This window comes from Streptacidiphilus sp. ASG 303, from assembly GCF_020991365.1.
Taxonomy (GTDB): Bacteria; Actinomycetota; Actinomycetes; order Streptomycetales; family Streptomycetaceae; genus Peterkaempfera.
On record NZ_JAJLRA010000023.1, the window covers coordinates 1 to 103,283 of the forward strand.

A 103,283-nucleotide genomic window follows, 5' to 3' on the forward strand; every position below is an offset into this window, starting at 1 on the left:
GGGGGGGGGGGGGGGGGGGGGGGGGGGGGGGGGGGGGGGGGGGGGGGGGGGGGGGGGGGGGGGGGGGGGGGGGGGGGGGGGGGGGGGGGGGGGGGGGGGGGGGGGGGCGCGGGGGGGGGGGGGGGGGGGGGGGGGGGGGGGGCAGGTGGACGCCCTGCAGCCGGTCGTAGCCGAGGTCCGCCCGCCCGAGCCACTCCCCGCGCAGGCGCAGCGTCGGAGTCGCGGGCGGGCGCGGACAAAGGACCGCACGGCCCCGCGCATGGCCGGCAGCGGCACGCCGATGTGGTCCAGCCCGCTCCGCAGGTAGCGCTTCTCGGTCTCGGCGCGCCCCCTCCACGGCGTTGTCCCGGAGGGCGGCCACCAGCTGCCCGGCGAGGAGGGGGCGGGGATGTCGTTCACGTCGTTCTCTGCTCCTGAGCGGTGCGGGGTGCGCCGCCCGGTTCGCCGGGCGGGTGGGAGCGGAGCGCTGCGGGGCAGGAGGCACTGCAGGGCGGGGCTGCCGAGGACCGGTCGGCCGTGGCCGCCCGCGGGGAGGCGGCGGACCGGCCGGTCGGCCCGGAGCAGGTCGCTCCCGCGGGCCGTGGCGGTCGACGCGCAGCTCCTCCGCTCACAGCCACGCGCCGGCCGGGCGCCCGCCGCGGCCCTCGGCGGAGCGGAAGGCGTCCTGCCCGATCGCGCTCACGGCGTCGTTGCGGTATGCCGCGCCGGGCCCCTGCTGGTCGTACCGACGGGCGACCTCCAGGACGAACGGCGCGCTCCGGTCCTCCCCGTACCACCCCCTCCGTCGGTCGCCGGCCACCAGCCCCTCCCGGCGGAGTCCGCGGTGGTGAGGCCCGGGTGGCCGCGTCGGGTCCGCCCGCGCGACGATCCCGCCGGAGAACGGACCGTGCTCGTCCTCCGCATGCCGGACGGTGGCGGACCCGTCGGTCGCCGGCCCCTGCTCGGGCAGCGTGGGCCGGTGGCCGGCCAGGAGGTCGCGGGCCTGCGTCGCGCAGCCGCGTTCGACCGTGCAGGTCGCCGTCATGCGGTTCGGGACGATGCCCGGGTCCTGGGTCGTGTCGGCCCGCCTCGGCAGGTGTTCCCGGCGGCGGCGTTCTCGTGACGGCCCAGCCGTCTCCGCAGTCCCGTGGCTCCCGGCGCCTGCGGCGCGGAGTTCCCGGCGCAGCTGTCCGCCTGGTTCCCCGCCCGTGGAGTGCGCGGGCGCAGCCGCCGGCGTCACCAGCCGGGACGCCGCACAGGAAGGACGGGCCGCAGGGCTGACCACCCCGGCACAGCGGGCGGGCGGCCTGGCGGCGACCCCCTGACCGGGGAGGCGGTGTCCTCGCCGCCGCGCCCTCGTTGACCACCGCGCGGGGCCGTCCCGCCCCAGGGCCCGGGACCCGAGACCCGGCCCCGGGGCGCCGGCCCCGCACCGCGACCCCGTGGTCCGGCCCCGTACCGCACCGCGGCGCCCGCTCCTGCTGCCGCCGGGGGCCCCGCGCGGGGGCGGCGACGCCCGGCGGCACCGGGGCCCCCACGTCACCAGGGGTGGGGGGCGTAGTCCTTGAGGAAGCAGCCGTACAGGTCCTCGCCCTGCTCGCCGCGGACGACCGGGTCGTAGACGCGCGCCGCGCCGTCCACCAGGTCCAGCGGGGCGTGGAAACCGGCGTCCGCGAGGCGCATCTTGTCCGGGTGCGGGCGCTCGTCGGTGATCCAGCCGGTGTCCACGCTCGTCATCAGGATGCCGTCGGTGAACATCTCCTCGGCGCTGGTGCGGGTCAGCATGTTGAGCGCGGCCTTGGCCATGTTGGTGTGCGGGTGCCCCGGGCCCTTGTAGCCGCGGCTGAACTGGCCCTCCATCGCCGACACGTTCACCACGTACGTCCGGCGGGCCGGCGACGCGGCGAGTGCGGCGCGCAGGCGGCTGACCAGCACGAACGGCGCGGTCACGTTGCAGAGCTGCACCTCCAGCAGCTCCAGCGGGTCCACCTCGTGCACCCGCTGGCTCCAGCTGTTGGCCGCGTCCAGGTCCGGCACCAGGCCGCCCGCGTCCACCGCGGTGCCCGCCTCGATGCGGGCGAGGGAGGCCGAACCGCTGGTCAGCGCGAGCGCGGTGATCGCCTCCGGGGTCAGGCCGCCCTGCTCCGGGCGCCGCGGACCGGGCAGCGCGGGGTGGCTGCCGGGGCCGAACCGGCCCAGCACCACCGACTCGGGCAGCTCGCCGGCCGGCAGCGGCGCGGACTCGGCGGCGATCAGCTCCTCGTACGCCCGCGGCGAGCGGCGCACCGTCTGCGCGGCGTTGTTGATCAGGATGTCCAGCGGACCCTGGGCACTCACCGAGTCGGCCAGGGCGACCACCTGTGCCGGGTCGCGGAGGTCGATGCCGACGATCCGCAGGCGGTGCAGCCACTCCGCGCTGTCCGGCATCGCCGTGAAGCGGCGGATCGCGTCGTTGGGGAAGCGCGTGGTGATGGTGGTGTGGGCGCCGTCGCGGAGCAGCCGCAGCGCGATGTACATGCCGATCTTGGCGCGGCCGCCGGTCAGCAGCGCCCGGCGTCCGGTGAGGTCCGTCCGCGCGTCGCGGCGGGCGCGGTTCTCCGCCGCGCACGTCCGGCACAGCTGGTGGTAGAACGCGTCCACCTCCGTGTACCGCTGCTTGCATATGTAGCAGGAGCGGGGGCGCCGGAGCACGCCGGCGATCTCGCCGGCGGTGCTGCTGGTGAGCGGCAGGCCCTGCGTCTCGTCGTCGATGCGGCCGGCCGCGCCGGTCGCGGTCGCCTCGGTGACCGCGCGGTCGTGGTCGGTCTTGGCCGCCCGCCGCTCCTGGCGGCGGCGCTGCTTCACCAGCCGGTACAGGCCCGAGGTGGCCCGGCGGACCGCGACCGCGTCCGGGTGGTCGAGCGGCAGCCGGTCCAGCTCCTCCAGGACGCCGAGGCAGACGGCCATGCGCGCCGGGTCGATGCCCGGGACGTCCGTGTCCGGCGTGCCCGTGTCCGGGACGTCCGTGTCCGGGGCGCCCGCGGTTCCGGTGGCCGCCCCTGCGGGCACCGTGTCCGCTGCGCCGCCCCTGGCCGCGCCGTCCCCGGGCAGGGTGCCCTCCGCCGGGGCGCCCCCGGTCGCGGACCTCGCCGGCGGCACCGTCGTGCCCAGGCCCTCCATGCTCGCCGTCATCCCCGGTGCCGCTTTCCTCGCTCGCCCGATCCTGCCGTTCTCCGCCGGAACTCTACGTACCGCCGCACCCCCCGCCAAACCGCGGCCGGGCGTCGCCGCCCGCCACCCCGGTGCCGTGAGGTCGGTCACAGGGCTCCGGATCCTCCACGAGGCGCCGTAGTGGACGGCCAGGGGCGGCATAAAACCCCGTAACGGAGCGAAACGGACATGGGTCGGCGGGTGCCGGACCGTGCCCGCGGCCGTTCCCCGCCCTTCTCCCGCCGCCCGCTCCGTGCGGCACGCCTGACGCGGCGTCGGATCCGGCGCGGGGGCGGGCCCGGCGGGCCCCGCACGCCGCCCGGGGCCGCCGCAAGGCCCGGCCCGGCCTACGGACCCGCGTAGTACCGGACGGCTTTGCCGCCGCCCGGACGGCCTTCCCACAATGACCGGGCCCCGAGGGGCGCCGCACGCCGTACGCCGCACCACCGAACGAGGTCACCCATGACGAAGCACCGCAGGAGCAACCGCCGCCGCAACACGGCCATCGCCGTCCTCGCGGCGGTCGCGGTGGGCGCCCCCACGGTCGCGCTCGCCTGCGACACCGGAGGCGCGGACGGCCAGGGGGCCCCGCGGTACGACCGCGCCGCCCCCGTCGCCCGCACCGCACCGCAGCAGGCCGGTGCCGGTCAGCAGCGGGCCGGGCAGCAGGGACGGCCATGGGCCGGGCACTACCGGACCGGACACGAGGACGCCTGGCGCAGGCACGCCCGGCCCGGTCGGAGCGCCGCGCCGAGCACGTCCGCCCCCGCCGCACCGAGCACGTCCGCCCCCGCCGCGTCCTCCGCCCCGGCCACCCCGGCCCCGGCGAAGCCCTCCGCGACCGCCACCCCAGCGCCCGCGAAGCCCTCCGCCCCGGCCACGGCCCCCGCGAAGCCCTCCGCCCCGGCCACCTCCGCCCCCGCCACGCCGACCGCCACCGCGCCCTCCGGCCCCACCGCCCGCGTGGTCACCCTCGTCAACGCCGAGCGGAAGAAGGCCGGCTGCGCCCCGCTCGCGGTGAACGCCCGCCTCACCGCCGCCGCCCAGGCCCACAGCGAGGACATGGCGGCCCACCGCACCATGTCCCACACCGGTTCCGACGGCTCCTCCCCGGACCAGCGGATCACCCGCGCCGGGTACACCTGGTCCTCGTACGGCGAGAACGTCGCCTACGGCTACGGCACCCCCGAGAGCGTCATGGCCGGCTGGATGTCCAGCCCCGGCCACAAGCGCAACATCCTGGACTGCTCCTTCAAGGAGATAGGCGTCGGCCTGGCCCAGCCCGGCGACTACTGGACCCAGGACTTCGGCTCCGCCCGCTGAGGCGGGCCTCCGCCGGTCCGAACCTCCGCCGGTCCGAACCTCCGCCGGTCCGAACCTCCGCCGGTCCGAACCTCCGCCGGTCCGAACCTCCGCCGGTCCGAACCTCCGGTCCGCCGGGGACCAGGACCGGCGGAGGTTCGGCACTCCTCCCGTGCTGCCGGGCCTGCCCTTGTCCGGCGTCCCACGGCACGGCCATGCTGGGCGTCATGATCAAGGGCGTCATGTTCGACTTCTCCGGCACGCTGTTCCGCATCGAGTCCACCGCCCGGTGGCTGAACGGCGTCCTCGAACGGACGGGGACCGTCCTCCCCGGCGCCGACGCCGAGGAGTGCGCCGCCCGGCTGGAGGGGCTCGGGGCGCTGCCCGGCGGACCGCCGCCCCGCGAGGTGCCGCCCGCCCTCGCTCGGCTCTGGCGGGAGCGCGACCTGGACGCCGGGCGGCACCGCGCGGCGTACACCGCCCTCACCCGGCTCGCCCCGCCGCCCGCACCCGCCCTGGCCGACGTGCTCTACGACCGCCACCGGGAGCCGGACGCGTGGCGGCCCTACCCGGACACCCTGCCCGTGCTGCGCGGGCTCGGGGAGCGCGGCGTGCCGGTCGCGGTGGTCAGCAACATCGGCTGGGACCTGCGGCCGGTCTTCCGCCACCACGGCGCGGACCCCTTCGTCGACGCCTACGTCCTCTCGTTCGAGCACGGCACGCAGAAGCCCTCACCGTCCATCTTCCGGCACGCCTGCGACATGCTCGGCCTGGATCCCGCGGACGTCCTCATGGTCGGTGACGACCCCGTCGCGGACGCGGGGGCCGCCGAACTCGGCTGCCCCGTGCACCTGGTGGACCACCTCCCCGCCGACCGCCGCCCGGACGCCCTCCTCCCGGTGCTCGGCCTGGTCGGCTGACGCGTCAGTTCCCTTGTCCCGACCGGCGGTTCCTCCCTCCCTCCGGAGCGCCGCTCCCACCGGTCCGGCGGGCCGGGGCAGTTGTCGGTGGCGCGTGGGAGGCTGCGCCTGTCGCGATCTTGTGACAGGAATGGACGTGCGAACCGGACGCTCCTGGGCAATAGTCCTAGGACGGGCTCCGTTCGGGGTCCGTCCGCCGTCGTTGCCTACAGGGGAGTACGCCGCACCATGAACCTGCTGCTCGCCGGCCAGGCCCGCCACCGGGCCCGCCCCGGCTCCGCCCTGCCCGCCGGCGCACAGGACGTGCTGGCGGTCGTCGCCGACCCGCTGCGGCCGGTCCACCTCGTCGTCACCTCCGGCCGTGCCGGACGGCGCAGCTTCGTGTCCTGGCAGCCCTGGGACGCGCGGACGGGCACCGGCAACCACTACACGGCGCTCCCCGCCGCCGTCTGCGACGCCCTGCTGGACGCGGGGCTGATCACGGTCGGTCCGGCGGTGCAGGACCCGCGGCGCGAGGTGCGGGTCGTCGGGATCACCGAGGCCGGACGCCGCACCCGCCGGCCCGCCGCGTACGCGGCCTGACCTGCCGTCCAGGCAGCCCGGTCCGCCGTCCGCCCGTCCCGCCGTCCGCACGGCCCGGGCCGCCCCTCCACGGGCGCCGGCCGCAGGGGCTGCGTCACCCGTGCACCGTCAGGGAGTGCACCAGCCAGTCCATCCGGCCCACCCCTGGGGCCGGCCCGTCGTGGTACTGCGGCCGCGGAGCGGGCGGCGAGGGCGCGTACACCGACAGGTTGACGATCAGCCAGGCCCGCCAGTCGGGCCCGACGCCCACCCCGTCCGAGAAGACCTGCCGCCCGCCGACCCGCCACACCACGCTCTCCTCGCCGAACGACGTCTCGACGTCGATCCAGCGTCCGGGCCGCACCACCGCCGCGTCCTCGTGGTAGTGGGACGACCCCTCGCCGCGGTGGTTGGACAGCTCCAGGACCGAGGGCCGGTCCGGGTGGTACTCGAAGACGTCCACCTCGCCCTGCGGGCCGTCGTCGACGCCCCACGTCCACACCGCGGGCCAGGCCCCCCGCTGCTCCGGCAGCTGGAAGCGGACCCGCAGCACGTGGCCGGGCCGCAGCCGGAAGGGGCGCGAGGCACCCGCCGTGGTGAGCAGGTCGGTGTCCCAGCCCGTGCCGTCGGCACGGCGGACCGCCTCGAAGAGGCCGCCCCGCCGCGGCCAGGACGTCCGCAGCCGGTCCAGCTTGTGGTCGCCGAGGTTGCCGCCCGCACCCTGGTCCGGGTAGGCCCAGGTCCGGCCCGCGACCCACTGCCCCCGATCGTTGAAGTCGGCGGTGAAGAGGGTGCGCGCCGCGGCCGCGCCCCCGCCGTTCCCGCCCCCGCCGTCCCTGCCCCCTGTGCTCCCTGCGTGCACGGCACCTCCCCGTTGCGGTCACCGCTGGTCACGCCTCCCGACGCTACGGCCCGCGACGGCGCTGTGGACGCCGTGCACGGCCCAAACCGCCCGCCGGGGTGATCAAGGGGTCCGGGGGTCTCTCCGCGCCGTGCCGCACGGCCTGCGCGTCCGCCGGCCGGCCCGTTCCGCCCTGTTCCGCTCCGTTCCGGTCCGTCCGACCCCGGCCGCCTTGCCTCCGCCGCGCCGCGGGGTCATGATCGAAAGGGGCCGTCCGGTCCGGCGCCGGGTGCGGAAGCGAGGTGCGGCAGTGAGCGAGAACACGATGGGTGACGAGGTCTACCAGCCCCAGGGTGACGACGTGGTCGAGGACGCCGGCCCGCTGGACTTCGAGGACACCCTGGACGACCGGGGGATCGCCCAGGTCCTGGACGAGGGGTACTCGCCGCCCGAGCGCCCCCTCGCCGTCGACGAGTGGGGCACCACCGCCGACGAGCAGCACCGGGGCGAGGGCCTCGACCGGCGGCTCGCCCGGGAGCTTCCCGACCTCGCCGTCCAGGACGGCGACGGCATCGGCGACACCGTCGGCACCGACGGCGAGCTGCTCGACGACGAGGTCGGCGACCGGCGCGCGGGCCGTCTCCTGGCACCGGACGAGGGCGCGCATGCCGACACCGAGTCCGAGCTGTTCGCCAGCGACGTGGGCATCGACGGGGCCGCCGCGTCGGCGGAGGAGGCGGCCGTCCACATCGTCCCCGAGGAGCAGTGACCGGCCGAGTCCCGTGACCGGGGCCCCTGACCGGACCGGCCGGAGGTCCGACCGCGGCCTGCGGCGGTCAGTCCGCCGGGCTGCGCTCCGCCACCCGCGCCAGGTGCCCCTCGAACACCTCCCGGGCCGCCGGGGTGAGGCTGCGCAGCGCCACCAGCGCCGCGACGACGACGTCGCACAGCTCGCGCTGCACGTCGTCCCAGGTGTGGCTCGCCCCCTTGCGGGGATTCTGCCCGGTCGCGCCGATGACGGCCTCGGCGACCTCGCCCACCTCCTCCGTCAGCTTCATCAGCCGCAGCAGCCGCTCGCTCTCGGACGGGGTCCGGCCCGCCCCGTCCAGCCAGGCGACGAGACGGTCGACGGTCTGCCAGGTGTCGTGCTCCACGGGTGGGCCGCTCCTCGGGGTTCGTGGTCCGGGCCGGCGGCTCCGGACCCGCGGTGCGGCTCCGTCCGGCCGGAGGGCGGCCGCCGGTGACGACGTCCGCCCGTCCAGCATGCCGGTGCGCGCCCGGGACCGTCCTGCGGTTCCGCCTCCCCGCCTGCACCTCCGGTGCCGGCGCCCGCCGTGCCGCCGCCCGCCGTGCCCCGCCGCCGGATGCCACGTAGCGTGACGGATGGAGCGCCGCCACCCGAAGGAGAAGCCGGTGCAGACCGCAGTCGCCGTGCTGTTCGCCCTGCTGGCCGCCGCCAGCAACGCCCTGGCCACCGCCCTGCAGCGGTACGCGGCGCGCACCGTCCCGCTCTCCCGGGGCTTCCGCCCGGCGCTCCTGGTCGAACTGCTGCACCGGCCCGTGTGGTTCGGCGGGTTCGCCGCCGTGGTCGCGGCCGCCTGCTTCCAGGCGCTCGCGCTGCTGAACGGAGAGCTCTCCCTGGTGCAGCCCCTCTTCGTGCTGGAGCTGCCGTTCGCCCTGCTGATCGGCGGCCTCGTCCTGGGGCGGCGGCTGCCGCGACCGGGGTGGGCGGCGGTCGCCTGCATCGTCGCCGGGCTCGGGATCGCGCTCTGGGCGGCGTCGCCCACCCCGGGGGTGCAGCGGCCCGAGACGTTCCGCTGGGTGCTGGTCCTGGCCGGCTGCGCCGCCGCCGTCGCCGTGCTCGCCGGCACCGCGGTCCGCCGCCCGGCCGGCGCCCTGCGGGCGGCGTGCTTCGGTGCGGCGGCCGCGATCGGCTACGCGCTCACCGCCGCCCTCATGAAGGACGCGACGCACGCGTGGGCCGCCGGCGGCCCCGGCGCGTTCCTCACGGCCTGGCAGACCTACGGCTTCGCCGCGGCGGGTGTCGGCGCCCTCTTCCTGCTGCAGAACGCCATGCAGTCCGGGCCGCTGGCCGCCTCCCAGCCCGCGCTCACCCTGGGGGACGCCCTGGTGAGCCTCTCCCTGGGCGTGGCCCTCTTCGAGGAGGAGCTGCGGGACGGCTGGTGGCTGCTCCCCCAGGTGCTCGGCGCCCTGCTGGTGTTCTGCGGGGCGGTGGGCCTCTCCCGGGTGCCGCTCACCAGGACGCTGGTCGCCCCCGACGCCGACCGGCCGGCACCCGTCGGGCCCGTCGGGCAGAGCCGCTCCGACGGGCCGGACAGGCCGGACAGGCCGGACTGACGTGCGCCGCCCGTGCCGTCACCGCCCCGGGCCGTCACCGCCCCGGGCCGTCACCGCCCCGGGCCGTCCGCCGCCCGTCGTCCGCCGACACGGTGCCCCGCCCGTCGTCCGCCGACACCGTGCCCCGCCCGTTCACCACCGCAGCAGCCGCCGCAGCAGCGCCCGCAGGCGGCGCTGCCGCACCCGGCCCGCCAGGACCGGCAGCGCCGCCGCCTGCGGCCACACGGCGGGCCCCGCGAGCGCGGAGGCGGGCACGGCGGCCTGCGGCCGCACCGCCGCCGCTCCGCCCGCCGTCCGCGGATCCGCCCCGCCCAGCGGCCCGGACGGGTACGTCCGCTCCTCCGGGGGCCGGGCCGCGAACTCCACCGGCAGCGCCTCCAGGTGGCGGGCCCAGATCGACGACTGCCAGCCCAGCTCCTCGTCGGGCACCGCCAGCCGCAGGTCGGGCAGCCGCAGGAGCAGGACGTCCACCGCCGCGTCGGTGATGGTCCGTCCGATGTCCTGGCCCGGGCACATGTGCGCGCCGCCGCTGAACGCGAGGTGCGAGCGGTTGCCGCGCACCGGCGCCGAGACCTCGGGGCGGACGGTGCTGTCGGTGTTGGCTGCGGCCAGGCCGAGGATCACCATGTCCCCGGCCCGGATGCTCCGCCCCGCCAGCTCGGTGTCGGCGGTGGCCCAGCCGCCGGGGCAGGCCGTCAGCGGCGGCTCGTTCCACAGGACGTGCTCCACCGCGTCGGCGACGGTCATCCGGACCCCGGCCAGCGAGGCGCGGAACCGGGGGTCGGTGAGCACCACCCGCAGGGTGTTCGCGATCAGGCTGGTGGTGGTCGCGTTGGCGGCGACCAGCACCAGCCGCAGGTGGTTCTGCACCTCCTCGTCGGTGAGCCGGGACGGGTGGGCGAGCATCCAGGAGGCGAGGTCCTCGCCGGGCACGGCCTTCCTGCGCTGCACGAGGCGCCGCAGCGTCTCCAGGATGTGCTCGTTGGCCGCCGCGGCCCGTTCGGTGCCGGTCATCAGGTCGCTGCTGGCCCGCACCAGCTCGGGGCCGTCCTCCTCGGGCAGCCCGAGGAGGCGGGTCAGCACCAGCATCGGCACGTGCTGCGCGTACCGGGTCAGCAGCTCGGCCCGGCCGTCGGCGCAGAACCCGTCGACCAGCCGGTGGGCGACACGGTGCACGTGGCGCCGGATGCCGCGCTGGTCGAAGCGGTCGAGGCTGTCGGTCACCGCCCCGCGCAGCCGCCGGTGCTCCGCGCCGTCGGCGGAGAGGCAGTCGGGCCGCCAGCCCACCATGGGGAGCAGCGGGGAGTCCGCGGGCACGTTCCCCTCGCGCAGGTCCCGCCAGATGCGGGAGTCGCGGGAGAACCGCTTGGGGGCCCGCATGACCTCCAGGTTCTCCCGGTAGCCGAGGACCAGCCAGGCCGGCAGGTCGCCGTCCAGCAGGACCGGTGCCACGGCTCCGTGGCGCCGCCGCAGGTCGGCGTAGAGCCCGACGGGGTCCGCGTCGGTGGCGGGTCCGTAGAACCGCACCCGCTCCGCGGCGTCCGGGTCCGGTGCGCCCTGCCGGGGCACCGCGGCCTGTGCGGGCGTGTACGGCTGCCCGGCTCCGTCGGCCTGTGCGGGCGCGTACGCCTGCCCGGGCGCGTGGGCCCGGTCGGCCCCGTGCGCGGGGCAGCCGGGGGGCGGGGTGGCGGTGCCGTGGGCGTGCTCGGGGGAGGGGGCGGTCACTGCGGCTCCGGGGTGGCGAGGGTGTACAGGTAGCGCATCAGCGTCAGCAGGACGTCCCGGCAGGAGGTGCGCAGCCGGGCGTCGCAGTCGACCAGCGGCACCGACGCGTCCAGGTCCAGCGCCGCCCGCAGCTCCGCCACCGGGTGCACCGGGGCCCCGGGGAAGGCGTTGACGGCGACCACGAAGGGCACGCCGCGCTCCTCCAGCCGGCCGATGACGTCGAAGCTGACCTCCAGCCGCCGGGTGTCGACCAGGACGACGGCGCCCAGGGCGCCGTCGAAGAGCCGGTTCCACAGGAACCAGAAGCGCTCCTGGCCCGGTGTGCCGAACAGGTACAGAACCAGCTGCTCGTTCAGGGTGATCCGGCCGAAGTCCATCGCCACCGTGGTCGAGGTCTTCCGCTCGACCCCGGCGGTGTCGTCCACGCCGACCCCGGCCTGGGTCATCGTCTCCTCGGTGGTCAGCGGCCGGATCTCGCTCACCGACCCGACGAGGGTCGTCTTGCCCACCCCGAAGCCGCCGACCACCACCACCTTGACGGCGGAGGCGGCGGACGCGGGCAGGGCGTCCTCGGCCCGGGGGCCGGGGGGAGTCCCGACCTCGTGCCGGGGACCGGGCAGCAGCGTCTCAGAGCCTCTGGAGTCCATGCATCACCGCTTCCAGGAGTTCGGCGTCGGGGAGCGAGGCGGCGGGCACGGGCGCCCGCGCCTCGGCCCGGCCCCCGGCCAGCAGGTCGGCCAGCAGCACCCGGACGGCGCTCACCGGCAGCTCCAGGTAGGCGGAGACCTCGGCCACCGAGAGCGGGTACTGGCACATCCGCACGATGGCGGCGTGCTCGGGCGCCATCCCGGGCTCCGGCACGGACCGGGCCACCACCAGGGTGACCAGGTCGAGGTCGGCCGCTGCCCGGCCGCCGGCCTCGCTGCGGCCGCCCGTGATCACGTACATGCGCTCCGGGCCGTCGTCGGCCTCGCCGCCGCTCACGTCACGGTCCCGTCGAGTCGGAGCGGCCCGCCGCCGGGACCGGGGACGCCCGCGTACGGCGCGGCGCCCGCGTCCGCGCCGACGCGCGGCGGGCTGGTGAGGTGCTCGCCGATCCGCAGCACCATGTCCCGCATCCGCTGGCCCATCAGCCCGGCGTCCACGCCCTCGTCGGCCAGCACGGCCAGGTAGGCCCCGGCGCCGGCCGCCATGAGGTAGAAGAAGCCGCCGTCGATCTCGATGACGACGAGTCTCATCCGGCCGTCGCCGTGCGGGAACTCGGCCGCGATCGCCGCCGAGAGGCTCTGCAGGCCCGCGCAGGCCGCGGCGAGCCGGTCGGCGGTGTCCGCGTCGGCGCCGTGCTGGGCCATCCGCAGGCCGTCCGCGGAGAGGACCACCACCTGGCGGGTGCCCGGCACGCTGGTCGCCAGGTCCCGGAGCATCCAGTCCATGTCGGATCGCTTCTGCTGCACCACTGCTACTGCCCCTCGTCCGATGAGTCGTCACCCTGCCAGCGGGCGGGCACCGCCGCGGGCGGCGCCTCCCCGTTGACGCCGGCCTGGAACGCGGCCAGCCACATGCCCGGCTGCACGGGCTCCCTCGCAGGTGCGGGCGCCGGTGCGGGCCCCCGGCCGCGGGCGTGGGCCGCCGGGGCGGCCCCTCCGGGCCGGGGCCGCGGCGCGCCCGCGGTGCGTCGCCGCCGCTGCGGCAGCCCGTACGCGTTGTGCTCGACGTGCTCCACCCCGGCCGGCTGGTCCTGCGGCCCGGGCTCCTGCGCCCCGGAGGCGTGCACCGCCTGCGCCGCGGCCGGGGCCCGGTCGCCCGGACGCGGCTGCGCCGGGCGGGTCGGCATCGGCCGCGGCGGCGGCATGGTGCCCGGCCGGGGCACCGGGCGCGGCGGCGGGAGGGTCGTCAGCACGTCGCCGGGGATCACCATGACCGCCCGCACGCCCGCGTACGCGGACGGCCGCAGCGCCACCGTGAACCCGTAGGCCCGGGCGAGCCGGCCGACCACGGCCAGGCCCAGCCGGGGCGTCTCGCCCAGGTCGTCCAGGTCGATGCCGGCGGAGGCCCGGCTCAGCGCCCGCTCGGCCCGCTCCCGGGCCTCCTCGCCCATGCCGAGACCGCCGTCCTCGATCTCCACGGCGATCCCCGACTGGACCTCGGTGGCGCTCACGTGCACCCGGGTCTGCGGCGGCGAGTAGCGGGTGGCGTTGTCCAGCAGCTCGGCCAGGGCGTGGATCAGCGGCTCCGCCGCCGGGCCCACCACGGCCACCTCGGCGACCGCGTGCAGGTCCACCCGCTGGTAGTCGAGGATCCGCGACATCGCGCCGCGCAGCACGCTGAACATCGGCACCGGCCGGCTCCACTGCCGTCCGGGCCGGGCGCCGCTCAGCACCGCGATGCTGTCGGCCAGCCGGCCGATGAGCGCCGTGCCGTGGTCGATGTGGAGCAGGTCGCCGAAGACCGCGGGGTCCTCGCCGTGCCGGTGCTCCATCTCCCGCAGGTCCTGGGCCTGCTGGTGGACGATCGCCTGCACGCGGCGGGCGATGTTGACGAAGGCCCGCTGCGCGGAGTCGCGGAGCTCCTCCTCGGCCGCCACGGCGTCCACCACCGTGCGCAGCACGGCCTGGTGCGCTGGGGTGAAGTCCGGATCCTTCGCCGCGGTCTGCGCCGCCGCCCGCAGCACCTCGGCCGCCGTGTCGCCGTTCTGGAGGCGCAGCACTGCCTCCGGCAGCAGCGCCTCGGCGAGGCGGCGGGTCGCCGCCTCCTGCTCGGCAAGCCTGCGCTGGAGCGTGGCGTCGTGCTCGGCCTGCCGGCGGCGGAGCACGGTGACGGTGCGGCCGCGCCGCGCGGTCTCGCCCGCGATCAGCAGGACCGCCGCCGTGGCCGCGGCGCCGCACCAGGCGACCGGCACCCGGGCCGCCGCCTGCACCGCCACCACGGCCCCGACCGAGCAGGCGGCCACGACGGCGGCGGGGAGCATCCAGACGAGCGGGGGCGCGGACCTGGGGCCTGCGGGCGGTGTTCCAGTGCGAACCATCGGCATCCTCGGACGGTCGGAGGGAAGAGTCGGTCGGCGGAACAGGTCGGAGGGGGCGGGGGCCGGAGGGGGGACGCGGGCTCCGCGGGCGGGCCCGGGGCGTGCGGACGGGTCGGCGGACGGGGTCGGCGGGCGGCCGCCCGGGACGGGCGGCGTCCGGAACAACGACCGGAGGGGCCGCGGGATACGGCCGATCGGGTGAACGGGCCGTCCGGGCCGGCGCTCGCGGGGCTCCGCGCACCCCGGCGCGGCACTCGCGTCTGACCAGGAGTGACCGTTCCGGTGCGCTGAGCAATCGGGAGCATAGTCGTCCGGTTGCCGCCGGCGCGGGGCGTCCCGGCAAGCCCCGGCGCCGTCGCGGTCCCGGACGGGTGTGCGTGCATGCGAGGGGCGTGCGGACGGCCCCGCACGCCCCTCCGCCCGCCGCACACCGGTTTGCCGTACGCCGGTCCGCCGTACGTCAGTCCGCCCGGCGCACCCGGTCCGTCGGCGCCGGCGTGATCACCGGGTGCGCCCGCAGGTAGTCCGCGAACACCTCGTGGTCCGTCCCGTTGCGCACCGGGTCCGTGTACCCGGCGAAGGCCGTGAACCCGTCCGCCCCCAGCACGGTGTACGCGAGCGCCGCCACCCGGTAGGTGCGGTCCGGCTCCAGCGGCCGGCCGTCGATCCGCACCCCCGCCGGGTCGACCCGGTCCCCGGGGGCCCGGTCGGGGTCGTACCGGCAGGAGACGTTCCGCGAGACGGCCAGCGGCGAGAACCGCACGCTCCCGTCCGGCCGCTCCTGCCACTGCTGCTCCAGCACCGCCTTCAGCCGGCGGCCGGTCAGCCCCACGGTGAGCACCGGGTTCCCGTACCCGTAGGCGTCCCAGGACTCGCCCAGCAGCACCCGCCCGTCCGCGTCCCCGGCCGTGGCGCCTGCCGCGTACGGGAGGTCGCCGCGCACCGCCGTCGAGCCCGTGGCCGGACGGGCCGCGACCAGCGCCAGGTCGGCCCGGCCGGCCCGGGTCCGGCCCGCCTCCCAGTACTGCACGTCGGCGAAGAGGTCCGCCGCGGTGGACTCGCCGTCCGCGTCCGGGGTCCGGGTGAAGGAGCCGGTCTGGCGGGCGAGCCGCTCCGAGCGGCGGGCCGCGCCGCGGGTGCGCCAGTGGTCGGCGATGCGGCGCACCGCCGGGTCCGGCGGCACGTCGCGGGTCACCGGGTGGTTGACGGCGGTGGTCCGGTCCCGCAGGACCTCCCCGGTGCGCGGGTCCAGCGCCAGGTCGACCTCGGAGATCAGGGCGCCGTGGTGGCCCGCCTCGACCACCGGGCGCGGGTGCCCGGCGGGGTCGGGCACGGTGCAGTCGAACGCCGTGTGCCAGTGACCGGTGGTGATCGCGTCGATGTCCGGCGACACCGCCCGCGCCACGTCGATCGCGGGCCCCCGGGCCGCCCCGCAGGCGTCGTACCCCGCCTCCGGGTCCCGGGGCGCGGCTCCGTCGTGCAGGTTGAGCACGATCGCCCGCACGCCCCTGCCCCTCAGCTCCGCCGCGTACCGGTCGGCGGTCCGCACCTCGTCCAGGGCCCGCAGGCCCGGCTGGAAGGAGGTGGAGCCGGCCGGCGTCTCCGGGAGGGTGATCCCGATGAAGCCGACCGGGATCCGCCTCCCGCCCGGAGCGGCGAACCACTCGACCCGGTACGGCGGCAGCACCGGCCGCCCGTCCGCGGCGCCGACGATGTTCGCCGACTGGAAGTCGAAGTCGGCGCCGTGGAACCGCCGCCCGGTGGAGTCGGTGAAGCAGCTGTCGCGGTCCGGGACGCCGAAGCAGCGCCCGTGCTCCATGTGGTCCACCAGGAAGCCCGGCGAGACGTCGAACTCGTGGTTGCCGGCCACCGAGAAGCGCACGCCCAGGCGGTTCAGCACCTCCACGGTCGGCTCGTCGCGGAAGGCGTCCACCTCGAACGGCCAGCCGGAGAAGCTGTCGCCCGAGGCGAAGGTGACGGTGTTGCGGTGCCCGGCCCGCAGCCGCCGCAGGTGGGTGGCGAGGTAGGCGGCGCCGCCCACGGTGACGGGCCTGCCGCCGGGACCGGTGACGGTGCCGCCCTCGGCGGGGCCGGGGGGCTGCAGGTGTCCGTGGAAGTCGGCGATGTCGAGCAGCTGCACGGTGACGGGGGCCGGGTCGGCGGCGGCCGCCGGAAGGGCGGCGGCGGCGCCGCAGAGCAGGGCTCCGGCGGCGGGCAGGACGGTCCGGCGCAGCAGGTTCCGCACGGGGCACCCTCTCGGTCGGCGGGACGCGGCGAGGCCGCTCCCCCTGCGCCGCCGCCCGGTGGAGCGGCGGTGGACACGCCGAGCACGGGTGCGGCCCGTGCCGTGACGGCTCCGGTCCCGGGCGGCCCGGCCCCGTCGCCGCCGGCGCCCGGCCCCGCCGGCACCGGCGGTCGCGCGGCGGCCCACGCTAACCGGAGGCCCCCGCCGCCCCCGGCCGCCGCGCCCCGCCGCGGCCGCACCTCCCCCGTACGGGTCAGCCGCCCGTACGGGCGTTCCCCCGCCCGTGCACCTCGCGGGCCGGGCCGGGCGCCTCCCCGGGGCCGCGGGTTCCCCCGGATGCAGGTCCCCCGGCCGGACCCCCCGTGCCCCGACCGGGCTTCCCCCGGTCGGCGGCTTGCCCGCACCGGCCGCCGCCTCATCCGGTCGGACGGTCCGGCGTGCCGCCGCGCCCCACTCGGCTTAGCGTTCGGGTGTAGGCATGGTTGGCGGCGCTCCGCCCGGCCGGGCCGACCGGAGCGCGGCCCGCGGCCGTGCCGCGGCACGACGCCCTGGAGGCAGGCAATGCACGAGATGCGAGCGGAACACGGTCCGGTGCGGTCCGGGGACGACCGGCCGGTCGACTACTGGCACGTCGTCGCGAGCGGCGCGGACGTCGCCCTCTGCGGTCTCGAGATCCACCGGGACTCCGCCGTCCAGCCCGTCCGGGACGACGGGGAGCCCGCCGCCGAGCGGTACTGCGAGACCTGCCTCGCCGAGTTCCGGCGGAAGGTCGTCCCTGTCAACCCTGCCGCCCCCGCGGCCTCCTGACGCCCGTACCCGGACGGCCGCCCGCCCCCCGAGGGGCGGGCGGCCCCGCTCCGTCCAGGCCCCGTCGCCGACGGCGCCCGCCGTGCGGCGCACCCCGCCCCGCCGCGGGCGCGCACTCGGTCACGTGCCGCCCTGCCCCCGGACAGGTGAAGCGTCCGCCGGCGGGGCTGTCGGGGGCCGGCGACAACGTCGGCGCGGCGGGTTCACGGGCTTCCGCGGGCCATGGGCCACCGGGGGTCCGGGGGGCTTCCCGGGCCCCGGAGCGCGGATGCGCAGGGTGCGTCCCGGCGAGCAGCGTTCCCCGGCTCCGGACTCCTGCGTCCACGCTTGACGGTCAGTCAGTTATTGGGCTTCCTGCGAGCCGTCCGGTCGTCGAGCTGCCGGAGTGTCACCAGGCTTGCCGGGGAAGCCTCGGGTCGGCAGGCGTGGGGGGCGCTCCCGCCGCGCCGCTCCGTGCGCCCCGCCTGACCGGACGCCCCCGATCCGGGACACCGGACCCGGGAAGGTGTGCCCGCCCGTGGCCTCTCCCCGCGCACGGCGACGGCCCTTCGGCTCGCTCGTGCCCGTGCTCCCCGCCGCGCTTGTCCCGCCGGCCGTCGTCCCCACGGGCGGCCCGGCCGCTGCACGGACGGATGCCGCCGTCGCCGCCGTGCACAGGGCGGCCGGGTCCGGCGGGATTGCGGCGTACGCGCTCACAGGGACCAGAAGAGAAGCGCAAGTCCCGCCGAAACGGCCCCCACGCATGCAAATCCCAGGAAAGTCCTGTCATGCGCCTTCTCCGGATCCTTTTTGCGGGTGTCCCACTCCGAAAAGGAAATGAAGACGGTGATCAGCGCGACCAGGCCGAAAAAGGCGCCGACGAACCAGAACAAGACCCGCATATCTCCTCCGGAACCCGGCCCCGGCGAAGAGGGTTCCTCCCCTCTCGCCTCTGCGGCGCCCCGAGGCTACCGGCGCCGCGCAACCGCAGCAAGAGCGGGATCACGGCATGTGATCGGCGGAGAGGCTGTTCTCCCTCTCCGGCAGCGGAGCCGAGGAGATATCCCGGCGCGCCGGTGGCACTGAGGTCATTGCATCGCGAGCCGGGATCGCGCACTGCATGGCCATGAATCCGAAGCAGTTCGAGCACGCCCTGGAGAACCTGCGCTGCACGTCGTCGAGCGCGACTCGCACGGGTTGCGAGCCGATCAACGATGACTCGACGGCCCACTTGGTCGCCGAAGCGCGGATCTCCGAGAGGTCGTCCCGTCCGGCATCCTACCGCCACACGGAGACGAGCGAATCGTGCCAGCCGTGCAGAGCGGTCAGCAGGTCCCGGAACAAGGGCTTCTTGTCGACCAGCCAGCGCACCCGCTCCTGGTGCATCCGCTCTTCGCGTTGAAGGCGTATCTGGGCACGCTGAGCGAGCCATGCGCCGGCGAAGCCCGTCACCGCGCCGACCTTCGTCCCGATGAGTCCGGCCAGGGTCGCATCCACAGGTGGTTCCTACCAGGCCCGACGGAATTGCGTCCGATGATTTCCACAAGCGCCCGGACGGCGTGACCCCGGCACACGGCACTGTGGTCCGTGAGAGGTGCCGGACTGCTCGGAAGGGCGGGCGGCGCCGTCCGCCGCCGGGGGGAGTCGGCGCGGTTGCTGTCCTTCGCCACCCCGACCACCCTGCCCTCGCCGGAGGTCGGGAAAGCCTCCCGGACCGGCCCGTTCTCCCTACGCCTTGGCGGACGGACCTGCTAACGCGCCACGCGGTAGCGGAGGTGGACCACTCTCGAGCTGAAGGTGCGGGTCTCGACGAGTTCGAGATCCACCCGGCGCTCGCGTCGGGGAAAGAACGGAATCCCGCCGCCCACCAGCACCGGGTAGACCATGGCCCGGTACTCGTCGATCAGACCCGACGCGGCCGCCTCGGCGGCGAGGGTCGCGCCGCCGATCGCGATGTCGCCCTCCCCCGGCTCGGCCCGCAACCGCTCGATCTCCTCCGCCACGCCTCCGGAGGCCAGGCGGGCGCGGCCCTGCACCGCCGACAGCGTGGTGGAGAAGACCACCTTCGGCAGCGGCTTCCAGAGCGCGGCCCACTCGAGCATGGAGTCCTCGAGCGACGGGTCCTGGTCGGCGGTCTCCCAGTACAGCATCGTCTCGTACAGCCGTCGTCCCAGCAGGTGGACGCCGACGTGTCGGATCTCGTCGATCCAGAAGCGGAAGACCTCCTCGTCGGGCGCCGCCCAGACGAAGTCGCCGTCCGGCCCGACGATGTAGCCGTCGAGCGAGACGCTCATCGAACAGGTCACGCTGCGCATGGGAGGTCCTCCTCGGTAACGGGTTCGACAGTACGACCGCCGGACGCCGCAGGACTCGTCGCGGCCCGCGGGATCCCCTGGGCCGAGTCACCCCGCCGGGCCATTTCGTTGAGGGGAACTCAAGGGCTGCGACGTGTGCCCGGCGCCCGCCCGGCAGCGGAAGGCCGCACCGCGCGACGGGAGGAGCAGGAAGGCAGGTGAAGCCGCGACGGGGGTTCGCAGGCACCCTGCACGGCCGCCGGCGGACGACGGCTCCGGGGCGCCCGGCCGGCTGGACCCCGTGCCGTGCGCCGTCCGGCCGGCATTCCGCGCGCCGGGGCCCACGGGGGCGCTCCGCCGTGGTCGCGGTGGAACCACGGGGATCTCTGCGGACCCTGCGCGGGCCCTTGCGCGGTGCGGTGCCCGCCGGGGCCTCAGAGCCGTTGGCGCAGGCCGGACAGCCTGTCGATCGCTTCGCGCAGCTTGTCCGTGCGCTTGCAGAAGGTGAAGCGCACCAGGCTCCGGCCGGCCTCGGTGTTGTCGTAGAAGACGACGTTGGGGATGGCGACGACGCCGCAGCGCCCGGGGAGGGAACGGCAGAACTCCAGGCCGTCCTTCTCGCCGAGCGGGCTGATGTCGGTGGTGATGAAGTAGGTGCCCTCCGGCTCGAAGACCCGGAAGCCCGCCGCCGCGAGCCCCCCGGCGAGCAGGTCGCGCTTGCGGAGCAGGTCGGCGCGGAGGGTGTCGAAGTAGCTGTCCGGGAGGCGGAGGGCCTCGGCGACGGCGTACTGGAACGGGCCGGCGCTGACGTAGGTGAGGTACTGCTTCGCGGTGCGGACGGCCGCGACCAGGGCCGGGCTCGCCGTCACCCAGCCGACCTTCCACCCCGTGAAGGAGAAGGTCTTGCCCGCCGAGGAGATCGAGACGGTCCGCTCGCGCATGCCGGGCAGCGCGGCGATCGGGTGGTGGCCGCCGGTGAACACGAGGTGTTCGTAGACCTCGTCGGTCACGACCAGCAGGTCGTGCTCGACGGCCAGCCCGGCGATGGCGGAGAGCTCCTCGGGGGTGAGGACCGTGCCGGTGGGGTTGTGCGGGCTGTTGAGCAGCAGCATCCGGGTCCGGGGGGTGATCAGGGACCGGAGCTCGTCCACGTCGGGGCGGAACGAGGGCGCCCGCAGGGTGAGCGGCACCCGCACGGCCCCCGCCATGGCGATGCAGGCGGTGTACGAGTCGTAGAACGGTTCGAGGGCGATCACCTCGTCGCCGGGCTCGAGCAGGGCGAGCAGGGCGGCGGCGATGGCCTCGGTCGCGCCGGCGGTGACCAGCACCTCGGTGTCCGGGTCGTACGAGAGGCCGTGGAAGCGCTTCTGGTGCTCGGCGACGGCGGTGCGCAGCTCGGGGATGCCGGGGCCGGGCGGGTACTGGTTGCCGCGGCCCTCCAGCACGGCGTCGGCGGCGGCCCGGGCGATCTCCGCCGGGCCGTCGGTGTCGGGGAAGCCCTGGCCGAGGTTGACGGACCCGGTGGCGGCGGCGAGGGCCGACATCTCCGCGAAGATCGTCGTGCCCAGTCCCTCCAGCCTGCGGTTCAGCAGCGGCCTCGCACCCATCAGCGGCTCCTCACGGCTCGTCGTCAGGGTCATCCTCCAGCGTCTGCCGTCGGGAGCCAAGGCCCGCCACGGGTGACCGGCGTCAGCGCGGGAGCGCCCTGAGGGCGGTGGCGAGGTCGCTGCCGGAGGAGTGCACCGCCATGAACTCCTGCTCGAGGAGGTGGCCCGGGTACCAGAGGCCGTCGGCCTCCACCACGGCGTGGTCACCGAAGGAGATCGCCCGGGTGGCGGGCAGCGGGAGGCCGTCCGCGGACCCGGGCGGTCAGCAGCCGCCAGTCCTGAGCGGTGCCCTCCAGGCGGGTCCGTCCGGGGCTGCCGAGGGGCCGAGGGGCCCGTCGGCCGGGCCTTCCGGCCGCGCGTCAGCCCTCCGCGGGCGGCGCGTCGAAACGGCGGCCGGGCGGCCTGCGGGTCAGGTCGTTCCACTCGGTGTCGGGCATCCCCGGCACGGTGCGGCCGCCGGCGCGCCACTGCTCGGCGAGGGAGGCGAAGAGCGGGGTGTCGCCCCAGGAGGGCGGGGGCGGGGCGGCGGAGCGGGGGCGGGTGGCTTCCGCAGGGGGCGGGAGCTGGCGGGGGATGCGCGTGGTCTCCACGGTCCGTACAACGACGGGTGCGGCCGGGGGTGACGCGGCTGTCCACCGTCGGGGGAGGGGGTGGCGGGCGGTCGTCGCGGGTGGCGGGGGCGGCTGCCGACAGGGACGGAGGAGAGGGGCGGGCGCGGGGCGGCGGCCCGGGTAGGCGGGCACGGGCCCGGGCGGATCGCGCGACGCTATTGGACGGACTGTCGACAGGCGGTAGGTTCCCCGCATGGACACCGCCCCCGCCGACCCGTCGCACCCCCGCCCCCGCCGCCGCACCGTCGTGTCGGGCGGCGTGCCGCTCGCCGTCACCGAGCAGGGCGACCCCGCCCGCCCCACCGTGCTGCTGGTGCACGGCTACCCGGACACCCACCGGGTGTGGGACGACGTGGCGGCCGACCTCGCCGCCGACCACCACGTGGTCCGGTACGACGTGCGCGGCGCGGGCGGGTCCGGCGCGCCCGCGACCCGCGGCGGCTACCGGCTGGAGCAGCTGGCCGCCGACCTCCGCGCGGTCGCCGACGCGGTGAGCCCGGACCGGCCGGTCCACCTGGCGGCCCACGACTGGGGCTCGATCCAGTCCTGGGAGGCCGTCACCGAGCCGGACGCCGGGCGGCGCATCGCCTCCTTCACCAGCCTCTCCGGGCCCTGCCTCGACCATGTGGGCCTCTGGTACCGGGAGCGGCTGGCCCGCCCCACGCCGCGCGGGCTGCGGCAGCTGCTCGTCCAGTCGGCGCACTCCTGGTACATCGCCGCCTTCCGCCTGCCGTGGATCGCCCCCGCCGTCTGGCGGCTCGGCCTGGCCCGCCGCTGGGGCCGGCTGCTGGCCGCCCTGGAGGGCGTGCAGCCCCGGCCCGGGCACCCGGCGCCGACGCTCGCCCGGGACGCGGTCCGCGGCATCGAGCTGTACCGGGCCAACTTCGGCCCCCGGATGCGCAGCCCGCGCCGGCGCACCACCGACGTCCCCGTGCAGGTGGTCACGCTCACCGGCGACCGGTACGTCCGCCCGGCGCTCTCCGAGGGCCTGGAGGGCCGGGTGCCGCGGCTGCGACGCCGCACCCTGCGGGCGGGCCACTGGTCGGCACTGCTGGTGCAGGGACCGGCCGTCGCCGCCCTGGTGCGGGAGTTCGCCGCCGCCCACGAGCCGCGCTGACCCGGGGAGCCCGCCGGGAGCGGCCCCGGAGGCGACCCCCGCACGCGCCGCCTCCGCACGCGCAGTCCCCGCACGCGCCGGAGCCGGGACCCGTGCGACGGGTCCCGGCTCCGGCACGTGCACGCCCTGCGGCGCTCAGCCCTTCGGCCAGGGCAGCTGCCCGGTCGCGTCCGACGGCGGGGCCGCCGACGCGGCCGCGCCCCACCCCTTCGCCGGGGAGCGGCCCAGCGTGAAGTCCAGCGTCCGCCCGCGCAGGTCGCCGAAGCGCAGCCACGGCGCGCCGTGCGCCCGCCCGCCCAGCCGCAGCCCCTGCACGTACGGCGCGTCCGCCGCCGCCCCGTGCCCGCGGACGGTGAACGGCGCGGCGCCCGGCTGCGACACCGTCGCCGACGGGAACGCCGGGCTGTTCAGCACCAGCAGGTCCGTCCCGGGGACGGCCGGGTAGAGGCCGAGCATCGACCACACGTACCAGGAGCTCATCGCGCCCAGGTCGTCGTTGCCGAACTGCCCGGCGGGGGAGTTGTTCCACAGCGCCTGCTGCACCGCGCGCACGGCCCGCTGGGCCTTCCACGGCTCGCCCGTCCAGTCGTACTGCCACGGGATGCCCATGCTGGGCTCGTTGTTGAGGTCGGCCCGGGTGGGGGAGGGCCTGCGGGGGTCCGCCAGCAGGCCGTCGAGGTAGCGGCTCCACGCCCTCGCGCCGCCGCGGCCCTCGATGAGCCGCCGCAGGTTGAACGCCACCATCGGCGTGTACTGCGCGGAGGTGCCCTCCACGAAGCCCCGGGTCGCCCCCGGGGTGAACCCGGACGCGAAGGCGCCTGAGGAGAGCCGGGGCCGCAGGTAGCCCGACGAGCGGTCGAAGAGGTTCGCCCAGTCCTGCGCCCGCCCGGCGAAGCGGGTGTAGGTCGCCCGGTCGCCCAGCGCGCGGGCGAGGGCGGCGACGGCGTAGTCCGCGTTGTCGTACTCCAGCTGCGTGGAGACCGTGCCGTAGAAGTGGCAGCAGCCCCAGTCCTTCCCGTCCACCGGCAGGTAACCGAGCCGGTCGCGGACCGCCTGGCCCGGCCGCGCCGGGTTGGGGCTCACCGCCTGGCGGACCATCACCTGCAGGGCGCGGTGGGCGTCGAAGCCGCGCGCGCCGAACGCATACGCCCCGGCGATGATCCCGTCCGCCGGGTCGCCGATCATCACCCAGCTCTCGCCGTTGTTCAGCGTCCACTTCGGCAGCGAGCCGGACTGCTCGTGGTCGCGGAGCATGGAGGAGACCATGTCGGAGGCGACCTGCGGGTCCACCAGCGCCATCAGCTGCGCCTGCGAGCGGTAGGTGTCCCAGCCGGAGAAGGTGGCGTACTGGGGGTGCCCGGCGGGCACGGTGTGCCGCCTGCCGTCCATGCCCGCGTAGCCGCCGTCGACGTCGCTGAAGACGTTGGGGTGCAGCAGCGCGTGGTAGAGCGCGGTGTAGAACCGCACCTGCTCGGCGCGGGTACCGCCGGCGACCCGGATCCGGCCGAGCACCCGGTTCCAGGCGGCGTGCGAGGCGCTCTCCAGGGCGCGCACGTCCTTGCCCGCGACCTCCTTGTCCAGGTTGCGCCGGGCGCCCTCCTGGCTGGTGTACGAGATGCCGATCCGGGCCGTGACGGTCCGTCCGGCCGCCGGGTCGAAGACCGCGTACGCGCCGTCCCCGCCCGAGACCTCCCGGCCGCCGGGGCCCTCCACGGCGTCGATGCGGTCCCCGCGCCAGGTGCCGCCGCCCGCCACCGGCCGGTCGAAGACGATCGCGAAGTGCAGGGTGTAGGTGTTCTCCGCCCGGCAGAAGTGGCCGCTCTCCACGGAGCCCACCACCTCCCGGTCGGAGACGAACCGCACCCGCGTGCCGTCCACGGGCGTGGCGCTGCCGCGCAGCTTCAGCAGCAGCCGGGCCTCCTTCCCCGCGGGGAAGGTGAACCGGGCGATCCCGGCCCGGGCGGCCGAGGACAGCTCGGTGCGGGTGCCGCTGTCGTCGGTGACGCCGTAGAAGCCCGTCCGGACGGTCTCCCGGGCGTGCGAGAAGCCCACCGTCGCCGAGCCGGGGTCCGCCGGCGGCGCCCCGGACACCGGCAGCAGCGGCAGGTCGCCGCCGGCCGGGCAGCCGGGGCCGCTGACGTGGGTGAGGCTGAAGCCGGAGAGCCGCTTCGCCGGGTAGGAGTAGCCGCCGCCGTAGGGGCGCTTTGGAGCGGTGTCGGGGCCGAGCTGCATCATGCCGAACGGCGTCACCGGTCCGGGGAAGGTGTGGACCACCCCGTCCGTGCCGATCAGCGGGTCCACCAGTGCGGCGGGGTCGGCCGCCGGGCCCGCCGCCAGGGCGTCCGCCCCGGGCACGGGGTACGCGGCCAGCAGCACCAAGGCCGCGGCCCCCGCTGCGACGGCCCGGCCGCCGCCGAGGAGCGAGGGGAGCAGGCGCCGCCCCCGGGGGGCGGACGACGGTGCAGCGGGCATGGGTGTGCCTCCCGTGACGCGACGGCCTTCCCGGCCGCGCACGGCGCGGCCCCGGGAACGGAGGCGCTCCTCGCACTCCTCGCGAGGAGGCTAGGTCGGCCCCGCCGCCGCACCCGCCCGGCGCGGCGGCGGCGGCCTGCGGCTCACCCGGACGGCGCAGGTCCGGGACGTGCGCGGCCTGGGCGGAGGCTCCGGACGGCCCGGTCACCGGTTGCGGGGCCGCCACCCCTGCGGATGACTGGGGAGGGGCGCCGCCGGTCCGTCCGCGCGGCGTCCGCCCCGGACCAAGGAGGTGCCGCGTGCCAGGAAGGCTCTGCGCCTGCTGCTCCGCGCCCCGTGCGCGCCGCCGGCGGAGGCGCGCCCGGCTCCGCACACGGGAGGTCCGCACGGCCCGGGCCCGCATACCGGGGGTCCGCCGTGGCCGCTGAACCCGCGCGGCCGGAGCCGGCCGACCCCTCGGTCCGCCCCGCCCCCTCGGGCCGGCCGGACCCGCCCGGTCCGCCCCGCCCCGCCACCCCGCCCGGCCTCACCCGCCGCCGCCTGGTCCGCGGCGCCGTCGCCGCCGCGGCCTCCGGCGGCCTGGCCGCGGCCCTCGACGCCTGCGCCGGGGAGGCCGCCCCGCCGGAGCCCGCCGCCCCCGTCCTGCGGCCGGACGGCGGCCCCGCGACCCCGGCCCGCGCCCCGGTCCGCCCCGGGACGCCGCCCGCCCCCGCCCCGCTGCCCCCCGGACTGCCGCCCGAGATCGTCCACGGCCCGCGCGACCGGCTCCTGGTGGCCCTCACCTTCCACGGCCAGGGCGACCCGGCCCTCGCCGGAGCCCTGCTCGCCGAGGCCGAGCGGGCCGGCGCCCGGGTCACCGTCCTCGCCGTGGGCACCTGGCTGGACGCGTACCCCCGGATGGCGCACCGCGTCCTGGACGGCGGCCACGAACTCGGCAACCACACCCAGCACCACGCGGACGTCTCCGCCATGGGCGCCGACGCCGTCCACGCCGAGATCGCCGCCTGCGCCGACCGGCTGCGGCGGCTGACCGGCAGCCCCGGCCGGTGGTTCCGCCCCTCCCGGGCCCGGCACGCGACCCCCCTGGTGCTCCGCCAGGCCCGCCGCGCTGGGTACGCGCACTGCCTCTCCTACGACCTCGACCCCCTCGACCACACCGACCCCGGGCCCGAGGCGGTGGCGCACGCCGTGCTGTCCGCCGTCCGCGGCGGCTCGGTGGTGAGCCTCCACCTGGGCCACCCCGGCACCGTCGCCGCCCTGCCCGCCGTCCTCGACGGCCTGCACCGACGCGGCCTGCGGGCCGTCACCACCACGGAGATGCTGACCCCATGAGCCCACGCCACGCCCCTTCCGCACGCCCCTCCCGGGGCCGCCTGCGGGCCGCCGCCGCGCTCCTGCTCTGCGCCGCCGCCGTGCCCGCCTGCTCCGCCGGGGGCGGCGGCCCCGCCGCCGACGCCGGACGCAGCCCGGCCGACCCCGCCGCCTCGGCCGCGGCGCACCCGGCCGCCGACCCCGCCCTGCTCCCCGGCATGCCCGCGCCCCTGGACGCGCACGACCTGTACGCGGCCGACCGCCCCGGCATGCTGTCGCCCGTCGTGAAGGGCTTCCCGTCCCGCGTCTACGTGCCCAACACGCTCTCCGACACGGTGAGCGTCATCGACCCGGCCACCTACCGGGTCACCGCCACCCTCAAGGTCGGGCACCAGCCCCAGCACGTCGTCCCCTCCTGGGACCTGAGGACGCTGTGGGTCAACAACGACCGGGGCAACAGCCTCACCCCGATCGACCCGGCCACCGGCCGCGCCGGCCGCCCGGTCGCGGTCCACGACCCCTACAACCTCTACTTCACGCCCGACGGCCGGCACGCCGTGGTCATGGCCTCCGCCGACCACGCCCTGGTCTTCCGCGACGCGCACACCATGCGGGTCGTCAAGTCCGTGCCCGTGCCGTGCGCCGGGGTCAACCACGCGGACTTCTCGCCCGACGGCCGGTGGTTCATCGTCTCCTGCGAGTTCTCCGGCGACCTGCTCAAGGTCGACACCGCCGGGATGCGGATCCTCGCGCGGCAGCGGCTGCCGATGCGGGGTGCCATGCCGCAGGACGTCAAGATCTCGCCCGACGGCCGCACCTGGTACGTCGCCGACATGACGGCGAACGGCGTCTGGGTGCTCGACGGCGCCGCCTTCACCCGCCCGCGCCTGCTGCACACCGGCCGCGGCGCCCACGGGCTGTACGTCAGCCGCGACTCGCGCCACCTGTACGTCACCAACCGCGGCGAGGGGTCCGTCTCGGTCCTCTCCTTCGCCACCGGGAGGGTCGAGAGGGTGTGGCGGCTTCCCGGCGGCGGCAGCCCCGACATGGGCGGCGTCTCCGCCGACGGGCGGGTGCTGTGGCTCTCGGGCCGGTACAACGCCGAGGTGTACGCCATCGACACCGCCAGCGGCCGCCTGCTCGCCCGGATCAAGGTGGGCGGCGGTCCGCACGGCCTGGCCGTGTACCCGCAGCCCGGGCGCTACTCGCTGGGCCACACCGGCGTCTTCCGCTGACGCTGCGTCAGGGAAACGGTGCGGCGGCGCCCTCCTCAGCGCCGCCGCACCGCGATCTCGCTCCACACCTGCTTGCCGCCGCCCATCGGCAGCGAGCCGAAGCGGTCCGACACGGCCTCGACCAGCAGCACGCCCCGGCCCCCCGTGGCCTCCCAGCCGATCCCGGCGGGCTTCACGGGCGAGCGCGGCGAGGAGTCCGTCACCGCGATCCGCAGCCGGTCCCCGGCGTAGCCGAGGTCCAGCCGCACCGGCCCCCGGGTGTGCACCAGCGCGTTGGTGACCAGCTCGGACACGACGAGCAGCGCCGCGTCCCGCTCCCCGCCCAGCCCCCACGCGGCCAGCGTGCGCGCGGTGAAGCGGCGGGCGTGCGAGACCGCCTCCGGCAGCCGCCACACCGCCCACCCGGCGCGCTGCGGCAGCGTCCCCATGCCGTCGTACCGCAGGACCAGCAGCGCCACGTCGTCGTCGCGCCGCACCGACCCGCCCAGCAGGGCGTCCGCCACCTGCTCCAGGTCCTCCGCGTCGACGTCGGACAGCGCCCGGCGCAGGTGCGCCAGCCCGTCGTCCAGGGTGAGGCTGCGCGACTCCACCAGGCCGTCCGTGGTGAGCACCAGCACCGTCCCCGGGGACAGCTCCAGCGGCGTGACGGGGTAGTGGGCGTCGCCGTCCACCCCCAGCGGCGGCCCGCCCTCGGCCGCGACCACCCGCGTCGTGCCCGACGGCGCGCGCAGCACCGGCGGGATGTGCCCCGCCCGCGCGCACCAGCCGGTGCCGTCCTCCATGTCGACCACCACGTAGCAGCAGGTGGCGAAGAGGTCGGTCCCCATGCCCACCAGCAGCCGGTTGGCGTGCGAGACCACGACGTCCGCCGGGTGGCCCTCCACGGCGTAGGCCCGGACCGCGGTCCGCATCTGGCCCATCAGCGTCGCCGCGCCCGCGTTGTGCCCCTGCACGTCGCCGATCACCAGCGCCACCCGGCCCTCGGTCAGCGGGATCACGTCGTACCAGTCGCCGCCCACCTCCAGGCCCGCCGTCCCCGGCAGGTAGCGGGCGACCGCGGTGCCGCCCTCCACCTGCGGCAGCCGGCGCGGCAGCAGGCTCCGCTGGAGCGTGCCGACCAGCTCGTGCTCCGCGTCCAGCACCCGGGCGCGCGCCAGGGCCTGGCCGGCCAGCGCGGCGGCGGCCGTCAGCAGCGCCCGCTCGTCGGCCCCGAAGTCGTGCGGCGCGTCCCACCCCACCAGGCAGGCGCCCACCACACGGCCCTCCGCCGGCAGCGGCAGCATCGCCAGGCCGCCCGGGCCGATCCCGGCCAGCGACTCCTCCAGCGGCGCCCCCTCGGGCCAGTACGAGGCGCGCCCCTCCCGCAGCGCGGCCTCCAGGGTGGGCAGCGCCCGCGCCGGCGCGTCCGGCCACTCCGTGCGCCACTCGGTGCGCCACACGCCCGGCCACGCCTCCGGCTCCGGCGGGTCGAGGATGGTGACCACCAGGCGGTCCGCCTCCACCTCGGCGAGCGCCACCCGGGACGCCCCCAGCGGGTGCCGCAGCGCGGCGACCACCGCCCGGCCGACCTCCCGCACCGTCACGGCCGTCGCCAGGGTGGCCGCCAGCCGCTGCACCAGCGCGATGTCGTCCACGCCGGGGCGCAGGTGGGACGCCTCGGCGACGGTGCCCAGGAGCTGTGTGGGCCGGCCCTCCCCGCCGGGGGCGAGCCGGCTGCGCATCCGCAGCCAGCTCAGCTCGCCGCTCCGGCGGCGGATGCGGAACTCCAGGTCGCGCCCGACCGCGCCGTCGCCGGGGTCCAGGACGGCCATCAGGCCCGGCAGGTCCTCCGGCACGGTCAGCGCCAGCAGCGTCTCCACCCGGCCGTCGAACTCCTCCGGCGTCAGGCCGAACAGCTCCAGCACCCGGGCGTCCGCGTCCAGCCGGCCCGTGGGCAGCGCCAGCCGGAACGCGCCGACGCCCGGCCCGCCGCGGCCCTCCCGGCCCGGGCGGCCGGCCGGGAGGAGGCCCGGGTCGGCCGCCATCCGCTCCGCGAAGCCCTCCACCACCCGCCGGTACCCGACAGCGAAGCCGTCCTCGCGCTCGTCCGCCACCAGCAGGCAGCCGCCCGCCCGCCCGTCGGCCCCGCCGCCCCCGCCCAGCGGGACCACGGCCAGCGACACCCCGCCCGACGGCGCCGCCTCGAACCCCGGGCCCCCCGTCTCCGCCGGGGTCAGCCACAGCGCCCGCCCCGAGCACAGCGCCACGGCCAGCGGCGACCGGCCGGACAGCGGGTACTCGCCCTCCACCCCGTACAGGGAGCGCGGCACCCCGGCCTCCTCCAGCAGGACCAGGCCGCCGTCGCCCCGCGCCGCGTACACCGCCGCCAGCGTGGCGCCGGTGGACACCAGCAACTGCTCGGCCAGGTCCCGCAGCGGCACCGCGGACCCCTCCCCGGCGTCCAGCAGCCGGGCGGCGAGACCGGCGCGCAGCGCCTCCGCCCCCCGTCTCTGCGCTCCCTCGCCGGCCACGGGGTCATTACACCGCCTCCGGGGCCCCGACGCAGCCGGATGGGCGGCATCCGCGGCGCCCGCACCTGCGGGGCGGCCGCTCCGGCAGGCGCCCAGGCGGCGTCCCGCACCGCCCCGCGCGGCGGGCCGCGGCGTGACGCGGCGGGGCGGGCCGGACGGCGCCCCGCCCCCGGCCCGCCCTGCCGTGCGGGTGAACCGGATGCGCCGGCGGCGCGTACACCTCTGTGAACGGTCCCCGAGCACGCGAGGAGGGTCCATGACCGTCATCCGGGCGACCGCCGGGCGCGTCCCCGCGCCGGGCGGCACCCCGGCGGGGCCGTCCGCCGGGCCCGCCGCGCCGCCGGACCCCTCCGGGGAGGCGTCCGCCGCGGACGCTCCCGCCGCGGGGCCGTCCGCCCTGCCGCGGTCCGCCGACGGGGCCCCCGTCCCCGGGCCGGGCCCCGAGGAGCCCGGCGTGCCCGGGGAGGGCCCCGAACGGGTGCCCGCCGCCGGGGACGGAGCCGCGGGGGCGGCCACGGACCCCGCCGCCCGCACGGCCGGGGAGGCGGCCGCGGCGACGCCCGCCCCCGCCGAGGAGCCCCCCGGGTCCGGGAGGCGCGCGGAGGAGGCCCCGGCCCCGACCCCCGTGCCCCCCGCCCCTGCCCCGGCCCCGACCCCCGTGCCCCCGGCCCCCCGCACCGCGACGGCACCGGCGGGGCCGGCCGCCGCCCCGGCCCCCGCCGAGGAGGACGCCGGCCCGGCGCGGCCGCGGCGCCTCCAGGTCCGGCTGCTGGCCGCCTCCGCCCTGTCGGCCGCCCTCGCCGTGGCGGCCTTCGCCGCCGGCGGCGGGCGGGCGGCCGGTCCCGCGGCGGCACGGGAGGCGCCCGTGCCCGCGGCCTCCGCCGCCCCCGCGGACCTGGTGGAACTGGCCGCCCGCTCCGGCTGCACCCTCCACCCGGCCACCGCCAACGCGGACTTCCGCCAGGGGGTGTGCACGGCGGCGGGCTGGCGGATCGTCCTGGTCACCTTCACCACCGCCGAGGGCCAGCAGGCGTGGAGGACCGAGGCGGAGAGCTACGGCCTGTACCTGGCGGGCCCCCGCTGGATGGTGGGCGGCGACCCGCAGCTGCTGGCCGCGCTGCGGCTGCGCCTCGGCGGCGTCGTCGAGGGCTCCACCGCCCACCTGGGCCACCACCCGGGCTGACGCCCGGCGCCCCGCCCCGCCGCGCGCCGCCCGTCTCCTCGCCGGCGGGCCGGGAGCGGCAGAGGATGGGGGAGGGGCGCACGGGCAGCGGGCGGCCCCGGCCGGAGAGGCACCGTCCCCGCGCTCCCGCGCCGCCCCGCGGGAGGAGCGATGGCCGGACGGAACCGGTACGCCGACCTGCTGCGCATCGGCGCGGTGGGCGCGGTGGTGCTGGGCCACTGGCTGCTGACCGACGTCACCTGGAGCGGCGGGCGGCTGTCCGGACGCAGCGCCCTCCCGTACGTCCCGTGGGGCGCCTGGGCGACGCTGGTGCTCCAGACCGTGCCGGTGCTCTTCGTCGTCGGCGGGTACGCCCACGCCGCCTCCTGGACCGCCCACCGCGGCCGGGGGGAGGGCTGGGCGTCCTGGGTCCGCGGCCGTGCCGTGCGGCTGCTGTGGCCGACGACGCTCTACGTCGCGACGGCCTCGGCCGCCGCCGCCTGCGCCGCGGCCGCCGGTGCGGACCCGGCCGCCCTGGCCCGGGCGGGCTGGTCCACCGCCCTGCACCTGTGGTTCCTCCCCGTCTACCTGCTGCTGGTCGTGCTGACCCCGCTCCTGCACGCCGCGCACCGGCGGTGGGGGGCCGCCGTGCCCGCCGCGGCGGCCGCCGGGGCCGTCGCGGTCGACGCCGCCGTGCTGGGCCCGCGCCTGCCGCTGGTCGGCTTCGCGAACTATCTGCTGGTCTGGGGGTCGATGCACCAGTGGGGGTTCGCCTGGCAGGACGGCACGCTGACCCACCCCCGCCGGCGCTGCGCGCTCCTGGCCGCCGGCGGCGCCGCGGCCCTGGCCGGGCTGCTGGCGTGGGGGCCGTTCCCGGTCGACATGGTCGGCGCGGGCGCGAGAACCGGCAACACCGCCCCGCCGTCGGTCGCGCTGCTGGCGTTCGCCGCGGCGCAGACCGGGCTGCTCCTCACGGCCGAGCCGGCGCTGTCCCGGCTGCTCGCCCGGCCCTCCGTGCGGCGGCGGGTCTCCCGCCTCGACCGGGCGGTGATGACGGTCTACCTGTGGCACATGGTGCCGGTGGTCGTCGTCGCCGTCGCGCTCTACCCCACCGGTGCCGTGCCCCAGCCGGGCGTCGGCTCGGCCCGGTGGTGGGCGCTGCGGGCGGCGTGGGTGGCGCTCCTGGCCGCCCTGCTGGTGCCGCTCACCGCCGCCGTCCTGCGGGTGCAGCGGCCGCTCGGCCGCCTGCCGGCGGGGGACGGGGCGGCCGGCGGGCGGGCGTCCGTGCTGCTGCTGTGCGGCCTCGGGGCCGTCGTGCCGGCCCTCGCGCGGTTCGCCGTCGCGGGGTTCGCCCCGGGCGGGCGGCCGCCCGTGCCGGTGCTGGCCGCGTACGCCTGCGGCTTCGCCGCGGTGCTCCTCTCCGGCAGGGCGCCGCCGCGGCGCCGGTCCGGACGCCGCGTGCCGGGGGCCGTACCGGCGGGCGGCCGCCCGCCGGGCCCGCCCCGGGCCCCCGACGCGCAACCGCCCGCCCCGGGCGGGCCGGAGGGGGAGCCGCCCGGTGTCAGGCCGGTCCGTCGGCGGGCGGCGGGAAGCCGCCGGTGGCGACCGGGCCCCACCGCTCGGGCGTGACCCGGATCAGGCACTTGCCCTGCCGCTGCATGGCCTCCCGGTACTCGTCCCAGTCCGGGTGCTCGCCCGCGATGGACCGGTAGTAGTCGACCAGGGGGTCCAGCGCCTCGGGCAGGTCCAGCACCTCGGCCGTCCCGTCCACCTGGACGTAGGGGCCGTCCCAGTCGTCGGAGATGACGCAGACCGAGACCCGGGGGTCGCGGCGCGCGTTGCGGGCCTTGGCCCGCTGCGGGTAGGTGGAGACCACGATCCGCCCCTCGCCGTCGACGCCGCAGGAGACCGGGGAGGTCTGCGGGCGGCCGTCGGCGCGCGTGGTGATCAGCAGCGCCCGGTGCCGGGGGCGGAGGAAGTCGAGGAGTCCGTCGAGGTCGGTGCGTCGCGCGGTGGCGAATCTCGGTGCCATACCGGCACGCTACCCCCGGACGCGCTGCGCCCGCCGGGGCGGAGGGCCCCGGCGGGCACGGCTGCCGTCGTCCCGGGCGTCGCCCGGGCACGACCCCTGATGACGGCCCGTCGGCCCGGCGCGGCCCGCCGGTCCCGTCCGTCGGTCCGGCCCGCCGGTCCCGTTCGTCAGTCCTGTGCGGCCGGACGCTCCGGCAGGCCGGTGCCGCCGAGCCGGGTCAGGTAGCCGGCGAGCGCCGGCACGTCGCCCTCCGTCCACTCGCCGCCGGTGAGGACGGAGGCGGCCAGCTGGCCGGCGGCCTTCTCCGCGTGCTGCAGGCGCTCGCGTCCGGCGTCGGTCAGCGCCGCGTACGCCACGCGGGCGTCGCGCGGGTCCGGCTCGCGCTCGACGAGGCCGATCCGCTCCAGTGGGCCCAGCGAGCGGGTGACGCCGGAGGCGGTCAGGCCGAGCGCCGCGGCGAGGTCCACCCGACGCATCCGGCCGCCGGGGGCGCCGCCCAGCTGCTGCAGCAGTTGGAAGTCGGCGAAGCTCAGGCCGTGCAGCCGGCCGAGCTGGTGGTCGAACCGCTTGACCAGCAGCGCCTGCGCCCGGGCGAGCCGCAGGCAGGCGTCCAGGTACTCGTTCATCACTACCTCCTTGAGTGCTCAAGCATGTCACAACAATTGAGCACTCAAGGATATTTTCGGCAGCCCCCATACTGGACGCCATGGATCCGCTCCCCGCCCCGGCCGCCGCGCCCGGTCCGGACGCCCCGTCCGGCCCGCCCCCGCCGGCGGCCCCGCACGCCCTCGCCACCGAGCGGCTGGTACTGCACGAGGTGCTCCCCGCCGAGGCCGCCGAACTGGTCGCCGGGCGCACCTGCGGCCGCGAGTGGCTGGGCGGCACCCCGGGCGCGGGCACCCGTGAGGCCGCCGGCCTGCTCACCCTCGCCGCCGAGGCGGGCTGCCACGCCCCCCGCTGGGCCCTCTACCGGATCACCCGCCGCCACGACGGCGTCTCGGTCGGCGGCATCGGCTTCCACGGCCCGCCCGCCGACGGCGGCGCCGAGATCGGCTTCGACCTCGCCCCGGGGGCCCGCGGCCGGGGCTACGCCACCGAGGCGCTGCGCGCCCTGGGCGCATGGGCGCTGGACCAGCCCGGCGTCCACCGCGTCACGGCCACCGCGGCCCGGGCCAACCGGCCCTCGCAGCGGGTCATGGACCGGGCGGGCTTCACCCGGACCGCCGACGTCGACGGCATGCACGCCTACGAGCTCACCGGCGTACCGGACCGGCCCTGATCCGGACCGGCCCTGATCCGGGCCGGTCCTGGTCCGGACCGGCGCCGAGCCGGGCCCCGCGCGGGGCGGGTGCGGGGGTGGAGCACCCTGCGGTCCGCCGTGGGTGGGAGCGCTCCCGTACCCGCCGCGGAAGCGGGCGTGCCCCTCGGGGCGGAAACACCCCCGATGCCTTGACGCGGCCGCGACACCGATGGCTTCATGTCTTCCACACGACCACCCCATCCACGTGCGCGAAACGGGTGCGGGGCCCGCCCCCGGGCCTGCGCCTCCCGAGCCGTCGGCGGTGCCGACGGCCCGCATCCTGGGAGCGCTCCCACCTCTCGCATGCCCTCCGCCGGACGAAAGGCCCCCGCCCGTGCCTCCCGTCACCCCTGCCCGGCCTCCCGTGCGCCGCCGCGCGGCCGCCCCGCTCCCCGGAGCCCTGCCGCTCGCCGCTGCCGCCGCCGGGACCCCCGCCGCAGCCGCCCCCGCCGCGACCACCGACGCCCGGAACGCCGTCGTGAGCCAGTCCGGCACGGACGTCACCGCGAAGGGCGCGGGCTGGAACGGCCGGATCGCCCCCGGCGCCACGGCGGGCCCCGGCTTCCGGGCGTCCTTCTCGGGCGGCGGCACCGCACCCGGCTCCTTCACCCTGAACGGCGTGCCCTGCGCCTGACCGGCGGGCGGGGCGCCGGCCGCACCCGGCGCCCCGCCGCACCATCCCCGCCGCACTCCCGCACCCTGTGCCCTCGCGCCCCCGTACTCCCGTACCCGCCCCCGGCACCACCCGTCCGGCGCCCGCCGCCCCACCCCACCGGGCCCCGCCCAGGGCCCCGGAGGACAGCCCCATGAGCCCGCGCCCCACCGCCCCCCGCCTCGCCCCGCACCCCCCGGACGGCGCCCGCAACACCGCCCGCCGCACCGTCCGCCACGCCGTCCTGGCGGCGGCCGCCGCCGGCCTCCTCGCCGCCGCGGCCCTGCTGCCGTCCCCGGCCCGTGCCGCCGCCTCCGGCTGCACGGTCGCCTACACCGTCGACCGGTGGTCCGGCGGCTACACCGCGCAGGTCAGGGTCGCCAACCTCGGCCCCGCCCTCGACGGCTGGAGGCTGACCTGGACCCACGGCGCCGGGGAGCGCGTCACCAACGCCTGGAACGCCTCCGTCGTCCAGTCGGGCAGGACCGTCACCGCCACAGCCCCCGCCCGCAACGCCTCCCTGCCCGCCGGCGGCAGCGCCGGCTTCGGCCTCCAGGGCACCTGGTCCACCGCGGGCCCCCCGCCCGCCGGCTTCGCCCTCGACGGCGTGCGCTGCAGCGGCGCCGCCGACCCGGCCCCCGCGCCCAGCGGCACCGGCGGCGCCACCGCCGTGCGCCCGCCCACCCCCGCCGGCGACCCGGCCACCCCGGTCCCCGAGCCCGGGTGCGGAACCGCCGTCGTGTGCTCCGGCTTCGAGGACCAGTCCGGCCCCGTCCCCGGCGGCGACTGGCAGGTCGTCACCCCCGACTGCCAGGGCTCCGGCACCGTCTCGATCGACGCCTCGACCGCCCACGGGGGCACCCGCTCCCTGCGCGTCGACGGCCGCGCGGGGTACTGCAACCACGTCTTCGCGGGCACCACCCGCGACGTCTCGGCGGTGGGCCCGGTCCTCCACGCGCGGCTGTGGGTCCGGCACACCACCGCGCTGCCCGTCTCCCGGGTCACCGCGATCACCCTGTCCGACGCGTCCGCCGGCGGCCGGGACCTGCGGATCGGCGGCCGGAACGGCGCCCTGCAGTGGAGCCGCGAGTCCGACGACGCCACCCTGCCCGAGCAGGGCCGGGCCGGTACCGCCCCGTCCCGCCCGCTGCCCACCGGCCGCTGGGTCTGCCTGCGCTTCGCGATCGACACCCTCCGGCAGACCGCCCGCACCTGGGTGGACGACGCCGAGGTCCCCGGACTGCGCGTGGACGGCACGTCCGCCCCGGGCGCCGGCGGCGGGTGGCTGCGCCGTGGCGTGCCGCCCCGGCCCGTGACCTTCCGCCTCGGCTGGGAGAGCTACGGCGGCGGCGACGACACCCTCTGGTTCGACGACGTGGCGGTCGGCCCCCAGCCCCTGGGCTGCTGACCTCCCGGCGGTCTCCCGGCGGTCTCCCGGCGGTCTCCCGGCGGCCTCCCGTGATCCCTGACCGGCCTCGACCGGCCCCGACCGGCCCCGACCGGCCCCGGGTCGGCCGCCCCGGTCCCGGGGGCGCGGGGCGCGGCGGCGGGGCGGTCGGTGACATCGGCGCGCCGGGCGCGCAGGATGGCCCCCGGAAACGGACGACCACCGACTGAGGGAAGCACCTGTGGCCGACACAACCTCCGTAGCAGTCCTCGGCACCGGCATCATGGGCGCGGCGATGGCCCGCAACCTGGCGCGCGCCGGGCTCGACGTGCGGGTGTGGAACCGCACCCGCGCCAAGGCGCAGCCGCTCGCCGCCGACGGCGCCCGGGTCGCCGACACCCCCGCCGAGGCGGTGCACGGGGCCGACGTGGTGCTCACCATGCTCCACGACGGCCCGGCCGTCCTGCAGGCCATGGGCCAGGCGGCGCCCGCCCTGCGCCCGGGCGCCGTCTGGGCGCAGTGCTCCACGGCGGGGCTGGAGGCCCAGCCGGTCCTGGCGGCCTTCGCCGCCGACCACGGCCTGCTGTACGTCGACGCGCCCGTCCTCGGCACCCGGCAGCCCGCCGAGAGCGGGCAGCTGCTCGTGCTCGCCGCCGGGCCCGCCGAGGCCCGGCCGGTCCTCGCGCCCGTCCTCGAGGCGGTCGGCAGCCGCACCGCCTGGGTCGGCGAGGACGGCGCGTCCGGTGCCGCCACCCGCCTGAAGCTGGTCTGCAACAGCTGGGTGCTGGCGGTCACCCACGGCACCGCGGAGGCGCTCGCCCTCGCCCACGCGCTCGGCGTGGACCCGCAGGCCTTCCTCGACGCCGTCGCGGGCGGCCCGCTCGACATGGGGTACCTGCGGGCCAAGGCCGCCGCCGTGCTGTCCGGCGACTACAGCCCGAACTTCACGGTCGCCACCGCGGAGAAGGACGCCCGGCTCATCGTCGAGGCGGGCCGGCAGGCGGGGGTGGCGATGGACGTCGCCGCGGCGGGCGCGGAGCGCTTCCGGCGCGCCGCCGCCCAGGGTCACGCCGACGAGGACATGGCCGCCTCCTACTTCGCCTCCTTCGCGGGCTGACGGCGCCGCCTCCTCCCCGGCGGCGGGCGCCGTCGGCCCGCCCGCTGCCGGACCCCGGGGGCACCCGCCGCATCGCCGCTGACGAGACGTCATGTCAGCAGCGTGCACGTGCTGCTGCACGGTCTAGGCAGCGCCCCCGGGGTCCGGTAGCTTGCCCTGCCACCGCCGGTCGGAGGGCGGTGCAACGGGTGAGGGGAGGGTGGTACGGTGCGCGACTTCGGCGTTCCGCCACTGGTGGAGGCTCCGCGGTCCGGAGGGCTGGCCGACACGGTCTACGACGTGGCGGTGCGGGACCCGGACATGGTCCAGCTGGCGCGGCGCGCCCCGGGCGCCTCCACCTGGACGGAGGTGACCGCGGGCGCCTTCCGCGACGAGGTGATGGCCCTGGCCAAGGGCCTGCTCGCGAGCGGCGTCCGCTTCGGCGACCGGGTGGGCATCATGGCCCGCACCCGCTACGAGTGGACCCTGTTCAGCTACGCCCTGTGGTCCATGGGCGCCCAGGTGGTGCCGATCTACCCGACCTCCTCCTCCGAGCAGGTCAGCTGGATCCTCGCCGACTCCCAGGCGGTGGCGTGCGTCGTGGAGAACGAGGACGACGCCATGACCGTCGGCACCGCCTGCGCCGGCCTGCCGACCCTGCAGCGCATCTGGCAGTTCGACGGCGGCTGCGTCCGCCAGCTCTCCCGCCTGGGACGCCAGGTGCCGGACGAGACCGTGCACAGCCACCGCGCCGCGGTCGAGCCGCACTCGCCCGCGGCCATCACCTACACCTCGGGCACCACCGGCCGGCCCAAGGGGTGCGTGATCACCCATGCCAACTTCGCCGTGGAGTGCGACACCCTCCGCGCCGGCTGGGGCGACCTGATCGCCGAACCCGGGGAGCAGCCCGCCCTCCTGGCGTTCCTGCCGCTGGCGCACGTGTACGGGCTGATGGTCCAGGTGTACTGCATGCGCGCCGGCGTCCGGCTCGGCCACCAGGCGGAGACGGCGGCGGCCGAACTGCTCCCGGCCCTGGCCTCCTTCCGGCCCACCTTCCTCTTCGCGGTCCCCTACGTCTTCGAGAGGATCGTCTCCCGGGCGCGGCTGGTGGCGGCCGAGGCCGGGCGGGACGGGCTCTTCGACAAGGCCATGGACGTCGCGGTGCGCTACGCCGAGGCGCGGCAGGCGCTCGCCACGGGGGAGGGGCCCGGCCCCGGCCCCGCGCTGCGCTTCCGGCACCGGGTCTACGACCGCCTCGTCTACAGCCGGCTGCGCGCGGTCCTCGGCGGCCGGGTGCGCCACGCCGTGTCCGGCGGCTCGCCGCTCAGCCGCCGGCTGGCCCTCGCCCTCGCCGGCGCCGGGATCACCGTCTACGACGGCTACGGGCTCACCGAGACCACGGGCGCGGTCACCGGCCAGCCGCGGGACAGGCACAAGTTCGGCACGGTCGGCAGGCCGCTGCCCGGCTGCACCATCCACATCGCGCCCGACGGGGAGATCTGGGTGCGCGGCGGCGTCGTCTTCGCCGGCTACCTCAACGACCCTGAGGGCACCGCCGAGGTGCTCCGGGACGGCTGGTTCGCCACCGGCGACCTCGGCTCCCTCGACGACGAGGGATACCTGACGATCACCGGCCGCAAGAAGGACGTGATCATCACCAGCAGCGGCAAGTCCGTCGCCCCGGCCGTGCTGGAGGAGCGGGTGCGCTCCCACCCGCTGATCTCGCAGTGCCTGGTGGTGGGGGACAACCGCCCCTACGTGGGGGCGCTGATCACCCTGGACCCGGACGCCCTGCTCCACTGGCAGCGGGTGCACCAGAAGCAGCCGGCGGCGAACTGGGGTGCGGTCGCCGACCAGGACCTGCAGGAGGAGATCCAGCGGGTGGTCGTGACGGCCAACACCGCGGTGTCCCGCTCCGAGTCGATCCGGGCCTTCCGCATCCTGCCGTTCGAGTTCAGCATCGGGCAGGGGCTGCTGACGCCGTCGCTCAAGCTGCGGCGGCGGGCGATCGTCAAGGCGTTCGCGGCGGACATCGAGGAGCTCTACACCTCCTGAGACCGCCGCCCCGCCCGTGCGGGCCGCCGCTCCCGGCCCGGCCCGCCCGGCCCCACCCGGCTCACTCGGTCTGGGGCACCGCCGTCGTCCAGCTCCAGCCGTCGTCGTCCTCGGGGCCGGTCGGCGGGGTCTCCGGACCGGTCGCGCCGGGTCCGGCGAGCGTCTCGGTGGGTGCCTCGGTGGGTGCCTCAATGAGTGCCATGCAGGGATCCATGCCCGGGCGGCGCCGGGGAACGCCCGCCGGCGGCCCAGGTGCGTCCGAACGGGTGTCCGTACCGGCCGGTAGGGCGGCCGGAACTTCCCGTACCCGGTCGTATTGTCAACCGCCGCCGACTGTGTCAGGCTCCGGATGCGGGCGGGGGTCCCCCCGTCTCCCGCCCGCACCAGAGCCGGAGCGCCGTCAGCGGCTCGCGCCCGCGATGCACGCCATCGCCGCCGCGGGCCGGTCGGCGCTCCCGTGCGTTCCGGCCATCCCGCCGTGCCGCTCACTGGGCCCGGGGCCCCGCCCGCGAACCCCGCGCCCTCGCGGTCCCCGCACACCGCGGACCCCGTCCGCCCGGGCTGCCGTCAGCCCCCGGGAGAGCCGTCAGCCCCCGGGAAAGCCGGCAGGGCGCGGCCCCCGCCGTGGAGCGGGTCCGCGCCCTGCCGCGCCGGGCCGGTCAGCCCTGCTGGGTGGCCCAGAACTCGTCCCACGAGATCAGGCCGTCGCCGTCGGTGTCGGCCGCCTTGATCACGCTCTTGGCGACCTCCTCCGTCACGTAGGGGTCGCCGAGCGCCGCCATGGTGCTCTTGTACTCGGCAGCCGAGATCTGGCCGTCGCCGTTGGCGTCGTACCGCTCGAACGCCGCCCTGGCCGCCTCGATGTCCGCCATGTGGGTGCCCCTCCTCATTCGGGTGTCTTTGGCAGCGGGCACGGTAGCAGCACGGCAGGTCGGGCCAGTAGCGGGTGTCCGTGCCGCGCCGCCCGCGGGCGCGCGGACGGCCGGACCGGGAGGCGGACGGGAGGGCCGCGGACCCGGCCCCTGCCCGGCCCGCGCCCGGTCCCCGGTACGGTGGACCGGGGCCGCGGCCGGACGCACGCGTCCGGCCCGCTCCGACGGGGGTGCAGGGAAGCGAGAAGGAGGCGCCGCGGGCGCTGGAGGTGCGGGAGCCGTGATCGAGGGCACGCAGCCGGACGCCGGACCGGTGTCCACGGGGCCGCCGGCCGGGGGGCGGGCCGCCGCCGTGCAGGTCGACGCGGCGCCGGAGCGGACGGGGTTCGCCCATCCCGCGCTGTTCTACCGGGACCAGGAGGACTTCCTGGCGGGCGTCGGCGGTTTCGTCCGCGAGGGGCTGGAGGCCGGTGAGCCGGTGCTGGTCGCCGTCCCCGGGCCGCGCCTGGGTCCGCTGCGCGAGCGGCTGGGCGACTGCGCGGCCGGGGTCTCCTTCGCGGACATGGCCGAGCTGGGCCGCAACCCGGGCCGCATCCTGGCGGCGCTGCGCGAGTTCGCCGACGCCGGCGGCGCGGGCCGCACCCGGATGGTCGGCGAGCCGATCTGGGCGTCCCGCTCCCCGGCCGAGGTGCGCGAGGCCACCCGCCACGAGGCGCTCATCAACCTGGCCTTCCGGGACCGCCCGGTCAGCGTCCTGTGCCCGTACGACACGGACGGGCTGGAGCCGTACGTCATCGAGGACGCCCTGCGCACGCACCCGGAGGTCATCCGCGACGGGCTCCCGGCCCCCTCGGCGGAGTTCGCCGACCCGGCCGAGGTCTGCGCCGACTGCGACACCGTGCTGGCCGAGCCGGCCGCCGCCGAGGAGCTGTCCTACGCGTCCGGGGGCCTCGCCGAGGTCCGCCGCTGGCTCGACGAGCGACTGGCGGCGACCGGACTGGACCGGCAGCGGCGCGGCGACCTCGTCCTCGCCGTCGGTGAGGCCGCGGGCAACTCGGTCGTGCACGGCGGCGGCCGCGGCGTCCTGCGGGTGTGGCCGCAGGCGGGCTCCGTGGTGGCGGAGGTCCGCGACGCGGGCCGGCTGGCCGACCTGCTGGCCGGCCGGCGCCGGCCGGGGGTGGCGACGGCGGACGGCGGCCGCGGCCTGTGGATGATCCACCAGCTGTGCGACCTGGTCGAGGTGCGGTCCGACGACCGCGGCCTGACGCTCCGCCTCCACGTGGACGTGGGTCCCGGCGCGCCCTGACGCGCTGTCCGGGATGCAGCCGCGCCGTCCGGGACGCCGGTTCCGACCACCCCGTCCGGGGGAAGACCGTTGACTTGGGGCAAGGATTTCGGTCGGACGTGGCATCATCTCGGGAGGGTGCCGCGGAGACCCCCGCGGACCGTGCGAAGGCCCGTCCCGGAGCGGCCGGGCCCGGCGGGGCACAGTGAGGGCGGAGATGGACGATGCTTCCGGAACGGCCGTGCGGGAGCTCCGCGGCATGCCCGTCCCGCACGCCGGCGGCAGCCCGGCCGGGACGGGGGCGCGGTGCTGCCCTCCGGACGCCGGCCCCGCCCTCGTGGACGTGGTGACGGCACCCGGCAGGGACGGCAGTGCCGAGGCCGCCGCCCGCGGCACGTCCGGCCCCGCCGGGCCGCCGGCCGCCGCCGCGGAGGCCGCGGCGGGTCGCCGGGGGAGGGGTCTCGCCGCGGCGGCCGCCGGCCCGCTCGCCGGTCCGGTGGGCACCCGCGGACGCGTGCGGTGCGTGCAGCGGTGGCAGGACCGCTGACCGGCCGGGTCCCGGTCCCCGGGCCGCGGCCGGCCGGGGGAGGCCCGGCCGGGGAGTCCGCGGCCGACGGGCCGACGCCGGGCGAGCACCCTCCCGACGGCCGGACACCCGCCGCGCGGACACCCGACGGGCAGCCGGACGCGCGGACCCCGGACACCGGGCGGCCGGACACGCGGACCCCGGACACGCGGACCCCGGGCCCGCGGACCCCGGACGCGGCAGCGCCGGAGGCGGACGCGCCGCACCCCGGCGTGGACCTGCTCGCCCGGACCGTCGACCGCCTCCGCGCCGAGTCGGGCGCCGCGGCGCTGGTCGAACTGGCCAAGGGGGTTCTCGTCGAGCGCCTGCGGTGCAGCCCGGCCGAGGCCGCCCGCCACCTGCGCCGGCTCGCGGCCGACGCACGGCTGCCGCTGCCGGAGCTGGCCGCCGACGTCGTCGGCCGGGCCGCCGGCGACGCCGTCGCCCGGGCCTCCGCGCAGGACCGTGCCGCCGCGCGCGCCGCCGACCCGGCCGCGGACGGCGCCGCCGGGACGACCCCCGTACCGGGGCCGGCCGACTCGCCCGCGGTGCGGCTGCGGGCCGCCGAGTGCGCCGCCCTGGCCGCCGGCGACGCCGGTGCCGCCGCCCGCGCCCTGCTGGAGCAGGTCGCGGCGCCGCTCGGCGCCACCGCCGTCGCCGTGTGGGCCGCCTCGCCGGACGGGACCCTCGCGCTCGCCGGACAGGCCGGGTTCGGCGCGGCCGAGGCGGCCCGCTGGCGCCACGTCCCGCCCGGCGTGGGCACCCTCGCCCAGCGGGCCCTCGCCGAGCGCCGCACCCTGTGGGTCCCGGAGCTGCGCGTCCGCGCCGCCGACCCCGGCGCCGCCACCGTCGGCCGCACCGCCGCGGCCACCTCCGGCGCCCGCGCGGTCCTGCCCGCAGGCCCCGGCGGCGGCCCGCTGGGCGTGCTGGAGGTCGCCTGGCCCGACGCGCGCCCCCCGCTCCACCCCGGCCTGCAGCGCCAGCTGGAGGCCCTGGCGGACATCTGCGGGCACACCCTGGACGCCGTCGGGGACCAGGACGGGCCCGCCGCCGGGCCCGACCGCCGCCAGGACCTGCTCGACGGCCTGCTGGACCCGGCGGTCCTGCTCCGCCCGGTCCGCCGGGCCGACGGCCGGGTCGCCGACTTCCGCATCGAGGCGCTCAACGAGCACTACCGGGACCCGGCGGGCCGCCCCCCGGGCAGCCTCGTCGGCCGCGGCCTGCTGGAGGCGTACCCGCTGGCCGCCGCCGAGGGCGGGATCTTCCACCGGGCGGTCCGCACCCTCGCCACCGGGGAGCCGCACCGCGTCGACGGCGTCCGGTTCCGCGTGCGCACGCCGGACGGCTCGGACACCGTGGAGTCCGCCATCGGGATGAGCCGCCTCGACGACGCCGTCCTGCTCACCTGGCGCACCCCCACCGAGGAGGCCCGGCTCGCCCACCTGCTCCAGCACGCGCAGCGGCTCGGCCGGATCGGCGGCTTCGAGGAGGACCTCACCGCCGGCACGGTGACCTGGAACAGCCAGCTCCGCTCCCTGTACGGACTGGCGCCCGACGACCCCCCGGTGCCCCTGGCCCGGCTCGCCGCCCACGCCCACCCCGACGACGCCCTCGCCGTCGGCCGCTTCCTGCGCACCGTGCTGCACCGCGGCGCGGAGGGCTCCGCCACCTTCCGGCTGGTCCGCGCCGACGGCCCGGTGCGGCACGTGCGGGTGGTCGCCGAGCCGGTCCGGGGCGACGACGGCCGCCCCACCGCCGTCCGCGGCGCCTACCAGGACGTCTCCACCCAGCACTGGACGGAGGTGGCCCTCGCCGCCACCCGCGACCGGCTCGCCGACTCCGAGCAGCGCTCCGCCGACCGCCACCGCCTCGCCCTCGACCTGCAGCAGGCGATCATGCCGCCCACCGCGCCGCCGGTCGACGCGGCCCGCCTGCTGGCCGCCGCCCGCTACCGGCCCGCCGAGAAGGGCCACCGGGTCGGCGGCGACTGGTACGACGCCGCGGTGCTGCCCGACGGGCGGGTGATGCTCGCCGTCGGCGACGTGGCCGGCCACGGCATCGCCGCCGCCACCGGCATGGTGGTGCTCCGCAACGCCCTGCGCGGACTCGCCGCCACCGGCGCCGGGCCCGGCCGGCTGCTCGGCTGGCTCAACACGGTCGCCCACCACCTCACCGAGCACGTCACCGCGACCGCCGTCTGCGGCCTCTACGACCCGGCGACCCGCACCCTGCGCTGGGCGCGCGCCGGCCACCTGCCGCCGGTGCTGGTCCGGGGCGGTACGGCCGAGGCGCTGCCGCTGCCCGGCGGCGTCCTGCTCGGCGGGCTCTCGGACGCGTCGTACGAGGAGAGCAGCCTGGTGCTGGAACGCGGCGACACCCTGCTGATCTACACCGACGGCCTCATCGAGCGGCGGGACTGCTCGGTGCAGGAGTCGATCGCCCGGCTGCTGCGGACCGCGGGCGACGCCGACGACGACCTGGAGCGGTACCTCGACCGGCTGCTGACCCACAGCAACGCCGACACCGACGACGACACCTGCCTGATCGGGGTGCGCCCGCATTGACGGGGCTCCCGGCCCCGCCGGGGAGGCCCGCGCGGGTCAGCGGGCCGCCAGACCGTTCAGGAGCAGCGCCCAGACGGCCTCCAGGTCGGCGTCCGTCCGCGGGTCCGTCCACTCCGCCGCGTGGCAGGGGTCGTGGAAGCGGGCGGTGGCCTGGAAGACCGCCCGCGCCGCGGCGCGGACGTCGCAGGCGGCGAACACGCCCTGCGCGACGCCGTCCGCGACGATCGCCGCGAGCTGTCCGACCAGGGTCTCCAGGTGCCGTTCGACCACCGTGCTCGCGGTCTGCCCGATCAGTGCCGTGTAGGTGGCGAACAGCTCCGGGTCGTCCAGCGCCTTGCGCCGCTTGGCGGTGAAGAGCGCCAGCAGCCAGCGGTGCAGCCGGTCGGCGGCCGGGCCGTCCTCGGCGGTGATGCCCGCCAGCTCCCGGTGCGCCCGGTCCAGCCACCGCTCGGTGACGGCCTCGCGCAGCGCCGCCTTGCTGGCGAAGTGACGGTAGACGCTGCCGTGGCTGACCCCGAGCGCCCGCGCGACGTCGACGACGGTGGCCTTGGCGGGGCCGTACCGGCGCAGGACGTCCTCGGTCGCCCGCAGGATCTGCTCGGGGGTCAGTGCGCTCTCCGTCACGGGGCGGGTCGTCCTCAGTGCTCGCGGTCGCGGGGGGCGGCGGTCCCGCCGGACTCGCTGTCCAGCATCGCCATCTGGTCCGCAGCGTACCGGTCGCCCGCGGCGGACCCGGCGGGCACCGCCTCCTCGATGCGGGCGAGGTCCTCGGCGGTCAGCCGCAGGTCCAGCGCGCCCAGCGCCTCCGCCAGCCGGTCCCGGCGGCGGGCGCCGACCAGCGGCACGACGTCCTCGCCGCGGGAGAGCACCCACGCGACCGCGGCCTGCGCCACGGTGGCCCCGCGCCCCTCGGCGACCGTGCGCAGCGCCTCGACCAGCGCCAGGTTGTGGGCGAGGTTGTCGCCCGCGAAGCGGGGGCTGTGGGAGCGGAAGTCGCCGGGGGCGGCCTCCCGGTCCTTGCTCCAGCGGCCGCTCAGCAGGCCCCGGGAGAGCACCCCGTACGCGGTGATCCCGACGCCCAGCTCCCGGGCCGCGGGCAGGATCTCCGCCTCGATGCCGCGGGAGAGCAGCGAGTACTCGATCTGCAGGTCGGCGACCGGGTGCACGGCGTGGGCGCGGCGCAGGGTCTCGGCGCCCACCTCGGAGAGGCCGACGTGGCGGACGTACCCGGCCTGGACCAGCTCGGCGATCGCGCCGACGGTCTCCTCGACCGGGACGGCCGGGTCGAGCCGGGCCGGGCGGTACACGTCGACGTGGTCGGTGCCCAGGCGCTGCAGGGTGTAGGCGAGGGCGGTCTTCACGGCGGCGGGGCGGCAGTCCACGCCCAGCCAGCCGCCGTCCGGGCCGCGCTGAGCGCCGAACTTCACGCTCAGCACGACCCGGTCGCGGTCGCGGCCGCGCAGCGCCTCGCGGATGAGCATCTCGTTGTGGCCCATGCCGTAGAAGTCGCCGGTGTCGAGCAGGGTGACCCCGGCGTCGAGGGCGGCGTGGACGGTGGCGATCGACTCGGTCTCGTCGGCGGGCCCGTAGAGCGCGGACATGCCCATGCAGCCGAGTCCGAGGGCGGAGACGGCGGGTCCGGCGGTGCCGAGGGTGCGGGTGGTCATCACGGGGGTACTCCCTGGGGTCGGTGGTGGGACCAGCATGGCATCACGAATGACAGATTTCAACATCTGTCATTCATGCATGCGTCCGGCGCCGTCCCCGCCCCCCCGGCGCCCCCTCCGCCGCCGCCCCGGTGCTCGCGGCAGCCGGGGCACCCGTGCCGGTCCTCCGGCCGGTGCGGCGGCGGGGCCCCCACGGGCGTACGGTGGCCCCGTGAGCAACCTCGATGTCCGGCCCGTGCCCACCGTCTGCGGCGGCCGCCGGTCCGTCCCCGGCGGCCCGGTGCGCGACGTGCTGCCCGGCCGCACCGTCCTGCTGGGCGAGTCCACGCAGGTCCGCAGGGTCCTGCCCACCCTCGGCCGCCGCATGGTCGGCGCCTGGTGCTTCGTCGACCACTACGGGCCCGACGACATCACCGCCGAGCCCGGCATGCAGGTGCCGCCGCACCCCCACATCGGGCTGCAGACCGTCAGCTGGCTGCTCGACGGCGAGATCCTGCACCGCGACAGCACCGGGAGCGTGCAGACGATCCGCCCCGGCGAGCTGGGCCTGATGACCGCCGGCCGGGCCATCGCCCACTCCGAGCAGTCGCCCGCCCCCCACCCCGCGCTGCTGCACGGCGCCCAGCTCTGGGTCGCCCTGCCCGAGGAGCACCGCCGCACCGACCCCGGATTCGAGCACCACGCCGACCTGCCCGTCGTCACCGCCCCCGGACTGCGGGCCACGGTCGCCATGGGCGAACTCGACGGCGCCGCCTCCCCCGGCACCGCCTTCTCGCCCCTGGTCGGCGCCGAGGTCGTGCTCGCCGCCGGCGCCGAGGCCGCGCTGCCGCTGGAGCGCGACTTCGAGTACGCGGTGCTCACCCTCTCCGGCGCCCCCGAGGCCGACGGCGTCCGACTCGACCCGGGCGCCCTGCTCTACCTCGGCTCCGGCCGCGACGCCCTGCGCCTGCGCGGCGACTCCGACGCCCGGCTCCTCCTCCTCGGCGGCGAGCCCTTCGACGAGGAGATCGTCATGTGGTGGAACTTCATCGCCAGGGACAGCGAGGAGATCGTACAGGCCAGGCAGGAGTGGGAGGAGGGCGTCCGCTTCGGCCAGGTCCACGGCTACGACGGCCTCCGGCTCCCGGCCCCGAACCTCCCTCCGGGCCCTCTCAAGCCGCGTGGACGGGCGCGCTGAGCTGTGGTTTTCAAGGCTCCGTATCTCGACGGCTGGGCGCCCGAGTGTGTCACCGCGTCTTGTCGACTCTGTCGGTCGCTTGGTTGGCAGAGTCGCCGTACGACTGTCTAAGGCGTCGGCTGTCAGTCGTGTCTACGGCAGCTTATGACAAGGCGTGCCAAGGCTAATGCTGACTCAATGCTGACTTTTATGATTGGCTGTCAGGTTGCGTCGAAGGGTGAGGGCCATCCAGTTCTGGTGTCTGTCTAGTGTCTTGTGAAGGTCCGAACGGCCAGTCTCTTCGGAGGCGGACTCGGCCGACGGTGATAGGTCTCTGAGCCGGCGAATCACTCGCTGTTCCATTGGCGCGCGGCTGACAGCGCCTGTACGAAACTGACAAGTTGGTTCGAGATCGCCGATGTCGTCTGTGAGCACTCCGACGCATCTTCGTGGCATGCAGTCGATTGCCATTCCGGGAACACCCCCCGCATCGGCGGGGAGGACGAGCGCACCACACTCACGATGTCCCCGCCGTCCGGAACACCCCCGCATCGGCGGGGAGGACACCCATCAGGAGGACCCCATGTCCATGTCCCACGGAACACCCCCGCATCGGCGGGGAGGACGGGCAGCGTTTTGCTGCATCATGTGAAACGTCCGGAACACCCCCGCATCGGCGGGGAGGACGGGGTGCCGCCGGCCGCGTCGTTGACGTCGACCGGAACACCCCCGCATCGGCGGGGAGGACGGGGTGCCGCCGGCCGCGTCGTTGACGTCGACCGGAACACCCCCGCATCGGCGGGGAGGACAGCCATCCCCGGCCGGAGCACCGTAGGGGTCACGTAACACCCCCGCATCGGCGGGGAGGACGGGCAGCGTTTTGCTGCATCATGTGAAACGTCCGGAACACCCCCGCATCGGCGGGGAGGACATGGGCGGCGACACCTCCATGCGCGACAACGTCGGAACACCCCCGCATCGGCGGGGAGGACACCATGTCGTTCAGCCTGCAGAACATCCACGACGGAACACTCCCGCATCGGCGGGGAGGACCAGCAGGTGAGGGCCGGCAGGATCTTCCGGTTCGGAACACCCCCGCATCGGCGGGGAGGACTATGGGGCGGCAAGGTCGAGCCGTGGCAGCCGCGGAACACCCCCGCATCAGCGGGGAGGACGGCTCTAGGGGGTTGGACTGGCCCCGGTCGGGCGGAACACCCCCGCATCGGCGGGGAGGACGTCCGCCAGCTCCTGACCGAGGCCGGCGTCACCGGAACACCCCCGCATCGGCGGGGAGGACCTGAACATCCAGGACTACGACGTCGAGGGCGCCGGAACACCCCCGCATCGGCAGGGAGGACTGGGGCGGGATCCGCGACAAGGCGACCCAGATCGGAACACCCCCGCATCGGCGGGGAGGACGGTAACGCCCTGGTCCCGGACGCCGTCTCCTCCGGAACACCCCCGCATCGGCGGGGAGGACCCGCTCTTCGGTCGCACCGCCGAGGGGCTGGACGGAACACCCCCGCATCGGCGGGGAGGACGGCCGCCGGGCGTCGGAGACGATCGCAAGCGACGGAACACCCACGCATCGGCGGGGAGGACCCGGCTCCATGATCCCGGTCATGGCTCTCCGCCGAAACACCCCCGCATCGGCGGGGAGGACATCTGCCCGTCGCTACCGAGCGGGATCGAGTACGGAACACCCCCGCATCGGCGGGGAGGACTCGCTGGTCACCGGCGACCCGACCGTCTTCACCGGAACACCCCCGCATCGGCGGGGAGGACCCCCGCGACCGCCCCGAGACCCCCGAGGTGCGCGGAACACCCCCGCATCGGCGGGGAGGACTCCGGCACCGTCGCGGCGACGTTCTCGTTCCAGGGAACACCCCCGCATCGGCGGGGAGGACTCGTCCTCCCACATGGGGGGAAGGGGGAGACGGGAACACCCCCGCATCGGCGGGGAGGACGGCTTCGCCGAGGAGGACTTCCGCACCGTCAGCGGAACACCCCCGCATCGGCGGGGAGGACATCGCCCACTACCTGACCATGACGCCGCGGGACGGAACACCCCCGCATCGGCGGGGAGGACGGGACCTGCGGGCCTGCCGCCTTGCTAGCTGGCGGAACACCCCCGCATCGGCGGGGAGGACGCAGCGAGCTGGTCCCGCTCGGCCTCGGCCTGCGGAACACCCCCGCATCGGCGGGGAGGACCGGGCCCGGGCCAGGATCGCGGGGCGCTGGGCCGGAACACCCCCGCATCGGCGGGGAGGACGACGAGCACCACCTGCAGGCCGGAGACCTCGTCGGAACACCCCCGCATCGGCGGGGAGGACTGCGTGGTCGCGCGGCCGTCCTGGGCCCCGGGCGGAACACCCCCGCATCGGCGGGGAGGACATTCCCGACGACACCGGCGCCGGCCCGTACGTCGGAACACCCCCGCATCGGCGGGGAGGACGCCATGGCCTCGGCCCGCACCCGGCCGAGCACCGGAACACCCCCGCATCGGCGGGGAGGACGTCACCCGGATCGCGAACTGCACCACGTCCAGCGGAACACCCCCGCATCGGCGGGGAGGACGCCCACGAATCTCTTGGAAGGAACCTCGTGGACGGAACACCCCCGCATCGGCGGGGAGGACAACCTGTGGCACCCCCACATCCACGCAATCGTCGGAACACCCCCGCATCGGCGGGGAGGACCTCCGCAACGGCGGGCGCATGGTGGTGCTCGACGGAACACCCCCGCATCGGCGGGGATGACCGCGGCCAAGGTGGCCCAGGTGTCCTCGCACGTCGGAACACCCCCGCATCGGCGGGGAGGACGCTTCCCAGCCCCCATCACCGCCGGATGTCCGCCGGAACACCCCCGCATCGGCGGGGAGGACCGCGTCTACCGCACCCCGGCCGGACCGAACACCGGAACACCCCCGCATCGGCGGGGAGGACGCGAGCTGGGCGCGGCGCGCGGCCAGGTCGGCCGGAACACCCCCGCATCGGCGGGGAGGACGCGCGCTCGGAAGTGGAGTCCCTGCGGGCGGACGGAACACCCCCGCATCGGCGGGGAGGACTCAGGCTCATCCGGATGACCAGAATGTGACCACGGAACACCCCCGCATCGGCGGGGAGGACCAGACCGGCTCGGCCTGGATCGAGGCCAAGAACGGAACACCCCCGCATCGGCGGGGAGGACCCCGTGGCCCTGCTCAACGGCCTGGTCGACGCCGGAACACCCCCGCATCGGCGGGGAGGACGTCGTCAGTGTCGGCGGCCTCCATGCGGCGGCCGGAACACCCCCGCATCGGCGGGGAGGACAACCAGCTGCGCTGGTTGCCGGTGGTGGCGAACGGAACACCCCCGCATCGGCGGGGAGGACGGCGCCAGCCCCTTCAACGACTCGGCGTACTTCGGAACACCCCCGCATCGGCGGGGAGGACGGTCACCTCTCCACGGCCACCCTGCCCGTGTACGGAACACCCCCGCATCGGCGGGGAGGACTCCAACCTCACCGCGGCGAGCGCCCTCGGCGACGGAACACCCCCGCATCGGCGGGGAGGACCACTGGCGGGCGGCGGTCCAGGCGCTGTGGGTCGGAACACCCCCGCATCGGCGGGGAGGACCGCCCGGCCGACGCGCCGGGAGAGCTGGGGCTCGGAACACCCCCGCATCGGCGGGGAGGACTACCAGCGCAGGTTGGTCGCCCACCGACCGGCCGGAACACCCCCGCATCGGCGGGGAGGACGGACCCTGCGGCCCCCTGCGGCCCTGTGCGGCCGGAACACCCCCGCATCGGCGGGGAGGACGCGAAGACCAGGTCGTACTCCGCCGACATGATCGGAACACCCCCGCATCGGCGGGGAGGACGCGAAGACCAGGTCGTACTCCGCCGACATGATCGGAACACCCCCGCATCGGCGGGGAGGACATCAAGGAGATTCTCTCGCGGGCCGGCTTCGACGGAACACCCCCGCATCGGCGGGGAGGACATCACTGCACCGCGAGACCGGCCAGGCATCAACGGAACACCCCCGCATCGGCGGGGAGGACTGTTCGGCGGCCGGGCGAACCACGTGCGGGTCCGGAACACCCCCGCATCGGCGGGGAGGACGCCCCCTCCCCGGAAACCGCCGCAACTTGCAACGGAACACCCCCGCATCGGCGGGGAGGACATCCTCCGGATGGAGACCGAGGACCAAGTGGTTGGAACACCCCCGCATCGGCGGGGAGGACCAGGGCCTCGACGCCGGACAGGTCGAACTCGGCGGAACACCCCCGCATCGGCGGGGAGGACATGCTCGTCGGGGCCCTGCTCGTCCTGCTCGTCGGAACACCCCCGCATCGGCGGGGAGGACCATGCGGGTCGCACCTTCCTAGGGGCTTGCGACGGAACACCCCCGCATCGGCGGGGAGGACAAGCTGCGCGACGCCACCGAGGCCGCCGTGGTCGGAACACCCCCGCATCGGCGGGGAGGACCGCTCCACCCGACACGAGGAGATCCCTGATGCCGGAACACCCCCGCATCGGCGGGGAGGACGCCCCGAGGAAGCCGGCCGGGTCGTAGATGGGCGGAACACCCCCGCATCGGCGGGGAGGACGAGGCGTACTTCGACCGCCGCTACACCGGCACCGGAACACCCCCGCATCGGCGGGGAGGACCGGACCCGCAGCACGGACTGCTCGATGGTCCGCGGAACACCCCCGCATCGGCGGGGAGGACTGGCGAGTAATCGGAAGTATGCGGATCGTCCGCTGGAACACCCCCGCATCGGCGGGGAGGACTACCTGACCGGATGGGTCCGGTCCATGGTCGGCGGAACACCCCCGCATCGGCGGGGAGGACATCACCGCACCGACCAGCAGCGTGCTCATGGGCGGAACACCCCCGCATCGGCGGGGAGGACCCACGCCCACCCGCCGTCGGGGTCGGGGACGACGGAACACCCCCGCATCGGCGGGGAGGACAACTGGACGTCGGCGACACGCACCGTGAGCAGCGGAACACCCCCGCATCGGCGGGGAGGACATGGTCACCTGCCTCCGCGAACTCGACGACGCCGGAACACCCCCGCATCGGCGGGGAGGACCCGCGGATCCCCGCGATCTCCTCGCGCTTCGTCGGAACACCCCCGCATCGGCGGGGAGGACGCGGTGGAGTGGATGCGCCGCGGCGGCACGGTCGGAACACCCCCGCATCGGCGGGGAGGACCAGTCTCCGCACCGCCGCTGGGCGACGGGGTCCGGAACACCCCCGCATCGGCGGGGAGGACGCCTGCGTCCTGGCCTTGCGGACGGTGATGAGCGGAACACCCCCGCATCGGCGGGGAGGACGGGGAGACCCGCAGCCGCCGCAGCAGACCGTCCGGAACACCCCCGCATCGGCGGGGAGGACTCCGCCGCGTCCTGCACGGCCCGTTCCTGCTCCGGAACACCCCCGCATCGGCGGGGAGGACGGGTACCAGTACGACCGCGGCGCGAGGAAGTTCGGAACACCCCCGCATCGGCGGGGAGGACTCGGTCGGGCCCGGGCGCCGGCCGGTGCCCGTCGGAACACCCCCGCATCGGCGGGGAGGACAGCCCCTTCCAGTGGCGCCAGCGGGCGTCCAGCGGAACACCCCCGCATCGGCGGGGAGGACTCGGCCGCAGGAACGGCCGGCCCGGGCCTCGCAGGTGGTCGGAACACCCCCGCATCGGCGGGGAGGACACCGGCTCGTAGGTCGAGGCGAAGATGTCCGGCGGAACACCCCCGCATCGGCGGGGAGGACTAGCGCAGGGCGTCCAGGGAGTGGTCCTCGGCCGGAACACCCCCGCATCGGCGGGGAGGACCGGGGCGAGTTCTCGCAGTCGAGGACGAGGACCGGAACACCCCCGCATCGGCGGGGAGGACGTCTTCGACGGGGCGGAAGCCGAGGCCGAACTCGGAACACCCCCGCATCGGCGGGGAGGACGGGGAGGGCTTCGCGCTCGGCTTCGCGCTCGGCGGAACACCCCCGCATCGGCGGGGAGGACCCGGGGGGGTGAAGGAGAACACGGGGGGCCTACGGAACACCCCCGCATCGGCGGGGAGGACAACCACTGCTCGACCTTGCGCTTCCACACGTCCGGAACACCCCCGCATCGGCGGGGAGGACCGTGCACGCGGGGGCGGCTCCGGAGGGGTCAGCGGAACACCCCCGCATCGGCGGGGAGGACGGCCGGCCCGCATCGCCGCCACCGGCGGATCCCGGAACACCCCCGCATCGGCGGGGAGGACAACCTCACTCCGCAGATTGCGGCGATCGACGGCGGAACACCCCCGCATCGGCGGGGAGGACAGCTCCTTCAAGCGGGCGTGTCGGGACAGCGACGGAACACCCCCGCATCGGCGGGGAGGACGAGTGGCTGGCGAGTTCGGACCTGACGACCGTCGGAACACCCCCGCATCGGCGGGGAGGACGGTCAGCTGACGCGGCTCAGTGCGCGCGCTGCCGGAACACCCCCGCATCGGCGGGGAGGACACGATCACGGTCTACGACCGGGGCGTGGGCGTCGGAACACCCCCGCATCGGCGGGGAGGACGCGCGCGACAGCGCGCCCAGTCCGCAACGGTCCGGAACACCCCCGCATCGGCGGGGAGGACGCGAGCCGGGCGGCGATGCGCTCGTTCCAGCACGGAACACCCCCGCATCGGCGGGGAGGACCGCAGGCGGGTCTCCTCGCGCACCAGACGGGCCGGAACACCCCCGCATCGGCGGGGAGGACAGGAGCCTGGTCCGCTACCAGACGTCGATCTCCGGAACACCCCCGCATCGGCGGGGAGGACTCGCCAGCCACCTGCCGCGGCGCCCACCTGGGCGGAACACCCCCGCATCGGCGGGGAGGACCCACCCATGTGCCTCCCGGCCGACCGTGTCCGCTTGGAACACCCCCGCATCGGCGGGGAGGACACTTCCTGACCTGCGGCTCAAGAGGGCCTTTGCTCTTTCTTGACCCAAGAGGTCGCGGGTTCCCTCACGGCTCCACCGTAGCGGTTCAGGAAAGGCGGCACCGGGCTGATGTTGTCCATGGGGGCGTTGTCGGTGGGGCGTGATTACATCTTCCGTCATGCAGCGCGTAGGGGGCTTGGGCGGTGGTTATGCGGGGCGGTAGTGACTGGAGTCCGTGGGGGAAAGCGAAGGGGCTGGATGAGCCGTATCCCTTGATCTTCCACATGTTGGACAGTGCCGCGGTCGCGCTATCGCTGTGGGATGTGTTCCTGGCTCCCAGCCAGCGCCAGGTCATTTCTGCGGGGCTGGGGCTTGCCGATGATCTTGATCGTGCTCGAGCCACGGTGTCGTTGTGGACGGGTCTGCACGACATCGGCAAGCTGTCGCCTGGCTTCCAGTCCGCGGACCCACGCGGCTGGACCGGGTTGAGCAAGGCCCTGCATGCCGACCTGGGGGTGTGGGGCGAGAAGTTGGGCCATGCGCAGGCTGGAATGCGTTGCGCGCCAGCACTGCTGGAGGGTCTCGGGTATCCGGACACCGGGGCGTGGGGGGTGCGGCTGCGAGCAGCTCAGATCGTGGGTGGCCATCATGGGCGTTTCCATGCCGCGGAGGAACACCTGCTCGACAGTCCCTGCCACCTGCAGGCATTGGGTGGAGTCAACTGGGCGGAATTGCGTCGCTCTTACACAGAAGTGCTGCACCGGCTGCTGGGCGCTCCTGCGGCTCCTGCTGAGGTGTCCACGCAGGTTGCCGTACTGGTGACGGGACTGGTGATCCTTGCTGACTGGCTGGTGAGCCAGGAGCACTACCTGCGTGCGCGCCAGAAGGCGCCGATCTCCTCGGTGGAGGAGCACTGGGAGGCGGCATCGGCGGCGTGCCTGCCGTTGCTGGAGGAAGCGGGCCTGGTGCCGGTGGATCTGGGGCGCACCGCGTTCGTGCAGGCCCATGGCATCCCGCAACCGAACGCATTACAGCGCTCGGTACTGGACGAGTTGCCGGCGGCTGTCCGCGGACCGGGGATCCTCTTGGTGACCGCAGCGACCGGTGACGGGAAGACGGAGACTGCGCTGGAGTCCGAACGCATCCTGGCTGAGTCCTGCGGCACGCGGGGCTTTGCTTTCCTGCTGCCGACCATGGCCACCAGTGATCAGATGTACGAGCGGGTCAATGCCTTCGTTCGCCGGCAGTGCACCGCTCCGCCCTCGGTGACGCTCACGCACAGTATGGCCTGGCTCAATCCCGCCTACAGCGAGGATCTCCTGCAGACAGGCCCGGCTGTGCTGACCGGGGAGATCGCCGACCAGAATGGCAGCGGATCCGGGTCGGCAGTGGCGAGCCGGTGGCTACGCGGCGGCAAGCGGCCTCTGCTGGCCCAGTTCGCTGTCGGCACGATCGATCAGGCCCTGATGGCGGTGTTGCCGGTCAAGCACAACGCACTGCGGATGCTCGCACTGTCAGGCAAGACCTTCATCGTCGACGAGGCGCACGCCTACGACCCCTACATGCAGGTGCTGCTGGGTCGGCTGCTGCACTGGCTGGGCGCCTATCGCTGCCCGGTCGTGTTGCTGTCCGCGACCCTGCCCGTGTCGGTCAGCGACCGCCTGATCAAGGAGTACCTTCGCGGCGCCGGAGCCACCAAGAGAGAGCTGCGCGACGCCTCCTTCCGCTCTCCCTACCCTGGCTGGCTCTTCGTGGACGCCGCCACCCGTACGGCTACCTGCATGTCCGGGGCCGCCCGGACCCAGCAGACCGCAGACCGCCGCACCCGCCTGGCGCTGCGCCGCGAAGCTGTTCGGCACGTTCTTCCCGCCTCTGACCGCACTGCTGACCGGCTGCCTGACCAGGCCCGCCTCCAGCGTATTGAGGACCTTCTGCAGCCCCTGATGACCGACCAGGGCGGCTGCGCTCTGGTGGTGTGCACGACCGTTGCGGACGCCCAGCAGACCTACAGTCGCTTGCGCACTCGCCTGTGCTCACGCCTTGGCCCCGGGGAGCTCGAGCTGCTCCACGCCCGCTTGCCAGGGGACGACCGCGCGGCCCGCACCACGCGAATCACCTCTGACCTGGGGCGTACCGGTAACCGTCCGGTGCGCCGGATCGTGGTGGCCACCCAGGTCGTGGAGCAGTCCCTTGACCTGGACGCAGACCTGGTCATCAGTGACCTTGCGCCGCTGGCTCTGCTGTTGCAGCGTGCTGGGCGGTGCTGGAGGCATGAGGGGTGGTGGGCGCGGCACGGACGCCCGGGAGGCCGTGACCGTCCGGCCTGGGCGCAGGAGGCCGGCCCACAGCTCGTTGTCCTGGATCCCCTGGACGAGAACGGTGCCGTGCCGCCGCACTGGGGCGAGGTCTACGACACATACCTGCTGCAGGCGACCGCCCGCGTCATCGTGGAGCGGGACGGTACGCGGCTGAACATCCCAGAGGAGGTGCAGGACCTGGTTGAGCAGGTCCACGGCGACGGACGGACCAGGGAGGGGCAGCCTCTGTACCGATGGGATGAACCGGAGCTGGCGCCTGCCCGTCTGGCCTACGAGGGCGGGAAAGCCGCGATGGAGACGGCTGGGCGTTGTGTGGCGATCCCGCGAGTGAAAGACATCGCTGGACTGGAGGCGCTGCACCGCTTCGAGGCGAAGGACGAGGAATGGGACGCGGCGACCCGCCTGGGCGCCGACTCGGTCCGAGTGCTCTGCTGCTACGTCCAGCCCGATGGTTGCACGACGCTGGATGTGTCGGGAGCACGGCCGCTGCCGCTCCCGGGCCAGGGGCGGCTGCCCACCTCCGCCGAGGTCCGCGCGGTGATGGAGCGCACCATCCCCGTACAGGCCGCCTGGATGGCCTTCCGGACCCCTGACCAGGCACCCCCGCAGGAGTGGGCCCAGCACACGATGCTGTCTGACCTTGTTCTCCTACGACATGAAATCGGGCAGGCCGGCCCAGCTGGCGTCCAGGTGGGGAATCGGACGTACCACTTGGACACCGAGCTCGGGCTGGTACGGACGTGAGCCCTGCTTGCGGTGTGCGTGCCGCGCACTGCCCCCACGTCGGTGGGGATGGCACGCCGCAGGCGTACTACGGCTGAGCACTCGCGGTGCACCCTCGCATGGGCGAGGACAGAGATCGACCGCACTCGGGGGATGAAGTGCAAGGAGCTGCGACGCCGGCGGCTTCATCTCTACATCTTCGGCAGGGGGCGCCGCAGAGGAATCGTAAAAGCCCCTCTACAACTGAGTACTCGCTTGTAGCGTCAAGTAATGGCTGGTCAGCGCGATTCGACCTCGGGCAGCCGCAGCACGAAAGGGAAGGGAAAAGCTATGTCGCCACCAGCATTTGATGTGCGTGAGCGACCATGGATCCCGGTTCGGATCAACGGTCGTTCGTTGCGTGTCGGGCTGCGAGAGCTGTTCCTGCGCGCCCATGAGATCGAGGATCTGGAGCTGCCGGTCCCGCCGTCGGCCTCGGGGCTGCTGCGGGTCCTGTACGCGCTGACCGCCCGCATCGCCGCCGATGACGACGGGCAGCGTATGGGCGATGAGGACATCGAGGGCGTCCAGGAGTGGGCCGCGCTGCGGAACCGGATCCTGGCTGCAGGCCGTTTCCCCCCGGAGCGGGTGAACGGCTACTTCGATGCTCCGGCGCTGGCGGGCAGGTTCGACCTGTTCGGCGAGCGGCCGTTCCTGCAGGATCCGCGGTTGGCCGAGCAGTGCCCCAGCAGCTCGGGCGTGAACAAGCTGGTGCTGGGCCGGCCGACCGGAGTGAACGGCGCGGTGTGGTTCGGGCACTTCACCGATACCGCTCCGCTGCCGGTCCCGGCGGCCGAGGCGGCCTGGCACATGCTGGCCCAGCTGTACTACGGGCCCAGCGGACAGTGCACCCCCCGACGGATCACCACCGTCAAGCCGGGCAATGGCGACGCCGGACCGCTGCGAAAGACGGTGTCCTTCCACCCGTGGGCGCCCGACCTGTTCACCTCCCTGATCCTGGGAGTGCCCTTTTCCGGTGAGGACAGTGCCGCCGAGGAGGAGGACCCCTGCCCGTGGGAGCAGGAGGAGCCAGGGGATCCGCTGGGCCCGCTGCCGCCGCTGACCAGCCCGGCGCGGCTGCTGACCGGCCGGGCCAAGCACGCCGTCCTGCTGGTGCCGGGGGAGCACGGGGCAACGGTCACCGACGCCTACATCACATGGTCCACCCATGAGCCGGCCCAGGAGGCCCACGACCCGTACGTGGTGCTCAACCGCAGCAAGGACGGTCGGTTCTACGCCCGCCCGGCCGACTGCGGCCGCGCCGCCTGGCGGGACCTGGACGCCCTGCTGCTGAAGAGCGCAGAGGTCCACGACTTCCGTCGTCCGCGGATCTTCGAGCTGCTGTCCGCGCTGCCTGCGGCGGTCCGTGATGCTCTGCGGGTGCGGGTGTACGGGTTCCATCAGGACGGTCAGCAGCGTGACACCGGCTGGTACACCGCCACCACCCCGCGGGTTCTGCGCTTCTTGGAGGAGCAGGACCCGCAGATGGCCTGGCGCATCTCCACCTGCCGCCGGGCCGCTGAGGAGCTGGGTGCTCAGCTGGACTACGCCGCCAAGCTCGCCTGGGCGGAGACGGTCTCCCCACCGAAGGAGGGGGAGAAGGTCCGCATCGACCCGAAGAAGCCTGGACCGTGGGCTGCTACCGCCACATCCGCATACTGGCCCGGGGCCGAGAAGCTGTTCTGGGAGCTGACCCAGCCGCAGTCCGACGCGACAACCATCTACCGGCGCTTCGCCGACCTCGCCCGGGCAGCGCTCCGCGACGCCGTCGGCCTGGCCGCTCGCAACTTGCCTGTCGCCCGGGCGCTCAACCATGCCCTGGCGGTACTTCGCCGTGCCGCGCCCGCCCAGGCACCATCCGTCCCCGCCCAGACCTTGCGAGCCGACGACCCGCGCCTGCCCGCCGCAGCCCTGGAGACAACTCAGTGACGACACCTACCGTCCCCGCGGCCGCAACGACCACATCCGACACATCGGCGAAACCGAGGTATTCCGAGGAGTTCGTCGCCACCGTGATGCGTCTGTGCGGTGACAAGGGCACCCAGGCCGACCTGCGCAGTGGCATCGGCCGCACCGTCGAGCACTGCGCGCGCATGCACCGCCACCTGGTGCCCCTGACTGCGCCCGACCTTCACCCGGCCGCCCGTCAGGCCCGCTACACGGTCGCCGCCCTCATCGCTGCCCGTCCCCGCGCGACCCGCGACACCGATCAGGCAACCGCGCCGGATCCGGCCCAGGCCGCCGCGGATTCGGCGTCCTCCGACAGCGATCGTTCCGCCGGATCGGCCCAGACGTGGTCGCGCAGCACCAACCTGGGCACCAGCCTCGCCGAAGGTGTGCGCCACGGCGCCCTGAAGGACGACTCCGCCGAAGCCGAACTTCACCTCCTCACCCGGCAGAGCGCCAAGGCCGTGCTGCGCCGCCTGCCCGCGCTCACCCGGCACCTGCAGACCGCAGGCGTGACCATCTCCTGGGCCGTGCTGCTGGAGGACCTCACTTGGTGGGACCTCGACCGCGACCGAATCGTCACCCGCTGGTTCGACAGCTACTTCCGCGCCCTGTATGCCCCCGCCGCAGACGGCGCCCCCACCAATTCCGCCCGCACCAACGAATCGGAGACGAACCGATGAGCATGTTCCTTGACCTGCATGCCCTCCAGAGCGTTCCTGCGGCCAATCTCAACCGCGACGACCTGGGCTCCCCCAAGACTGTCCGTTACGGCAACGCCGACCGCATCCGAGTCTCCAGCCAGTCCTGGAAGCGCGTCATGCGCCACGGCGTGGAGCGCGAACTGGGCGAGACCGCCGCCCGTACCCGCCTGGTTCCCGTCAAGGTCAAGGAGTCGCTGGCCCGCAAGGGATGGGACGCCGACGCCGCCGCATTCGCCGGTGCCCAAATCGCCGCCTGCGCGGGCGACAAGGGACTGAAGACCGAGGATGCCGGCCACACCTCCGTCCTGCTGTTCCTCCCTGCGGTCGGCATCGACGAGCTCGTCGCCCTGTGCGAGGAACACCGCGCCGCCCTCGAACAGGCCGCCGTCAAGAAGCCCGCCAAGAACGCCAAGCCCGCCCAACTGCTGCCCACCGATCAGGTCGCCGCCGTCCTCAAGCGGCGCACCGCCTCCATCAGCCTCTTCGGCCGCATGCTCGCCGAACTGCCCGGAGCCAACGTCGACGGCGCCGCCCAGGTCGCCCACGCCATGACCACCCACGCCAGCGAACCGCAGCGCGACTACTTCACCGCCGTCGACGACTGGCTGGGCGAGGCCGAGACCGGCAGCGGCCACCTGAGCACCGCGGAGTTCGGCGCCGGCGTCTTCTACCGCTTCGCCTCCGTCAACCTCGACGACCTGCTGACCAACCTCGAAGGCGACCGCAAGACCGCCCGCGCCCTCGTCGGTGTCTTCGCCGACCAGTTCCTGATGTCCCTGCCGCAGGCCAAGAAGAACAGCACCGCCCCCCACACCATCCCCGACCTGGCCTACCTCGCCGTCCGCGAACACCGGCCCGTCTCCATGGCCGCCGCCTTCGAGACCCCGGTCCGCCCGGACGCCGCCGGCGGCTTCTCCGCCCCCTCCCGCAAGGCCCTGGCCGACTACGCCGCCACCGTCGACCGCCTCACCGGCGGCCGCCACCGCTCCTTCCACGCCCACGCCGGCGTCCAGACCCTCGACGGCCTCGGCACGCCGTACGACTCCTTCCCCGAGCTCATCACCGCCGCGGTGGACGCCGCCCTGCCGTCCGCCGAGGCCCAGGCGTGACCGGCATCCTGCTCCGGCTCGCCGGTCCCCTGCAGTCCTGGGGCGAACGCTCCGCCTTCGGCGTCCGCGACACCGCCCCGTTCCCCACCCGCTCCGCCCTGACCGGCATGTTCGCGGCCGCCGAAGGCCGCAGCCGCGACCAGGCACCCGACGCCTATGCCGACCTCGGCTTCACCGTCCGCATCGACCGTCCAGGCCTGCGCATGGTCGACTTCCACACCATCGGCGGCGGCCTCCCCCCGAACCTGACCGCAGCCACCAGCGCCGGCGGCCACAAGAAGACCGCCGTGCTTTCCTACCGCCACTACCTGGCCGACGCCGTCTTCACCGTCGCCGTCACCGGCCCGCCCGAGTGCCTGGAACGCATCACCGAGGCGCTGCGCCGCCCGCATTGGGCTCCCTATCTGGGCCGCCGTTCCTGCCCGCCCGACGAGCCACTCGTGCTGCGCGGTCCCCACCACGACCCCCTCACCGAACTCACTACCCGCGCGCCCCTTTCCGTTCCCCCACCGGCCGACCCCGGCCGTGCGACCGTCCCGGTGGAGTTCCTCTGGGACACCGCCCCCGCGCACCTGCCCGAGGACGCCCCCGTCCTGGACGTCACCGACATGCCCGAGAGCTTCGCCCCCGCCGACCGCCGCTACCGCACCCGGCGGCTCTACCGCACAGTCGAGCAACTCCCGGCCCGCCTCTGCATCGAGCCCTGCGATCTCGCCCGGACCCTCATCGACTACGCCCTGGAAGTGCCCGCATGACCCGCGCCCACCTGGCCAGGATCCGGCTCAACCCCATGAGCCGACACGTCCAGCGCGACCTGCGCGACGCCACCGAACTGCACCGCACGGTCATGCGCCTGGTGCCCGACCACCTCGGCGACCACGCCCGACAGCAGACCGGACTCCTCTTCCGGCTCGACGAGACCGACGACACCAGCACCCTCCTCGTCCAGGCGCACAACACCGGCCTGGATCCAACCCGCCTGCCCCATGACTACGGCCATGCCGAAGTCAAGGACCTCGCTCCCATGTTCACCGCCCTGGCGGCCGGCCTGCGTGTGCGCTACCGCATCGCCGCCAACCCCTCCAAGCGCCAACGCCTCCCACTGGACCACCGCGGAGCCCGGGGCCCCGTCACCCCCCTCAGCGGCCCGGAAGCCGACCAGTGGTGGATGGGCAGGGCCGCCAGTGCTGGTCTCGCCGTCCACACCCTCACCGCCACCCCGCTGCGCCCCGCGCAGCAGCACGGTCACGGTCCCCGCCTGCGGCACAGCCTCACCCGCTTCGACGGCACTGCCACCGTCACCGACCCCAAAGTCCTCACCGAAGCTCTCCTCGCCGGAATCGGCAAAGGCAAGGCATACGGCGCCGGCCTGCTCAGCCTCGCTCCCGCCACCACCGCATGACACCGCCACCGGCCCGCGACGCGAGGGCGCGCCTGGCCGCGCCCTCGCTCGCCATGCTCCCCAAGATCGGCGACGCCCTGTCCTTCCTCTACCTGGACATGGTCCGCATCGTCCAGGACGACACCGGCGTCTGCGCCCAGATCGAGACCCGCACCGGCCTGGACACCGTCTACATCCCCACTGCCGCCCTCTCCTGCGTGCTGCTGGGCCCGGGCACCTCCATCACTGCCCGCGCCCTGTCCACCTTCGCCCGCCACGGCACCACGGTCGTCTGCACCGGCTCCGGAGCCGTCCGGGCCTACGCCGGTATCCAACCGGCCTCGCTGACCACTGAATGGCTCGAAAAGCAGGTCCGCGCCTGGGCCGACGAGACCCCCCGCCTGCAGGTAGCCGTCCGGATGTACGAGCGTCGCTTCGACGACACCGTGCCGCCCGGAATCACCCTCGCGCAGCTCAGGGGCATGGAAGGCCAGCGCATGAAGGCCCTCTACCGCATCCTCGCCCAGCAGCACGGCATCGGCCGCTTCCGCCGCGCCTACGACCCCGCCCAATGGGACACCCAGGACCCCGTCAACCTGGCCCTGTCCTCGGCCAACACCTGCCTGTACGGCGTTGTCCATGCCGCTCTTCTGGCCATGGGCTGCTCACCGGCGCTGGGCTTCGTCCACACAGGCACCCAGCACTCCTTTGTCTACGACATCGCCGATCTCTACAAGGCCGACACCACCATCCCCCTCGCCTTCTCCCTGCACGATTCGTCGAACCCCGAACAAGAAGCACGGCGCAGGCTCCGCGACGGTTTCCGCCTCATCAAGCTCCTCCCACGTATCGTCCGTGACATCCAGACCATGCTCAGCCCCAACAACGACACCGACGACGAACCCGACCAACGGGAAGTCCGACTCGTCCACCTGTGGGATCCGACGGCAGGCGTCCTCCCCGCCGGCGTCAACTACGCAACGGAACCCTGACATGCCGTCCATGGTCGTCATCGCCACTACCGCCGTCCCTGACACCCTTCGCGGCGCCCTCAGCCGTTGGACCATCGAAGTCGTCCCTGGCATCTTCGTCGGTACCGTTTCCGCCCGAGTCCGAGACCAGCTGTGGGATGCCGCATCTCAAGTGGTCGGAGACGGCGCTGCCGTCCTCATCCACCCCGCTGCCAACGAACAAGGCTTCGCCCTACGCACTGCCGGCGCACGACGCCGACAGCCAGTTGACTTCGACGGCCTTACTCTCATCCGTATGGCCGCCTCGCTTCATGCAAAGAATTTGCAAAGCTGATGTAGCGCTGCAGGTGAAGAAGTCTCCTCCCCGCCGACGCGGGGGTGTTCCGAATCCGCACGCGCCCCTCTGCCGCCCGTAGGGCTCCTCCCCGCCGACGCGGGGGTGTTCCGGACCCGGACGCCGATGTCGTGCCGGTTCTCCTCTCCTCCCCGCCGACGCGGGGGTGTTCCGGCGCTGAACAGCTTGACGGCGACGGCGACGAACTCCTCCCCGCCGACGCGGGGGTGTTCCGTCGGACCTGCGTGAGGCGGAGGCCGAGAAGGGCTCCTCCCCGCCGACGCGGGGGTGTTCCGTTCTTCCGCAATGGCACCGAGATGGAGGGCCTCTCCTCCCCGCCGACGCGGGGGTGTTCCGTTGCTGCCGCCGTCCTGCCCGGCCCTGTTCCACTCCTCCCCGCCGACGCGGGGGTGTTCCGAAGAACAAGGTCTGGCACTACTGGGTCGAGCGCTCCTCCCCGCCGACGCGGGGGTGTTCCGATCGCGGACAACGCCCACAACAGCCACCCCGACTCCTCCCCGCCGACGCGGGGGTGTTCCGCCGTCGGGGGTGCGGTCGCTGTCAGCTGCGGTCTCCTCCCCGCCGACGCGGGGGTGTTCCGCGGCAGTCCTCCGAGACGCAGGCCGCGCTGCTCTCCTCCCCGCCGACGCGGGGGTGTTCCGTCCTACCGCAAGGCCATCACGGACCTGAACGTCTCCTCCCCGCCGACGCGGGGGTGTTCCGGCGTAGAGGGTCTCGTCCTCGGCGTTGGTGTCCTCCTCCCCGCCGACGCGGGGGTGTTCCGCTCCTGCGTGCGCACCGGGCCGTCGACCGCGACTCCTCCCCGCCGACGCGGGGGTGTTCCGGCCTCCTGATGTTCCGCATCCCCACCGACCGCCTCCTCCCCGCCGACGCGGGGGTGTTCCGCTCTTCGGCCGCGTCAAGGGCCTCGACGCCCGCTCCTCCCCGCCGACGCGGGGGTGTTCCGGACACGGCCACCCCGAACCCGCCGAGCGCGGCCTCCTCCCCGCCGACGCGGGGGTGTTCCGCCCGCGGCGTCCTGATGTCCTCGCCGGTCGTCCTCCTCCCCGCCGACGCGGGGTGTTCCGTTGGAGAACCCCTGCAGGTCGGCCGCCATCCCCTCCTCCCCGCCGACGCGGGGGTGTTCCGATCCCACGGGGGATTTTTCGTCCCCCACTTCTCTCCTCCCCGCCGACGCGGGGGTGTTCCGGTCCGATGGGCGACCCGGCCCGCCGGATCTTCCTCCTCCCCGCCGACGCGGGGGTGTTCCGTCGGGGTTCGCCACGACCGTGCCGCCGATGCCCTCCTCTCCGCCGACGCGGGGGTGTTCCGACCACCATGGCCGTGAACGCCGGGTTCGACACCTCCTCCCCGCCGACGCGGGGGTGTTCCGGCCGGGCTCCTCCCGGCGGCGGACAAGGCCGGCTCCTCCCCGCCGACGCGGGGGTGTTCCGTGGCCCACCCGGATCGTGACCGCCCCGTACAACTCCTCCCCGCCGACGCGGGGGTGTTCCGACACCCCAGGAGTAGCCGGTGGCCGCCGACGACTCCTCCCCGCCGACGCGGGGGTGTTCCGTGGTGGATGTTGCCCATGGAGAACGCCATGGTCTCCTCCCCGCCGACGCGGGGGTGTTCCGCGGCCACGCTCCCGTGCATCGGCGTACCGCTGCTCCTCCCCGCCGACGCGGGGGTGTTCCGTCGTACTTCACCGCCACCGTGCTTGCGGACCGCTGCAGGCGCAATCGGGCAATTGTGCGATCAAAACGTCGTCCGGGCCTCCACACGGTCCGACCGGCTTGCGGGTGCCGCGTTCTGGCGGTCTTCCTCGAGCTCACCACCGCTCTGGCTCGCGGAGTCGGCGCCCCTGGCCGGGGCAGCGGCCACACCGCCCGCGGGTGGCGGAGGAGCGGGGACGGCCGGGCGCCCGACTTCTAGGACGGCGAAGCGAACGCCCCCTGGCACGGCAGGCGCCCGGGCGGGGCCGCGCGCCGGACGGGGACGTCCGCCGCCCGCCTCCGGTGCGCTCCGGTGGGGTGGGCGGCATGCGCCGTCCGCGGGGCCCCGCCCGGGGGCCGGGCGGGGCAGCGGCTCGTACGGGCTCAGCGGGCGGCAGTGTCCTCCCGGAGCGGCTGCTCGTTGGGTGCGGTGCCGGCCGGGGGGTGTGGCGGCGGGGTCTGGGAGCGGAAGCTGTGGCCGAGTTGTGGGCCGAGGCCGAAGTAGTGGCGGAAGTTGTAGATCAGCGGGCTCCACGCGGCCGGGTCGATGTGCTGGGTGCCGGGGACGACGATCCGCGGATCGGCGTGGACCTTGAGCACGTGGGCCTCGACGATGAGGAACGCCCCCGAGGCGTCGGGCCGCACCTGGGCGGCGCGGGCCTCCAACTGGATGGGGCATGCGGCCACCCGGGGCGGCCGGACCAGCTCGGACGGCTCGGGGCGCAGGCCGGCGGCGGTGAACTTGTCCGGCTCGAACCGGAAGGCGCCGCGCTTGGCGGCGGGGACCGGGGTGCGGCCGGTCAGCGGCGCCAGCTGCTCCACCGCCGGCCACTGGGCGGGTGCGGGGAGGTTGACCACGAGGTCGGGGCGGGCGCGCAGGTTGTGCGCGCTCTGTCCCTCCAGGCCCAGGCCGAGGACGACCACCTGGCCGAGCGCCCAGGCCGAGGACATCGGCGCCAGGTTGCAGGAGCCGTCCTCGTTCTGCGTCGAGAGCAGCACGACCGGCGTGCCGAAGTACAGGATGCTCGGCTCGACCGCCACATGGGCGGGCGGCGCGTCGTGGGCGGTGGCGGGGGGTGTCGCGGTGTCCATGGGGACCGACCGTAGGGCGCGGACCCTTCGGCGCCCGCCGAAGCGTCGCCGGGGGAGGATGGACGGCGATGAGCAACCTCGACGCGCACCCGCAGGCCCCGGACCTGGCCGCCCTGGCCGCCCTTCTGGCCGACCGCACCCGCGCGGCCTTCTGCCTGGCCCTCCTGGACGGCCGGGCGTGGACCGCCACCGAACTGGCCCACCACGCCGCGGTGGCCGCCTCCACCGCCACCGGGCACCTGAACCTCCTGGTCGACGCGGGACTGCTCGCCCAGGAGCGCCAGGGACGCCACCGCTACGTCCGCCTCGCCGGCCCCGAGACGGCCCACCTGGTCGAGACCCTCGCCTCCCTGGCCCCCCGCAGGGCCGCCGCGCCCCGCTCGCTGCCCGCCGTCACCCGCAGCCGGGCGCTGGCCCGCGCCCGCACGTGCTACGACCACCTCGCCGGCGCCCTGGGCGTCGCGGTCACCGATGCGATGACCGGCCGCGGGCTGCTGGACTGGGACCAGGGACCGGCCCTCACCGGCGCCGGGGCCCACTGGCTGGCCCACCTCGGCATCACCCTCCCGCCCGTCGCGCGGCGTCCGCTGGTCCGCTCGTGCCTGGACTGGACCGAGCGCCGTCCCCACCTGGCCGGCGCCGTCGGCGCCGCCCTGTGCCGCCACGCCCTCGACCACGGGTGGATCACCCGCATCGGCACCGGCCGCGCCGTCGCGCTCACCCCGACCGGCCGGAGCGCGCTCCACGACAGCCTCGGCCTGCCCGACGAGACACACACTCCAACCGCGTGAGCACCCGTTCTACCCGGCCGGCCGACCGACCGGCCGGGCGAGCGTGGACCACGGCCCATGAGGGCTGAACCCAGGCCGAGCCTCCCGACACCGGCTACGACTCGTTCCTCCAGTCGGAGTTCTCGATGCGAGGATCCCGCCATCCGGCGCGGCCACTGCCTGAAGGGCAACCTGGCTTCTTCTGTGCCCGGCGAAATCCGCCCCGAGGTGGTCGGCTATGCGCCGGTCAGCCAGGACACATCGGTGGAATGGAAGAGCCTGGCGCGGTTCTGGAGGCCCTTGGCAAGATCCGACATCGCGTGAGTCGGTCTGTGCTGCTGTCCACCCGAGGCCATTCAGCGATGAACGGCAGTACTGCCGGCAGCGCTCGCCAGCAGCTCCGCAAGGTGGGTCGCAGTCCTGGTGCCTGGTATGGGCGCCACGTGGCTGCCGCGGTCCAGGAGCCAGCGCAGGGCGTCGCCCGGTCCGGTGCCGGTGGCGAGCCTGCCCGCGGCCAGCGGCCGGTACGGCACGAAGGGGATGCGGTGGGTGCGGCACCAGTCCACGGTGGGGTCGTCGGGTTCGGAGCGGTTGAGCACGTTCTGTACGGCGGCGACCGGCACGATCGTCATGGCCTCCTCGGCCTGGGCCACCGTCACCTTCGACAGTCCCACGGCTGCGATCTTCCCCTCCTGGCGGAGTGCGGCGAGCTCTGCCACCTGGTCGGTCAGCGGCGTCTCCGGGTCGACCCGGTGCAGGTAGCACAGGGCCAGGCGCTCCACGCCCAGGCGCCGCAGGCTGGCTTCCACCGCGTGCCGCAGGTAGTCGGGCCTGCCGAGTGGCCGCCACCGGTTCGGGCCGGGCCGGATCATGCCGACCTTGGTGGCGACCAGGAGCTCTGGCGGATAGGGATGCAGGGCCTCGCAGATCAATTCCTCGACGGTGTGGGGGCCGTAGGCGTCGGCGGTGTCCAGGTGCGTGACGCCCGCGTCCACGGCCAGCCGCAGCAGCCGCACGGCGCCCACCCGGTCCGGGGGCGGGCCCCAGTGGCCGGGGCCGGTCAGACCCATGGTGCCCAGGCCGATCCGGGAGACGGCCTTGCCCGCGATGGTGATGCTGCCGCCCGGGGCGCTCATACCGCACCTACCCGGGCGTCCGCGGTGTCCAGGGCGGCGTCCAGTGCCGCGTCCCGGGATGCGTCGTGGTTGGTGACCTGCAGGTGCGGAAGGCCTGTACCGGCGAGCAGGGCGTGCAGGTGCCGGTCCACGCGGGCCCGGTAGCCCAGGTCCCGGTCGCGGTGCTCGCCCAGCGGCACCGCGGGGTCGAGGACGGTGGCGAGCAGCAGGGTGTAACCGGCGGCGTGCGCGGCCGCGAACGCGGTGAGCCGGTCGGCGGCCTCCTGGCCGCTGTCCTCGGCGCGGTGCTCCAGACCGGCCGTGTAATAGGCGATCGGGTCCAGGGCGGAGCGGTCGATGAGGACGACGTCGGCACGCAGCGCGGCCTCCGCCTCGGCACACACCCCGGCCGCGACGATCCACTGCGTGGTGGTGGCGCTCTGCGCGCGCATCTTGGGGAAGCCCATGTCGGCGGCCTTCTGCGCCAGGCTTCCGGCGGTGCGGGCCACGATGAGCCCCTGGGCGCGGAACTCCATCGCCAGACGCTGCAGCAAGGTGGTCTTGCCGGTGGAGTGCGTGCCGCAGACGGCTATGCGGATCGGGTCGGTGGTCACCACAGGGTGGGCTCCTCGCTGGGAGAGGGATGCCCGGGGAGTCCGGGCGGGACGGCGGACGCCGCCAGCGCGTCCCAGGTGGCATAGGAGCGGGCGAGGGCCTGGAGAAGCAGCGCGGTCGCGCCGGCGTCGAAGGAGGCCCGGTGCCGCTGCCCAGGCAGGCCGGAGGTGTCCAGGTGCGCGTGGGTGACCAGCGCGTCCAGGCCGTGTCCGGGGGCGTCGGGCCAGGTGGCGCGGGCCAGGCGCAGGGTGTCGATGACGCCGACGGGCTTCCAGCCGGGCAGGTGCCGGGTGAGTGCGTCGTAGTCGACCTTGGCGCTGTGCGCGACCAGCCACGCCCCGTCCAGTGCCGCGCGGACCTGGTCGGCGACCTCGGGCCAGGCCGGGCAGGTGGCGACCTGCGTGTCAGTGATGCCGTGGATGCGCGTGACCCGCTGCCGGATCGGTGTCGGGGGCCGGACCAGCCACTGCCGGGCCTGCTCGTGCAGCACGGCGTCCGCGGTGACCGGCACGGTGGCGACCTCGATCAGGTCCGGCGGGGATGCGCCGTTGCCCTCGACGTCCGCGACGACGACGTGCGGCCAGGTGGAGGGGGTCATACGGGACGTCCTTCCCAGCCGGCCTCGGCGCGGCCGTGCCGGCGGTGGTGGTGGGGATGTTCGCGGGCGTGGACCTGGTAGCCATACCCGTGCTGCAGGAAGTAGCGGGGGTGTTCGGGCAGGCCCTCGACGATGATGGCCCGATCGCTGATCTCCACCGGGCCCACCGCGCCGAGGGACCGTGCCCGCTTCTCCACCTCCGCCGCGTCGGGCTTCGCGAAGGCGCCCGCGCACCGTTTGAGCTGCTTGACGGGGCAGATGTCGCACAGCTCCGGGATGCCGTAGTGGCCGTTGTAGTCCGGCAGGCCGTGGGCGTAGGCGACGGCGCAGGAGGTCTTGCGGAACAGCGGCCCCCACGGCTCGTCGGACTCGCCGGGCCGGCGGAAGCGGCGCAGGATCCGCCGCTCGGCCTCCTCCGGCATGATCTTGCGCCGGGCGGTGCCTTCGTAGGGCTCGGGCAGGCCCTGTTCCCGGTAGTAGGCGGCGATCTCGTCCCGGTAGAACAGGCCGGTAAACACCGTGGCGTGCGCGTATCGGGACAGCTCCACGGCGCGGTCCAGATCGGCGGACGAGTCGTTCAGCCCCGGCACGATCGGCCGCCAGTACAGCACCACCCGGTACCGCATCGCGTGGTCGTGCAGGGTGCGCAGGCTTGCGGCAGCGATGCGCGAGTCCACCGGCTCGATGCGGCTCTCGGTGATGCCGGAGTGCGTGACCAGCACGGTCAGCTTGATGTTCGTGAAGGAGTTCAGGACGGCGCAGTCCTCGGGCTCGACGCGCCAGCGCGTGATGACCAGGACGTGGTTGGTCAGGCACTGCTCGTCCAGCAGGCGCAGCGTGTTGAAGGTGTGCGGCTTGACCACTGGCAGGAACGGGTCGGTGGCCTTGTTGAACAGCTGGACCGGGGTGACGTGAGGCCGGAAGTAGGGGTGTCCGGTGAGGGCGGCCACGGCCTCCTCGTCGCCCATCACCAGTCGCGGCGTCTTCATGCCGAAGTTGCCGTACAGGTGGCGTACGCAGTAGCCGCACTCCAACGGGCAGCCGATGACGTGGTTCAGCGACAGGCCGGACTTGCGGTACTCGATCACGTCGGCCAGGTCGGTCCGGAGCTCCGCGACCTGTCCGGGTGTCAGTAGGGGCAGAGCGCGCCTGTGCGGTGCGAAGGGGATCTGCGTCATGGAGGCCGGGTTCCTTCGGTGATCGGCTGCCGCGCAGGCAGCGGGCATGAACGGGGGACGGTGCGCGGATCGCGCGGTGTCTGGGCACAGCTGCCGGTGTGAGGCGGCCACTGCCGCAGATGTGCGAACTGGGTGAGCTGGACGAGCGCCGAGTGGTTCGTCCGCGCCAGGTCCGCATGCCTGGCATGGACGATGTCAGCGCTCAGGACCGGGGCGGCGCCCGTGTCGCCGGTGTCTGTCCAGCGACGGACGGCCGGACGCCATCTGAACCGCCTCCGGTGTGAGGGGGCCTGTCCGCCACCTGCAGGGACCGCCGGGCGAAGGTCCGGTCAGCGGGGAGGCTGCTGCATCAGTAGGGCGGCCAGTGCCGCCGCGATCAGCAGAAAGGGGATGAAGAGGCAGTTCGCGAGGAACCGCCACACCTCCCGTGTTCCCTCCTCCTGGGCGAGCAGTCGGGCATCGGGGCAAGGCGATCCGGTTGACTCCGGGTGCGAGTGAGGCTCAGGGACAGGACGCTCTGCGTGGGCAGCCACGGGGTGGGCGGACACCTCGTAGTGGACCTCGTCATCCACCAGGACCAAGGACACCTGCCGTCCCGTCTCCAGGTCGGCCAGGGCCGCCCGCTGGGCCATGGCGTCCTCCAGCCATCTCCCCGCGACGTCCGCCGCCTGATCGCTGAGGTGCGCAGCGGTCACCCACACCCGGTGCCGCATCCATGCCAAGGCCGGCATGGGCGCCGGCGCAACACAGTGGCCGAGCCAGAAGCCCCGACGCTCGCCATCGTGAACGTGGGCCACGTGCGCGCAGGCGAAAGCGGACTGCCACGGCACAGCCGGCCTGTCGGACGCAGATGATGATGAGGGGCTGGTCAGGTCGAAGACGCTGCTCAACAGGACTCCCTCACCCGTGAGCCGGAAGCGGACATGATCGCCCACACGGTCTTGCCCGGACCCGTCTCGCGCACTCCCCACGCTTCAGCCAAGGCATGGACCAGCAGCAGGCCGCGGCCGCCGTCCTGCTCCACTTCGGCGTATCCGCCAGGCTGGGTGCCTGACATCGCCGGCTGCTTCGGGCAGGAGTCCGTGACCTCCACCAGGACGTCCCCGCCACGGCAGGTGAGCGCCACATCCACAAGCAGCTGCCCCGGACCAGCGTGCAGGACTGCATTGGTCACCAGCTCCGAGGCCACCAGGATGACGTCAGCCGTGATCTCTGCGCTGACTCCACGTCTCGCCAATTCCCGACGGACCTGAGCGCGAACCAGCCCGACCGACTCCGCAAGCGGAGTGAAGCCCATCTGCCAGGTCACACCTGCATGCCGCGGAGCATCACCGGAATGCGGAACTTCTCCCGCCGGTGGATGCCTTGTCCCGATGTACATCGTCCCCCCTGCATGAGGGCTTCCAGCCCCGTAGAGGTGTCCAGGAGTTGAGTCCTCACGAAGGAGGAGTGAAACAAGCCTTCCGCCGCTCCGTAGGCGTATCTACCGTCAGATCTGCGGCACACACAGCACCTTCGAGGAGCATCGGCGTCATCCTGGCGACAGAGTCACGTCGAAATGCCTGATGCGCTCTGTACCACGGGACTTCGGGCACATCACAGTCGTACGGTCGGAACGACGCGCTGAGTGCAGTCGAAGGGGGAACAGTGGTCACGCTTCTCCGGATCCTGATCGACCGGCGAGGACTGAAGTCGTACGACGACTTCATCCGGGAGTACGAGCAGGCCGCCGTTGCCCTGGCAGGGATCACGGGCAATGCGGCCCTGCGCAGCCACACCGTCTCGAAGCGCACCTTCGAACGGTGGTACAGCAGCAGTGCGGTGCCGCAGAACGACGCCCGCCGTGTCCTGGCGCACATGTTCCAGCAGCCCATCACCCAGCTGCTGGCGCCGGCGCCCCTCGCCACCGCCACACCACCGCACGTCCGGCTCGCCACCGACGACGACCAGCGCATCGACCCCCGCGCCGACTCCGACGCGGACCTGCACGAGATGGGAAGGCACGCAGCTATGGCCGCACGACGGGCAATGGAATTCGCCATGGGAGCAGAGCGAGGCGAGGTCGGACAGGAGACGATGGCCTACCTGCAGGACGAGGTGAGACGCATCGCCGGCTCCTACATCCGTGTCCCTCTCAACCACATCCTCGACGACCTGATCAGCCTGCAGGACGAAGCCTTCCGGCTCCTGGAGAGCGGCCGCACCAAGCCGAGCCAGAGCCGGGACCTGTACCTCCTCGCGGCACTCAGCTCCGGCATGCTCGCCAAGGCAGGCCACGACCTGGGCGACCCGCACTCGGCCATGATGCAGGCCCGCACGGCAGCGGTCTGCGCCGACAAGGCAGAGCACCAGCCGCTCAGCGCCTGGGTCCGCGGCCTGCAGTCGCTCATCGCCTACTGGGCCGGACGCCCCGAGGACGCCCTGCACTACGCCGCCCACGGCGCCAGCCTCGCCCAGGGACTGCGCGGCAGCATCAGTGTGTGGCTGCCCAGCCTGCAGAGCCGGGCTGCGGCACTCCTCGGCGACGAGGAGACCGTCACCTCCTCCGCTCGGCTCGCGACAGACCTGCGTGACCGTGTCGAACCCGACGACCTCGACCAGCTCGGCGGCCTCCTGCTCTTCCCGCAGATCCGCCAGAACTACTACCAAGTCGAGGCGCTGGCGCTGCTCGGCCACGGCGACCGGCGACTCGTCCACCAGGCGGAGAACGCCGCCCAGGCCTTCGCGGACACCACCGACCCCAACTGGTCCTTCGGTGACGCGGCAGGCGCACAGAGCAACCTCGCCCTCGCCCGCCTGTACGTCGACGACCTCGAAGGTGCCGCCGAAGCCATCCGGCCCGTCCTCGACCTGCCCTCGGAGCAGCGCAACGCCGGAATCATCTACTCCGCGCACCGCGTGCGCTCCGCGCTGTCCAAGGGACGCAGCCACGACGCCCTCGTGGCCCGCCGGCTCTCCGAGGAGATCGCCACGTTCAACCGCCCGCCGCTCGCTCTACCCCGCTGAGGCAGCGGAGTAGAGTCCGGCGGCATGTACCCGATCACCCGCCGCAGTCCTCGCCTCCTTCTTCGAGAGCTGACCGTGGATGACGTCAACCCCGTCCACGCCATCTACGGCAGCCCTGAGGCCACCGCTCACCTGTCGTTCGAGCCCCGCTCGCGCGACCAGGTGAGCGCGATCGTGGCCCGGTCCGTCGAGTCGGCCGGCGCGGACCCCCGCACCGAGTACGCCCTCGCCGTCACCCGACACGACAGCGGCCAGCTCATCGGCTTCGCCCGCCTCGCCCTCGACCCTCACCAGCAGCAGGCGGCCACCATCGGCTTCGCGCTGCGCCCAGACGTATGGGGTATCGGCTACGGGCGTGAGACCGTGGGCCTCCTGCTGGCGCTCGCCTTCGAGGATCTCGGCCTGCACCGAGTATGGGCGGCCCGTGCTCCTCTCAACGAGGCTTCCGCGAAGACTCTTCTTGCAGCGGGGATGACCGAGGAGGGCCGCATCCGCGGGCACGTCTTCGTCCGCGGATCATGGCGCGACTCCATCACCTACGGCGTGCTCCGTGAGGAGTGGCAGGCCGCGGTCGCCGCCCGGTCGTGAAGGTCAGGAGCCCGAAGCTGCGGATCCACCGGCAGCGGGAGACCGGCCCTGGGACGGCGCCTCCTGCTGTGCGTGCCGTCCCAGCCGTCTCGTCCGTGTGCTGCTGAGAGAGCCCATCGCGGCAGCTGCCGGCAGACACTTCCCGTGCCATCGCCCTGATCCTCCGACGACTGCTCGGCCTATCCACCGTGTACGTCGCCGCGCGCCCGGAGAAACGGAACCGCTGCTCACTGGCTCGCTTTGCAGTGCACCATCTATTGGGTCTCGTGCCTGACGATGAGATGGCAGGCAAGCTCCTGATCGATCGAGCGATCTGCGGTCAGCCCACGCGGAGGCTCCTGCATGGATGCGATCTGTTTGGGCCGGCACCTGCCCGCGCGCAGGTGGGGGAGGAGCTGCCCGTCGTCAACGCAGGAGAGCGAAGGTGGAGGCGGCGATCAGACTGCCGAGGCAGGTGCCGGCGACCACCTGGGCGCGAGTGTGGTCACGCAGCTCGATACGGGACCAGCCCACCAGGGCCACGAGCACGTAGCCGAGGAGCATCCATGGACCGTAGGCCTGCGTGAGCATGATGACGCTCCCGGCGGACACGGCGCCGTGCACGCTGATCTTCCAGCCCGTGGTGATCGCCAGGATGGCCACCAGGGTGGCTAGCATCGCCGCCACCAGGGCGACCATCTCCTGCGGGGCGCCGAAGAGCAGCATCAGCGCCATGCCGGCGACGACCGACGCCATGATGCCGGGGATGACAAGCAGGCGGTCCTGTCGCCGGCGCACGTGCCGGTCCCCCCAGTAGCCGCGGCGTTCGCCGAACTTGATGAACAGGATCGGGATGACACCCGAGAACAGGGCGCCAAGCAGTCCCCAAGCAATGCCGCCGAAGCGGCCCGAGTGCCACCCGATGAGGACGGTGACCGCGATGATCCAGTTCTTGGGCTCGAGGCCGTCGGTGACCGCGCGGGCGATCCGGAATTCATCACGGGTGGGGGAGACGGCGGTGCTGGTCATGCTGCTTCCTGCTGAGGTGGTAGTGCGGCGTGGGTGCGGACGAAGGAGCGCACCAGGGGACAGTCCCGGTAGGCGGTGTTGACCAGGGAGAGCCAGCGCAGCTCCCTGTCCGTGTCCATGTCGGTCCCGCTCGGGATCGGGTACGGCACGCCTTGCAGGGGACGGCATCCTGCAAGGGCCCGTTCGGAGGCTGCGGCGAGCCAGCAGGCCTCGGCCGCGGCGTCCCGCTGCTCTCCGGTCAGCCCGGCTGCTTCAGCTGTTTCCAGGGCCGTCTGCTGCAGCGAGGCGGGGACGTACTCGCGAAGCGTGAGCGAGGCGTCTCCGATCTCGATGATCCGGCGGTGCAGGCGAAGGCTGAAACGTCGCCGGTGGATCGGAGCCTTGAGGACGACGTGGGGGACCGCGGAGGTGAGTCCGCGCCACAGGGGCTCCAGGCGGCGGAGTGAGCGCCAGTCGCGCGCTGCCCGCACCAGCACGGAGATCGGAGGAAGGCAGCTGCCGAGGAGGATCAGCAGGATGGACACCGTCTTCAGCAGCACGGAGAGGCTGTCCTCGGAGCCCTTGGTGTCCAGCTGGTCGTGTCCGAGGGTGAGCATGACCAGGAACACGGCCCGCTGGACGGCGTAGGCGATGCCGACGGCGGTTCCGGCGCCCAGGAGCCGCAGGCCGCTGCGCAGCCAGGCGCCGCGCGCTGCGCGGCTCGACCCGAGGAAGAGCCAGGTGGCCACGGTCATCGCCATGCCGATGTACAGGGTGAAGACGGTCATGTAGAGAGCGGGGAAGGCGGAGCCGTCGTAGTCCTCGAAGAAGGCGTCCGTCTCCTGAAGGCGCGGTGAGAGCGCGAAGAAGGTGGTCAGCGCTGCCAGGGCACTAACTGTCAGCGTGTGCCGGACGCGTCTGGACAGGAATCCCTCAGGACGGACCACCGCGATGACGAACTCCAGGACGGCTCCGGCCGCCACGACCCCGAACAGGTGCTTGACGAGATTCGCCAGGCTGTTCACTCCTGTGGTGCCGTCCACGGCGCGTACCGTTGAAGGAATTTCGAACGTCATGGCCACGGCCAGGGCTGCGAAGGCCGCCCACAGCATCCGTTGCTTGCGCGAGTTGGTGGCGGAGGGCAGCCGCCACAGGGCGACCGCCCAGAGCAGTCCGGCGACCACGACCTGGTGGGACGGGTTCACGAGCGGCGGTCCTTCACCGGGTGGCCGAGGGCGTCGTCGAGGCGGGCGAGGACGTCGTCCTGGCCGGCGGCGTACGGGTCGGCGGACAGTTCCTCGATGAGCTCGTCGAGGAAGGACGCCGCAAGCTCGGCGTCGCGCTCCTGGTCGGTCTCGTAGCTGGTGCGTCCAAATGCCTGCTCCGCCGCTACGGGGTCGATGCCGTCGGGGAGGAGGTCGACGAACGCCTTGATGTCCATGCTCGTGCGGTGGCCGAGGAGGATGTGGGTCGCCTCGTGCTTGAGCACCTGTGCGCGGTGTCGGCGGCTGAGGCCCCTGGGGTGGAAGAGGTGGTCCTCGTGGTCGAAGGCCAGCCACAACCCGCAAGGAGCGCCGGCGCCTCCCAGGTCCGGCAGCTCGTGCACGTGGAGAGGGCGTCCGCGGTGGGCCGAGAGGCGCTGCAGGAACACGTCGATGTCGAACGGTTTCGGAAAGTCCATCCCTTGCAGCTGTGTGGCGCATATCGCGCGAAGCCTCTTCTCGTGCCGGGCTCGGCGCCTTGTGAGCATGGGTCGTTCCTCGTTCCGCCGCCGTTGGCCTTGAAATTGATCAAGGCGTCGGCTTCGACTCTCTGGTTCGCACACGAAGCTGAAGGGATCAGGCTGCCTTTCGGCTTCGTGGCGAGTCAAGCTGACTTCTTCGTCTACGTGCTCGGCGCCCCTCGATGGGGTGCCTCGCAGGAGCGGCGACTCTCTGTCGCGTCCGCCGCCTTCCTGGCTACTCGCTGTCCAAGCCCTCGAGTTTCCTTGCCTGTTCGATGACGGTTTTGATCATTCTCAAGCTGTCCGTCGACAGGCCGTTCGCCCGGAAAGCGATGCCCCTCACATCGTTGTCCTTGATCGCGACCAGAAGCTCCTCGGCGGCCTTGACGCGTTCCGTCTCGGCCGGAATAGGGGAGGGGGGCGTCTCTGCCGTGCCGTCCTCAACGGCTGTGCCCTCGGCGTCGTCCAGGAAGTAGGAGGGGTGGACCTGGAAGAAGCGTGCGAGCGCCTTCAGGGTGTTGATCGTCGGATTGGGCTTGGCGCCGGACCGCAGCTGCGCGATGGCGCTGAGAGACACCGTCGTGCCGTCCGGTCCGGCTGCGTCTGCGATCCCCTGGACGATCTGCGGGTTGGTGTAGGGCCTGCCGCTCTGTGAGGGCCTGGTCGCGATGAGGTGGTTCAGTTTCGCCGCCACCGAGGGGCGTTCGGCGTCGCTGCTGCGGCTACTCGCCATGCCTGTGGATCACCCCTGTGGCTTCGGTGCGGACGACGTGACACTGAAGTGTAGCGCCTGGCCTTGAAGGGGCACCTCGTCTAGCACCGTAGTAGTTGACAGCGGCCGATCACCAAAGTGTATGTTCCTTGCGTCGCAACACTTCAGTGATGGATCGAGGGTGGCGTTGTGCGAGGAGACTCCGCGGTGGTCTCCATTGCGGCCACCCCCTGAAGCGCGGAATCTCCAGGCTTCCGCGGCACCGAGCCCGGGCAGGTCGACCGCGACGCCGACCCATCCGACAGACCGGCGTCCAGGAGCTACCCACTCCTGGACGCCGGGCCGACCCTCCAGGGGCCGATTCACCTCCTGCGGGCGGCGGGGCTTTGCACGAGAACCGCCGCACCGCACTCCTGCGAACAACGGAGTATCACATGCCCGTCCCGCCAGGCGTAACGCCGGCCTGCCCGGACACTGACGGCCCGCACCGCCTCGCCGGCCAGCTCACCGACATGGTCTCCGGGGCCGCGACCTGCAGCGCCAGCCTCAACGACCCGACCCAGGAATGGCCTCACACGCGCGTCATCGCGAAAGACGCGGCCCGGGAGGCGACCGACCTGAGCCGGACAGCCTCCAGGGTCGCGGCCTGTCGGATCCTGCGGGTCTCGCCGTACCCGGACCGGCGCGGGACCTATCCCTTCGCCCCTGTCTCCACGCCCCTCACCCGCAGTGACCTTGCCGCTGCCAGTCGGGGCCGCTGACATGGCCCGGATCCGATCCATCAAGCCGGAGGCCTTCTTCTCCGAGTCGCTCGCCGAGGTGAGTGTCGAGGCCGAGCGGACCTTCTTCGGCCTCCTCACTCAGTCCGACGACCACGGCCGCCACCGGGACAACGCCGCGATCATCGCCGGCCTGCTCTGGCCGCTCCGCGCCGAGCACACCTCGGTCCACGTCGAGGACGACCTCCAGCAGCTCGCGAATGCCGGCCTGATCTGCCGGTACACAGGCTGCGACGGCCGCCGCTACCTCCACGTCGTGACCTGGTTCGACCATCAGAAGATCGACAAGCCCAGCCAGTCCCGACTCCCCTCCTGCCCGCAGCACCGCGCGGCGGACCGGTGCGGCGCCTGCAAGGGGACCTGCACCAAACAGTCCGACACGTCACTCGCACCTCCCCGAGGACTCGCCGAGCCTTCCCCGAGCACGCACCGAACTCTCGATCTGCCCGCGCAGCCCGCTCCGATGACTTCCGACCGTCGAAGCGACGCCCAGCCCGCCCTGCAGGTCGTCTTCGACGGCCTGCCCGACACCCCTGACCAGAACGAGGGGAAAGCCGCAGATCAGGGGGCACACTCCGAGGCCCGCTCGAGGCATCCCCGAAACCTCGCAGAGGGCTCGGCGCCTGGATCCAGGATCTTGGATCCTGGATCTCTCCCCCCTACGGGGCGCACAGCGCCCGCAGCCCCCGCCTCGGCCAACCAGCTCATCGGCGAGTACATCGCCGCCTGCGACGAGCGCCCGCCCAGCGACGTGATCGGCCACCTCGGGCGCATCGCCAAGAAGCTCCTGGACGAGGGGATCGCCCCCAAGCACATCCGGACCGGGCTGCAGACCTTCGCTGCCAACCCCAAGCACCCGAGCGTGCTGACCAGCATGGTCAACGAGGCCATGAACGCACGCTCCGGCGGCTTGGCGCGGCCGGGCATCCGGCCTACCGTTCCCGCTCGCCAGGCGTGGACCAACCCGGTCAACGCTGCCGCCGCCTACGCCGAGGAGCTGTGATGCGCACCCGCAACCGCGAACCGCAACTCCTCGGCGAGGGCGCCCTGGACCGGATGGCGCGGATCCTGGCCGCTCGCAACATCGACCCGGCCGCCGCCGGACCGGTCGACGAGCCCGAGCCCTTCTCCCCGCTGGAAGCACTCTCGGCTGGGATGCCCCCGCGCTACCAGGCCGCGGTCGCCGACCACCCCCAGGTCCTCGCCTGGGCCCGCGACGTCGCCGAGGCTGCCGCTGCCCCCACCCCGGGAGCCCGACGGCAGGTCACCACCGGTCCCAGCCTGCTGATGGCCGGGGTCGTCGGCTCGGGCAAGACGCACCAGGCATTCGGCGCGGTCCGGCTGCTGGTGCAGAGCGGTGTCGGTGTGCGCTGGCACGCGACCACCGCCGCCGACCTGTACGCCGACCTGCGCCCCCGGCCCGGCGCTGACAGCGAACGGGCCCTGGCGGCCGTCAACCGCTGTCCGCTGCTGATCATCGACGACCTCGGCGCGGCCAAGGCATCCGAGTGGGTCGAGGAAGTGACCTACCGGCTCATCAACCACCGGTACAACCACATGCTCCCGACCCTGATCACCACCAACCTGGCGATCAAGGACCTCCGGACCTACCTCGGCGACCGTGTCACCAGCAGGCTCGCTCAGATGACCACCCGAGTCGCGTTCGAACCGGTCGACCGCAGACGCCACCGCACCGCGGCCTGACCCACCGCAGGCCGCCACGCCGGGCCGTGCCCTCAGCCGGCCGGCCCATGCACCTCCCGAACCAGCACGCCCCTCCGCTGACGCGCCCGCGCGCGGAGAGCAACCGGAGCTATCAGCATGACCACCACGACGATCAACCCTGCCCTCCACCGATCGCTCGGCGACCACACCTGGCAGGACCAGGCCGTCTGCCAGAGCACCGAGTACAACCCGGTGGACCCCGACCTCTTCTTTCCCGACCCCGACGAGACCGACAAGATCACCGCAGCGAAATCGCTGTGCGGCCAGTGCCCGGTCCGCCGCACGTGCCTGGACGCCGCCCTGGAGGGCGGCGACACCCACGGCATCCGGGGCGGGCTCACCGAGGAGGAGCGCAGCCCGCTGCACGTGGAACTCGCCCACCGCCTCGACTACAGCCGCGTCAACGCCACCATCGCCGGGCGCGACGTCCACCTCACCAAAGCCGAGCGCCGCGCAGTCGTCCACGCCGCCTACCGCCAGGGGCTGACCGAGCAGCGTCTGGCCTGGCTCCTGAAGATCACCGAAGAGCACGCCCAGAAGCTGTACCGCGAGACCCGCCGCGCCCTCCGCAACCGAGACCTGGAGCAGACCACCAGGCCCACCCGGCCCCCCAAGACTGGCGGCGGGCGCCTGGGCCGCGACAACTTCGGGACGGCGGCGTGAGCAGCGCCGGCGCGCCGAGGACGGCGCACATCACCAGAGGGGACCGCGCAGTCGTCATCGCCCTGGGCGGCGCGGGATGCGCGTTGTCGTACGACGCCCTCCAGCAGATGGCCGTCGCCATCCATGTCCGCGGGCTCCTCACCTACCTCTTCCCCCTGGTGATCGACGGGTTCATCGCCTACGGCATCCGAGCCCTCCTGGTCCTGCGCGACGCACCCTTGCGCGCCCGGCTCTACGTCTGGACGCTGTTCGGCACGGCCACCGCCGCCAGCATCTGGGCCAATGCGCTCCACGCGGTGCGGATCAACGAGGAAGCGACCGCGGTCACCGGCCTCCGGCTCGGGGACACGGTGGTTGCCGCGCTGTCCACCATCGCCCCGCTCGCGCTGGCCGGAGCGGTCCACCTCTACATCCTCATCGCCCGGGGCCCGGTCAAGGGCGGTGACCGCGGGAGTCCCGGTCAGGCCGACCGACCCGAGGGCACCGCGGTCACCCGGACTCACCGGGTCGGTCAGGTCAGCGCCGGACAGCCGGCCAGTGCCCTGAGCGACCGACCGCGACTGTCCCCGGACAAGCTGACCCGAGCGGCCTGGTCGCCGGCCGGGGACAGCACCCCAATGGACAGCAGCAATCCGCTCACCGGTCCTAACGGGCAGCCGCTCGAGGTAGCTGACCTGCCCGGACAGTCGGGCATGGCGCTGCCGGCCACTGACCGCCCGGTCGGCCCCGAGTCGGCCACCGGCAGCCGGGACAGCCTCACGACGGTCACCCGCCGGCCGGCCACTCCGCCGTCGGTCCGTGACCGGGGCACCCGGACACCCGGTGACCGACGGTCCGACCCGGACACCGAGGAGTTGCTGAAGATCGCCCGGGAAGCGGTCAGGGCCGAGGACAAGCTGACCCGCAAGGTGGTCGCCCAGGCGATCCGCGGTCAGCGGATCCCGCTGTCCAGCGACACTCTGACCGCCCTGATGGTCCAGCTTCGCCAGCAGCGCGGACAGTCGGCCACCTCCGCGCGCAGCTGACCCAAGAGTGCGGCGCGGGTGACCGATCGGACACCCGCGCCGGTCACCCGCCCACGGTCATCCACCCCACATCCCTCCGAAGCCAAATGGAGAGCATCCTCATGCGCACGCACCCGGCCACACCCACCGAGGTCGATTCCTGGCTCACTGCCCTGCGCCGGCGCGGCCACCTTCACCGCGTCGACTCTGGTCCCGAGGGAATCTGGACTGTGCAGCGAACCCGGCACAGCCGCCCATGGACCCTCCACCACCCGGTCCTAGCGATGGACTGGATCGAGGACCTCGTCCGCGACGTCCGCCGGCAGCACTCGGAGGCGAGCCGGTGACCGCCCTCGACCCGAGGGTCACCACGGCAGGACAGCAGCGGGATTCCACGACGGCTCCTGGCGGAGCAAGTTGTCGCGTACGACGGTCCTACGGCCCGGCGTACGCACTTGCCCCCGCCCAGGAGGTCGGGAAGGGTCCGGCCGGTCCCCGAGCGAGTGCGCTCGGGGACCGGCCGGACCCCCGACAGCAGGGGGCGTCGGCCACAGGGGGAGAAGTCGGCCGCCACGACCACCGCGAGCAGCCGAGTCCGAACACGCCAGCCTTCCCCGACCGCACACCGCGCCGCCGCAGCCGCAACCCGAGCGAACGCACCCACAAGACGACCATCCGTCTGTCCGACACCGAGAAAGCCGAGATCGCCGCCGCCGCCGCACAGCGCCACGTCACCGTCGCCCGATTCCTCGCCGCTGCCGGCCTCACCGCCGCCCGCGGTACCACCGGCGTACGCACCAACGAGCAACTCGACACCGCCATCGACGAGCTGGCCGCCCTCCGCACCGCCCTCTCCCGCATCGGCAACAACATCAACCAGATTGCTCACGTCCACAACGCGGGAGGGCAGCCCCGCCCTGGCGAACTCGACCACGCCCTCATGACCCTGACCCGCCTCCTGGACCGCATCGACGACGCAGCCGACGCCATGGTGAAGAAGCGACTTCGATGATCCCCAAGATCCGACGCGGATCACGCACCCACGGCCTGCTCGTCTACCTGTACGGCCCCGGCACACGCGACGAGCACACCGATGCCCACCTCGTCGGGAGCTGGGACGGCTTCGCCCCCGACCCCGGACGCGACACCAGTCGCGACGCCGACCCCAAGATCACCCTCGCCCGCCTCGCTGCCGCGCTGGACCTGCGCGTCAAGCAGGCCGGAACCAAGGCGCCGGCCGAGCACGTCTGGCACTGCTCGGTCCGCACCGACCCCGGCGACCGTCATCTGACCGACGCCGAATGGAACACCGTCGCCCGCCGTCTCGTACAAGCCACCGGCCTCGCCCCCGAAGGAGACCCTGACGGCTGCCGCTGGGTCGCGGTACGGCACGCGGACGACCACATCCACATCCTGGCCACCATGGTCCGAGGCGACCTGCGCCGCCCCAGGATGAACTACGACTTCAAGAAGGCCCAGGCCGAATGCCGCCGCATCGAAGAGCAGATGGGCCTGCGTCGGCTCAAGCCCGGCGACGGCACGGCAGCCAAGGCCCCCACCAGCGCCGAACGTTTCAAGGCCGAGCGCACCGGCCGACCCGAGACTCCCCGAGAGTCGCTCCGCGAAGCGGTTCGCCAAGCCCTCGCCGGAGCCGCCACCGAGCAGGAGTTCTTCACCCGTCTGCGAGAAGCCGGCCTACGCGTGAAACTGCGCCACGCCCCCTCCGGCGACGCCCTCGGCTACAACGTCGCCCTGCCCGGCGACCGCAATCGCGACCGCGAGCCGATCTGGTTCGCCGGCTCCACCCTCGCCCCCGACCTCTCCCTGCCGAAGATCCGCCGTCGCCTCGCAGACGGACCTACCGACGACAAGCAGCCTCCCACCATTGACCGACCGGACTGGTCGCTGCCCGCCCGAGGACGACGCACCGCCACTGCCATCGTCGAGCAAGCTGTCGCCGTCCTCGACCAGGACGACAACGAGGCCGCTGGCCAACTTGTCGGATTCGGTGAACTCCTGGACGCGGTCGCCCAGACCTCCCCGGCCGCCACCCGCGCCGAACTGCGAGACGCAGCCCAAGCCTTCGAACGCGCCACCCGCAGCCACGTCCGCGCCGAGCGCGCTGACACTCGCGCCTTGCGCTCGTCGGCCCGCGGCATCATCCACGCCGGAAGTGCGCTCGGACGAGGAGAGGACGGCGGCACCACCGCCATGCTCCTCTCCACCCTCGTCCTGGCCGCGCTTGCCGCCGCCCGCTGGCACTCCGCCCGCGGCCACGCGCAGCAGGCCGAAGCCTCCCGCCGGACCGCCCAACACCTGCGCACCGTCTACCACCAAGCCGCCGCCACACCCCTGCAGGCCCTGCGCGACCACGGTCGCGCCCTCCCCGAATCGCAGCGGCACACCTATGAGAGCACCATCCGAGCAGCCCTATCCGAGATCGGCCCGACTGCCGGCACCGAGACGAACACCGACGCTCTCGCCGCCACCCTCGCTCACACCGAAGAGGCGGGCCACGACCCCAAGGCCCTGCTGCAGGAGGCCGTCGACCTGCGCGAACTCGACACCGCCGACGACGTCAACGACGTCCTGGTCTGGCGACTGCGCCGACTCGCCCTGCTCCCCGCCCACCCGGGTGACACCACCCGCCGCCCGCAGGCCCGCACCGGCCAGCCCGAGCTCAAGCCCGCGCCCAATCGGGCCGGAGCACGGACCCGACCTCTGACAACGCCCCGCCCCGCCGCCGCAGACTCGCGCAACCGACCGCCACACCGCTGACCGAAAGCCCTGGGCAGTGGGTCTGTACAGCCCACCCTAACGTGGGACTACAATCCGTTATCGCCAATTACGAAAAGGAGTTGCTGGCTGTACAGACCCCGGCACGACCGGCCTGTCGCCCGTCTCTGTCACCCGGCTGACCAAGCAGTGGAGCGACGACCGCGCCGCCTTCCAGACCCGGGACCTGTCCGACCGCGACTACGTCTACGTCTGGGCCGACGGAGTCCATCCCAAGGTCCGCCTCGGCCAGGCCCACTCGTGCGTCCTGGTCCTGCTCGGAGTCCGACTCGACGACACCAAGGATCTCATTGCGATCGCCGAAGGCCATGCAGGAGATCTACAACGCCGAGGACCGCGGCCACGCCGAGAAGGCGATCGAGGCCTTCGCGCGCGCCTACGGCGCCAAGTTCCCCAAGGCCGTCACGAAGATCACCGACGACCGGGACGAACTGCTCGCGTTCTACGACTTCCCGGCCAAGCACTGGATCCACCTGCGGACCACGAACCCCATCGAGTCGACCTTCTCCACGGTCAAACTCCGCACCAAGGTCACCCGCGCCGGCAGCCCGGCCGCAGCCCTCGCGATGGTGTTCAAGCTCGTCGAGTCCGCCCAGACCCGATGGCGCGCGATCACCGGCGCCCACCTGGTGCCGCTGGTCCGTGCTGGCGCGCGCTTCGAAAACGGCGTCCTGGTCGAGCGGTCCGAGGTGGCAGCATGAACGACATGTTCGAGGCACTTGAAGCACTGACCGACCGCGATCCGGACCGCAGGGACGTCGCCGCCGACGTCCTCGGGGACCGCCTGCGCGGCGCCGCAATCGACGCTGACTCCGCTCGCCTGGTCGTCGGACGCCTGGTCAGCGTGGCCGTAAACGAGCCGGTGACCAAGGTGCGCGAGTCAGCCCTGAACTCGATCAGCGAGGCGTTCAACCACTACCGCCTGCCTCTGACCCTCGTCGAACCGGCGGCAGTAGCCATGCCGACGATGGAACGCCAACTCCTCGTCCACACGCTCTACATCCTCGGGGCCACCCACGACCCGCAGGCCCGGCCCCTGATCGAGCCATTCCTCCGTCACCCCACCCCAGAGGTGCGCGAGGAGGCTCGGCTCGCAGCAGCCGAGATCACCGCCGTCGAGTCGGAGAGTCTCACCCACAACTCTTGACTATTGCTCGTGGCGGTCATCATCGGGCCTTTCGGCAGGCGGCGGTTGCAGGGACGAAGCCGGGCGAGGCAGTGGTGTACGTGGCGGCCGCCGAGCCGCGTGGCTGGGCGGGACGTGCGGAGCGGGTGCGTGCTGCCTGGACGCGGGCCTCCTGGGCCGTGTCGGGGTCGCCGGGCGGATTGAGGCCGGTGCGGCCCATTCGCTGCTGGGCCGAGCGGTAGACCGCGTAGTCGAGCCGGGGCCCGGCGGCGACGAGATAGACCTCGCGGGCGTGGCTGGAGGTGGGTGGCCCGTCGCGGAACTGCACCACCAGGCGGTGGCTGGCCAACCTGTCCGCGACGCCGAGGTAGATCTTGTGGCAGTCCTCCAAACGGCCTTCGAGGCGGGTGGCGACGCGTTCGCCGTGGATGAGGTCCTGCAGGTGCAGCAGGGCCTGGTCGCGAATGGCGTCTGGGAGCTGACGCAGATCGGCGATGGCGTCTGGGTGCGCGGCGAACGCGAAGCGGGCGCGGCTCACATCGACCTCCGCAAGCCCTGCTGGGCGACGGCGGCTGGGACAGCAAGAGGCGTCGGCCCGGTTGCAGAGGCGGTTGCGGTGGCGATGGCGGGGGTTGCGGCTGCGGAGTGGGCCAGTGCTGCGCTGATGCGCTCGGCTGCCGCGTCCGCGTCCGCATCCCCGGGCGCCGGCGGCAGAGGGCCCGGATACTCCTCCAGCCACTCCCGCGCCACTTCGGGGCTGGGGAAGGCGCCCTCGCCCAGGGTGTACGTGCCATGGTTCGGCTGGATCTCTTCGAGGAAGAGCCGAACCGGCAGCTCGGCGGCGCGGCTGTCGACGGCCATGGTCCAGCCCTGGGTTGCTTCGCCGTCGATGGCCATGCGGGCGAGCACCTGGTGGCGATCACCGGAGCAGTGGATCCGGTTCTCCACACGGACGGTCAGCTCGTCGGCGGCTTCGTGGCCGGGAATGTTGAGCGCCTGCCAGGGACAGCCCCGCTCGATGAGCCACTTCTGCGCGAAGGCCGGAGTGGCGTGCTCGGTGGCCCATGGGGTGTAGATGCCCTGCTGCCAGTGACGGATGACGTCGAAGGCGGTGATGTTCGGCTCGCCGACCGGGTGGCCCCAGATAGCCGTGGTGTCGAAGGCGAGAATGAAGCTGCGCTCTGCGTCGCCGTGCTGGGCGAGGAGCTCGAAGTCGTTCGGCCAGATGGTGCTGCCCAGACGCGTGGTGGCTTCGTCGGCCGGGGACAGGTCGTCGAGCCGGAAGTCGATCTTGGACATCATGTGGCAAGTCCGAGCTGGTCGGGGGTGGCCAGGACGCGGTGGCCCGGCCGGGCGGGGCTGGTGGAGCACGCGGCGAACGGTCCGTCCGGGGCGCGGAGCTGGAGCAGCGTGTGGTCAAGGTGGTCGCGGTGCCAGGTGGCCGGCCCGCTGAGACCGGCCTCGGCGTCGGTCAACTGCTGCCAGGCGAGCCACAGGGCGTGGAGGCGGGCGACGGCCTCGGGGTGCTCGTACCACTGCGCGCACCACGGGCGGGTCGAGCTGATCTCCCGTCCGTAGGCCGGCAGGAGCACGTGGGTGACCCAGTTGTCGAGGGCGGCCAGTTCGGTGGTGTATGCCTCGCCGCCCAGGGCGAGGATGAACACCGACGCGGGACCGTCGGATTCGGCCTCGGGGTTCTCCGTACCCGGCTCCTCAGCAGTGTGTGCGGTGTGCGCGGTGGGTTCAGAGCCGAGGCGGTCGAGGATGACGCCGTGCTGGCGGACCTCTGCCATGGTCTTTGCGAGGGTGCTCGCGAGATCGTCGAGATCTCCGTCGGGGATGCGGAACGGCTCGGGGGCCGGAGTGGTACTGGGGTTGGACATGGCGGATCCAGGGGGGTGACGGCACGGTGGTGGCGTGGTGTGGCGCGTTCGTCTGGAGGTCATGGCGGTGTTCCCCACGCAGGTCGGTAGGGGTAAGAGGATGCGGGGAATCCGCAATTTGGCCTGGCCGGAGAAGCCGGGTATGAGCGCCTACCGGGCCCGGCAGTGCGGGCAGCGGGGAAGGGGCGGCGCCAGCAACTGCAAGGCGCAGAATGCCTGTTAGGGGACGACGCCGTTGCCGAGGGCGGTGGGCTGGGTGGGATGGCCGAGCCCAAGGGTGGCGGTCATCCAGCCCGTCGGCGGCCCTTGCATCCATTCCACGAACTCGGCCTGCAGCCGCCCGCACTTGCCAGCGGCCGACGGCGCCGGGCGGGTGAGCGCCTCCCATCGGGCAACGGCGACGCCGTCGGTCAGTGGGTGCGGGGAGTGCGCAGCCCTCAGCGTCGAAGGCCGAGGTCGCTGCCTGCAGGGACAGGCCGTCGGAAAAGAGATTTCGTTCACAGCGAGGTTCCAAGGAATGGGACGAGTGAGGGGCCTGGAAGGGGTTCAGCTGTGGCCGCGCGAGGGTGCTCGTACGGGAGCTGCTGCGGGCGCAGGATCGGTCCCGGCCGAGGGCAGCGGGACGGCGCGCGGTGTGCTGCGGGCGAGGGCGGCGTGCATTCGTGCGGTGGGTTGCCTGTTCGGCGAAGCCGCAGGGGCCTGCGTTGCCGCGGGGCGGCCGTGTGCGGTCTGCCAGCGGGAGCGCACCTCGTCGAGCGGCCCGAGCGCGTGCAGGGCGTGGTTGATCAGTCGCCCAGGGGCCAGCGCCTCGTCCTCGGCCAAGGCGCGGACTGCGCGGGCGGAGGTGGCTGCGGTGCGGGTGACCGAAGAGCGCAGGACCTGCTCGCCGAGCCATTCGGCACTGCCGGCGCCGCCCTCGTCGCAGATCCCGGCGATCTGGTCGCCGGACAGGGTGCCGTCGGCCAGCAACCCGCGCCGCTGCGCTTCCCAGAGCACGGTGATCCGGTCGATGGGCTCACCTCGATGGTGCAGCGCCCCCAGGCAGCGGTAGAGCTGGCTGTAGGCCGGGTCGGAGAAGTCGCTCGGCTGCAGCCAACCGGCGACCTCGTTCATCGCCCTCGGCCGCTCCACCAGGACCCCCAACAGGAACCGCTCGTCCTCGGCAACCTGGTCAGCCCGAACCGGCGGAGAGGGGGCAGGGGTCAGCGGGGTGGTGGTCGGGACGGGGCGAGGGCCGGATCCCCAACGCCGTGCTAGGTCGCCGAGTACCCCGGTCAGGACGTCTGCCTGGTACAGGGTGCCCTTGGTCTCGCCCTGGAGCGCATCGGCACGGGCGGCCTGGTGGAGGCGGATCGCGTACTCGGTAATGGTGCGGTGGATTGCGCCTTCCAGCACCATGCGCCCGTAGACCGGCGCGTGCATGGGGCGCGGGCAGGCCGCGATCAGGGTGTGGGCGTAGGCGGCGGTGAGCCCCCGGACATGGTGGCTGGCCTCGTCGACCGCATCGGTGACCCACGACAGCGGCACCGACCCCTGGACCGTCAGCGCGGGATGGCCGCCGGTCCGGAGCTTGCGCAGCGCGGCGAACAGCGCCTGGTGGATCGGCCGGTAGAAGTGATCCGGCGCCAGCCAGTCGAGGTGGGAGAGCTGGCCCGGGTCGAGCAGTACCGAGCCGAGCGTCGCCTGCTCGGCCTGCAGCAGTGGGTTCATCGCTGACCCCTTGCTTCGGGAGCCGAGTGCTTGTCCTGACGGGCGCGGAGGTCGGTGACTGCTTGGTCGGCGGCGGCCATCGCCTGGGCGAAGCCGTCCAGCGCGCCGGTGAACACCGGGTCCGTGCTCGGGATGGAGCCGGCGCGGCCGACCAGCCACCATTGGCCGTCGTGCAGGACGACTGGTGCACCGACGAGACGCCGCGAGCGCGGCGCGGGCGCGTTCATGCCGACAGCCCGACGTCGCCGAGATCGATGCTCTTGGCGAGAGCGCGTTCGGTGATGGCCCGGGTGGCGCGGGTGGAGGCGGGGCCGACGGTCTTGGCGGAGGGCTCCTGGTACCAGGGGCGCAGGTCGAGCATCGCGACCCGCATGCCGGTGGCGAACAGCAGGATCTTCCCCTTGGGGAGGGCGCGGATGGCGTCCGGGGGCAGGATCCGCTCGGTGCGCATGGAGATGCTGGTGGACTTGCCGCTCCCGGAGGTCGAGACGGAGGTGGTCTGTACGTCGTGCTCGCCGATCTGCCGGGACAGCTTGTCCGCGAAGTCGGCGTCGTCGATGCCGCTGCCGATGACCTTGACGGTGGCCGCGGACCACAGGGCGTCCATGCCCGCCTCGCCCCAGCAGCGCTGGCCCTGCCGGTAGGACTGCAGGATCGTCATCGGGATGACGCCCCGACTGCCCAGGTGGCTGTAGAGGTCGGGGAGATCGCCTATCTTGCACACGTTGGCGGCCTCGTCCAGCACACACAGGGCGGGTGGGTCGAGCCGGCCGCCGGAGCGCTCGGCGACGGCAACGGCGGCACGCATCACCGCGTCGGCCGCGGCTGCGATGATCGCCGACGCACTACCGCCGCCGTCCTTGCTCAGCAGGTACAGGGTGTCCCGCGAGGTGGCGAAGTCGTACGGCTTGAACTCCGGCAGGCGCCTGCTGGGGGTGACCCAGGCGGCGATCTCCGGGTCCAGCAGGCAGCTCGCGTACTGCCGCGCCGTCTCGTAGATGCCGTCCCGCGTCTCGGTCGCACCGCTGACGGTGCCCTGGAGCTGGGCGGCGACCGCATCGTGGCCGGCGTCGGTGAGCAGGTCGACCGGGGTGCGGTCGGAGGGGGAGGAGAGCCAGGCCAGGACGTCGGTGATCGGGCGCCGGTGGCTGGCGGCGGCCAGGAACAGCGCGCCGAGCGTGTTGCTCGCGGCCGTGGACCAGAAGTCGGAGCCGCTGGACTCGTCCACGGACGCGGTCACGAAATGACCGGCCAGGCGTTTGGCCCCGGCCAGGTCGCGTGCGTCGGCCAGGATGTCCCACCACATGTGCTGCGGGTGGTGCGCGATTTGCTGCGGGTCCAGAGTCCAGGTCGTCCCGACCCGCGCGCGGGCGTCCACCGTGGCGGTGTAGGCGTCGTTCGCGGCCTTGTTGCTGGTCAGGAGCACTGGGCCGGGGGCGGCGAGGATCGCGGGGATCGCCAGCCCGGAGGTCTTTCCGGAGCGCGGCGCCATGATCGCGACGATCACGTCCTCCCAGGAGGCGTGGACCTCGGACCGGCCCGGGGGAAGCGTGCCGATGAGGATCCCGCGGTCAGCCGGAGCTATGGCGTCAGGCCTGAGGCCGGACAGGCTCGGCCGCAGGCTGCGAGCCTTCGCGGTCACCTCCTTGTTCAGCAGTGGGGCGAGGTCGGCCTTGCGGGCAAGGCCGGTCCTCCTACCGCTGCGCCACCGCGTCCACGTCACCAGGCCGGTGGCGGTCAGGGCGACGGTGAGCAGGCCGGGGACCAGGCGGGAGCCGACGAGGAGGGCGGTGGTGCTCAGCTGCGGCCACAGTGCCTCGGGGTGCAGCAAGGAGTCGGCGGCCCGGAACGGGGCCCATGGTCCGCTGCCGACGAGGATGTTGGTGAGGTTGCCGGTCAGCCAGGCCAGGGAGCCGAAGGCGAGAGCGGCGCCGAGGGCGCCGAAGAGGAGGGACAGGAGCGCGTCGGAGCCGGTGGTGGTCGACGGCGCGCTGGTGCGCGGGGAGGGCACAAGAGGGTCCTGGGGTTGGGAACGGGCCGGGGTGGGGCGTACTCGGCTCTGCTGCGGATCACGGACGTCCTCCTGCCGGATCTCGGGGAAGCGCTTCAGAGGGTGCGGCCGGCGGGTCGGCCAGGGCCGGGAGTGGCGCTGCCACCGCCGTGGTGGCGGCGGTGTCTCCGGCGGTCGGAGAGGTCCGGCGCGTGGCGGCGATGCGCTCCTCGGCTGGGGCGTCCATGCGGGGGAGGTGCAGGCCTGCGGGGGAGAGGATCCGCACAATCCGCGATTTGGGTCGGCTACGGACAGCTGGTAGACGCCGCCCGGATCCGGGCCGCGATGTTCCAGGTGCACAGCCAGGACAGCGTGGCGTCGAATCCGGCTGTCAGCTCCTGCTGCCAGCAGACGGGGAGGGTGCCGGTGCCCCGCCAGGGCGGGGCACCGGGTGGTCAGACGTGCGGGTTCTCAGTGGGCCGGTCGGCATCGGTGGCGGCCTGGAGCAGCTCGATGAGGTCCTCGGGGGCGGAGGAGCGCTGGTCGATCCACCACCCGGCGCGGGTGATGGTGCGAGCCGTCCCCTCGATCGTCTCCCACTCTGCGTCGCTGATGTCGCCTTCGAGGACCAGAGCGGTGTAGGCGGCGGCGAGGATCTGGTGACGGCAGCGCACAGCCCAGGCGACGGCACGCTCGGTCCCCTCCAGGGGCGGCATGCGGTACTGCTGGGACCAGGCTTCGGACTCGGCCTGCTCTTCGGCGCGCTTGGCCTCCAGCCAGGCGGCCCTGTCCCGACCGTCACCGTCCTTGGCATCCCGCCAGCAGTCGGTGCACTCCTGCCTGGCGAGCCACTCGGCGAAGCCGACGCGACGGTCGGCAGCTCGATCGGACAGGTCGCGCTCAGCCTCGTGCCCGCAAGAATGGATGATCTGCCAGGTGGTCTTCACGGCCATGGGAAATGCTCCTTACCGGAGTGGGGTCAACGGTTGCGGGAGAATGCGAAACGCGGATCGACCGGATGTGCGGCCTGAGCGGATGCGGTCGGCGCGGGATGCGGCGCCTTGCCGCCCGGGAGGCCGCTCCGGGCTGGGCCGGCAGCGAGCGCTGCTGTCGCGATGGGGAACGTGCGGGTGGTGAGGCCCGGACTGTGCTCGCGGGCCGTTGCGATCCGGGGGCCGGGCAGGCGGTCCTTGGCTACGCCCTGGGCGAGGCGGGGCTGGACGGCCACCTGGAGGTCGAACCGGTGCATCGACCGCGTGGCGGCGGCTACCTTCGTGAGGGCCTGGTCCCGGCCCGTGGTGATGGGCAGGGTGTAGATGTCCAGGTGCGGGTTGTGACGCCAGCCGTGCTCCTCCAGGATCTGGCGACCGCCGAGCGCGAAGGAGTGGTCAGCAGTGGCGGCGACGATGCCGAGCTGCGGGTGCTCGGCGAACGCCACGTCCGGCTCCCCGCGGCGGGTCCGGTCGCGGCCAGCAGCCGGTTCGGGATCCAGGACGGGGTCGAACGCGGCGTCCGCGTCGACCCGATAGCCGGCCCCGCGCAGCAGCATGACGGCCCGCCTCGCGCGGTCCTGCCCGTCGCGCTGCTGGTCGGCCAGCGCGTACAGCGTCGGGTGGCCGGGGACCGGGTGGAAGTCGAGCCCTTTGAGCATCCAGGTGCTGGCGGTGAGTTGTTTGGGGTTGGCGGCGACGATGCCGTGGTCGGGATGGTGGCCGATGGCGACGTCGGGCAGCGCATCGTGTTCGAGAGAAGGCATCGCAGGTCCATCCGGTGCAGGGCGTAGGGGCGGGTGAGAGCGGGGAGAGGTCTGCTGGCGCGGGGCATGGAGGCCTCCGATGCGGAGGCTGTGCGGGCGAGAGGATCAGGAAGCTGGCGCCGCACCTCCGGACGCGGCGGCGGAATGGAGGGCGGATGCTTCAGCCGGAGCGAGCTCGCGGACCGATGGGGCCATGCGCGCATCGGTGTCAAACAGCCGCCGTTCGGCCGGGTGCAGGACGTGCTGGGTGATGAAGCTGCGGCCTGCGACCTTCCACAGGCCCCGGCCCTTGGTGAGCGCGGAGACGGCCCGGGTCTCGACACCGGTCAGGCCCAGCAGGGAGGCCGCGGCGGCGAGCTGGTCGGGTTCCTGGCGGTAGATGATGCGGGTGGAGCAGTCGGCGAGCAGGCCTTCGGCCAGGACCCGGCCGCGCGAGCCGGCGTCGCCGGCAGAGAGCAGGTCGGACAGGCGGTGGATGACCATGAGGTTGGCGATGCCCAGGCCGCGCGAGAGCTTCCACTGAGACTGCATGCGCTCCAGCAGGCCGACGTGCCGCATCACCCGCCACGCCTCGTCGTAGATGACCCAGCGCCTGCCGCCGTCCGGGTCGGCGAGTGCAGACTCCATCCACGCCGAGGCGCAGGTCATGGCGAGGACCAGGGCGGTGTCGTCGCTGGAGCCGCCGAGGCCGGACAGGTCGATGGACAGCATCGGGGCGCTCGGGTCGAAGGCCACGGTGGAGGGGGCGTCGAACATGCCGCCGAGATCGCCGTGGACCAGGCGGCGCAGGGCGTGGGCCAGGTCCTCGGCGGCGGGCCCCATCCGCCCGGCCCGGTCGCCGAGCGCCCGCTCCAGGCGCTCGGGTGAGCCGAGGGTGTGCGCGATCCCGCCGAGCAGCGGCACCGAGCCCCTCGCCTCGGCGTCCGCGACGACCAGGTCCAGGGCGAGGTCCAGAGCGGTGTGCTCCATCGGCAGCAGGTCCCGCTTGAGCACGGTGCGGGCGAGACCGGCCGTCAGCAGGAGGCGGCGCTTGCGGACCTCGCCCGCCCAGTCGTCCTCGCTCACCGCTGCGGGCCGGGCAGGCGCGTCGAGCGGGTTGAGCCGGCCGGGCAGGCCGGGGCCGAGCGCGATGGCCTGGCCGCCGAGTGCCCGGGTGACGCCGGTCCACTCGCCCTTGGGATCGCAGGGGACGTAGACCCGGTAGCCGTGGGCGATGGCCCGGGTGGCGATGGACTTGGCGAGCGCGGACTTGCCCATGCCGATGATCCCGGCGAGCACCGCGTTGGGGTTGGTGAAGCCCTCGACGCGGCCGCTGGCGTAGAGCGAGAACGGGTCGTAGCAGAACGCGGCTTCGGCGTGGACGTCTCGGCCGATGAAGATGCCCTCCGCGCCCAGACCGCCCTCGGCGAGGAACGGATAGGCGCCGGACGCGGTGGCGGTGGTCATCCGATGGGCGGGCAGATGCATCCTGCCGCCGCGCGCCGAGGCCGGGCCGGGACGACCCGAGGGCGGATAACTGGCCCGCAGCTCCGGATCGGCGCGCTCCTCGCCGCTCCGCTTCGGCGGATCCGCCGCCAGGCGCGCTTGCCGGCGGGCCTCGGCGAGGCCGGCGCGAGCCGTGCGCTGCTGGGCGCGGGATGCCTTGCGGGGGACGAACAGCTGTGAGGCGCTGGCGCGGGTCCTGGGCATGGGCGGTGCCTCCGATGGGGTCAGTGGCGGACGAGGCCGGTGAAGGGGGAGTGCAGGCCGACGGCGGTGGTGCGGTGGCGGACCAGGCGGGCGGTCCGCTGGTGGCGGCGGCAGATGGTCAGCTCCGGGGCGCCCTCGGGCACACGGGCCCGGCGGGCTTCGCGGTCGGGGACCTCTCCCGTGCGGGGCCGGGGCGCTGCGTGGTAGGCGGTGTGGAGGTGGTCGGCGGCCTGCCACAGGCGGGTCCGCGCGGCGTCGAGGTGGTCTCCCTCGCCCGGGAGCAGGGGAGAGGTGCGCTGGGCGTGGGCGTCGAGCAGCCCGTGCAACGCGACGAGGTGGGCGTGGAGGGAGTCCAGCTCGGCGCGGGAGGCGACGAGGGGCCCCGCGGGGATGTTCAGTGCGCGGTGAAAGTCGAGGGCGGCGGTCGCATACGGGACGAAGTCCTGCGCGGTGGCGGGGGTGGCCGGCATGGCGGTGCTCTTTCGGCAGAAATGGTGGCCGGCTTCAGACGGCGAGAGCGAGCGGCAGCGCGGCGGCGGTGAACGCCTCGGCCTGCTGCCAGGTCAGCGGGCGCAGGTCGATCTGGGCGCTGACCGCTGCGGTCTCCACCGCCGCGCACGCGGAGCGGAGCTCCTCCTCAGAGTCGGCCGAGACCGTCAGCAGCCCGGTCAGGGCGACGTCCGCGTGGCCCGCGATGAGCTGGCGCTCCCGGGACTTGATGTCCTGGTACTCGACGGAGTCGGCCTCGGAGTCGACCTGGCCTCGCCGCGCCCGCTCGGCGGCGTCGGCGATCACGCTGGCCTTCCGGCGCTGGACATCGCGCAGGGCTACGTCCAGGCCCCTCGGCTCGTAGGACAGCGACAGCGTCCGGCGAACCCCGGCGGTGAACAGCAACTGGTGCAGGAACCCGGCCGAGGCCTCGGTGCGCGGCCAGTTCTCCACCCAGTACGTGGCGTGGACAGCGGAGTCGGTGGCGATGTGGTCCGCCTTCTCCACGACCACCACCGGACCGGCCGCGGCGGGCTCCGCCTCGGGACGTCCCGAGGCGGACCAGCGGTCAAGCGCGGCGAGGGCCTTGGGGTCGTAGGCGGTGCGGACGACGGCGGCGATCTCCTGGGCGGTCAGCCATCCGGCGGGGTTGAGCCCGGCGGTGCGGGCGGCCTGATCGAAGGTCGCGGTCAGCTGGGCCAGGACGGAGAAGGCTCCGGCGGGGCCGCCGCCGGCCTGGTTGATCAGGCGCCGCGCGGCCTTCGCGTCCAGTGACACCGCCACGTAGGCCTCGTGCGGAGCTGCGGCCGGTCCCGCGCTCTGGATCAGCTCGCCGTAGACCGCCCCCGCAAGGTGGGCATCGGGTCGGCCGTGCTCCTCCCAGTAGCGGCGCAGGGCGTCGCCGGAGTCGGGGACGGTGCGTTCGATGACCTGGATCCGGGCCACCTGCCCGGTGCGGGCGAGCGCGGCCAGGGCCCGTCCCCATCCGCTGACGTTGGCATGCTGGGTGCCGGGGTCGAGCAGGGCATAGGCGCGACTGCTGACCTTGACGACCGCCGTGAGGGTGCCGGTGTGCGGGTTGTGGACCGCGCCGTAGCGGCGGTCGGGGGCGGTGACCACACGCAGGCTGGCGGCGGTGCCGGGCAGGTGGAGAAGCCCCTCGCGCACCGGGCGCCGGGAGGGCCGGGCGAGCCAGAGCAGCTGGCCCCGCATCCGGCGCAGTGCGTAGCGGACGGTGATGGGAGCCCAGTCGGCCAGGGCCCGACCCCGGTGGCGGACGAGGACGACGGCGGCGACGGCGGCCCACAGCGGTATGAGTTCGAGTGCGCCGATGATGCCGCGAGTGAGAATCACCGCGAGCAGGAGCAGGCCGGTGAGGCTCGCGACGACCAGCTGCGGGGCGGTGAGGCCCAGCAGGATGCCGCGCCTGCTGCGATGGGGGAACTTCACGGTGGCCGTGGTCGTGTCGGCCTGGGAGCTGTCAGTCATGGCGGTTCCATACAGGAGGATCGGGCGGAGAACAGGTCGCTCGGCGCTCTTCCGGAGTGCACGGCAGGACTCCCTCGGTGGTGGAGGCAGCGGCGGGCCCGGGGCGGGCTGCTGACAGCGGTCCGCCCTGCGTGGTGGTCCGGTCAGGAACCGGACGTAGGCGGCTGGGGCGGGTAGATCCAAGCGGTAGGCGCGGGGGAGCCAGTTCCCGACAGGCCTGCTGCGTGCGCCCGCGCTGCGGAGTTGCTTGGGCCTGAGGGGGCGCCTTCAGCAGGTGGTGCGGAGACCTCGCGAATCAAGCTGCCAAACGGAGCTGACGCACCTGCGGGCTGGTCGGCCGAGCCGCCGCCGGCATTCGGGGTGACCCCTTCGGAGCGTCCGGCTCCGGTGTCGTTGGGGCGGGTGATGAGCGGTGGGGTTCCGGGGCGCCGGATCACGGCCCGGTCGCGGTCGCCTTCCGCGTTCGGGTCTTCGCCGTACCGGAAGCCGGTCCGTCGTGGTGCAGGCAGCCCGGCGTCGATGCCCTCTTTGCCGAGGGTGCCGCCGGCCGGGTTGATGCCGGTGACGACACCGCCGCCGTCCATCCCCGGCACCTGGCTGGGGCCCTGTGGGGCGGGGGCGCCGGTGCCGGCCTGCAGGGCGAGGCTGCCCGCGGTCTTCGCCGCCCCGGCGGCGACCGCCACGCCGGCAATGCCCGTGCGGTGCAGGTCGTCGTGGCCGCCGCCGTCGGACGCCCAGCGGACGAACCTGTACGTGGCGTACGGGCACAGCAGCACCAGCACCATCACGACGAGCCCGGCCAGGGCGTCGGACAGGGCGCCCAGGCCGTCCTTGGGGTCGGACTTGCCCAGGGCGGAGACGCCGATCAGGAAGACGACGGTCATCAGGAGCTTGGAGACGACCAGGGTGGCGGTGGCCTCGATCCAGCCCCTACGCCAGCGTTTGGCGGCATCCCAGCCGCCGCCGGCCCCCGCGAACACCGCGAGGGTGACCAGAACCAGGATGCCGACCTTGCGGGCGACCATCACCCCCCAGTACACGAACGCGCCGATCGCGCAGCCGAGGGCCACCAGGGCGGGGACGGCCCAGCCGAGCTGGAACATCGCGCCGAGCTCGGAGACCTTCACCAGCCGCCGGACCGCGTCGTCGACCGACGTGCCGGCGGCTTGGAAGAGCCCGGCGGACAGCGCGTCCACCACGGTGAGGGCGACGGTGGTGAAGGAGACGGCGCAGAAGGAGAACAGGACACCGGTCATGGTGCCGACCGCGGCCCGGGCCAGGGCGCGTTCGTCCCGGCGCCAGGCGGCCGTCATCAGCTGCAGGCAGAACGTGCCGACGGTCAGGACCAGGCCGATCGGCAGGATCAGTGCGTAGTTGTCCCGGAACCAGCCGGCGTTCAGGTCGACCGCGGTGGTGGAGTCCACGGCCCTGGCCGCGAGGTCGGCGGCGCCGGCAGCCAGCTCGCCCATGCTCTTGGCGATCCATGCGCCGATGCCGTCGGTCACGGCCCCGCCGGGGTTGGCGGCGAAGTCGACGGCTCCGCAGACCTTGTCCATCAGGGGGATGTCGCAGACACCCATCAGGGAAACCTCCTCTCTGTCGTGGAGCGGACTCAGGGGGCGACGGTCGGCATGACACCGGCCAGGGCGCAGTCCTTCGAGGGGCGGCACTGGACCGCGAGCGTGACCGTGCGCTCCTCGCCACCGCCGTGCGGCGAGGTCCGCCAGCCGATGGACTGCCGGCCGGTGACCGTGACGGCGTAGATGTACGCCTCGGTGATCGCCTCGGGGTCCGCCTGAACGGCCCGGGTGAACGAGTCGGGGAAGTGCGCCTCGGCTCCGGTGGCGGTGGCGAACTGGCCGCTGTCGGCCATCCGCCCCCACAACACCGGCGACGGCACCTGGGCCTCCACCGAGTCACGGTCGGCGTACTTGGATTCGCGCGTCAGCCACCCCCGAAGGGCGGCCAGCAGCTCCGGCTGTGAGAAGGAGCGGGTGTCGTAAGACCACAGCGCCACGGCCGCCGCCTTCCCGAATGTGATCGGGTCTCGCGTGCCCGGAGGAGCGGGAAGGGTGTCGTGGGGCCCGCGAGGGAGCGGCGAGCCAGGCATCGGCGCAGCGGGAGGCGGCGGCGAGGCCCAAGGTGGCCGCGCAGCCGGAGAGCCCGGGTTCCTGATGTCCCGGGTTAGGTAGGCGGCCAGTCCGGCGAGGGCGACGAGCACTGCAAGAGCGGCAGTGCCGAGCAGTACCCGGCGGCGCACACGCGACGTGTCGCGAGGGTTCGGAGAGCGGACAGGCATCAGTGGACCTGCGTCCCCAATGTGCTGAAGAACGCAACCACACCGTTTGCCGCACCCAGCAGCAGGGCGGCGCCGGCGGAGACCAGCACGCCCTTCTTGCCGTTGGCCTCGGCCTGGTGGCCGCCCGAGTGATGGCCCCAGGCCCACACACCGGCGCTGACCGCTAGCGCGCCCACCACGGCAATGATCCCGAACAGGTTGATGGAACCCATCACCTCCTTGAGGACCGCAAGGCCGGGCAGGCCGCCCTCGTTCGGCTTGATCCCCGGGTCGTAGGCCAGCTGTACGGCCTTGTCAGCGAGAAACATAAGGGAACTCCAGTTCGGTTGAGTGCATGCCGGGGCCTGAGCGGCCCAAGCGGTGGCATGAGGAGAGAAAGAAGGGAGGGCTGTCAGGTGACGCGGCGTGCCGCGAGGATTCGAGGCTTCCAGGACGCCAGGGTCGAGATGCGGACCACGTCGCCGGTGTGCGGGGCGTGCACGATCAGGCCCCGGCCTATCACCATGCCGACATGCTCAGGGACTGCGGCCGTCCCCTCGGTGAAGACCAGGTCGCCAGGCCGGAGAGCATCTACCGGCACCGGCGTTCCCTCCTTGACCTGCGTGTACGTTGTCCGGGACAGGGCGACCCCGGTGGCCTTGTAGGACTGCTGCATCAGTGAGGAGCAGTCGCAGTGGCCCATCGGGTCCTGCCCGTGCGCGTCCGTGCAACTCCCGCCCCATTGATACGGGGTGCCGAGCTGGCCCAGTGCCCATCGGATCGCCGTCCGCACCCTGGGCGGAGCGTCCGACGGGATCTCATATCCGGTCGGCAGCGTGCCGGGCGGTATAGTCCCGAAGCTGGTCCCGTCTCCGCCGCTCTCGCAGCCGCCCGTAGGACTCGGCGGAGCGCTCCCCGTGGTGCCCGGCCCGGATGGGGAAGGCATCGGTGAGGCTCCGCTGTCCTTGGGTATCAGTGGCTCGATGGCCTGCTGCAGGGCGGTGGCCAGCGGCTCCCACTTGGCGTACGCCTGGGGGAAGCCGGACCTCTGCACCGCCTGGGCGGCCTGGGCGACGGAGAGGGACTGCCAGCCCGGCACCTTCTGCAGCATGGCGTAGAACATGGTCGAAGCGTGTACGGGGTCGAGGATCTCGGCTGCGGTGCCCCAGCCCTGCGATGGGCGCTGCTGGAACAGGCCCAGGCTGTCGCGGTCGCCGTAGGTGAGATTCCGCAGGCCGCTCTCCTGCAGCGCGGTCGTCAGCGCCACGACCTGCCCTCGGGCCGGGATGTGCAAAGCCCCCCCGGTGGCCTGGACGGTCTTGGCATTATGTACCTGATCGGCCGGATCGTTGAGACCCCCCACCGATACTGTCCCCGTGCCGCTACCGTCCAGAATCGCCTTCACCTGCGCTGCCACAGCCGAGCCGTCCACCGCCGTTGTGCCGTTGGTGAAGCAGGAGGCCGAAGCGCTCCCGGCTGCGACGGCGAGGACCGGCACGGCCAGGAGCAGCGGACCGGCCGCGAACAGACCCGCCACTGCTCCGGCTGCCTTCTTCACCGCCGCCGCCGTCCACTGAGACGCCGCGCCCGGCCACTAGGCGGGTCGGGGTGTGGGTGTATCAGGGCGTGCTGCATCGCAGCGGCTCCTTGAGGTTCGTAGGAGGCGTGGTGCCGACTCTCGTGCAAAGTCGTCGGCACCGCGCCGATGTGCATCCGCCGCTCGGACGGACCCGGGCCAGAGGGGAGTTGATAGCTCCCGGACGCCGGTCATGGATTATGCGCGGCAGCCGGTCGCGCTCGTAATCTCAGCCCGAACACACAGCTCTCCAAAAAGGCAGGGAAAGGCACGGAGGTGGGTCCGCCTGCTGTGCCGTTGGACAGGGCAGTACGGATCAACACAGTTCAGCCAGGGTGGAGTTGGCCTCTTGCCCGGTTGGCATGGCGAGACAGTAGAGCGGTATTCCGGCCGTACCAAACGACCTTCCACAAGGCCTGATGCCGCCCGTTGGTGCGGCCGGGAATCGCGGCTACCGTCCCGGACATCCCCCTCCCGACGGCTGCCTCCGTGTACGTCCCGGAGCGGGTTCACCCTGCCCTGAGAGAGGCCCCCATGAGCTACACGCTCCACCGAGGCGACGCCCTCACCGTCCTCAAATCCCTGCCCGACGAGAGCGTGAATGCGGTCATTACCGACCCCCCATACAACTCCGGCGGGCGGACCAGCTCGGAGCGCACCAGCCGCGACGCCCGCACCAAGTACGTCAACTCAGGCTCCGCGCACGACCTCCAGACCTTCCCCGGAGAGAACCGCGACCAGCGCTCCTACCGCTCTTGGCTGACCGCCCTGCTCACCGAGGCGTACCGGGCGTCGACCGAGCACGCGGTCGCCATGGTCTTTGGCGACTGGCGCCAGGAACCCACCACCAGCGACGCCCTGCAGATGGCGGGGTGGACCTGGTCCGGCACCATCCCCTGGATCAAGCCCGCCAGCCGGCCCCGCAAGGGCGGCTTCAAGCAGTCCGCCGAGTTCATCACCTGGGGCGTCAAAGGCACCCTCGACAAGAGCCGGGCCCTCTACCTGCCCGGCCATTTCATCGCTTCCCAGCCCCGCAAGAACCGCGTCCACATTACCCAGAAGCCCGTCGAGATCATGCAACAGCTCGTCCGGATCTGCCCCGAAGGCGGCACCGTCCTCGACCCTTTCACCGGATCCGGCTCCACCGGCGTCGCCGCCCTACGCGAAGGCCGGCAGTTCATCGGAGTCGAACTCTCCCCGCACTACGCCGAGGTAGCCGAGCGACGGCTCCGAGCCGAACTCACCCAGGACGACGTCGTTCTGGCAGGACCGGAGGCGTGAGCATGGCACTGAACATGCTGGGGCGACCGGGCCCCAGACGCGCCAGGGTGGCTGGAGCATGTCAACGCTCCAGCCGCCCTGGCGCCGTCGTCAGGCAGCCTGAACCGCCCGGCGGATTAGCCTCGGGCTTTCACCAGCAGGGCCATCCGGAGCCTGAGCACAGCCGCGAGAAGTACTCCTGGCCTGCAAGATTCGGGCTCGTCGAGGGTCCTGTTGGGTGCGGGGAAGGAAGCACTTCTCAGGTGAGGCGGCGCGCCACCCCCGACCCGGGCGCTTCCCTGCTGGTCTCCGTAGCGGTCTATGCTCGTAGCGATGAGGTCGCCCGCACGGTAAAGAACGGGACCCGGGGTGCGGACAGGGTCGTTTGCCTCATCACCTTCACGTGATCGAATCCTCGCTGGCCCTCGCGGCGTCACCGCAGCAGGCTGTCCGACGGTTGGTCAGATAAGTGGAAAGTGCCTCTGGCCAGCGAGAATAAGGATTGTCGAGGTCCTTGTTCCCGCGCCATTTGGAGGCACTGAGCGACTCTGTCGGGGATCTTCGATGGTCGGTTACTTGCCCTGCCGCCACCAGCATTCCCAGCGCAGCCCGTGGGAGTCGAGGTAGTGCTGGAAGGCCGTGGGGTAGCGGGGGCGGTGGGCGCGT

At 74.1% G+C, this 103,283-nt stretch carries 86 protein-coding genes, 2 pseudogenes and 2 CRISPR repeat arrays; of the genes and pseudogenes, 39 read left to right on the forward strand and 49 right to left on the reverse strand.

Annotation, left to right across the window (positions count from 1 at the left end; genetic code table 11):
* Positions 1–607: 607 nt before the first annotated feature.
* Positions 608–1,024 (reverse strand): hypothetical protein, encoded by a 417-nt coding sequence (locus LO771_RS22940; protein WP_230745795.1) that lies wholly within the window; start codon positions 1,022–1,024, stop codon positions 608–610.
* 494 nt (positions 1,025–1,518) lie between these two features.
* A complete protein-coding gene (locus LO771_RS22945; protein ID WP_230746078.1) occupies positions 1,519–2,925 on the reverse strand; it encodes an SDR family oxidoreductase in 1,407 nt (468 codons plus the stop codon).
* 705 nt (positions 2,926–3,630) lie between these two features.
* Between LO771_RS22945 and LO771_RS22950 the strand changes: the two genes are divergently transcribed.
* The 3 genes from LO771_RS22950 to LO771_RS22960 all read left to right on the forward strand — a co-directional run bounded on the left by LO771_RS22950 (position 3,631) and on the right by LO771_RS22960 (position 5,972).
* Complete coding sequence (locus LO771_RS22950; RefSeq protein WP_230745803.1) at positions 3,631–4,491, forward strand: CAP domain-containing protein; 861 nt, start codon at positions 3,631–3,633, stop codon at positions 4,489–4,491.
* A gap of 206 nt (positions 4,492–4,697) precedes the next feature.
* On the forward strand, positions 4,698–5,390 hold the full coding sequence (locus tag LO771_RS22955; protein ID WP_230745805.1) for an HAD family hydrolase: 693 nt from the start codon (positions 4,698–4,700) through the stop codon (positions 5,388–5,390).
* A gap of 228 nt (positions 5,391–5,618) precedes the next feature.
* The gene (locus LO771_RS22960) at positions 5,619–5,972 is read left to right on the forward strand and encodes a hypothetical protein (protein ID WP_230745807.1); all 354 of its coding nucleotides are present in this window, start codon (positions 5,619–5,621) and stop codon (positions 5,970–5,972) included.
* 94 nt (positions 5,973–6,066) lie between these two features.
* Here LO771_RS22960 and LO771_RS22965 read toward each other — a convergent pair whose 3' ends face one another.
* Positions 6,067–6,813, reverse strand: coding sequence for a beta-glucanase (locus LO771_RS22965; RefSeq protein WP_230745809.1), 747 nt, complete (start codon positions 6,811–6,813; stop codon positions 6,067–6,069).
* Between the two features lie 304 nt (positions 6,814–7,117).
* Here LO771_RS22965 and LO771_RS22970 point away from each other — a divergent pair, with 304 nt between their 5' ends.
* Positions 7,118–7,561 carry a DUF5709 domain-containing protein gene (locus LO771_RS22970; RefSeq protein ID WP_230746080.1) on the forward strand — a complete coding sequence of 148 codons (444 nt, stop codon included), beginning with the start codon at positions 7,118–7,120 and terminating at the stop codon, positions 7,559–7,561.
* 67 nt (positions 7,562–7,628) lie between these two features.
* On the opposite strand, the gene LO771_RS22975 is transcribed toward LO771_RS22970, so the two are convergent.
* Positions 7,629–7,946: a MazG-like family protein gene (locus LO771_RS22975; protein ID WP_230745811.1), complete on the reverse strand. Its 318-nt coding sequence runs from the start codon at positions 7,944–7,946 to the stop codon at positions 7,629–7,631.
* A 259-nt stretch (positions 7,947–8,205) separates the two neighbouring features.
* Between LO771_RS22975 and LO771_RS22980 the strand changes: the two genes are divergently transcribed.
* On the forward strand, positions 8,206–9,150 hold the full coding sequence (locus LO771_RS22980) for a DMT family transporter (protein ID WP_230745813.1): 945 nt from the start codon (positions 8,206–8,208) through the stop codon (positions 9,148–9,150).
* Positions 9,151–9,282: 132 nt separating this feature from the next.
* Here LO771_RS22980 and LO771_RS22985 read toward each other — a convergent pair whose 3' ends face one another.
* The 6 genes and pseudogenes from LO771_RS22985 to LO771_RS23010 all read right to left on the reverse strand — a co-directional run bounded on the left by LO771_RS22985 (position 9,283) and on the right by LO771_RS23010 (position 16,145).
* Positions 9,283–10,875, reverse strand: coding sequence for a cytochrome P450 (locus LO771_RS22985; RefSeq protein ID WP_308188981.1), 1,593 nt, complete (start codon positions 10,873–10,875; stop codon positions 9,283–9,285).
* Positions 10,872–11,522, reverse strand: a complete 651-nt coding sequence (locus LO771_RS22990; RefSeq protein ID WP_230745815.1) for an ATP/GTP-binding protein — start codon at positions 11,520–11,522, stop codon at positions 10,872–10,874. The genes LO771_RS22985 and LO771_RS22990 overlap by 4 nt, the downstream gene beginning before the upstream one ends.
* Positions 11,503–11,823, reverse strand: a complete 321-nt coding sequence (locus LO771_RS22995) for a DUF742 domain-containing protein (RefSeq protein WP_230746083.1) — start codon at positions 11,821–11,823, stop codon at positions 11,503–11,505. Before LO771_RS22995 ends, LO771_RS22990 begins: the two co-directional genes overlap by 20 nt.
* A 119-nt stretch (positions 11,824–11,942) precedes the next feature.
* Positions 11,943–12,308 (reverse strand): annotated as a pseudogene (locus LO771_RS23000) (roadblock/LC7 domain-containing protein); the annotation flags it as partial.
* A 26-nt stretch (positions 12,309–12,334) separates the two neighbouring features.
* Positions 12,335–13,900, reverse strand: a complete 1,566-nt coding sequence (locus LO771_RS23005; protein ID WP_230745825.1) for a sensor histidine kinase KdpD — start codon at positions 13,898–13,900, stop codon at positions 12,335–12,337.
* A 460-nt stretch (positions 13,901–14,360) separates the two neighbouring features.
* Positions 14,361–16,145: a bifunctional UDP-sugar hydrolase/5'-nucleotidase gene (locus tag LO771_RS23010; RefSeq protein ID WP_230745828.1), complete on the reverse strand. Its 1,785-nt coding sequence runs from the start codon at positions 16,143–16,145 to the stop codon at positions 14,361–14,363.
* 561 nt (positions 16,146–16,706) lie between these two features.
* Here LO771_RS23010 and LO771_RS23015 point away from each other — a divergent pair.
* Positions 16,707–16,952: a hypothetical protein gene (locus LO771_RS23015; protein WP_230745830.1), complete on the forward strand. Its 246-nt coding sequence runs from the start codon at positions 16,707–16,709 to the stop codon at positions 16,950–16,952.
* Between the two features lie 692 nt (positions 16,953–17,644).
* Here the strand turns inward: LO771_RS23015 and LO771_RS23020 are convergent.
* From LO771_RS23020 to LO771_RS23040, 5 genes are all read right to left on the reverse strand, one after another.
* On the reverse strand, positions 17,645–17,824 hold the full coding sequence (locus LO771_RS23020) for a hypothetical protein (protein WP_230745833.1): 180 nt from the start codon (positions 17,822–17,824) through the stop codon (positions 17,645–17,647).
* A 385-nt stretch (positions 17,825–18,209) separates the two neighbouring features.
* Positions 18,210–18,428 carry a hypothetical protein gene (locus LO771_RS23025; protein ID WP_230745835.1) on the reverse strand — a complete coding sequence of 73 codons (219 nt, stop codon included), beginning with the start codon at positions 18,426–18,428 and terminating at the stop codon, positions 18,210–18,212.
* Positions 18,429–18,682: 254 nt separating this feature from the next.
* Positions 18,683–19,246, reverse strand: coding sequence for a dihydrofolate reductase family protein (locus LO771_RS23030; protein WP_230745838.1), 564 nt, complete (start codon positions 19,244–19,246; stop codon positions 18,683–18,685).
* Between the two features lie 413 nt (positions 19,247–19,659).
* Entirely contained in the window at positions 19,660–20,832 is a 1,173-nt protein-coding gene (locus tag LO771_RS23035; protein ID WP_230746085.1) for a pyridoxal phosphate-dependent aminotransferase, read from the reverse strand.
* A gap of 359 nt (positions 20,833–21,191) precedes the next feature.
* Positions 21,192–21,422, reverse strand: coding sequence for a hypothetical protein (locus LO771_RS23040; protein ID WP_230745840.1), 231 nt, complete (start codon positions 21,420–21,422; stop codon positions 21,192–21,194).
* Between the two features lie 214 nt (positions 21,423–21,636).
* Between LO771_RS23040 and LO771_RS23045 the strand changes: the two genes are divergently transcribed.
* Positions 21,637–22,560, forward strand: a complete 924-nt coding sequence (locus LO771_RS23045) for an alpha/beta fold hydrolase (RefSeq protein ID WP_230745843.1) — start codon at positions 21,637–21,639, stop codon at positions 22,558–22,560.
* A 135-nt stretch (positions 22,561–22,695) separates the two neighbouring features.
* Here the strand turns inward: LO771_RS23045 and LO771_RS23050 are convergent, their stop codons facing one another.
* Complete coding sequence (locus LO771_RS23050; RefSeq protein WP_230745845.1) at positions 22,696–25,032, reverse strand: GH92 family glycosyl hydrolase; 2,337 nt, start codon at positions 25,030–25,032, stop codon at positions 22,696–22,698.
* Between the two features lie 540 nt (positions 25,033–25,572).
* On the opposite strand from LO771_RS23050, the gene LO771_RS23055 reads away from it, so the two are divergent.
* A complete protein-coding gene (locus tag LO771_RS23055) occupies positions 25,573–26,364 on the forward strand; it encodes a polysaccharide deacetylase family protein (protein WP_230746093.1) in 792 nt (263 codons plus the stop codon).
* Positions 26,361–27,578, forward strand: coding sequence for a beta-propeller fold lactonase family protein (locus tag LO771_RS23060; protein ID WP_230745847.1), 1,218 nt, complete (start codon positions 26,361–26,363; stop codon positions 27,576–27,578). The genes LO771_RS23055 and LO771_RS23060 overlap by 4 nt, the downstream gene beginning before the upstream one ends.
* A gap of 35 nt (positions 27,579–27,613) precedes the next feature.
* Here LO771_RS23060 and LO771_RS23065 read toward each other — a convergent pair whose 3' ends face one another.
* Positions 27,614–30,088 carry a SpoIIE family protein phosphatase gene (locus LO771_RS23065; RefSeq protein ID WP_230745850.1) on the reverse strand — a complete coding sequence of 825 codons (2,475 nt, stop codon included), beginning with the start codon at positions 30,086–30,088 and terminating at the stop codon, positions 27,614–27,616.
* A gap of 256 nt (positions 30,089–30,344) precedes the next feature.
* Here LO771_RS23065 and LO771_RS23070 point away from each other — a divergent pair, with 256 nt between their 5' ends.
* Both LO771_RS23070 and LO771_RS23075 read left to right on the forward strand, forming a co-directional pair.
* Positions 30,345–31,271: a hypothetical protein gene (locus tag LO771_RS23070; protein ID WP_230745852.1), complete on the forward strand. Its 927-nt coding sequence runs from the start codon at positions 30,345–30,347 to the stop codon at positions 31,269–31,271.
* Positions 31,272–31,421: 150 nt separating this feature from the next.
* Positions 31,422–32,879 carry an acyltransferase family protein gene (locus LO771_RS23075; RefSeq protein WP_230745854.1) on the forward strand — a complete coding sequence of 486 codons (1,458 nt, stop codon included), beginning with the start codon at positions 31,422–31,424 and terminating at the stop codon, positions 32,877–32,879.
* Here the strand turns inward: LO771_RS23075 and LO771_RS23080 are convergent.
* Positions 32,812–33,282, reverse strand: a complete 471-nt coding sequence (locus LO771_RS23080; protein ID WP_230745856.1) for a PPOX class F420-dependent oxidoreductase — start codon at positions 33,280–33,282, stop codon at positions 32,812–32,814. The two genes, LO771_RS23075 and LO771_RS23080, sit on opposite strands and share 68 nt — an antisense overlap.
* A gap of 167 nt (positions 33,283–33,449) precedes the next feature.
* On the reverse strand, positions 33,450–33,908 hold the full coding sequence (locus tag LO771_RS23085; RefSeq protein ID WP_230745859.1) for a MarR family winged helix-turn-helix transcriptional regulator: 459 nt from the start codon (positions 33,906–33,908) through the stop codon (positions 33,450–33,452).
* 80 nt (positions 33,909–33,988) lie between these two features.
* Between LO771_RS23085 and LO771_RS23090 the strand changes: the two genes are divergently transcribed.
* From LO771_RS23090 to LO771_RS23110, 5 genes are all read left to right on the forward strand, one after another.
* A complete protein-coding gene (locus tag LO771_RS23090; protein WP_230745861.1) occupies positions 33,989–34,561 on the forward strand; it encodes a GNAT family N-acetyltransferase in 573 nt (190 codons plus the stop codon).
* 385 nt (positions 34,562–34,946) lie between these two features.
* Complete coding sequence (locus tag LO771_RS31435; RefSeq protein WP_308188982.1) at positions 34,947–35,216, forward strand: cellulose binding domain-containing protein; 270 nt, start codon at positions 34,947–34,949, stop codon at positions 35,214–35,216.
* A gap of 172 nt (positions 35,217–35,388) precedes the next feature.
* Positions 35,389–36,642, forward strand: a complete 1,254-nt coding sequence (locus LO771_RS23100; protein WP_230745865.1) for a cellulose binding domain-containing protein — start codon at positions 35,389–35,391, stop codon at positions 36,640–36,642.
* A gap of 220 nt (positions 36,643–36,862) precedes the next feature.
* The gene (locus LO771_RS23105) at positions 36,863–37,738 is read left to right on the forward strand and encodes an NAD(P)-dependent oxidoreductase (protein WP_230745874.1); all 876 of its coding nucleotides are present in this window, start codon (positions 36,863–36,865) and stop codon (positions 37,736–37,738) included.
* 207 nt (positions 37,739–37,945) lie between these two features.
* Entirely contained in the window at positions 37,946–39,772 is a 1,827-nt protein-coding gene (locus LO771_RS23110) for a long-chain fatty acid--CoA ligase (protein ID WP_230745875.1), read from the forward strand.
* 61 nt (positions 39,773–39,833) lie between these two features.
* Here the strand turns inward: LO771_RS23110 and LO771_RS23115 are convergent, their stop codons facing one another.
* Positions 39,834–39,974 carry a hypothetical protein gene (locus LO771_RS23115; protein WP_230745885.1) on the reverse strand — a complete coding sequence of 47 codons (141 nt, stop codon included), beginning with the start codon at positions 39,972–39,974 and terminating at the stop codon, positions 39,834–39,836.
* 457 nt (positions 39,975–40,431) lie between these two features.
* Positions 40,432–40,644: an EF-hand domain-containing protein gene (locus LO771_RS23120; RefSeq protein WP_230745903.1), complete on the reverse strand. Its 213-nt coding sequence runs from the start codon at positions 40,642–40,644 to the stop codon at positions 40,432–40,434.
* Between the two features lie 280 nt (positions 40,645–40,924).
* Here LO771_RS23120 and LO771_RS23125 point away from each other — a divergent pair, with 280 nt between their 5' ends.
* Together LO771_RS23125 and LO771_RS23130 are read left to right on the forward strand one after the other, a co-directional pair.
* Entirely contained in the window at positions 40,925–41,950 is a 1,026-nt protein-coding gene (locus LO771_RS23125) for a sensor histidine kinase (RefSeq protein ID WP_230745905.1), read from the forward strand.
* A 777-nt stretch (positions 41,951–42,727) separates the two neighbouring features.
* Positions 42,728–45,058: a SpoIIE family protein phosphatase gene (locus LO771_RS23130; protein WP_230745907.1), complete on the forward strand. Its 2,331-nt coding sequence runs from the start codon at positions 42,728–42,730 to the stop codon at positions 45,056–45,058.
* A 36-nt stretch (positions 45,059–45,094) separates the two neighbouring features.
* Here the strand turns inward: LO771_RS23130 and LO771_RS23135 are convergent, their stop codons facing one another.
* Together LO771_RS23135 and LO771_RS23140 are read right to left on the reverse strand one after the other, a co-directional pair.
* Positions 45,095–45,682, reverse strand: a complete 588-nt coding sequence (locus LO771_RS23135) for a TetR family transcriptional regulator (RefSeq protein WP_230745910.1) — start codon at positions 45,680–45,682, stop codon at positions 45,095–45,097.
* A 14-nt stretch (positions 45,683–45,696) separates the two neighbouring features.
* Complete coding sequence (locus LO771_RS23140) at positions 45,697–46,725, reverse strand: aldo/keto reductase (RefSeq protein WP_230745936.1); 1,029 nt, start codon at positions 46,723–46,725, stop codon at positions 45,697–45,699.
* Positions 46,726–46,936: 211 nt separating this feature from the next.
* On the opposite strand from LO771_RS23140, the gene LO771_RS23145 reads away from it, so the two are divergent.
* The 9 genes from LO771_RS23145 to cas2e all read left to right on the forward strand — a co-directional run bounded on the left by LO771_RS23145 (position 46,937) and on the right by cas2e (position 64,306).
* On the forward strand, positions 46,937–47,902 hold the full coding sequence (locus LO771_RS23145) for a pirin family protein (protein WP_230745939.1): 966 nt from the start codon (positions 46,937–46,939) through the stop codon (positions 47,900–47,902).
* A 454-nt stretch (positions 47,903–48,356) separates the two neighbouring features.
* Positions 48,357–54,801: a CRISPR direct-repeat array (repeat unit 29 nt; unit sequence CGGAACACCCCCGCATCGGCGGGGAGGAC).
* A gap of 188 nt (positions 54,802–54,989) precedes the next feature.
* A complete protein-coding gene (gene cas3 / locus LO771_RS23150) occupies positions 54,990–57,842 on the forward strand; it encodes a CRISPR-associated helicase Cas3' (protein ID WP_255744746.1) in 2,853 nt (950 codons plus the stop codon).
* A gap of 249 nt (positions 57,843–58,091) precedes the next feature.
* Positions 58,092–59,789, forward strand: a complete 1,698-nt coding sequence (gene casA / locus LO771_RS23155; protein ID WP_230745950.1) for a type I-E CRISPR-associated protein Cse1/CasA — start codon at positions 58,092–58,094, stop codon at positions 59,787–59,789.
* Entirely contained in the window at positions 59,786–60,490 is a 705-nt protein-coding gene (gene casB, locus LO771_RS23160) for a type I-E CRISPR-associated protein Cse2/CasB (RefSeq protein ID WP_230745952.1), read from the forward strand. Before casA ends, casB begins: the two co-directional genes overlap by 4 nt.
* Entirely contained in the window at positions 60,487–61,620 is a 1,134-nt protein-coding gene (gene cas7e, locus LO771_RS23165; RefSeq protein ID WP_230745962.1) for a type I-E CRISPR-associated protein Cas7/Cse4/CasC, read from the forward strand. The genes casB and cas7e overlap by 4 nt, the downstream gene beginning before the upstream one ends.
* Positions 61,617–62,375 (forward strand): type I-E CRISPR-associated protein Cas5/CasD, encoded by a 759-nt coding sequence (gene cas5e / locus LO771_RS23170; RefSeq protein ID WP_230745964.1) that lies wholly within the window; start codon positions 61,617–61,619, stop codon positions 62,373–62,375. Before cas7e ends, cas5e begins: the two co-directional genes overlap by 4 nt.
* Positions 62,372–63,022 carry a type I-E CRISPR-associated protein Cas6/Cse3/CasE gene (cas6e, locus tag LO771_RS23175; protein WP_230745973.1) on the forward strand — a complete coding sequence of 217 codons (651 nt, stop codon included), beginning with the start codon at positions 62,372–62,374 and terminating at the stop codon, positions 63,020–63,022. The genes cas5e and cas6e overlap by 4 nt, the downstream gene beginning before the upstream one ends.
* Complete coding sequence (gene cas1e, locus LO771_RS23180) at positions 63,019–63,993, forward strand: type I-E CRISPR-associated endonuclease Cas1e (RefSeq protein WP_230745981.1); 975 nt, start codon at positions 63,019–63,021, stop codon at positions 63,991–63,993. Before cas6e ends, cas1e begins: the two co-directional genes overlap by 4 nt.
* A 1-nt stretch (position 63,994) precedes the next feature.
* Positions 63,995–64,306 carry a type I-E CRISPR-associated endoribonuclease Cas2e gene (cas2e, locus tag LO771_RS23185; RefSeq protein ID WP_230745983.1) on the forward strand — a complete coding sequence of 104 codons (312 nt, stop codon included), beginning with the start codon at positions 63,995–63,997 and terminating at the stop codon, positions 64,304–64,306.
* 23 nt (positions 64,307–64,329) lie between these two features.
* Positions 64,330–66,004: a CRISPR direct-repeat array (repeat unit 29 nt; unit sequence CTCCTCCCCGCCGACGCGGGGGTGTTCCG).
* A 401-nt stretch (positions 66,005–66,405) separates the two neighbouring features.
* Here cas2e and LO771_RS23190 read toward each other — a convergent pair.
* A complete protein-coding gene (locus LO771_RS23190; protein WP_230745985.1) occupies positions 66,406–67,113 on the reverse strand; it encodes a flavin reductase family protein in 708 nt (235 codons plus the stop codon).
* A 68-nt stretch (positions 67,114–67,181) separates the two neighbouring features.
* On the opposite strand from LO771_RS23190, the gene LO771_RS23195 reads away from it, so the two are divergent.
* Positions 67,182–67,904 carry a helix-turn-helix transcriptional regulator gene (locus tag LO771_RS23195; protein WP_230745987.1) on the forward strand — a complete coding sequence of 241 codons (723 nt, stop codon included), beginning with the start codon at positions 67,182–67,184 and terminating at the stop codon, positions 67,902–67,904.
* 335 nt (positions 67,905–68,239) lie between these two features.
* On the opposite strand, the gene LO771_RS23200 is transcribed toward LO771_RS23195, so the two are convergent.
* The 6 genes from LO771_RS23200 to LO771_RS23225 form a co-directional block, all read right to left on the reverse strand.
* Positions 68,240–69,019 carry an aldo/keto reductase gene (locus LO771_RS23200; RefSeq protein WP_230745989.1) on the reverse strand — a complete coding sequence of 260 codons (780 nt, stop codon included), beginning with the start codon at positions 69,017–69,019 and terminating at the stop codon, positions 68,240–68,242.
* Positions 69,016–69,615 carry an AAA family ATPase gene (locus tag LO771_RS23205; protein ID WP_230745991.1) on the reverse strand — a complete coding sequence of 200 codons (600 nt, stop codon included), beginning with the start codon at positions 69,613–69,615 and terminating at the stop codon, positions 69,016–69,018. The genes LO771_RS23200 and LO771_RS23205 overlap by 4 nt, the downstream gene beginning before the upstream one ends.
* Complete coding sequence (locus LO771_RS23210) at positions 69,609–70,211, reverse strand: 3'-5' exonuclease (RefSeq protein WP_230745993.1); 603 nt, start codon at positions 70,209–70,211, stop codon at positions 69,609–69,611. The genes LO771_RS23205 and LO771_RS23210 overlap by 7 nt, the downstream gene beginning before the upstream one ends.
* Positions 70,208–71,389, reverse strand: coding sequence for a radical SAM protein (locus tag LO771_RS23215; RefSeq protein ID WP_230745995.1), 1,182 nt, complete (start codon positions 71,387–71,389; stop codon positions 70,208–70,210). The genes LO771_RS23210 and LO771_RS23215 overlap by 4 nt, the downstream gene beginning before the upstream one ends.
* Positions 71,390–71,718: 329 nt before the next feature.
* Positions 71,719–72,279: a hypothetical protein gene (locus tag LO771_RS23220; RefSeq protein WP_230745996.1), complete on the reverse strand. Its 561-nt coding sequence runs from the start codon at positions 72,277–72,279 to the stop codon at positions 71,719–71,721.
* Positions 72,276–72,698: an ATP-binding protein gene (locus LO771_RS23225; RefSeq protein ID WP_230745998.1), complete on the reverse strand. Its 423-nt coding sequence runs from the start codon at positions 72,696–72,698 to the stop codon at positions 72,276–72,278. Before LO771_RS23225 ends, LO771_RS23220 begins: the two co-directional genes overlap by 4 nt.
* 338 nt (positions 72,699–73,036) lie before the next feature.
* Here LO771_RS23225 and LO771_RS23230 point away from each other — a divergent pair, with 338 nt between their 5' ends.
* A complete protein-coding gene (locus LO771_RS23230; protein WP_230746008.1) occupies positions 73,037–74,395 on the forward strand; it encodes a hypothetical protein in 1,359 nt (452 codons plus the stop codon).
* 24 nt (positions 74,396–74,419) lie between these two features.
* A complete protein-coding gene (locus tag LO771_RS23235) occupies positions 74,420–74,983 on the forward strand; it encodes a GNAT family N-acetyltransferase (protein ID WP_230746010.1) in 564 nt (187 codons plus the stop codon).
* A gap of 405 nt (positions 74,984–75,388) precedes the next feature.
* Here the strand turns inward: LO771_RS23235 and LO771_RS23240 are convergent, their stop codons facing one another.
* From LO771_RS23240 to LO771_RS23255, 4 genes are all read right to left on the reverse strand, one after another.
* Positions 75,389–75,991 (reverse strand): hypothetical protein, encoded by a 603-nt coding sequence (locus LO771_RS23240; protein ID WP_230746018.1) that lies wholly within the window; start codon positions 75,989–75,991, stop codon positions 75,389–75,391.
* Positions 75,988–77,175 (reverse strand): MAB_1171c family putative transporter, encoded by a 1,188-nt coding sequence (locus LO771_RS23245; protein ID WP_230746020.1) that lies wholly within the window; start codon positions 77,173–77,175, stop codon positions 75,988–75,990. The genes LO771_RS23240 and LO771_RS23245 overlap by 4 nt, the downstream gene beginning before the upstream one ends.
* Positions 77,172–77,651: a secondary metabolite protein gene (locus LO771_RS23250; protein ID WP_230746022.1), complete on the reverse strand. Its 480-nt coding sequence runs from the start codon at positions 77,649–77,651 to the stop codon at positions 77,172–77,174. The genes LO771_RS23245 and LO771_RS23250 overlap by 4 nt, the downstream gene beginning before the upstream one ends.
* Before the next feature lie 277 nt (positions 77,652–77,928).
* A complete protein-coding gene (locus LO771_RS23255) occupies positions 77,929–78,426 on the reverse strand; it encodes a helix-turn-helix domain-containing protein (RefSeq protein WP_230746024.1) in 498 nt (165 codons plus the stop codon).
* Positions 78,427–79,167: 741 nt separating this feature from the next.
* On the opposite strand from LO771_RS23255, the gene LO771_RS23260 reads away from it, so the two are divergent.
* From LO771_RS23260 to LO771_RS23295, 8 genes and pseudogenes are all read left to right on the forward strand, one after another.
* Positions 79,168–80,187 carry a hypothetical protein gene (locus LO771_RS23260; RefSeq protein WP_230746095.1) on the forward strand — a complete coding sequence of 340 codons (1,020 nt, stop codon included), beginning with the start codon at positions 79,168–79,170 and terminating at the stop codon, positions 80,185–80,187.
* On the forward strand, positions 80,187–80,888 hold the full coding sequence (locus tag LO771_RS23265) for an ATP-binding protein (RefSeq protein WP_230746026.1): 702 nt from the start codon (positions 80,187–80,189) through the stop codon (positions 80,886–80,888). Before LO771_RS23260 ends, LO771_RS23265 begins: the two co-directional genes overlap by 1 nt.
* A 117-nt stretch (positions 80,889–81,005) precedes the next feature.
* Positions 81,006–81,572: a WhiB family transcriptional regulator gene (locus LO771_RS23270; RefSeq protein WP_230746028.1), complete on the forward strand. Its 567-nt coding sequence runs from the start codon at positions 81,006–81,008 to the stop codon at positions 81,570–81,572.
* A complete protein-coding gene (locus LO771_RS23275) occupies positions 81,569–82,597 on the forward strand; it encodes a DUF2637 domain-containing protein (protein ID WP_230746030.1) in 1,029 nt (342 codons plus the stop codon). The genes LO771_RS23270 and LO771_RS23275 overlap by 4 nt, the downstream gene beginning before the upstream one ends.
* Before the next feature lie 322 nt (positions 82,598–82,919).
* Positions 82,920–83,588 carry a MobC family plasmid mobilization relaxosome protein gene (locus LO771_RS23280; protein WP_230746031.1) on the forward strand — a complete coding sequence of 223 codons (669 nt, stop codon included), beginning with the start codon at positions 82,920–82,922 and terminating at the stop codon, positions 83,586–83,588.
* Positions 83,585–85,354 carry a relaxase/mobilization nuclease domain-containing protein gene (locus LO771_RS23285; protein WP_230746033.1) on the forward strand — a complete coding sequence of 590 codons (1,770 nt, stop codon included), beginning with the start codon at positions 83,585–83,587 and terminating at the stop codon, positions 85,352–85,354. Before LO771_RS23280 ends, LO771_RS23285 begins: the two co-directional genes overlap by 4 nt.
* A 109-nt stretch (positions 85,355–85,463) precedes the next feature.
* Positions 85,464–86,073, forward strand: a pseudogene (locus LO771_RS23290) (transposase); the annotation flags it as partial.
* Positions 86,070–86,519, forward strand: coding sequence for a hypothetical protein (locus LO771_RS23295; protein WP_230746035.1), 450 nt, complete (start codon positions 86,070–86,072; stop codon positions 86,517–86,519). The pseudogene LO771_RS23290 and the gene LO771_RS23295, both read left to right, overlap by 4 nt.
* Before the next feature lie 19 nt (positions 86,520–86,538).
* Here LO771_RS23295 and LO771_RS23300 read toward each other — a convergent pair whose 3' ends face one another.
* From LO771_RS23300 to LO771_RS23370, 15 genes are all read right to left on the reverse strand, one after another.
* Positions 86,539–87,036: a hypothetical protein gene (locus LO771_RS23300; protein WP_230746037.1), complete on the reverse strand. Its 498-nt coding sequence runs from the start codon at positions 87,034–87,036 to the stop codon at positions 86,539–86,541.
* Positions 87,033–87,800, reverse strand: a complete 768-nt coding sequence (locus tag LO771_RS23305; protein ID WP_230746039.1) for a glycosyl hydrolase — start codon at positions 87,798–87,800, stop codon at positions 87,033–87,035. Before LO771_RS23305 ends, LO771_RS23300 begins: the two co-directional genes overlap by 4 nt.
* Positions 87,797–88,381, reverse strand: a complete 585-nt coding sequence (locus tag LO771_RS23310; RefSeq protein WP_230746041.1) for a DUF4913 domain-containing protein — start codon at positions 88,379–88,381, stop codon at positions 87,797–87,799. The genes LO771_RS23305 and LO771_RS23310 overlap by 4 nt, the downstream gene beginning before the upstream one ends.
* A gap of 546 nt (positions 88,382–88,927) precedes the next feature.
* Positions 88,928–90,091 (reverse strand): DnaB-like helicase N-terminal domain-containing protein, encoded by a 1,164-nt coding sequence (locus LO771_RS23315; RefSeq protein ID WP_230746044.1) that lies wholly within the window; start codon positions 90,089–90,091, stop codon positions 88,928–88,930.
* Positions 90,088–90,318, reverse strand: coding sequence for a hypothetical protein (locus LO771_RS23320; RefSeq protein WP_230746046.1), 231 nt, complete (start codon positions 90,316–90,318; stop codon positions 90,088–90,090). The genes LO771_RS23315 and LO771_RS23320 overlap by 4 nt, the downstream gene beginning before the upstream one ends.
* Positions 90,315–92,102 carry a type IV secretory system conjugative DNA transfer family protein gene (locus tag LO771_RS23325; protein WP_230746048.1) on the reverse strand — a complete coding sequence of 596 codons (1,788 nt, stop codon included), beginning with the start codon at positions 92,100–92,102 and terminating at the stop codon, positions 90,315–90,317. Before LO771_RS23325 ends, LO771_RS23320 begins: the two co-directional genes overlap by 4 nt.
* 434 nt (positions 92,103–92,536) lie before the next feature.
* The gene (locus LO771_RS23330; RefSeq protein WP_230746050.1) at positions 92,537–93,034 is read right to left on the reverse strand and encodes a hypothetical protein; all 498 of its coding nucleotides are present in this window, start codon (positions 93,032–93,034) and stop codon (positions 92,537–92,539) included.
* 26 nt (positions 93,035–93,060) lie between these two features.
* Positions 93,061–93,837, reverse strand: coding sequence for a hypothetical protein (locus LO771_RS23335; protein WP_230746052.1), 777 nt, complete (start codon positions 93,835–93,837; stop codon positions 93,061–93,063).
* Positions 93,838–93,942: 105 nt separating this feature from the next.
* The gene (locus LO771_RS23340; protein ID WP_230746055.1) at positions 93,943–95,526 is read right to left on the reverse strand and encodes an ATP-binding protein; all 1,584 of its coding nucleotides are present in this window, start codon (positions 95,524–95,526) and stop codon (positions 93,943–93,945) included.
* Positions 95,527–95,546: 20 nt separating this feature from the next.
* Complete coding sequence (locus LO771_RS23345) at positions 95,547–95,996, reverse strand: DUF6238 family protein (RefSeq protein ID WP_230746057.1); 450 nt, start codon at positions 95,994–95,996, stop codon at positions 95,547–95,549.
* Between the two features lie 34 nt (positions 95,997–96,030).
* Entirely contained in the window at positions 96,031–97,503 is a 1,473-nt protein-coding gene (locus tag LO771_RS23350; RefSeq protein ID WP_230746059.1) for an SCO6880 family protein, read from the reverse strand.
* Between the two features lie 143 nt (positions 97,504–97,646).
* A complete protein-coding gene (locus LO771_RS23355) occupies positions 97,647–99,083 on the reverse strand; it encodes an ATP-binding protein (protein WP_230746060.1) in 1,437 nt (478 codons plus the stop codon).
* A gap of 32 nt (positions 99,084–99,115) precedes the next feature.
* Positions 99,116–99,802, reverse strand: coding sequence for a hypothetical protein (locus LO771_RS23360; RefSeq protein ID WP_230746062.1), 687 nt, complete (start codon positions 99,800–99,802; stop codon positions 99,116–99,118).
* Positions 99,802–100,110 carry a DUF6112 family protein gene (locus LO771_RS23365; protein ID WP_230746064.1) on the reverse strand — a complete coding sequence of 103 codons (309 nt, stop codon included), beginning with the start codon at positions 100,108–100,110 and terminating at the stop codon, positions 99,802–99,804. Before LO771_RS23365 ends, LO771_RS23360 begins: the two co-directional genes overlap by 1 nt.
* Before the next feature lie 83 nt (positions 100,111–100,193).
* Complete coding sequence (locus LO771_RS23370; RefSeq protein WP_230746066.1) at positions 100,194–101,339, reverse strand: C40 family peptidase; 1,146 nt, start codon at positions 101,337–101,339, stop codon at positions 100,194–100,196.
* 552 nt (positions 101,340–101,891) lie between these two features.
* Between LO771_RS23370 and LO771_RS23375 the strand changes: the two genes are divergently transcribed.
* A complete protein-coding gene (locus LO771_RS23375; RefSeq protein WP_230746076.1) occupies positions 101,892–102,638 on the forward strand; it encodes a site-specific DNA-methyltransferase in 747 nt (248 codons plus the stop codon).
* Positions 102,639–103,283: the final 645 nt, after the last annotated feature.

Excerpts from the sequence above, each read along its gene's own strand:
- LO771_RS22940 (WP_230745795.1), bottom strand. The coding sequence starts at position 1,024 with ATGACGGCGACCTGCACGGTCGAACGCGGCTGCGCGACGCAGGCCCGC.
- LO771_RS22945 (WP_230746078.1), bottom strand. The coding sequence starts at position 2,925 with ATGGCCGTCTGCCTCGGCGTCCTGGAGGAGCTGGACCGGCTGCCGCTC.
- LO771_RS22950 (WP_230745803.1), top strand. The coding sequence starts at position 3,631 with ATGACGAAGCACCGCAGGAGCAACCGCCGCCGCAACACGGCCATCGCC.
- LO771_RS22955 (WP_230745805.1), top strand. The coding sequence starts at position 4,698 with ATGATCAAGGGCGTCATGTTCGACTTCTCCGGCACGCTGTTCCGCATC.
- LO771_RS22960 (WP_230745807.1), top strand. The coding sequence starts at position 5,619 with ATGAACCTGCTGCTCGCCGGCCAGGCCCGCCACCGGGCCCGCCCCGGC.
- LO771_RS22970 (WP_230746080.1), top strand. The coding sequence starts at position 7,118 with ATGGGTGACGAGGTCTACCAGCCCCAGGGTGACGACGTGGTCGAGGAC.
- LO771_RS22990 (WP_230745815.1), bottom strand. The coding sequence starts at position 11,522 with ATGGACTCCAGAGGCTCTGAGACGCTGCTGCCCGGTCCCCGGCACGAG.
- LO771_RS22995 (WP_230746083.1), bottom strand. The coding sequence starts at position 11,823 with ATGTACGTGATCACGGGCGGCCGCAGCGAGGCCGGCGGCCGGGCAGCG.
- LO771_RS23005 (WP_230745825.1), bottom strand. The coding sequence starts at position 13,900 with ATGGTTCGCACTGGAACACCGCCCGCAGGCCCCAGGTCCGCGCCCCCG.
- LO771_RS23015 (WP_230745830.1), top strand. The coding sequence starts at position 16,707 with ATGCACGAGATGCGAGCGGAACACGGTCCGGTGCGGTCCGGGGACGAC.
- LO771_RS23030 (WP_230745838.1), bottom strand. The coding sequence starts at position 19,246 with ATGCGCAGCGTGACCTGTTCGATGAGCGTCTCGCTCGACGGCTACATC.
- LO771_RS23035 (WP_230746085.1), bottom strand. The coding sequence starts at position 20,832 with ATGGGTGCGAGGCCGCTGCTGAACCGCAGGCTGGAGGGACTGGGCACG.
- LO771_RS23045 (WP_230745843.1), top strand. The coding sequence starts at position 21,637 with ATGGACACCGCCCCCGCCGACCCGTCGCACCCCCGCCCCCGCCGCCGC.
- LO771_RS23050 (WP_230745845.1), bottom strand. The coding sequence starts at position 25,032 with ATGCCCGCTGCACCGTCGTCCGCCCCCCGGGGGCGGCGCCTGCTCCCC.
- LO771_RS23060 (WP_230745847.1), top strand. The coding sequence starts at position 26,361 with ATGAGCCCACGCCACGCCCCTTCCGCACGCCCCTCCCGGGGCCGCCTG.
- LO771_RS23070 (WP_230745852.1), top strand. The coding sequence starts at position 30,345 with ATGACCGTCATCCGGGCGACCGCCGGGCGCGTCCCCGCGCCGGGCGGC.
- LO771_RS23075 (WP_230745854.1), top strand. The coding sequence starts at position 31,422 with ATGGCCGGACGGAACCGGTACGCCGACCTGCTGCGCATCGGCGCGGTG.
- LO771_RS23080 (WP_230745856.1), bottom strand. The coding sequence starts at position 33,282 with ATGGCACCGAGATTCGCCACCGCGCGACGCACCGACCTCGACGGACTC.
- LO771_RS23085 (WP_230745859.1), bottom strand. The coding sequence starts at position 33,908 with ATGAACGAGTACCTGGACGCCTGCCTGCGGCTCGCCCGGGCGCAGGCG.
- LO771_RS23090 (WP_230745861.1), top strand. The coding sequence starts at position 33,989 with ATGGATCCGCTCCCCGCCCCGGCCGCCGCGCCCGGTCCGGACGCCCCG.
- LO771_RS23100 (WP_230745865.1), top strand. The coding sequence starts at position 35,389 with ATGAGCCCGCGCCCCACCGCCCCCCGCCTCGCCCCGCACCCCCCGGAC.
- LO771_RS23115 (WP_230745885.1), bottom strand. The coding sequence starts at position 39,974 with ATGGCACTCATTGAGGCACCCACCGAGGCACCCACCGAGACGCTCGCC.
- LO771_RS23120 (WP_230745903.1), bottom strand. The coding sequence starts at position 40,644 with ATGGCGGACATCGAGGCGGCCAGGGCGGCGTTCGAGCGGTACGACGCC.
- LO771_RS23140 (WP_230745936.1), bottom strand. The coding sequence starts at position 46,725 with ATGACCACCCGCACCCTCGGCACCGCCGGACCCGCCGTCTCCGCCCTC.
- cas3 (WP_255744746.1), top strand. The coding sequence starts at position 54,990 with ATGCGGGGCGGTAGTGACTGGAGTCCGTGGGGGAAAGCGAAGGGGCTG.
- casA (WP_230745950.1), top strand. The coding sequence starts at position 58,092 with ATGGCTGGTCAGCGCGATTCGACCTCGGGCAGCCGCAGCACGAAAGGG.
- cas7e (WP_230745962.1), top strand. The coding sequence starts at position 60,487 with ATGAGCATGTTCCTTGACCTGCATGCCCTCCAGAGCGTTCCTGCGGCC.
- cas6e (WP_230745973.1), top strand. The coding sequence starts at position 62,372 with ATGACCCGCGCCCACCTGGCCAGGATCCGGCTCAACCCCATGAGCCGA.
- cas1e (WP_230745981.1), top strand. The coding sequence starts at position 63,019 with ATGACACCGCCACCGGCCCGCGACGCGAGGGCGCGCCTGGCCGCGCCC.
- cas2e (WP_230745983.1), top strand. The coding sequence starts at position 63,995 with ATGCCGTCCATGGTCGTCATCGCCACTACCGCCGTCCCTGACACCCTT.
- LO771_RS23190 (WP_230745985.1), bottom strand. The coding sequence starts at position 67,113 with ATGGACACCGCGACACCCCCCGCCACCGCCCACGACGCGCCGCCCGCC.
- LO771_RS23195 (WP_230745987.1), top strand. The coding sequence starts at position 67,182 with ATGAGCAACCTCGACGCGCACCCGCAGGCCCCGGACCTGGCCGCCCTG.
- LO771_RS23200 (WP_230745989.1), bottom strand. The coding sequence starts at position 69,019 with ATGAGCGCCCCGGGCGGCAGCATCACCATCGCGGGCAAGGCCGTCTCC.
- LO771_RS23210 (WP_230745993.1), bottom strand. The coding sequence starts at position 70,211 with ATGACCCCCTCCACCTGGCCGCACGTCGTCGTCGCGGACGTCGAGGGC.
- LO771_RS23215 (WP_230745995.1), bottom strand. The coding sequence starts at position 71,389 with ATGACGCAGATCCCCTTCGCACCGCACAGGCGCGCTCTGCCCCTACTG.
- LO771_RS23235 (WP_230746010.1), top strand. The coding sequence starts at position 74,420 with ATGTACCCGATCACCCGCCGCAGTCCTCGCCTCCTTCTTCGAGAGCTG.
- LO771_RS23240 (WP_230746018.1), bottom strand. The coding sequence starts at position 75,991 with ATGACCAGCACCGCCGTCTCCCCCACCCGTGATGAATTCCGGATCGCC.
- LO771_RS23250 (WP_230746022.1), bottom strand. The coding sequence starts at position 77,651 with ATGGACTTTCCGAAACCGTTCGACATCGACGTGTTCCTGCAGCGCCTC.
- LO771_RS23255 (WP_230746024.1), bottom strand. The coding sequence starts at position 78,426 with ATGGCGAGTAGCCGCAGCAGCGACGCCGAACGCCCCTCGGTGGCGGCG.
- LO771_RS23260 (WP_230746095.1), top strand. The coding sequence starts at position 79,168 with ATGGCCCGGATCCGATCCATCAAGCCGGAGGCCTTCTTCTCCGAGTCG.
- LO771_RS23265 (WP_230746026.1), top strand. The coding sequence starts at position 80,187 with ATGCGCACCCGCAACCGCGAACCGCAACTCCTCGGCGAGGGCGCCCTG.
- LO771_RS23270 (WP_230746028.1), top strand. The coding sequence starts at position 81,006 with ATGACCACCACGACGATCAACCCTGCCCTCCACCGATCGCTCGGCGAC.
- LO771_RS23285 (WP_230746033.1), top strand. The coding sequence starts at position 83,585 with ATGATCCCCAAGATCCGACGCGGATCACGCACCCACGGCCTGCTCGTC.
- LO771_RS23295 (WP_230746035.1), top strand. The coding sequence starts at position 86,070 with ATGAACGACATGTTCGAGGCACTTGAAGCACTGACCGACCGCGATCCG.
- LO771_RS23305 (WP_230746039.1), bottom strand. The coding sequence starts at position 87,800 with ATGATGTCCAAGATCGACTTCCGGCTCGACGACCTGTCCCCGGCCGAC.
- LO771_RS23310 (WP_230746041.1), bottom strand. The coding sequence starts at position 88,381 with ATGTCCAACCCCAGTACCACTCCGGCCCCCGAGCCGTTCCGCATCCCC.
- LO771_RS23315 (WP_230746044.1), bottom strand. The coding sequence starts at position 90,091 with ATGAACCCACTGCTGCAGGCCGAGCAGGCGACGCTCGGCTCGGTACTG.
- LO771_RS23320 (WP_230746046.1), bottom strand. The coding sequence starts at position 90,318 with ATGAACGCGCCCGCGCCGCGCTCGCGGCGTCTCGTCGGTGCACCAGTC.
- LO771_RS23330 (WP_230746050.1), bottom strand. The coding sequence starts at position 93,034 with ATGGCCGTGAAGACCACCTGGCAGATCATCCATTCTTGCGGGCACGAG.
- LO771_RS23335 (WP_230746052.1), bottom strand. The coding sequence starts at position 93,837 with ATGCCTTCTCTCGAACACGATGCGCTGCCCGACGTCGCCATCGGCCAC.
- LO771_RS23340 (WP_230746055.1), bottom strand. The coding sequence starts at position 95,526 with ATGCCCAGGACCCGCGCCAGCGCCTCACAGCTGTTCGTCCCCCGCAAG.
- LO771_RS23345 (WP_230746057.1), bottom strand. The coding sequence starts at position 95,996 with ATGCCGGCCACCCCCGCCACCGCGCAGGACTTCGTCCCGTATGCGACC.
- LO771_RS23350 (WP_230746059.1), bottom strand. The coding sequence starts at position 97,503 with ATGACTGACAGCTCCCAGGCCGACACGACCACGGCCACCGTGAAGTTC.
- LO771_RS23355 (WP_230746060.1), bottom strand. The coding sequence starts at position 99,083 with ATGGGTGTCTGCGACATCCCCCTGATGGACAAGGTCTGCGGAGCCGTC.
- LO771_RS23360 (WP_230746062.1), bottom strand. The coding sequence starts at position 99,802 with ATGCCTGTCCGCTCTCCGAACCCTCGCGACACGTCGCGTGTGCGCCGC.
- LO771_RS23365 (WP_230746064.1), bottom strand. The coding sequence starts at position 100,110 with ATGTTTCTCGCTGACAAGGCCGTACAGCTGGCCTACGACCCGGGGATC.
- LO771_RS23375 (WP_230746076.1), top strand. The coding sequence starts at position 101,892 with ATGAGCTACACGCTCCACCGAGGCGACGCCCTCACCGTCCTCAAATCC.